Source organism: Kocuria turfanensis, from assembly GCF_001580365.1.
Lineage (GTDB): Bacteria > Actinomycetota > Actinomycetes > Actinomycetales > Micrococcaceae > Kocuria > Kocuria turfanensis.
This window is the reverse complement of the sequence record NZ_CP014480.1, coordinates 1,978,736-2,092,104: the sequence shown is the minus strand read 5'-3', so window position 1 is coordinate 2,092,104 and position 113,369 is coordinate 1,978,736. Positions and strand designations below refer to the sequence as shown.

Annotated in this window: 99 protein-coding genes, 7 pseudogenes and 1 riboswitch (2 of these 107 running past the window's edge); of the genes and pseudogenes, 52 read left to right on the top strand and 54 right to left on the bottom strand. The window is 70.6% G+C overall.

Annotation, left to right across the window (positions count from 1 at the left end; genetic code table 11):
• On the top strand, window positions 1–146 hold the 3' portion of the coding sequence (locus AYX06_RS09695; RefSeq protein ID WP_062735596.1) for a recombinase family protein. 487 nt of this gene lie to the left of the window's left edge; 146 of the gene's 633 nt are visible here — the last part of the coding sequence; its start codon lies off the left edge, out of view; it ends in the stop codon at window positions 144–146.
• Between the two features lie 901 nt (window positions 147–1,047).
• Here AYX06_RS09695 and AYX06_RS09685 read toward each other — a convergent pair.
• Window positions 1,048–1,470 carry a hypothetical protein gene (locus tag AYX06_RS09685; RefSeq protein WP_062735594.1) on the bottom strand — a complete coding sequence of 141 codons (423 nt, stop codon included), beginning with the start codon at window positions 1,468–1,470 and terminating at the stop codon, window positions 1,048–1,050.
• A 315-nt stretch (window positions 1,471–1,785) separates the two neighbouring features.
• Between AYX06_RS09685 and AYX06_RS09680 the strand changes: the two genes are divergently transcribed.
• Window positions 1,786–2,376, top strand: a complete 591-nt coding sequence (locus AYX06_RS09680) for a recombinase family protein (protein WP_062736981.1) — start codon at window positions 1,786–1,788, stop codon at window positions 2,374–2,376.
• A gap of 225 nt (window positions 2,377–2,601) precedes the next feature.
• Here AYX06_RS09680 and AYX06_RS09675 read toward each other — a convergent pair whose 3' ends face one another.
• Window positions 2,602–3,849, bottom strand: a complete 1,248-nt coding sequence (locus AYX06_RS09675; protein ID WP_062735576.1) for an IS256 family transposase — start codon at window positions 3,847–3,849, stop codon at window positions 2,602–2,604.
• Between the two features lie 491 nt (window positions 3,850–4,340).
• Here AYX06_RS09675 and AYX06_RS09670 point away from each other — a divergent pair, with 491 nt between their 5' ends.
• Window positions 4,341–5,552, top strand: coding sequence for a heparan-alpha-glucosaminide N-acetyltransferase domain-containing protein (locus AYX06_RS09670; RefSeq protein ID WP_062735593.1), 1,212 nt, complete (start codon window positions 4,341–4,343; stop codon window positions 5,550–5,552).
• A 110-nt stretch (window positions 5,553–5,662) separates the two neighbouring features.
• Here the strand turns inward: AYX06_RS09670 and AYX06_RS09665 are convergent, their stop codons facing one another.
• The 5 genes from AYX06_RS09665 to gnd all read right to left on the bottom strand — a co-directional run bounded on the left by AYX06_RS09665 (window position 5,663) and on the right by gnd (window position 11,741).
• Complete coding sequence (locus AYX06_RS09665) at window positions 5,663–6,811, bottom strand: sensor histidine kinase (protein ID WP_232319281.1); 1,149 nt, start codon at window positions 6,809–6,811, stop codon at window positions 5,663–5,665.
• Window positions 6,808–7,530, bottom strand: coding sequence for a response regulator transcription factor (locus AYX06_RS09660; RefSeq protein WP_062735591.1), 723 nt, complete (start codon window positions 7,528–7,530; stop codon window positions 6,808–6,810). The genes AYX06_RS09665 and AYX06_RS09660 overlap by 4 nt, the downstream gene beginning before the upstream one ends.
• A gap of 551 nt (window positions 7,531–8,081) precedes the next feature.
• Complete coding sequence (locus AYX06_RS09655) at window positions 8,082–8,783, bottom strand: DUF305 domain-containing protein (RefSeq protein WP_062735590.1); 702 nt, start codon at window positions 8,781–8,783, stop codon at window positions 8,082–8,084.
• Window positions 8,784–9,100: 317 nt separating this feature from the next.
• Complete coding sequence (locus AYX06_RS09650; RefSeq protein WP_062735589.1) at window positions 9,101–9,742, bottom strand: C40 family peptidase; 642 nt, start codon at window positions 9,740–9,742, stop codon at window positions 9,101–9,103.
• A gap of 6 nt (window positions 9,743–9,748) precedes the next feature.
• Window positions 9,749–9,917, bottom strand: a riboswitch (cyclic di-AMP (ydaO/yuaA leader).
• A gap of 885 nt (window positions 9,918–10,802) precedes the next feature.
• Complete coding sequence (gene gnd / locus AYX06_RS09645; protein ID WP_062735588.1) at window positions 10,803–11,741, bottom strand: phosphogluconate dehydrogenase (NAD(+)-dependent, decarboxylating); 939 nt, start codon at window positions 11,739–11,741, stop codon at window positions 10,803–10,805.
• Window positions 11,742–12,210: 469 nt separating this feature from the next.
• Between gnd and AYX06_RS09640 the strand changes: the two genes are divergently transcribed.
• The 11 genes from AYX06_RS09640 to AYX06_RS09590 all read left to right on the top strand — a co-directional run bounded on the left by AYX06_RS09640 (window position 12,211) and on the right by AYX06_RS09590 (window position 22,526).
• On the top strand, window positions 12,211–12,621 hold the full coding sequence (locus AYX06_RS09640; protein WP_062735587.1) for a four-helix bundle copper-binding protein: 411 nt from the start codon (window positions 12,211–12,213) through the stop codon (window positions 12,619–12,621).
• Between the two features lie 135 nt (window positions 12,622–12,756).
• Window positions 12,757–13,293, top strand: coding sequence for a DUF305 domain-containing protein (locus tag AYX06_RS09635; protein WP_180814597.1), 537 nt, complete (start codon window positions 12,757–12,759; stop codon window positions 13,291–13,293).
• Between the two features lie 346 nt (window positions 13,294–13,639).
• Window positions 13,640–14,212 (top strand): DUF305 domain-containing protein, encoded by a 573-nt coding sequence (locus tag AYX06_RS09630; RefSeq protein ID WP_232319280.1) that lies wholly within the window; start codon window positions 13,640–13,642, stop codon window positions 14,210–14,212.
• A gap of 103 nt (window positions 14,213–14,315) precedes the next feature.
• Window positions 14,316–14,660 (top strand): NADH-quinone oxidoreductase subunit A, encoded by a 345-nt coding sequence (locus AYX06_RS09625; RefSeq protein ID WP_047691301.1) that lies wholly within the window; start codon window positions 14,316–14,318, stop codon window positions 14,658–14,660.
• Window positions 14,651–15,895, top strand: coding sequence for a hypothetical protein (locus AYX06_RS20465; RefSeq protein ID WP_232319279.1), 1,245 nt, complete (start codon window positions 14,651–14,653; stop codon window positions 15,893–15,895). Before AYX06_RS09625 ends, AYX06_RS20465 begins: the two co-directional genes overlap by 10 nt.
• Entirely contained in the window at window positions 15,888–16,823 is a 936-nt protein-coding gene (locus AYX06_RS09615) for an NADH-quinone oxidoreductase subunit H (protein WP_062735584.1), read from the top strand. Before AYX06_RS20465 ends, AYX06_RS09615 begins: the two co-directional genes overlap by 8 nt.
• A gap of 3 nt (window positions 16,824–16,826) precedes the next feature.
• Window positions 16,827–17,390, top strand: a complete 564-nt coding sequence (locus tag AYX06_RS09610; protein ID WP_062735583.1) for an NADH-quinone oxidoreductase subunit J — start codon at window positions 16,827–16,829, stop codon at window positions 17,388–17,390.
• Window positions 17,387–17,689, top strand: coding sequence for an NADH-quinone oxidoreductase subunit NuoK (locus AYX06_RS09605; RefSeq protein WP_010534530.1), 303 nt, complete (start codon window positions 17,387–17,389; stop codon window positions 17,687–17,689). Before AYX06_RS09610 ends, AYX06_RS09605 begins: the two co-directional genes overlap by 4 nt.
• A complete protein-coding gene (locus AYX06_RS09600) occupies window positions 17,686–19,596 on the top strand; it encodes an NADH-quinone oxidoreductase subunit 5 family protein (RefSeq protein WP_062735582.1) in 1,911 nt (636 codons plus the stop codon). Before AYX06_RS09605 ends, AYX06_RS09600 begins: the two co-directional genes overlap by 4 nt.
• Window positions 19,593–21,089, top strand: coding sequence for a complex I subunit 4 family protein (locus tag AYX06_RS09595; protein WP_232319278.1), 1,497 nt, complete (start codon window positions 19,593–19,595; stop codon window positions 21,087–21,089). The genes AYX06_RS09600 and AYX06_RS09595 overlap by 4 nt, the downstream gene beginning before the upstream one ends.
• 15 nt (window positions 21,090–21,104) lie before the next feature.
• Window positions 21,105–22,526: an NADH-quinone oxidoreductase subunit N gene (locus AYX06_RS09590; RefSeq protein WP_186815694.1), complete on the top strand. Its 1,422-nt coding sequence runs from the start codon at window positions 21,105–21,107 to the stop codon at window positions 22,524–22,526.
• A gap of 55 nt (window positions 22,527–22,581) precedes the next feature.
• On the opposite strand, the gene AYX06_RS09585 is transcribed toward AYX06_RS09590, so the two are convergent.
• From AYX06_RS09585 to AYX06_RS09540, 10 genes and pseudogenes are all read right to left on the bottom strand, one after another.
• Window positions 22,582–23,457: a potassium channel family protein gene (locus tag AYX06_RS09585; protein ID WP_062735580.1), complete on the bottom strand. Its 876-nt coding sequence runs from the start codon at window positions 23,455–23,457 to the stop codon at window positions 22,582–22,584.
• 64 nt (window positions 23,458–23,521) lie between these two features.
• Window positions 23,522–24,853 carry an APC family permease gene (locus AYX06_RS09580; protein WP_062736978.1) on the bottom strand — a complete coding sequence of 444 codons (1,332 nt, stop codon included), beginning with the start codon at window positions 24,851–24,853 and terminating at the stop codon, window positions 23,522–23,524.
• A gap of 88 nt (window positions 24,854–24,941) precedes the next feature.
• Window positions 24,942–26,429: a multicopper oxidase family protein gene (locus AYX06_RS09575; protein ID WP_062735579.1), complete on the bottom strand. Its 1,488-nt coding sequence runs from the start codon at window positions 26,427–26,429 to the stop codon at window positions 24,942–24,944.
• Window positions 26,426–26,701 carry an SHOCT domain-containing protein gene (locus tag AYX06_RS09570; RefSeq protein ID WP_062735578.1) on the bottom strand — a complete coding sequence of 92 codons (276 nt, stop codon included), beginning with the start codon at window positions 26,699–26,701 and terminating at the stop codon, window positions 26,426–26,428. Before AYX06_RS09570 ends, AYX06_RS09575 begins: the two co-directional genes overlap by 4 nt.
• A gap of 79 nt (window positions 26,702–26,780) precedes the next feature.
• On the bottom strand, window positions 26,781–27,446 hold the full coding sequence (locus AYX06_RS09565) for a DUF305 domain-containing protein (RefSeq protein WP_062735577.1): 666 nt from the start codon (window positions 27,444–27,446) through the stop codon (window positions 26,781–26,783).
• Window positions 27,447–27,546: 100 nt separating this feature from the next.
• Window positions 27,547–27,885, bottom strand: coding sequence for a heavy-metal-associated domain-containing protein (locus tag AYX06_RS09560; RefSeq protein WP_047691956.1), 339 nt, complete (start codon window positions 27,883–27,885; stop codon window positions 27,547–27,549).
• An 84-nt stretch (window positions 27,886–27,969) separates the two neighbouring features.
• Window positions 27,970–28,533, bottom strand: a pseudogene (locus AYX06_RS09555) (sensor histidine kinase); the annotation flags it as partial.
• 43 nt (window positions 28,534–28,576) lie between these two features.
• Entirely contained in the window at window positions 28,577–29,824 is a 1,248-nt protein-coding gene (locus AYX06_RS09550) for an IS256 family transposase (protein WP_062735576.1), read from the bottom strand.
• A 121-nt stretch (window positions 29,825–29,945) separates the two neighbouring features.
• Window positions 29,946–30,530, bottom strand: a pseudogene (locus AYX06_RS09545) (HAMP domain-containing protein); the annotation flags it as partial.
• Window positions 30,527–31,234 (bottom strand): response regulator transcription factor, encoded by a 708-nt coding sequence (locus AYX06_RS09540; RefSeq protein WP_062735575.1) that lies wholly within the window; start codon window positions 31,232–31,234, stop codon window positions 30,527–30,529. The pseudogene AYX06_RS09545 and the gene AYX06_RS09540, both read right to left, overlap by 4 nt.
• Window positions 31,235–31,393: 159 nt before the next feature.
• Here AYX06_RS09540 and AYX06_RS09535 point away from each other — a divergent pair, with 159 nt between their 5' ends.
• Both AYX06_RS09535 and AYX06_RS09530 read left to right on the top strand, forming a co-directional pair.
• Window positions 31,394–32,257 carry a F510_1955 family glycosylhydrolase gene (locus tag AYX06_RS09535; RefSeq protein WP_062735574.1) on the top strand — a complete coding sequence of 288 codons (864 nt, stop codon included), beginning with the start codon at window positions 31,394–31,396 and terminating at the stop codon, window positions 32,255–32,257.
• 156 nt (window positions 32,258–32,413) lie between these two features.
• Window positions 32,414–32,851, top strand: a complete 438-nt coding sequence (locus AYX06_RS09530) for a hypothetical protein (RefSeq protein WP_186815688.1) — start codon at window positions 32,414–32,416, stop codon at window positions 32,849–32,851.
• 83 nt (window positions 32,852–32,934) lie between these two features.
• Here AYX06_RS09530 and AYX06_RS09525 read toward each other — a convergent pair.
• Window positions 32,935–33,351: pseudogene (locus AYX06_RS09525) on the bottom strand (universal stress protein).
• Between the two features lie 23 nt (window positions 33,352–33,374).
• Window positions 33,375–33,722, bottom strand: coding sequence for a hypothetical protein (locus AYX06_RS09520; protein ID WP_232319277.1), 348 nt, complete (start codon window positions 33,720–33,722; stop codon window positions 33,375–33,377).
• Window positions 33,723–34,048: 326 nt separating this feature from the next.
• On the opposite strand from AYX06_RS09520, the gene AYX06_RS09515 reads away from it, so the two are divergent.
• Both AYX06_RS09515 and AYX06_RS09510 read left to right on the top strand, forming a co-directional pair.
• The gene (locus tag AYX06_RS09515) at window positions 34,049–35,452 is read left to right on the top strand and encodes an MBL fold metallo-hydrolase (RefSeq protein ID WP_062735572.1); all 1,404 of its coding nucleotides are present in this window, start codon (window positions 34,049–34,051) and stop codon (window positions 35,450–35,452) included.
• A gap of 279 nt (window positions 35,453–35,731) precedes the next feature.
• Entirely contained in the window at window positions 35,732–36,901 is a 1,170-nt protein-coding gene (locus AYX06_RS09510; RefSeq protein ID WP_062735571.1) for an MFS transporter, read from the top strand.
• 69 nt (window positions 36,902–36,970) lie between these two features.
• On the opposite strand, the gene AYX06_RS09505 is transcribed toward AYX06_RS09510, so the two are convergent.
• The 8 genes from AYX06_RS09505 to AYX06_RS09470 form a co-directional block, all read right to left on the bottom strand.
• A complete protein-coding gene (locus AYX06_RS09505; RefSeq protein WP_186815689.1) occupies window positions 36,971–37,303 on the bottom strand; it encodes a DsrE family protein in 333 nt (110 codons plus the stop codon).
• A gap of 63 nt (window positions 37,304–37,366) precedes the next feature.
• Window positions 37,367–38,635 (bottom strand): MFS transporter, encoded by a 1,269-nt coding sequence (locus AYX06_RS09500; protein WP_062735569.1) that lies wholly within the window; start codon window positions 38,633–38,635, stop codon window positions 37,367–37,369.
• Entirely contained in the window at window positions 38,632–39,699 is a 1,068-nt protein-coding gene (locus AYX06_RS09495; protein ID WP_062735568.1) for a HoxN/HupN/NixA family nickel/cobalt transporter, read from the bottom strand. Before AYX06_RS09495 ends, AYX06_RS09500 begins: the two co-directional genes overlap by 4 nt.
• Before the next feature lie 121 nt (window positions 39,700–39,820).
• Window positions 39,821–41,173 (bottom strand): MBL fold metallo-hydrolase, encoded by a 1,353-nt coding sequence (locus tag AYX06_RS09490; protein WP_062735567.1) that lies wholly within the window; start codon window positions 41,171–41,173, stop codon window positions 39,821–39,823.
• 91 nt (window positions 41,174–41,264) lie between these two features.
• A complete protein-coding gene (gene trxA, locus AYX06_RS09485; RefSeq protein WP_062735566.1) occupies window positions 41,265–41,639 on the bottom strand; it encodes a thioredoxin in 375 nt (124 codons plus the stop codon).
• Between the two features lie 52 nt (window positions 41,640–41,691).
• Complete coding sequence (locus tag AYX06_RS09480; protein ID WP_062735565.1) at window positions 41,692–42,555, bottom strand: sulfite exporter TauE/SafE family protein; 864 nt, start codon at window positions 42,553–42,555, stop codon at window positions 41,692–41,694.
• 35 nt (window positions 42,556–42,590) lie between these two features.
• The gene (locus AYX06_RS09475; RefSeq protein WP_062735564.1) at window positions 42,591–42,887 is read right to left on the bottom strand and encodes a rhodanese-like domain-containing protein; all 297 of its coding nucleotides are present in this window, start codon (window positions 42,885–42,887) and stop codon (window positions 42,591–42,593) included.
• 104 nt (window positions 42,888–42,991) lie between these two features.
• Window positions 42,992–43,585, bottom strand: coding sequence for a rhodanese-like domain-containing protein (locus AYX06_RS09470; RefSeq protein ID WP_062735563.1), 594 nt, complete (start codon window positions 43,583–43,585; stop codon window positions 42,992–42,994).
• A gap of 130 nt (window positions 43,586–43,715) precedes the next feature.
• Here AYX06_RS09470 and AYX06_RS09465 point away from each other — a divergent pair, with 130 nt between their 5' ends.
• The 4 genes and pseudogenes from AYX06_RS09465 (at window position 43,716) to AYX06_RS09450 (ending at window position 45,535) form a co-directional block, all read left to right on the top strand.
• Window positions 43,716–43,973, top strand: coding sequence for a metal-sensitive transcriptional regulator (locus AYX06_RS09465; protein ID WP_062735562.1), 258 nt, complete (start codon window positions 43,716–43,718; stop codon window positions 43,971–43,973).
• Window positions 43,974–44,057: 84 nt separating this feature from the next.
• Window positions 44,058–44,477 (top strand): annotated as a pseudogene (locus tag AYX06_RS09460) (DUF302 domain-containing protein).
• Window positions 44,478–44,931: 454 nt separating this feature from the next.
• The gene (locus tag AYX06_RS09455; RefSeq protein ID WP_232319276.1) at window positions 44,932–45,333 is read left to right on the top strand and encodes a hypothetical protein; all 402 of its coding nucleotides are present in this window, start codon (window positions 44,932–44,934) and stop codon (window positions 45,331–45,333) included.
• Between the two features lies 1 nt (window position 45,334).
• A complete protein-coding gene (locus AYX06_RS09450) occupies window positions 45,335–45,535 on the top strand; it encodes a helix-turn-helix transcriptional regulator (protein ID WP_062735560.1) in 201 nt (66 codons plus the stop codon).
• 1,733 nt (window positions 45,536–47,268) lie between these two features.
• On the opposite strand, the gene AYX06_RS09440 is transcribed toward AYX06_RS09450, so the two are convergent.
• From AYX06_RS09440 to AYX06_RS09415, 6 genes are all read right to left on the bottom strand, one after another.
• Window positions 47,269–47,493, bottom strand: a complete 225-nt coding sequence (locus AYX06_RS09440) for a hypothetical protein (RefSeq protein WP_062735558.1) — start codon at window positions 47,491–47,493, stop codon at window positions 47,269–47,271.
• A gap of 415 nt (window positions 47,494–47,908) precedes the next feature.
• Entirely contained in the window at window positions 47,909–48,172 is a 264-nt protein-coding gene (locus AYX06_RS09435) for a hypothetical protein (protein WP_186815690.1), read from the bottom strand.
• A 267-nt stretch (window positions 48,173–48,439) separates the two neighbouring features.
• The gene (locus AYX06_RS09430) at window positions 48,440–49,234 is read right to left on the bottom strand and encodes an ANTAR domain-containing protein (protein ID WP_232319275.1); all 795 of its coding nucleotides are present in this window, start codon (window positions 49,232–49,234) and stop codon (window positions 48,440–48,442) included.
• Between the two features lie 594 nt (window positions 49,235–49,828).
• Window positions 49,829–50,023, bottom strand: a complete 195-nt coding sequence (locus AYX06_RS09425; RefSeq protein ID WP_047804244.1) for a hypothetical protein — start codon at window positions 50,021–50,023, stop codon at window positions 49,829–49,831.
• 389 nt (window positions 50,024–50,412) lie between these two features.
• On the bottom strand, window positions 50,413–51,126 hold the full coding sequence (locus AYX06_RS09420; protein ID WP_062735556.1) for a FadR/GntR family transcriptional regulator: 714 nt from the start codon (window positions 51,124–51,126) through the stop codon (window positions 50,413–50,415).
• Between the two features lie 141 nt (window positions 51,127–51,267).
• Complete coding sequence (locus AYX06_RS09415; RefSeq protein WP_062735555.1) at window positions 51,268–53,055, bottom strand: L-lactate permease; 1,788 nt, start codon at window positions 53,053–53,055, stop codon at window positions 51,268–51,270.
• A gap of 446 nt (window positions 53,056–53,501) precedes the next feature.
• Here AYX06_RS09415 and AYX06_RS09410 point away from each other — a divergent pair, with 446 nt between their 5' ends.
• The 6 genes from AYX06_RS09410 to AYX06_RS09385 all read left to right on the top strand — a co-directional run bounded on the left by AYX06_RS09410 (window position 53,502) and on the right by AYX06_RS09385 (window position 63,802).
• Window positions 53,502–54,398 carry a (Fe-S)-binding protein gene (locus AYX06_RS09410; protein WP_062735554.1) on the top strand — a complete coding sequence of 299 codons (897 nt, stop codon included), beginning with the start codon at window positions 53,502–53,504 and terminating at the stop codon, window positions 54,396–54,398.
• A 20-nt stretch (window positions 54,399–54,418) separates the two neighbouring features.
• On the top strand, window positions 54,419–55,984 hold the full coding sequence (locus AYX06_RS09405) for a lactate utilization protein B (protein ID WP_232319274.1): 1,566 nt from the start codon (window positions 54,419–54,421) through the stop codon (window positions 55,982–55,984).
• Window positions 55,981–56,622 carry a LutC/YkgG family protein gene (locus AYX06_RS09400; protein WP_035925203.1) on the top strand — a complete coding sequence of 214 codons (642 nt, stop codon included), beginning with the start codon at window positions 55,981–55,983 and terminating at the stop codon, window positions 56,620–56,622. Before AYX06_RS09405 ends, AYX06_RS09400 begins: the two co-directional genes overlap by 4 nt.
• Window positions 56,623–56,844: 222 nt before the next feature.
• Entirely contained in the window at window positions 56,845–60,297 is a 3,453-nt protein-coding gene (locus AYX06_RS09395) for a pyruvate carboxylase (protein WP_062735552.1), read from the top strand.
• A 165-nt stretch (window positions 60,298–60,462) separates the two neighbouring features.
• Entirely contained in the window at window positions 60,463–62,856 is a 2,394-nt protein-coding gene (gene ppsA / locus AYX06_RS09390; protein ID WP_062735551.1) for a phosphoenolpyruvate synthase, read from the top strand.
• Between the two features lie 100 nt (window positions 62,857–62,956).
• Entirely contained in the window at window positions 62,957–63,802 is an 846-nt protein-coding gene (locus tag AYX06_RS09385; RefSeq protein ID WP_062735550.1) for a pyruvate, water dikinase regulatory protein, read from the top strand.
• A 16-nt stretch (window positions 63,803–63,818) separates the two neighbouring features.
• On the opposite strand, the gene AYX06_RS09380 is transcribed toward AYX06_RS09385, so the two are convergent.
• On the bottom strand, window positions 63,819–65,066 hold the full coding sequence (locus AYX06_RS09380; protein WP_062735549.1) for an IS256 family transposase: 1,248 nt from the start codon (window positions 65,064–65,066) through the stop codon (window positions 63,819–63,821).
• A gap of 177 nt (window positions 65,067–65,243) precedes the next feature.
• On the opposite strand from AYX06_RS09380, the pseudogene AYX06_RS09370 reads away from it, so the two are divergent.
• A pseudogene (locus AYX06_RS09370) lies at window positions 65,244–66,397 on the top strand (IS3 family transposase).
• A gap of 70 nt (window positions 66,398–66,467) precedes the next feature.
• Window positions 66,468–67,190: pseudogene (locus AYX06_RS09365) on the top strand (IS5 family transposase); the annotation flags it as partial.
• A gap of 95 nt (window positions 67,191–67,285) precedes the next feature.
• Here AYX06_RS09365 and AYX06_RS19750 read toward each other — a convergent pair.
• The 3 genes from AYX06_RS19750 to AYX06_RS09350 form a co-directional block, all read right to left on the bottom strand.
• Window positions 67,286–68,869: an alpha/beta hydrolase domain-containing protein gene (locus AYX06_RS19750; RefSeq protein WP_147017995.1), complete on the bottom strand. Its 1,584-nt coding sequence runs from the start codon at window positions 68,867–68,869 to the stop codon at window positions 67,286–67,288.
• 209 nt (window positions 68,870–69,078) lie between these two features.
• Window positions 69,079–69,897 carry an esterase/lipase family protein gene (locus tag AYX06_RS09355; protein ID WP_307725514.1) on the bottom strand — a complete coding sequence of 273 codons (819 nt, stop codon included), beginning with the start codon at window positions 69,895–69,897 and terminating at the stop codon, window positions 69,079–69,081.
• A gap of 372 nt (window positions 69,898–70,269) precedes the next feature.
• Entirely contained in the window at window positions 70,270–71,226 is a 957-nt protein-coding gene (locus AYX06_RS09350; protein ID WP_062735545.1) for a sugar-binding transcriptional regulator, read from the bottom strand.
• Between the two features lie 203 nt (window positions 71,227–71,429).
• Between AYX06_RS09350 and AYX06_RS09345 the strand changes: the two genes are divergently transcribed.
• The gene (locus AYX06_RS09345) at window positions 71,430–72,269 is read left to right on the top strand and encodes an IS5 family transposase (RefSeq protein WP_062735544.1); all 840 of its coding nucleotides are present in this window, start codon (window positions 71,430–71,432) and stop codon (window positions 72,267–72,269) included.
• Window positions 72,270–72,285: 16 nt separating this feature from the next.
• On the opposite strand, the pseudogene trhA reads toward AYX06_RS09345, so the two are convergent.
• Window positions 72,286–72,771, bottom strand: a pseudogene (gene trhA, locus AYX06_RS09340) (PAQR family membrane homeostasis protein TrhA); the annotation flags it as partial.
• Between the two features lie 510 nt (window positions 72,772–73,281).
• Between trhA and cspE the strand changes: the two are divergent.
• Together cspE and AYX06_RS09330 are read left to right on the top strand one after the other, a co-directional pair.
• Window positions 73,282–73,488 (top strand): transcription antiterminator/RNA stability regulator CspE, encoded by a 207-nt coding sequence (cspE, locus tag AYX06_RS09335; protein ID WP_062735542.1) that lies wholly within the window; start codon window positions 73,282–73,284, stop codon window positions 73,486–73,488.
• Window positions 73,489–73,838: 350 nt separating this feature from the next.
• Window positions 73,839–74,393: a dTMP kinase gene (locus AYX06_RS09330; RefSeq protein ID WP_062736973.1), complete on the top strand. Its 555-nt coding sequence runs from the start codon at window positions 73,839–73,841 to the stop codon at window positions 74,391–74,393.
• Window positions 74,394–74,916: 523 nt separating this feature from the next.
• Here the strand turns inward: AYX06_RS09330 and AYX06_RS09325 are convergent.
• Window positions 74,917–75,813, bottom strand: a complete 897-nt coding sequence (locus tag AYX06_RS09325; RefSeq protein ID WP_062735541.1) for a LysR family transcriptional regulator — start codon at window positions 75,811–75,813, stop codon at window positions 74,917–74,919.
• Window positions 75,814–75,837: 24 nt separating this feature from the next.
• The gene (locus AYX06_RS09320; RefSeq protein ID WP_062736972.1) at window positions 75,838–76,512 is read right to left on the bottom strand and encodes an SDR family NAD(P)-dependent oxidoreductase; all 675 of its coding nucleotides are present in this window, start codon (window positions 76,510–76,512) and stop codon (window positions 75,838–75,840) included.
• A 151-nt stretch (window positions 76,513–76,663) separates the two neighbouring features.
• On the opposite strand from AYX06_RS09320, the gene AYX06_RS09315 reads away from it, so the two are divergent.
• The 6 genes from AYX06_RS09315 to AYX06_RS09290 all read left to right on the top strand — a co-directional run bounded on the left by AYX06_RS09315 (window position 76,664) and on the right by AYX06_RS09290 (window position 82,832).
• A complete protein-coding gene (locus AYX06_RS09315) occupies window positions 76,664–77,500 on the top strand; it encodes an aldo/keto reductase (protein ID WP_062735540.1) in 837 nt (278 codons plus the stop codon).
• A gap of 424 nt (window positions 77,501–77,924) precedes the next feature.
• Window positions 77,925–78,740 carry a CPBP family intramembrane glutamic endopeptidase gene (locus AYX06_RS09310; RefSeq protein ID WP_062735539.1) on the top strand — a complete coding sequence of 272 codons (816 nt, stop codon included), beginning with the start codon at window positions 77,925–77,927 and terminating at the stop codon, window positions 78,738–78,740.
• On the top strand, window positions 78,740–80,011 hold the full coding sequence (locus tag AYX06_RS09305; protein ID WP_062735538.1) for a hypothetical protein: 1,272 nt from the start codon (window positions 78,740–78,742) through the stop codon (window positions 80,009–80,011). Before AYX06_RS09310 ends, AYX06_RS09305 begins: the two co-directional genes overlap by 1 nt.
• Window positions 80,012–80,396: 385 nt before the next feature.
• The gene (locus AYX06_RS09300; protein WP_062735537.1) at window positions 80,397–80,996 is read left to right on the top strand and encodes a hypothetical protein; all 600 of its coding nucleotides are present in this window, start codon (window positions 80,397–80,399) and stop codon (window positions 80,994–80,996) included.
• A gap of 322 nt (window positions 80,997–81,318) precedes the next feature.
• Window positions 81,319–81,849, top strand: coding sequence for a flavodoxin domain-containing protein (locus AYX06_RS09295; protein ID WP_062735536.1), 531 nt, complete (start codon window positions 81,319–81,321; stop codon window positions 81,847–81,849).
• A 5-nt stretch (window positions 81,850–81,854) separates the two neighbouring features.
• Window positions 81,855–82,832: a hypothetical protein gene (locus AYX06_RS09290; protein WP_147017788.1), complete on the top strand. Its 978-nt coding sequence runs from the start codon at window positions 81,855–81,857 to the stop codon at window positions 82,830–82,832.
• Between the two features lie 129 nt (window positions 82,833–82,961).
• Here the strand turns inward: AYX06_RS09290 and AYX06_RS09285 are convergent, their stop codons facing one another.
• Window positions 82,962–83,708, bottom strand: a complete 747-nt coding sequence (locus AYX06_RS09285; protein ID WP_062735534.1) for an SAM-dependent methyltransferase — start codon at window positions 83,706–83,708, stop codon at window positions 82,962–82,964.
• A gap of 634 nt (window positions 83,709–84,342) precedes the next feature.
• Here AYX06_RS09285 and AYX06_RS09280 point away from each other — a divergent pair.
• Entirely contained in the window at window positions 84,343–84,636 is a 294-nt protein-coding gene (locus AYX06_RS09280) for a hypothetical protein (protein WP_062735533.1), read from the top strand.
• A 196-nt stretch (window positions 84,637–84,832) separates the two neighbouring features.
• Here the strand turns inward: AYX06_RS09280 and AYX06_RS09275 are convergent, their stop codons facing one another.
• The 6 genes from AYX06_RS09275 to AYX06_RS09250 form a co-directional block, all read right to left on the bottom strand.
• Entirely contained in the window at window positions 84,833–85,654 is an 822-nt protein-coding gene (locus tag AYX06_RS09275) for an HpcH/HpaI aldolase family protein (RefSeq protein ID WP_062735532.1), read from the bottom strand.
• Complete coding sequence (gene hpaH / locus AYX06_RS09270) at window positions 85,639–86,424, bottom strand: 2-oxo-hept-4-ene-1,7-dioate hydratase (RefSeq protein ID WP_062735531.1); 786 nt, start codon at window positions 86,422–86,424, stop codon at window positions 85,639–85,641. The genes AYX06_RS09275 and hpaH overlap by 16 nt, the downstream gene beginning before the upstream one ends.
• Before the next feature lie 39 nt (window positions 86,425–86,463).
• Entirely contained in the window at window positions 86,464–87,588 is a 1,125-nt protein-coding gene (gene hpaD, locus AYX06_RS09265; protein ID WP_371860082.1) for a 3,4-dihydroxyphenylacetate 2,3-dioxygenase, read from the bottom strand.
• 75 nt (window positions 87,589–87,663) lie between these two features.
• Window positions 87,664–89,235, bottom strand: a complete 1,572-nt coding sequence (hpaE, locus tag AYX06_RS09260; protein ID WP_062735529.1) for a 5-carboxymethyl-2-hydroxymuconate semialdehyde dehydrogenase — start codon at window positions 89,233–89,235, stop codon at window positions 87,664–87,666.
• A complete protein-coding gene (locus AYX06_RS09255; protein ID WP_062735528.1) occupies window positions 89,232–89,960 on the bottom strand; it encodes a GntR family transcriptional regulator in 729 nt (242 codons plus the stop codon). The genes hpaE and AYX06_RS09255 overlap by 4 nt, the downstream gene beginning before the upstream one ends.
• Window positions 89,942–91,444, bottom strand: a complete 1,503-nt coding sequence (locus AYX06_RS09250; protein ID WP_062735527.1) for a fumarylacetoacetate hydrolase family protein — start codon at window positions 91,442–91,444, stop codon at window positions 89,942–89,944. Before AYX06_RS09250 ends, AYX06_RS09255 begins: the two co-directional genes overlap by 19 nt.
• Before the next feature lie 316 nt (window positions 91,445–91,760).
• Here AYX06_RS09250 and AYX06_RS09245 point away from each other — a divergent pair, with 316 nt between their 5' ends.
• A complete protein-coding gene (locus AYX06_RS09245) occupies window positions 91,761–93,668 on the top strand; it encodes an FAD-binding monooxygenase (RefSeq protein ID WP_062735526.1) in 1,908 nt (635 codons plus the stop codon).
• 121 nt (window positions 93,669–93,789) lie between these two features.
• Here the strand turns inward: AYX06_RS09245 and AYX06_RS09240 are convergent, their stop codons facing one another.
• Window positions 93,790–94,347, bottom strand: a complete 558-nt coding sequence (locus tag AYX06_RS09240) for a helix-turn-helix domain-containing protein (RefSeq protein ID WP_062735525.1) — start codon at window positions 94,345–94,347, stop codon at window positions 93,790–93,792.
• A 92-nt stretch (window positions 94,348–94,439) separates the two neighbouring features.
• Here AYX06_RS09240 and AYX06_RS09235 point away from each other — a divergent pair, with 92 nt between their 5' ends.
• The 3 genes from AYX06_RS09235 (at window position 94,440) to AYX06_RS09225 (ending at window position 97,280) form a co-directional block, all read left to right on the top strand.
• Window positions 94,440–96,050: an FAD-dependent oxidoreductase gene (locus AYX06_RS09235; protein ID WP_062735524.1), complete on the top strand. Its 1,611-nt coding sequence runs from the start codon at window positions 94,440–94,442 to the stop codon at window positions 96,048–96,050.
• A gap of 373 nt (window positions 96,051–96,423) precedes the next feature.
• Complete coding sequence (locus AYX06_RS09230) at window positions 96,424–96,618, top strand: hypothetical protein (protein WP_062735523.1); 195 nt, start codon at window positions 96,424–96,426, stop codon at window positions 96,616–96,618.
• Between the two features lie 236 nt (window positions 96,619–96,854).
• Window positions 96,855–97,280, top strand: a complete 426-nt coding sequence (locus tag AYX06_RS09225; protein ID WP_198161390.1) for a DUF7144 family membrane protein — start codon at window positions 96,855–96,857, stop codon at window positions 97,278–97,280.
• Between the two features lie 53 nt (window positions 97,281–97,333).
• Here the strand turns inward: AYX06_RS09225 and AYX06_RS09220 are convergent, their stop codons facing one another.
• Window positions 97,334–98,410 (bottom strand): copper resistance D family protein, encoded by a 1,077-nt coding sequence (locus AYX06_RS09220; RefSeq protein ID WP_084271543.1) that lies wholly within the window; start codon window positions 98,408–98,410, stop codon window positions 97,334–97,336.
• A gap of 140 nt (window positions 98,411–98,550) precedes the next feature.
• Between AYX06_RS09220 and AYX06_RS09215 the strand changes: the two genes are divergently transcribed.
• The 6 genes from AYX06_RS09215 to AYX06_RS09190 all read left to right on the top strand — a co-directional run bounded on the left by AYX06_RS09215 (window position 98,551) and on the right by AYX06_RS09190 (window position 104,875).
• Window positions 98,551–99,177, top strand: coding sequence for a hypothetical protein (locus AYX06_RS09215; RefSeq protein ID WP_062735521.1), 627 nt, complete (start codon window positions 98,551–98,553; stop codon window positions 99,175–99,177).
• Window positions 99,178–99,272: 95 nt separating this feature from the next.
• Window positions 99,273–100,001, top strand: a complete 729-nt coding sequence (locus AYX06_RS09210) for a YcnI family copper-binding membrane protein (protein ID WP_062735520.1) — start codon at window positions 99,273–99,275, stop codon at window positions 99,999–100,001.
• Window positions 100,002–100,421: 420 nt separating this feature from the next.
• Window positions 100,422–101,354, top strand: coding sequence for an NAD-dependent epimerase/dehydratase family protein (locus tag AYX06_RS09205; protein WP_062735519.1), 933 nt, complete (start codon window positions 100,422–100,424; stop codon window positions 101,352–101,354).
• Window positions 101,355–101,904: 550 nt separating this feature from the next.
• Window positions 101,905–102,672, top strand: coding sequence for an ABC transporter ATP-binding protein (locus AYX06_RS09200; protein WP_084271541.1), 768 nt, complete (start codon window positions 101,905–101,907; stop codon window positions 102,670–102,672).
• On the top strand, window positions 102,669–103,946 hold the full coding sequence (locus AYX06_RS09195) for an ABC transporter permease (RefSeq protein WP_062735518.1): 1,278 nt from the start codon (window positions 102,669–102,671) through the stop codon (window positions 103,944–103,946). Before AYX06_RS09200 ends, AYX06_RS09195 begins: the two co-directional genes overlap by 4 nt.
• 122 nt (window positions 103,947–104,068) lie before the next feature.
• A complete protein-coding gene (locus tag AYX06_RS09190; RefSeq protein ID WP_147017790.1) occupies window positions 104,069–104,875 on the top strand; it encodes a hypothetical protein in 807 nt (268 codons plus the stop codon).
• Window positions 104,876–105,047: 172 nt separating this feature from the next.
• Here the strand turns inward: AYX06_RS09190 and AYX06_RS09185 are convergent, their stop codons facing one another.
• The 5 genes from AYX06_RS09185 to AYX06_RS09165 form a co-directional block, all read right to left on the bottom strand.
• On the bottom strand, window positions 105,048–106,523 hold the full coding sequence (locus AYX06_RS09185; RefSeq protein ID WP_084271540.1) for a selenium-binding protein SBP56-related protein: 1,476 nt from the start codon (window positions 106,521–106,523) through the stop codon (window positions 105,048–105,050).
• Between the two features lie 117 nt (window positions 106,524–106,640).
• Window positions 106,641–108,320 (bottom strand): glycoside hydrolase family 13 protein, encoded by a 1,680-nt coding sequence (locus AYX06_RS09180; RefSeq protein WP_062735516.1) that lies wholly within the window; start codon window positions 108,318–108,320, stop codon window positions 106,641–106,643.
• Between the two features lie 95 nt (window positions 108,321–108,415).
• Entirely contained in the window at window positions 108,416–109,240 is an 825-nt protein-coding gene (locus AYX06_RS09175; RefSeq protein WP_062735515.1) for a carbohydrate ABC transporter permease, read from the bottom strand.
• Window positions 109,241–109,242: 2 nt separating this feature from the next.
• Window positions 109,243–110,220 (bottom strand): carbohydrate ABC transporter permease, encoded by a 978-nt coding sequence (locus AYX06_RS09170; RefSeq protein ID WP_084271539.1) that lies wholly within the window; start codon window positions 110,218–110,220, stop codon window positions 109,243–109,245.
• Window positions 110,217–111,581, bottom strand: a complete 1,365-nt coding sequence (locus AYX06_RS09165; protein WP_062735514.1) for an ABC transporter substrate-binding protein — start codon at window positions 111,579–111,581, stop codon at window positions 110,217–110,219. The genes AYX06_RS09170 and AYX06_RS09165 overlap by 4 nt, the downstream gene beginning before the upstream one ends.
• 195 nt (window positions 111,582–111,776) lie before the next feature.
• On the opposite strand from AYX06_RS09165, the gene AYX06_RS09160 reads away from it, so the two are divergent.
• Both AYX06_RS09160 and AYX06_RS09155 read left to right on the top strand, forming a co-directional pair.
• A complete protein-coding gene (locus AYX06_RS09160) occupies window positions 111,777–112,829 on the top strand; it encodes a LacI family DNA-binding transcriptional regulator (protein WP_062735513.1) in 1,053 nt (350 codons plus the stop codon).
• A gap of 110 nt (window positions 112,830–112,939) precedes the next feature.
• Window positions 112,940–113,369, top strand: partial view of an arsenic resistance protein gene (locus AYX06_RS09155; protein ID WP_186815682.1) — the beginning only. It continues 575 nt past the right edge of the window; only the first 430 of its 1,005 coding nucleotides appear in the window; the start codon lies at window positions 112,940–112,942; its stop codon lies beyond the right edge, outside the window.

Sequence of the window (113,369 nt, the reverse complement as noted above, 5' to 3'; positions counted from 1 at the left end):
AGTCCGGGCACACCATGGCGGAAATCGTGGCCAAGACTGGCATCACCCGTACCACCCTTTACCGTCACCTGCCACCGAGGCCTCCGGAGTCGGTGACCGCCGGGCCGGTCACCGCCGCCGAAGCCGCCCCTGATCCGGCAGGCTGACTCCTCATCACACCCCTGACTGTCCGTGCTCAGCCGGAAGGGTATCCCCAGCTGGCTGGGCTCTGCCTACGGTCATGGGCGTTAGTGGCGATGATCCCCTCCGAACCGACGTCGGTGTTCCCGACGTCCGTCTTGAGCTTCTGCATTGGTTGCTCGACCGCCTCGGACCATGGGTGAGCAGCGCGTTGGACTGCCGGTGCTGCGGTGGCGGTGCTACGCAGGACCACCGGATGGGAGAGCTGATGGGCCAAGGGTAGGACCCGGTCGTGCTCCTGGGCGGAGAATCCCTCGCTGTACTGGGAAAGCAGAAAGCCGGACATGGGATGGTGTCCGGCTTTCTGTGTGGGAGATGCCTTCCGCCACAGCACCAGCGTGAAACACCGTGAGGGCCGCTGACCAGAGGCTACGTGCCGTGGTGGACGCGTATGACCGAGTGAGTCCAGGGGGGGGCGGCGTCGATGACGATAGTTGCCCTGGGATCAACGTCGCTCACAAGAGCGCCGCCCGACCGAGGGGATGACTCGTCAGTCGGGGGCTGGGCTGAGCGACGTCTTCTCGAGGGCGGATCCGCCTACCGTCGCTGCGAGATCGTGGATAGATGTGGCAGGGGCGGGGTGGCCCCCCGGCCATCCCGCCCCGTGCTGCTTCGTCGCGGACCATGATCTGGCTCGCACCATGGATCCCCCCGGAACCACGGTGCGCCCGGTCAACACGGCCGAAGCTGGAGGATGGTCTGATGCAGATCACCTGTCCCCCTGGTAAGCCAGGATGCTCGCCCCCGCCCCGTGCGGCAATGTCGGGGGTGTGTTCGCGTTCACAACCTGAAACAACAATGTGCGGTTGTGAATAGAAGGGGTCGGGGTGGTCGGGCGTGGCGGGAAGGGGTGGCCCGTGCGCAGGATCAGCCCCCGATGCTAGAGGTCTCGTCCTCGAGGTCACCGAGCACCCACTCCGAAAGCTGCCCGGCCGGGACGACGAACGTGTCCTCGCGCAACAACTGCGCCTCCTGGTCCGAGAGGGGTTCCTCGATGACCTCGGTGTCGTGGACGGCCCGTGCGGCTGCATAGCCGGCGGCCAGTTCGGTGGCCCACTCCTGGTGGCCGGCGTAGCAGGGATGATCGGGATCGGGGCTGCACGCCTCCAGCCACCGTGCCGGCTCCCGCGGGCCGGACGTAGCGGGCATCAGGTGCTGGTGCAGATCCCAGGTGACCTCGGCCCAGCGGCCCACGGGGGTGACCACCATGGGGTAGTAGGTGGCAACCCACTGGGTGGGGGAGGCCGGGTGCAGCTCGACGGCCAGGGCTCCAGGTGCAGAGGTCGTCATGTGTTGTTCCTGTTCGCAGGTGAGAGATGGTCTCGCGGCGCCGACTTGGGGCACGGCAGGGCAGTGCCGGCAGGCCGGGGGCCCCGTGGTGATTAACCAGGGTAGGCGCGGGGCCGATAATTCTAGAAGCAGGCTGAGCAATATGACATCAGGCCGCTCCTCAAACTAAAGGATGCGAGACGTCTCGTCGGTGGATTTTTGTGGTCCCAGATCTGTGCGGGTTTCCGCGGTCCGGCAAGTCTTGCAACTATGTGCTTTATCTTTGCGCCTAGAATCGTGTACTGGATGTTGGTTGCGAGACACATTGGGGTTGACGTGGGTGAGTTGATTGGGTATGGGCGCGTATCGACGCGGGTGCAGGATGCGGACCGTCAAGTGTCTGATCTGCTGGCTGCTGGAGTGCGTCGCGATGACCTCTATGTCGATCATGGAGTGTCTGGAGCTCTTGCTTCGCGTCCGCAGTTCGACAGGGCCGTGGCTGCTCTCGTAGAGGGTGACACGTTAGTCGTCACGACCCTGGACCGTCTGGGGCGCTCGACCCAGAACATGCTGGCCTTCGCCGAAGCGCTGCGGGGGAGAGGCGCCGGGTTGCGGGTGTTGAACTTGGGTGGGGGAGACGTGGACACCCACACCCCAATGGGCTCGATGGTGTTCGCCGTGATGGCCGCCCTTGCCCAAATGGAGTTGGAGATCAAGCGGGAGCGGATCACCGACTCGGTGGCCAAGCGTCGGGCCGCCGGCAAGGACCTGGGCGGGCGACGTCTAACCTTCACAGACAGCCAGATCCGCAGTGCCCTCCAGCTGATCGAGGGCGGAGAGCCTGCGACCCAAGTAGCCCGGGATATGGGGATGTCGCGAGCCACCCTGTACCGACGAATCCGAGAGCTCCCGCCCGCCATGAGTTAGGACTCTTTCGGCACTTGAAGGAGCTGTTCGTGGGTCGCTCATCGACGCGGGTCCTGTGGCAGTTCAAGGGTGACGACGGGATGTGAGGTCGATTGTGGAGCTTCCCTCAAGACGACATGAAGATTCCCTGAAGCTTGCTCTCCTGGGTGCTCTACGTCCTGTTTTTCTGGGTCACTGAGGGCGGTCAAGCCCCCGGGAGTGGTGTAACGATCCTTCGTACGGGGATCAGGCTGTCAGTGCGGTCAGGGGGTCGGGATTCACCTCGCTTCCGGTGACGTCGACGGTGGTGAGCCGGCATCGGGTGAGTACCTCCAGGCCGAGGTAGCGGCGGCCTTCGGCCCACTCGTCGGTCTGTTCGGCCAGCACGGCGCCGACGAGGCGGACGATGGCTGCTCGGTTGGGGAAGATCCCGACTGCGTCGGTCCGCCGCCGGATCTCCTTGTTCAGCCGTTCGGCGGGGTTGTTGGACCAGATCTGGGCCCAGACGTCCTTGGGGAAGCTCGTGAAGGCGAGGATGTCCTCGCGGGCCTGCCCCAGATGCTCGGCCACCGCCGGGAGCTTCTCGGCGACGTAGTCGATGAGGCGGTCGAATTGGGCGTGCACGGCGGCGGCGTCGGGCTGGTCGTAGACGCTGTGCAGCATCGCCTTCACGGCCGGCCACATGCTCTTCGGGCAGATCGACATGAGATTGGCCGCGTAGTGGGTGCGGCACCGCTGCCAGGTGGCCCCGGGCAGATTCGCGGCGATCGCGTCCTTGAGCCCGGCGTGGGCGTCGGAGGTGACCAGGCGGACCCCGCCCAGGCCGCGGGCCACGAGGTCGGCGAAGAACTCGTTCCAGGCCGCCCCGGTCTCGGCCGTGGCCACCCGCATGCCCAGGACCTCGCGGTGGCCGTCGCCGTTGACCCCGGTGGCCAGCAGCACGACCGCGTTCACTACGCGCCCGCCTTCGCGGACCTTCATGGTCAGCGCGTCGGCGGCCACGAACGTGAAAGGACCGGCCTCGCCCAGGGGCCGGTGGCGGAAGGACTCCACGTGCTCGTCGAGATCACCGGCCATCCGGGAGACCTGGGACTTCGACAGGCTGTTGATCCCCAGGGTCTTCACCAGCTTGTCCATCCGGCGGGTCGAGACCCCGGCCAGGTAGCAGTCGGCCACGACCGTGATGAGGGCGGACTCGGCCCGTTTGCGCCGCTCGAGCAACCAGTCGGGGAAGTAGGTGCCGGTGCGCAGCTTCGGGACGGCGACGTCGATAGTGCCGATGCGGGTGTCGAGGTCGCGGTGCCGGTAGCCGTTGCGCTGGGTCACCCGCTCGGGAGCGGGTCGGCCCCATTCGGCGCCGACCACCGCCTCGGCATCGGCGGAGAGCAGCGCGTTGATCACCGTCTGCAGCAGGGACCGCATCAGATCCGGGGACGCTTCGGACAGGGCTTCGCCGAGCAGGCCGACAGGGTCGACAATATGAGGAGCGGTCATCGTGATGATGTCCTTTCGAGGGTGCTGTGAGAGGTGAACTCGAAAGATCTCACGGTGGCCGCGCCCTCGTCCGGAACGACGAGCAGGACCACCGCGCTACACCACTATCGGGGGCTCAACTCTGAGGGCATAGTTTGCCAGTGAGAACACCCCGTTCTCATCCGTTCGTGCACGGACATTCGGGTGCCCCAGTATTCCTCCCCAGGGCTGGGGCATCCGTCTTTAACGTGAAGGGGTGGCCTGGCTCGGATCAAGGGTCCCAGCGGACCCTGGGCTACCTCGCGGGTCCTGCGCTGGGTTTCCCTTTCCTCGTTTCGTGCTTCGGTCGCACGGAGGAGCTCCTGCGTCGCCCATGGATTCTGGAGTCTTCATGGAACCTTGAGAATCCCGCGACGGGGACTCCAAGTGAGGCGTCCACCCTGGGAACAGACGGTCCTGGATGCACCGGGACCTTGTAGTCAACAGGGGGAATGATGAGTACTGGATCGAGGATGGGAGGGCATCTGCCAGCGGGTCTTGGAGACGCGGTGGTAAGGCCCACGCGCCGGTTGGTGGGGATCGATGCGGCTCGCGGGCTGGCGCTGATCGGGCTGATGGCCATTCATCTGCTGCCGGCTTGGAACGAGGAGACCGGGGAAGCGAGCTGGTCGTGGCGGCTGTTCTCGGGGGACTCAGCGGCCCTGTTCGCCCTGCTGGCAGGGGTGGGGTTGGCACTGACTTCCGGGGGGCGGCACCCGCACGAGGGTAGGACGATGACCGCTGACCGGATCGGCCTGGTGGTGCGCGCGGTGCTGATCGCGATCGTGGGGTTGTGGATCGGGACGCTGATGTCGGAGGATCCGCCCGCCTACAACATCCTGATCTACTACGGGGTGTTCTTCCTGCTGGCGATTCCGTTCCTGCACGCAGGCCCGAAGGCCCTGTTCATCTCCGCAGTGCTTTTCGGGGTGGTGTCTCCGATGCTGATGCAGGGACTCCAGGATGGGTTGCCCGAATTTGTCTCCTACAACCCCACTTTCACGGATCTGCTCACGCAGCCCGGTGCCACGGCCTCCCAGCTGCTGCTGACCGGGACCTATCCGGCTCTGCCGTACATGACCTATCTGCTGGTCGGGTTGGGGTTGGGGCGGTTGAATCTGCGCAAGACGGAGGTTCAGGCTCGACTGGTGGTGGTGGGCGTGGGGCTGGCGATCTTCGCCCAGACCATTTCCTATGTCCTGCTCTATGCCTTGGGTGGTTACCAGCGGCTACTGGATGCCTCCTCGATGGGCGAGCACGAGCTGGAGGATGTGCTGGTCTGGGGGCCGGACTTGTTGCCCACGGAGACCGTGTGGTGGTTGGCGATCGCCACCCCGCACACCAATACCCCGCTGGCGATCGCGGCCAGCCTTGGGGTGAGCCTGGCGGTGCTGGGCGTCTTCCTGCTGATCGGCCCGAAGATCGGGGCATGGTTGTTGCCGCTGTCGGCGATGGGCTTGATGACCTTGACCCTCTACACCGTCCACTTGGTGGCACTGTCCTTCGAGGCCCACTACGAGCTGCCCTACCTGTGGTTCATGGTCCACCTGGCGGTAGCGGCGCTGTTCGCGGTGGCCTGGCACCGGAGCCTGGGGCAGGGACCGCTGGAGAAGGTGGTCAGCACCAGCGTGAAAGGCACCCGCCGGCTGGTGCTGGGCAGGCCGGCCAAGGACAGCCATGGATAGGCTGTGCCGGTAGCCACGACATGACGGGCCGTGCCCGCCGCAGAGAGCACGTCTGCTGCGGCGGGCACGGCCCGCCGCCGTCACAGCACGGTCTGGTGGTGTCGCTGGCGTCAGCCCGGGGGCGTGTGGCGGGGCAGGCGGATCCGGAAGCTGGTCCCGCGTCCGGGGCCGTCGCTGGTGGCCTCCAGGGTCCCGCCCTGGGCTTCGACGAGGGATTTGCTGATGGCCAGTCCCAGGCCGGAGCCGCCGCGGTGGGCTTCCCGGCCGTGGTGGGCGCGGTAGAAGCGTGCGAAGACGTGCGGAAGGTGCTGGGGGTCGATACCTTCCCCTGTATCGGCGACGGTGAGGGTGACCGCTTCCGGGGTGTGGTCGGTGCGCACGGTGACGGCGCCGCCGGATGGGGTGTGACGCAGTGCGTTCTCCAGCAGGTTGCCCAACACTTGTCCCATCCTTTCCCGGTCGACCAGCACCGGTGGGACCTCCATGCCGGTGTTGATGGCGGTCACTGAGATGTTCTGAGCGGCGGCGTCTTGTTGGACGGCCGCGGCCGCCTGGGCTGCCAGCTGGCCCGGGTCCTGGAGGGTCAGCTGCAGGTGGGTCATGCCTTCTTCGGCGGCGGTGAGGTGGCGGATGTCGCGGGCCAGTCGTTCGAGCCGAGCGATCTGGGCGTACAAGATGCCCGTGGTTCGTTCATCCCACTCGACCACTCCGTCCTCGATGCCCTCCAGATGTCCTTTGAGACTGGCCAGGGGGGTGCGCATCTCGTGCGCCAGATCGGCCAGCATCTGGCGGCGAGTGGTGTCCACGGCGTCGAGCCTGGCGGCCATGTCGTTGAAAGACCCGGCCAGGGAGTCGAATTCCGGGCCCAGGCTGGTGGAGGTGACACGCACGTCGTAGTTGCCGGCAGCCACCTCCTGGGCGGCGGTGCTGAAGGAGGTCAGGGACCGCCCGATCGTGCGGTAGAGGTAGAAGGTGAGCATCCCGGCGATGTAGAGCGCCGGCAGCCCGCCGATGGTCAGGGCGGTAAGGCTCACCGAGCGGAAGGCGTCTTCCAGGTGCACCAGCCCGGTGGCCGCATCGGCGTGGCCGGTCTCGACGAGCTCGTGATAGAACATGCTCGGCCCGACCAGCACCGCGGTGATCACCACGATGATCAGCCCGATGGCCAGCACCGCTGTCTGGGCCAGCATCAATCGCACCGTCAACGGGCTCCAGGACCACGACCAGGCCCGGGTCCGGTCGGAGACGGCGGCGCTCATCGCCCGGTGCCCATCCGGTAGCCGATCCCGCGGATCGTGTGGATGAATGTCGGCCTGGTGGCTACGTCGCCGAGTTTCTTGCGGATCCGCCCGATGTGCACGTCCACCAGGTGTTCGTCCCCGGTCCAGGTGGTGTCCCAGACCAGCTCCACCAGCTGCCGGCGCGAGAGCACCAGTTGCGGGCGGGCAGCCAGGCACAGGAGCAGGTCGAACTCGATCCGGGTCAACGCCACCGGTTCCCCGGCCAGGTGCACTTGGCGGGAGTCCCCGTCCACCACCAGTTCCCCGATCACCAGTGCCTGCTGTCCGTGCGGTAAGGCTGTAGTGGATTCAACACTTCCCGTGCGGGCCCGGCGCAGCATGGCCTGGACCCGCGCCACGAGTTCGCGCGGGCTGAACGGTTTGGTCACGTAGTCGTCGGCACCGACCGACAGGCCCACGATCTTGTCGACCTCATCATCCCGGGCGGTGAGCATCAGCACGTGGCAGTCCGAGAAGGTCCGCACCTGACGGCACACCTCGATCCCCCCGATCCCCGGCAGCCCCAGATCCAGCACGAGCACGTCGGGGGTGTACTCCCGCACCGCGGCCACCGCCTGGTTGCCGTCGTGGCGCACCACGACCTCGAGTCCGGCCTTGCGCAGATAGCCCGCGACCAGCTGCGCGAGGTCGACCTCGTCGTCGACCACCAGCACACGTCCGGTGAGCGGATCCGTCATCTGTCCTCCCGGTACTGATCGCGGTGACATGAACACTGTGCTGCGAGCCCCAGCGTCCCAGGGCGACCGTGTCTGAGGCCTCGGAAACGAAACAGGGGGTGGACTCGACGTGGCCGGGCTCACCGGTGAACCGGTGGTCGCTGTGGCTAACGATCCCCTGCCCCGGGCGGATGAGAGGGTTATCGGGCACGGAGAAGATCGCGTGTCGCCCCTTCACGAGCCCGGACAGACGCAACACGGTCGGGACCCGGCCACCACCACCGAGCGAGGGGACTCCGGTGGTCTCGGCCATCTCGGTGACGGTGCGCGCGCTGGAGGAGCAAGACCCCAGGCGAGGGGGTCCGTGTCCTGAGGCAAGAGGACGCGGCGCTGGCGAACCTGCGGTTGGTCGGTGACCGTTTGGGGTGCTGCTGACTGTGCGAAGGGCGCGCGCCCATCGGGTGCCGCGTCGGGGATCACCGCACTGGACTGGCTGGAACGGGTCGACGGGGATCATGACGTCCCGGTGTCGGCCCGTTCCAGCCGGTGGGGGCTCAGTTCGTGGTCCTGGATCAGGCCGCGAACCACTCCTCCAACCAGCCCTGCATGAGCTCGATCTCCGCCTGCTGGTCCTCGATCATCTTCTCCGCCATGGCTCGCAGCTCTGGGTCGGTGCCCATCTGCAGCTCCATCTCGGCCATCTCGAGAGCCATCTGGTGGTGGGCGATCATCTCTTCGAGGAAGGCCTTGTCGAAATCATCCCCGGACAGTTTCGCCAGCTCTTCCAGGCTCATGCCGTCCATGCCGTCCATTTCGCCCATCATGGCGCCCTGCATGTCGGCATTCATGCTCTGACCATGGCCGCCATGGCCGTGGCCGTGGTGCCCGTGGCCGTGGTGGTGGCCGTGGCCGTGGCCGTGGCCGTGGTGGTGGTGGTGTCCCGGGGTGTTCTCGGCGGCCAGCCGCTGGGCCGCTGCTTCCAGCTGCTGGATCTCCTCGGTCTGGGCCTCGATGATCTTCTCCGCCAGGTCACGGATCTCGGGACGCTCGGACTTCTGCAGGGCCAGCTCGGCCATGTCGGTGGCACCCTGGTGGTGGGGGACCATCATCACGGCGAAATGGCGGTCGTGGTTCATGTGCCGCTCAGCGCCCGTCTGTGCGGAGGCGGAGGCAGGCTGGTGCGTCGGGGACGCGACCGCCGCGGTCGCCCCGGCACCGCTGAGGGCCAGCGCCAGGGCCGTCCCGGCGGCCAGGTGCTTGATCGTCGACGTCATGACGAACCTCTCCTTCGCAGCAGCCCGTGCTGGGCCTGCACATCGTGGTGTTTGCTCTGCTCAGCCTCGGGTCGAGGCGGGCCGATCCGTCCACGGTAACCCCGCCGTGGTTGCTTTCTCCGGGCTGGGAGGGCTGGGCGGTAGATCTTCACTGAACCTTCAAGAGCGGGCCCATCAGGGGGCCGAATCGGGGTGTTCCCCGGCGGTGGCCTGATGCAGGCATCTCAGGTTCTGACCGACCGATCCTGGATGCTGATCAGGTGGGGGCACACCCGCCGCCCGCCACGGGCGGCATTCGTGGCGGGCGGCGGGTTGGCTCAGCGGAAAGTGACGTAGCCGACCGTCGGCATGGCATTCACGCTGTGCACGAAGGTGCCCTGGGTGGGGTTCAGCGCGGAGATCATCTTGCCGCCACCGAGGTAGATCCCGATGTGGGCCCCGCCGTTCTGGACGACGAGGTCGCCGGGCTGCGGGTCAGTGGTCGGGGTGCCGGCCGCCCACTGCTGCTGGCTGGTGCGGGGGAGGTCGATGCCCTGCTGGGCGTAGACCCACTGGGTGAAACCGGAGCAGTCCCAGGCGCCGAAGTCCGTGCCGCCCCAGACGTAGCCGGTACCGACGCCCTGCATCGCGGTGCCGACAATGCCGCCGGCCGCAGCGGAGGTGGCGGAGATCTCGGAAATGTCCGAGGACTGGGGGGACAGACTCGAGGTGGCCGCCCCAGCGGCCGGCAGGCTCGCCGCCTGCACGGTGACGGGGGCCTGGGAAGCGGCCGGAGCCGGGGAGGTCGCGGGGGTCGAGTATGCGGTGCCGGACGTGGCGGGGGCTTCGGCATAGGCCTGAGCGGGGGCGACGGAGCCGATCACCGCCGCGCCGACAGCGGCGGCCAGGGTCGTGGTGCGCACCAGGTGCGAGGGGGTCTGGGCGCGGTGGCGGGCAGAGCTACGCGTGAAGAAAGCCATGAATGAGGGTCCTCCTTTTGCCTACGAGGTGAGCTGTCGGGTTCGGGTGGGAGGCACCCGGCCGCCGAGCCTGCAGCTCCGGCGGCTTCACCCCAAGGTCCGGGTGCGGACCGGGTATGGTTCCCCCGCTTCTGCCAAGTCATTTCTGTATTGGGGACCCCGGCTGCCGGCAGAATTCGGCGAAGCACCCGGGGAAGCCGATGAGATCAGCCAACGGCACGCAGAGGACACTAGCGCCTAGATAACGAAAAGGTCACATTCCCTGTGGTGCCGGGAAAAGGCTTGCGCCGGCCTCGCGCGGTCGCCGGCAAAACGGCCGGTAGCCCACCACGCCTGGGGCACATTCGTTCCGGCGGGGTGGCGCCGCTAGCTGTCTTTCCTCCCCGTGCCACCACTCATCGGGACCGCCCCGGGGAGGCTCTGACCTGCGGTATCGCGCCGATGAGCGCGGTGGGAGCTCGGATCCGCTGCCCCTCATTACCCGTGGAATCCTTCGGCCTGCGCCCGGTGCGGGGGAAGGTGAACCCCCGGGGGAGCTTCAGCGTCCCTCAAGGGTGTTCTCGGATTTTTTTACGAAACCGCCCAGCATTGCTTGGGGGAGTGAACTGTTTCCTTCATGAAATCTTCATATCCAAGGGTGTCGAACAGGTGAGAAGAGCTGCTTTCTTCACGAGATCTTCAAATTCATCCGGGTCCATGTATGGGACCGGTAGATCAATGGCCCGCTGCGAGGGGAGTAATTAAGCGGGTCCTTCGCTGTCGTTGGTGAGGCCAGGATGGTCAGCGGCGGATCCACTGGGCTGCCGGCTGCCACGTGGCTGGGCCGATCAGTATTCCGGGGCCGATTGGGGACGCCGGGCGGTGCCGTCACCGCTGCCTCGATCGTGGTCACCGGCTGTTGATCCGCGATCCCCTCGCCCCGTAGGCGTTCCTCGACAAGGCCGGCACCGGGCGGGAGCAGTGCCGACCGTGGTGACCGTGCGGATCGGCATGGCGCACAGGCCTTGCAGAGGGGTGAGGGTGGCCGCTTCCGAGCCGTTGGCGGCGGGGACGGTCGGACCTACTGCTCGGCGGGGTGGGCCGGCTCCTCGCCGGGTGCGGCCTCGACGTGCTCGGGGCCCGCGGCCACGTCGCGGACCGTGTGGCCGCCGAACTGGTTGCGCATCGCCGCGATCATCTTCATCGCCGGGGCCTGGTCCTGCCGGGAGGCGAACCGGGCGAAGAGGGCGCTGGAGATGGCCGGCACCGGGACCGCGAGGTCCAGAGCGGCCTCCACCGTCCAGCGGCCTTCGCCGGAGTCCTCGGCGTAGCCGGCGAGCCGGTCCAGGTGCTCGTCCTCGTTGAGCGCGTTCACCGCCAGGTCCAGCAGCCAGGACTTGATCACCGACCCCTCGCGCCAGGAGTTGAAGGTCTCCCGTACCGAGCGGACGTGACCGGCGGCCTCGAGCAGTTCCCAGCCCTCGGCGTAGGCCTGCATGATCGCGTACTCGATGCCGTTGTGGACCATCTTCGCGAAGTGACCCGCACCGTGCTCACCGGCGTGGACGAAGCCAAACTCGCCGGCGGGTTTGAGCGAGTCGAAGATCGGCTGCGCCTTGGCCACGGTGCCCTCGTCCCCGCCGACCATCAGGGCGTATCCCTGGGTGATCCCCCACACGCCGCCGGAGACCCCGCAGTCCAGGTACTCGATGCCCCGTTCGGCCAGTCTCCGGGCGCGGGGGGCGTCGTGGATCCACCGGGAGTTGCCGCCGTCGATGATCACGTCGCCCTCGCCCAGCACGCCGGCCAGCTCGTCGATCACGGTGTCCACCACCGTGTCCGGCACCATGACCCACACGACCCGGGGCGGGGTGCCGATCTGCTCCACCATGGCGGTGAGGCTCTCGGAGTCGGAGAGCTCCGGGTCGGTGTCGTAGCCGACCACTGTGTGGCCGGCCTCGCGCAGCCGCTCACCCATGTTGCCGCCCATCTTGCCCAGTCCTACCAGTCCCACCTGCATGGTGTACTCCCTTCTCGGTCCTCCGCCGCTCAGGCGGACATCAGCTGGCCGGGTCACCCCACGGAGGAAAACCGCACAGACACAGCCCTCTTGTATCTAGCCAACAGGGACAGTTTCCTCCCCTGCATCTCCAGGTGTCCGCCACGTTCGCACGCTCCCGTCTGGGGCTGCCACCCGACGTGCGGAACCGGTACCGGACGGGCCCAGCCGCACGGGTGCGTCCACGTGCGTGGCGCTGCTCCATGCCGACAAGCTCACTAGCCCGCCGCGCCAGGGAAGGCCCCACGGTTCCAGGACCTCCTTCTTGAAGGTTCCGTGAAGATTCCCGCTCATCGCCCTGACATGGAGTTGATCACCGTTTAGATACAACGCTGATAAGGCTACTGTCGGAAACATGGTGGATCGCAAGATCCGTCGGCACCAGATCGATATACCGCACGAACCGCAGTATGAGAGAAGGAGCAGAACCATGACTCATCACGTGAGCTCGATGCTGGAGACCTACCCGAAGGACCTGGGGGACATCGACCAGCAGAAGTTGGCGGAGTGCATCGAGGCCTGTTTCGAGTGCGCCCAGACCTGTACCGCCTGCGCGGATGCCTGCCTGGCCGAGGACATGGTCGCGCAACTGAGCACCTGCATCCGTAAGAACCTGGACTGCGCCGACATCTGCGCGACCACCGGCCGTGTGCTCTCCCGTCAGACCGGCAACAACGCCGAGGTCACCCGGGTCGTCCTGGAGGCATGCCGGGCCGCCTGCAAGGCCTGCGGCGACGAGTGCGCCCAGCACGCGGGTGAGCACGAGCACTGCCGCGTGTGCGCCGAGGCCTGCCGCCGCTGCGAGGCCGCCTGCGCGGACCTGATCTCCTCCCTGGGCTGAGACGGGCCGAACACTGACCTGACGCAGGAAAGGAAGAGGATGGGCTTGAAAGAACAGAGCGTGATCTCGGGCAAACGGCGCCTTCGGCGGCGTGTTCCTGCCGCGGCCGCGTCGGCCGTTCTGGCTCTCGGGGCGGTGACCGGCACAGGGGTGGCGACGGCGGCCCCGGCCTTCGCCGATGCCCCGGCCGGCAACGAGCAAGCCGCCAGCTTCGAGGTGGAGTTCCTGAAGAGCATGATCGACCACCACTACATGGCGGTCGTGATGGCTCAGGAGTGCGTGGACAAGGCCGTGCACCCGGAGCTGGCCGCGATGTGCGAGGACATCATCACGGTCCAGAACCAGGAGATCGAGCAGATGCAGACCTGGCTGCAGGAGTGGTACGGAATCACCTATGAGCCCCAGCTGTCCACCGGTGACATGGCTTCGATGCAACGGCTGGACCAGTTCACCGGGGCCGAGTACGAGATCCGGTTCATGCAGTCGATGATCCGCCACCACTGGGCGGCGGTCCGGGAGGCCGAGACCTGCCTGGACCGCGCCGAGCACCAGGACCTGCTGCAGCTGTGCCAGAACATCAAAACGGTCCAGCTGAGCGAGATCGCACAGATGCAGACCTGGCTCGAGGAGTGGTACGACCGCCAAGGCGGCCGCCCCGCCGCCACCGCCTGATCGACCCGCTGACCGGCCGATGTCCATTTACACCATCTGCCGGTAAAAGACGGGGCCTGCCCCTGCACGAACGAGCTGCACGGGGGCAGATTCCGTCTTCCCCCCATACCGCCCACTACTGCTTGGCGTTTGCTTCACCGCGGTGCACGCATGGTCCCGGTGACAGACCGCCCGGCATCCGCCGAGCTGGTATCGAGGGACCGGCTCATCGCCCGAGAGGGAATCTGCCATGCACTACATTTCATTAGGCCGCCGTACCGCGGCCGCCGCCTCCGCGGCCGCTGTGGCCACTGCGTTGCTGGGCGGAGCCGCTGCGCCGGCATCCGCCCACTGGGAGGCCGCCCCGGTGTCCTCCCACAGTCAGACGGAGATGATCCAGCCGGACCCGACTTCCCCGACCGCCTACGAGTTCGGTGAGACCCTGGCCGGGCTGGAGGGCGAGGAACTGGAGATCACGTTCCTGGCCGAGATCATTCCGCACCACCGGGCCGCGATCGAGATGGCCCAGCTGGAGCTCGAGCGCGGAACCAGCCCGGACATCCGCACCCACGCGGAGAACATCATCGCCAATCAGCAGCACCAGATCGACCAGTTCACCACCTGGTTGGAGGAGTGGTACGGGCTGACCCCTGAAGAGGCCATGGCCCAAGCCCCGGCAGAAGCCCAGGAGGAGATGAAGATCCTGGAGGAGGAGACCCAGATGATGATCGAGGAGCTGTCGGCCGCTGAGGCCGGTGAGGACTTCGATGTCGCTTTCGTGCAGAAGATGATTCCACACCACAACAGCGGGATCATCGAGTTCCTCGAGCCGCAGTCTCGCGCCGTGCACCCGCAGCTGCGCGTGGCGGCCACCTCGGGGATCACCACCCAGCAGGCCCAGGTCGCGGACTTCCGCACCTGGCTCGCCGGCCGCGCCTGATCACCGAGCTGAAACGGCGCGATCGGTGGGGCCGCCCGTTAGGGTGGCCCCACCGATCAACGACAGACTTCCATGTTCCGACCGCGCGAAAGGGGAGACCGTCGTGTACTCCGGAATCGTGGCCATGGCCCTGGTGGCGATGTCGGTCGTCGTTCTCCTCTACGCGCTGCACCGCACAGCAGTGATCACGGCCGACCCGCTGACGGTGCTGCCCGCTCAGTCCGGGTGGATGCCCCAGGAGCACGCGCTGTCCCGGTTCCACGCCCGCTGGTACCTCGCCTCGATCGTGTTCCTGGCCTTCGACGTCGAGATGCTCTTCATGTACCCGTGGGCGGTGGTCGTGATCGAGAAGGGGATCTCCGCGGTCGTGGAGATGTTCCTGTTCCTCGGGGGCCTGCTCGTCGCCGTGGCCTGGGCCTGGCGGGAAGGAGCCTTCCGATGGGCCTGAACGAACTCCTCGCCCGCTTCGCGGTTCGGGCCGCGCAGGTCCTCGTCGTCGAGGTCCCGGGACACTGGGACGCGCGCATGGAACTGGAGCAGCAGCTGCTCCGCCGCGGGTGGCGGCCGGCCTCAACACCGGCCGACGCGGACGTGCTCGCCGTGTGCGGTGTCCCCGGCCCCGAGCTCTCGGAGCTCGTGGACCGGCTCTGGGAGCAGATGCCCGGTCCTCGCGTCCGCGCCGACATCACCTCGCCGGGAGGGGTGGGACCAGCCCTCGACGACGCCGCAGCGCTCCTGCTCGACACCCCGCACCACCGGACGGACGCCCGGGAACGGCCGCAGGAGCCCGAGATCCCCGAGGACGTGGATCATGGGGGCCACGGGGGCATGGACCACGGCGAGATGGACCACGGCGAGATGGACCACGGCGAGATGGACCACGGCGAGATGGACCACGGCGAGATGGACCACGGCGAGATGGACCACGGCGAGATGGACCACGGCGAGATGGACCACGGCGGTCATGGCGGTCATGGCGGCATGGACCACAGTGGTCACGGCGGGATGGACATGGCCCCGGGGGGAATCGCCCTGGCCGGGGGCGGGGAGGACCGTGACGGGCTGGAGATGGACGTGCTCCACCTTCCGCTCGGTCCCGTGCTGCCGTTCTGGCCGGCCGGGCTCGTGCTGCACTGTTCCCTGCAGGGGGATGTCGTGGTCGACGCCGAAGCCTCCGTGGTCGACGGCGCCGGAGCAGGCGGACCGGGTCCCGGTCCCGCGCCGGCGGCGGTGGTGGTGTGGTGCGACCAGGTCGTGGCGTTGCTGGCCCTGGCCGGGGCCGAGGACGCGGCATCCGGCGCCCGCCGCGCCCGGGACGCCCTCCTGCACGGCGATCGGGGCGCCGCCCGGGCCGCCGCCGAGCGGCTGCACCGGACGATCCGGAGATCACGGCTGCTCCGCTGGTCGCTGCGAGGCGTGCTGCCGCTCGACCCGTCCGCTCTGGAGCACCACGGGTTGCCGCGGCACTGCCTCGGGGACGCCCACGACCGGCTGCTGTCCCGGGTGGAACGGATCCGGGCCGAGGCCGGTGGCGCGGTGCCGGTCCCGGTGGAGGACGGCGCGGTGCCGTGGGCGGTGCTGCCAGAGCTGGTGACCGGGCTGGAGCTGGCCTCCGTGCGGCTGGCCGTGGCGAGCCTGGGCCTCGATCCGCATCCTGCCGTCCAGGAGGTGGGGCATGGCTGAGAGCGTGGTGACGACCGTCCCCGGCGGATGGGCCGTGCTGGCGGGGATCCTCCTGTGCGGGCTGGCCTTCTTCGCCGTGGCTCTGGATACGGCGCTCTCGGCCCGGGCGCAGGGCACCGGCGGTGGATGGGGCGCGCCGCTGGGCCGTACGGCGCGGTTGCTGCGGCAGCGGCGCCGGACCACAGTGGCCGCGGACACCCTGCTGTGGCGGGTCGGTGGCGCGGGCATGCTGGTCGGAGCGTTCCTGATGATTGCGGTGCTCCCGCTGGGGGAGTGGACGCTGGCGGACCTGGACGTCGGCGTCGTGTGGTTCAACACCGTGGACGTCATGGTCTGGGCGCTGGTCTGGCTGGCCGGCTGGGGTGCGAACTCCGCCCACGGCCTGGTGGGCGGCTACCGCTTCCTGGCGCACGGGCTGGCCTACGAGCTGCCGCTGATGTTCGCCCTGGTGGCCCCGGCGATCGCCGCCGGCAGCCTGGCCGTGGGGGACGTCGCCGCGGCCCAGGACGGCGTGTGGTTCGTGGTGTGGATGCCGGTGGCGTTCCTCGTCTTCCTCATCGGCGTGACCGGCTTCTCCGTATGGGGCCCGTTCGCCCCGGCGCTGGCTGCCGACATCGGCGGCGGCGTGCTGGCCGAGCTCTCGGGGGTCGACCGCCTCGTCCTCCAGGCTGGGCGCTACCTGTTCCTGACCGCCGGCGCCGCCTTCTCGGTGCCGCTCTTCCTCGGTGGGGGCGCCGGGCCCGTCCTGCCCGGCTGGGCGTGGGTGCTGGTGAAGACCGTGCTGGTGCTCGCGGTGCTCGTGTGGCTGCGGCGGAGGATCCCGCTGCTGCGCCCGGACCGGTTCATGGAGATCGGCTGGGTGGTCCTGCTCCCGGCCGCCGTGCTCCAGGACCTGGTCGTGTCCCTCGTCGTCGTCTGGAAGGGCTGAGCCGTGCTGGTCGGAATCGTGTTCTGGGTGCTCGCCGTGGTGGCCGTGGCCGCGGGGGCGCTCGTGTTCGTGGTGGACTCCATGGCCCGGGCCACCTATGCCCTGGCGCTGTCCTTCATCGCCGTGGGGGTGCAGATCCTGCTGCTGGGCCAGAGCTATCTGGGGATCATCACGATCCTCATGATGGTGATGGAGATGGCGGTGATGGCGGTCTACATGGTGATGTTCATGGGCATGAACCCGGCGCTGATGCCCATGGACATGACCCACGGGAAGAAGACCGCGATCGGCGCCTCGGCCGGGGTTTTCGTGCTGCTGGCGGCCGGGGCGCTGCTGGTCCCGTGGCCGGAGCGTCGCGGCGCCCCGCCGGAGGACCTCACGCGTGCGCTGGGCCTGGAGATCATGGGCGAGAAGATGCTGGTGATGGCGGTGGTGGGCCCGGTCATGGTGGCCACCATCGTGGCCGGGGTGGTCCTGGCCGCCCATCGCACCCGCTACGACCGGCTCGGTGACGACCTGCGCCGCCGCCCGGCCGACGACCCGCAGCCGGGGGGTGTGGGCCGATGACCTTGGAAGCCGTGCTGGTCGTGGCCGCCGCGCTGTTCGCGGTGGGGCTCTACGGGGCCCTGTCCCAGCAGGTGGTGGTGATGGTGATGATGGGCCTGGAGCTGATGATCAACGGGGTGCTCCTGGCCGCGGCGGGGTTCTGGTGGTTCCTGGCCCCGGACCCCTCCGGGCAGGTGCTGCTGCTGGTGGTCCTGGCGGCCATGACCGTGGAGATGGCCATGGGTTTCGCCGTGGCCACTCTGCTGCACCGCAGGCGGCAGACCGACATGACCGACATGGCCGAGGAGCTCTCCCGATGACCGCGTCCCAGGCCGTGCTGCTGGCGGTGGTGGTGCTCCCGGCCACCGTGGGCGCGGTGCTCGCCCTCACCCGGGCGGAGCGTGCCGCGGCCCCGGTCGCGGTGCTCACCGCCGCGGTGACCACGGTCCTCGCGGCGGTCGCCGCCCTGACCCGGCCCGCCCTGTCCTACCCGTTCGTGGCCGGCGCCGACTTCGCGCTGGAGGTCGACGCCCTCGCAGCAGTCACCCTCCCGATGGTCGCGGGAGTGACGCTGCTGGTGCTGGTCTTCGCGGCCGGCAGCATCCGGGCGGGCCGGCCGCGGTTCCACGGGCTGATGCTGCTCTTCGCCGCCGCGGCCCTGGCCACGGCCGCGGCCGCGAGCCTGCCGGCGCTGCTGTTCGCCTGGGAGCTGATGGGCGCGACCTCCTACGCGCTGATCGGGTTCTGGTGGCGGGACTCCGACCGCGTCTCGGCCGGGCTCACGGCGTTCGTCACCACCCGCACCGCGGACCTGGGGCTCTACGTCGCCGCCGGGGCCGCCCTGGCCGGGGGCGCCGGGATGGCGCTGTCCGCCCTGCCCGCGGCGGAGGACCCGTGGCGGCACGTGATCGCGGCCGGGATCCTCGTGGCGGCCCTGGGCAAGGCCGCGCAGCTGCCCTTCTCGTTCTGGCTCTCCGGGGCGATGCAGGGCCCCAGCCCGGTGAGCGCACTGCTGCACTCCGCGGCGATGGTGGCCATGGGCGGCTACCTGCTGCTGCGCGTGGAGCCGCTGCTGACCTCCACCGGGTGGGCGGGCCCGGCCGCCGCGTGGATCGGGGTGGCCACCGCGGTGCTGATGGGGTTCGTGGCCCTGGCCCAGCGGGAGCTCAAGCAGCTGCTGGCGGCGTCCACGGTGGCGCAGCTGGGCTTCGTGGTGCTGGCCGCCGGGGTGGGCGCGGTCAGCGGAGGCGCGGCCCACCTGGTGGCCCACGCCTCCACCAAGGCCCTGCTGTTCCTGGCCGCCGGGGCGTGGCTGACCGCGCTGGGCACCGAGGAGCTCACCGCACTGCGCGGGGCCGGCCGCCGGTGGCGGGTGGTGGGCGTGACCGCCACCGTGGGGGCGCTGGCCCTGGCCGGGATCGCCCCGCTGTCCCTGTGGGCCACCAAGGACGCGGTGCTCGCCGGGGCGCTCGAGGTTTCGGGCCTGCTCTATGCCGCGGGGCTCGTGGCGGCGGCCCTGTCGGCGGCCTACGCGGGCAAGGTCCTGTGGACGATCTGGCGCCGCGGTGCCCGTGCGGAGGCGGAGGCCGGTGGCACCGGGCGGGTGGGGGTGCTGGAGCAGGCCCCGCTGGTCGTGCTCGCCGCCGGCGCGGCCCTGCTGGGGGTGCTCGCCCTGCCCCCGGTCAGCCGGGCCCTTGCCGAGGCGGTGGGCGGGCACGGCGCGGTGGCGCCCGTCGAGCTGGTTGTCTCGGCCGCGATCGCCCTGGTCGTCCTGCTGCTGATGCTGCGCGTGCGCGTCCCCGAGCCGGGCTGGGCCGTGCGGTGGCTGGGGTTGGAGGCCGCCGCGCACGCCGTCGTCGTCCGCCCCGCGCTGGGCCTGGGACACGCCCTGACCTGGTTCGACGACCTCGTCCTGGACCGGGCCGTGACCGCCGCGGCCGGGGCCGTCCCGGTGCTGGCACGGGCCGCGGCCCGGTTCGACGACCGGGTCCTCGACGCCGGGGTCGGCGCCACGGCGCACGCCGCCGACGCGGCCGGCCGGGGTGCGGCCCGGCTCGACGACACGGTCGTGGACGGCGCCGTCGAGGGCCTCGCCGGCCGGGTTCGCCGGGCCGGGCGGCTGGCCCGGGCCCCGCAGACCGGGGCCGTCCATCAGTACTTCCTCCAGGCCGTCGCGGTGCTCGCCGTCGGCGTCGTGGCCTGGTCCGTCTACGCCGTGATGGGATGAGCATGCTGAGTCTGATCGTCTTCCTGCCCCTGCTGGCCGCAGCCGTCCTGGCCGCTGTGCCCGCGATCGGGCCCGCGGCCGCGCGCTGGGCGTGGGTGGTGGTGTCCGTCGTGGAGCTGCTGCTCGTGGGCGTGCTGTGGGCCGGCTACGAGGACCCGGGTCCCAACGGGCTGGCGTTCGAGGAGCAGGTGCCGTGGATCCCCGGGGTCAGCAGCAGCTACCACGTGGGCGTGGACGGGCTCTCCCTGCCGCTGCTGGCCATGACGGCCGTGGTGTTCCTGGCCTGCGCCGTCTACGCCCTGCGGGACGCGGACCGGCCGCGCGTGCAGGCGGCGCTGTTCCTGTTCCTGCAGGGCGTGAGCCTCGGGGTGTTCGTGGCGGCCGACCTCATCCTGTTCTTCGTCTTCTTCGACCTGTCCATCGTGGGCATGTACTTCGTGATCGCCGGGTGGGGCCACGGCAGCGCGGCCCGGTCGGCGCTGAAGTTCTTCCTCTACACGTTCCTGGGCTCCCTGGCCCTGCTGCTGGGCTTCATCGGGCTCTACGTGGCGGCGGCCCCGCACACCTTCGACATCCCCGAGCTCGTCGCCGCGGCGCCGCTGGCGGGCGACCCGCTCACCGGGGGGCTGGTGCTCGCGGCGATCCTGGTGGGCCTGGCCGTGAAGACCCCCACCGTGCCCTTCCACACCTGGCTCCCCCCGGCCCACACCGACGCCCCGGCCATCGGCTCGGCCGTGCTGGCGGGGGTGCTGCTGAAGATGGGCACCTACGGGTTCGTGCGCATCGCCATGCCGATCCTGCCGGAGGCCTGGCGGGCGTGGGCCTGGGTGATCGTGGCCGTCGGCGTCGTCTCGGTGCTCTACGGGGCGTTCGTGGCCCTGGCCCAGACGGATCTCAAGCGGATGATCGCCTACACCTCGGTCAATCACATGGGCTACATCGTCCTGGCCCTGGGCGCGGCCGGGGTCCTCGCCGAGGACGCCGCCCAGGCTCGGTCCGTGGCGGTCACCGGCGCGGTGGTGCAGATGGTCAGCCACGGGCTGATCACCGCCGCCCTGTTCCTGCTCGCCGGGGTGATGCAGGACCGGGCCGGCTCCTACGACATGGGCTCCTACGGCGGGCTGGCCGCCCCCGCCCCGCGCTACGCGGCGCTGTTCGCGGTGGGGGCCTTCGCCTCCCTGGGTCTGCCCGGGTTCTCCGGGTTCATCGCCGAGTTCCAGATCTTCGCCGGCAGCGTGGCGGTCGCCCCGGTCACCGCGGTTGCCCTGCTGGGCATCCTGGTCACCGCCGCCCTGTTCCTGCGGGCGCTGCAGCGGGTCTTCACCGGCCCCGCGGCCGGGCACACCCCCGGGTTCGAGGACCTCCGGGCGCAGGAGCTGTGGTCCGCCGGTCCTCTGCTGGCGCTGTCCCTGCTCATCGGCGTGCTGCCCCGGGTGCTGCTCGAGGTGATCGAGCCGGCCTCGGCCGCCCTCGTGAGCCTGGTGGGACGGTAGCCGGTGGAGACCTCGATGCAGATGCGCCCCGAGCTGCTGCTGCCCGAGATCCTCGTCTTCCTCGGCGCGCTGGTGGTGCTGCTGGGCGGATCGTTCCTGCCCCGGCGACGCCAGTGGATCGCCCGCGCAGCCGCAGCCCTGGCCCTGCTGGGTGCCGCGACCGCCGCGGCCCTCGCCATGGCCGGACCCGCGCAGAGCGCCTTCAGCGGCACCTTCACCGTGGACACCGCCACCGGTGCCGCCCGGGTGATCGCCGCCTTGACCACCCTGCTGGTGCTGGGGGTGGCCTCCGGGGAGATCGCCGGGTCCCCGCGGGAGTCGGACACGTACGCGCTGCTGCTCCTGGCCACCACCGGGGTGATGGTCCTGGCCGGGTCCACCGACCTGCTCGTGCTGATCGTGGGGTTCCTGCTGGCCAGCATCCCCCTGTACGGGATCGTCGGGCTGACCGGCGGCCGCGCCGGGGCCGAGGCCGCCATGAAGACCTATCTCATGGGGGCGCTGTCCGGGATCCTGCTCATGGCCGGGGTCACCGTGCTCTACGCCCTGGCCGGCGGCACCGATTACGCCCTGCTCCAGGAGGAGCTGCCCGCCGCCCCGGCCGCGGCCGTGGGCGCGGGCGTGCTGGGCGTGCTCGCCGGGCTGCTCTTCAAGGCCGGTGGGGTGCCCTTCCACTTCTGGGTTCCCGACGCCGCCCAGGGCACCGGGGCCACCGCCGCCACGTTCCTCACCACCGTGCCCAAGGTGGGGGCGCTGGTGGCCGTGTACCGGCTCGTGGCCACGGTCTCCGCCGGGGACGGCTCCTGGCTGCTCGTCGCGGCGCTGCTGGCCACCGCCTCGATGGTCCTGGGCAACCTCGCGGCCTACTGGCAGACCGACCCCCGCCGGCTGCTGGGGTGGTCGACGGTGGCCCAGGTCGGGTTCCTGCTCGTGCCCGTGGCCGCGGCCGGGCGCAGCGACCTGGCCCTGCCCTCGCTGCTGTTCTACCTCGCCGCCTACGCGCTCACCAACGTCGCCGCCTTCGCCGTCACCGCCACGCTGCCCGAGCACCGGGAGCTGGCCGACTACCGGGGCCTTGCACGGGCCCGTCCCGGGCTGGGGCTGGCCCTGCTGGTGGCGCTGCTGGGGCTGGTGGGCACCCCGCCGCTGGCCGTGTTCGTCGGCAAGCTCACCACCGCCACCGCCGCCTGGGACGGTGGGCACGGTTGGCTGGTGCTGGTGGTGATGCTCAGCAGCGTGCTCAGCCTCTTCTACTACCTGCGCTGGTTCGCCCCCGTCTTCGCCCGCCCGGACCAGCACACGGCGGGGTTCCCCGGTCGCGGCGGGGCGGCCGCCTGGCCGGCCGTCACCGCCGGGGTCGCCGCGGTCGCGAGCCTGGTGCTGGGTGTCCTGGCCGGTGTCCTGTGGGCTGCCCTCGAGGGCCCCGTGGTCATGTAGGTGCGGCGACCTCCGCGCCCCGGACCGCCCGTGTGCAACGCCGAGAGGGGCGAACTCAGGCCCGGGTGGTCTGGCCGTGCTCGGCCGCATAGGCGGCGAAGACCTCACCGGGGTGCTCCCCGGTGCCCACGAAGTCGTCCTTGATCTCGGACCCGAGCTGGTTCAGGGCCGAGGACAGCCGCTGGGCGCTCAGCCGCACCGCCGGTTCGGACCGGGCCATGGCCGCATCACGGAGCCGCAGCGCATACGGCAGCTGGCGGGCCAGGGACAGGTCGGGGTTGCTCTCCTGGAAGTAGAAGCCCTCGGTGTGCTGGGTGAAGTCCACGGAGATCTTCGTGAGATCCGCCTGCAGGGAATCCAGGACCCGGGAGGCGATGGCCGGCTCGACCTCCCCGATCGTCTCGGCATAGTCGGCGTCGGCCAGGCCCTTGATTTCCAGGGCCAGCGCCCGGCGCCGCATCAGGGGAGGATAGATCTGCGTGAACCACGTCAGCGCCGCGGTCAACAGAGCGAACCCGGTCAAGGCCTCGAACGGGGAAGCGACCCGGATCCACGGGTCGGTGGCCACCACGTCCCCGTAGCCCAGCGTCGACAGCGTCACCACGGAGACGTAGACGGCCTCGACCGCGTCCGGGTAGGCGGCCGCGTCGATGCCGGAGGAGTACATGAACCCGCCCGGGACGTGCGGGTAGTAGATCAGCGCCCACCCCGCTGCTTGCAGCACCACCCAGAGGAGCACCACGGCCACCATCGCCGCCGGCCCCACCGCGGAGCCGGCCCGGTGACCGGTGACCTTCGAGACCCTCCACACCGTGGAGAGCACCAGCCGGCTCAGACGTCCCTGACCGCTGGGGTGCAACAGGGTGTGGAACATGTCCATCAGCCCGGCCACGATGACCACGATCCCCAGAACTGTCAGCAGTACGTCCATGATCGACCTCCGTCGTTGGTTCTTGTTCTTCCGGTCCCCGGGTTCCGGGGCGGCTCACCGGTCCTCAGTGCTGTTCGTGCTCGCCCTGCCGCGCGTCCTCGTCGGAGCGGTGCCGCACGGTGAACCACTGCGCCACGACGATGACCAGGGCCACCACGGCGGTGATCACCAGGGTGAACGGGTCCGACTGGGATTTCAGCAGCACGAACGGCACGAGCACCGCGACGTCGAGGGCGATCGCGACCCAGGGGATCCACGGTTTGGCCCCGACGTCGTCCTTGAGGTGGCGGAGGATGCCGAGGTGGATGGCGATGTCCATGGCCAGGTACAGGATGGCGCCGAGGGAGGCGATCTGGGACAGGTCGAAGAAGGCCGCCATGACGATGGCCAGTCCCGCCGTGATGTAGAGGGACTGGTGGCCCTCCTTCCCCGGCAGCCCGGGGGCCTGGCCCATGTCGCGGAGCATGTCGTAGAGCTTCGAGACCGAGAACAGGCTCGCGATGAGCCCCGACAGGGTCGCGACCACGGCGATCACCACGGTCAGCGTCACGCCCCAGGCGCCGAACATCGGCTCGGCCGCCTCGGCCAGGGCGTAGTCCCGGGCCTCGACGATCTGCGGCACGGTCAGGCTGCCGGTCACCGCGACGGTGATCAGCAGGTAGAGCACGGTGCACAGGGCGAGGGAGATCATGATGGAGCGGCCGATGTTGCGCTCCGGCTGCTGCAGGTCGGCGCCCTGGTTGGTGATCGTGGTGAAGCCCTTGTACGCCAGGATGCACAGGGTGGTCCCGGCCAGGAAGCCCAGCCATCCCGTCTCCGGCGGGGTGCGGTCGGCGGCGGTGAACAGCCGGCCCAGGGAGGACACCCCGGCGGCGAGGATGCCGGCGATCGCCAGCACGGCGATCCCGACGATCTTGAGCGCCGCGGTCACCGTGGCGGAGCGCTCCACCCATCGGTTGCCCACCAGGTTGACCAGGGCGGCGGCCACGATCGCCACCACCGCCAGTACCGCCACCCACACCTCGGAGCCCTGCAGGCCGAAGGGGCGCAGCAGGTAGGAGGCGAAGGTGCGGCCCAGCAGGGACTCGGCCAGGATCATCGACACGTACATGAACAGGGAGAAGGACCCGGCGAGAACCCCCGGGCCGTAGGCGGCCTTGAGCAGCATCGCGATCCCGCCGGAGGACGGGTTGGTGGCCGAGTAGCGGATGTAGGAGTAGGAGCTGAACGCCACGACCACGGCGCCGGCGAGGAACGCCCAGGGCACCCAGCCGCCGGCCAGTTCGGCGACCTGCCCCACGAGGGCGAAGATGCCCGCGCCGATCATCACCCCCGTCCCGACGGCGACGGAACCGGTCAGGGAGAGTTTCTGCTGCGTCTGCGTGTCGTGGTCCATGAGGAGGTGCACGTCCTTCCTGCCGGGCGGCGAACGCCCCCGGCGGTGGGGTGGTTCGGACAGGGTCGGTGGGCCGAGCCCACGGTGCTCAGCGGGCCGCCACGGTGCCCATCATGCCGAGGTCCTCGTGGTCGAGGATGTGGCAGTGGTAGACGGTGCGGCCGCCGAAGTCCTCGAAGGCCACCCGGACCGTGACCTCCCCGAAGGCGGGGATGTTGACCACGTCCTGCCACCGCGGTCCGGGGACGTCGCGGCCTGCCTCGGACACGACCTGCATCGGCCACACGTGCAGGTGCATCGGGTGGTCCATGGGGCTGGAGTTGACCAGGGTCCACTCCTCCACGGTGCCCACCCGGACCCGCTGGTCGGTGCGCTCGGCGTCGAACTGCTGCCCGTCGATCGTGAAGGACATCATCTGCCCGGGCCCGCGCATGCTGCCCATCATCCCGCCCATCCCTCCCATGCCCATGGCGAAGTCCAGGGTGCGCCGGGCCTCGACCGGCTCCTCGCGCAGATCCCGCAGGGACGGGCCGGCGGGCACGGGCCCGGCGTCCCCGGCCCGGTCCCCGGCGACCTCGAGGGTGAGCAGCTCGATCGGCTCGTCGTTGCCGGGGCCGTCCCCGGGCATGGCCCCGCCCATCATCCCGTCCATGCTGCCGCGGTCCACCGGGGCGGCCACCAGGGTGGAGGTGCCCTCACGGGTGTCCACCAGCAGCTCCACCCGGTTGCCCGGCGCCAGGGTCACCTCGGTGAGCTCGACCGGCTCGGGCAGCCGGCCGAGGTCGCGGCCGGACAGCCGCAGGGTCTGGCCGTCGAGGGTCAGGCGCAGGTACCGGGATGGGCAGGCGTTGACGACCCGCCACAGCTCCCGCTCCCCGGGTGCGGCGGTGGCCTCGGGACGGACCTGACCATTGACCAGCACGGTCTCGCCCTCCCGGCCCATCATCTGCTGCGGCGGGGAGACCTCGGCGAGGTTCCCGGAGGCGTCCAGGGTGATGTCGGAGACGACCAGGACCCGCTCCCGGGCCACCGGGACGGGGTCGGGGTCCTCGACGACGATGGCCCCGTAGAGCCCGGCGGCGAGCTGGTCGGCCACGTGGCCGTGGTGGTGCGGGTGGTACCAGTAGGTGCCCGGCGGGTGGTCGCCCGGCAGGACGTACTCGTAGTCGAAGGTCTCCCCGGGGGCGATGCTCACGAAGGGGTTGTCCCCGTTGTCCTGCGGGGAGACGTGCAGGCCGTGCACGTGCAGGTTCGTCGGGTCGTCCAGGCCGTTGGTCATCGCCACCCGGAGCGTGTCGCCGGGGCGGACCCGCAGGGTGGGCCCGGGCAGGGAGCCGTTGAACGCCTGCACGTGCGCGGTGCGCGCCCCGATCCGCACCCGGGCGGGGGCTGCCTCCAGGGCCAGGTCCAGGGCCCCGTCGCGGCTGGACAGCACCTCGGGCTGCACCAGCTCCCGGCCGCCGCCGAGGGCCTGGCCGCCGCCGCCGGTCCACCACAGCCCGGCCCCGCCCGCGGCCGCGGCGCCGGCCCCGGCCGCGCCCAGGGCCAGCAGCTGCCGGCGCGTCAGCGGGCTCACCGGTCGCCCTCGTCCAGGGTCCGCAGCCGCTCGCGGTACTCCTCGGTGCTGATCTCCCCGCGCGCGTAGCGCTCCTCGAGGATCTCCCGGGACCGGCGCGGGCCGGCACCCGTCGGTGGCGGGGCGCTCCCGCCCTGCCGGGTCCCGCCGCCCGAGTTCCCGGTGAACGCCTTCACGAGCACGAAGATCAGCACCACCGTGCCCAGGATCAGCAGGAGCCAGAAGATCCACATCCAGCCCATGCCTCCTCCCATGCCGTCGCCCCACATCATCGCGGTCCTCCTTCATCGATCGGTTCGTTGCTTCCTGCAGAGCGCCGCCCGTGGGCGGCGACGCCGGTCACCGGGGCGGTCAGGAACCGTCCGGCAGCTCCTGGAGCATCTGCTCCATCTCGGTGATCTCCGCCTCCTGGTCCTCGACCACCTGGCGGGCGAGCTCGACGGCCTGGGGGTTCTGCCCCTGCTCGACCTGGTCCCGGGCCATCTCGACCGCGCCCTCGTGGTGGACGGTCATCTGCTCCAGGTACAGCCGGGCCGCGTCCGTCCCCTGCGCATCGTTGAGCATGCCCATGTCCTCCTCGCTCATCATCCCGCCGGCCCCGTGGCCCATGGACGTGGAGTCCTCGCCGGGCATCGGCGCTTCCCAGGTCCGCAGCATCTGGTTCATGCGCTCGATCTCCGGGCCCTGGGCATCGACGACCTTCTGGGCGAAGGCCCGGACATCGGCGGGGACGTCGTCCTTGGCCAGCAGGATCTCGCTCATGTCCACGGCCTGCTCGTGGTGCGGGATCATCATCTGCGCGAACATCACGTCGTCGTCGTTGTGCTCTTCAGCGATCGGTTCCCCTGAGGTAGCGCCCGACGGGGTGCTCGAGGCGCTGCCGGCCCCGGTGGCGGCAGCTGTGGAGCTGGTGGTCTCGGAGGCCGCGTCAGTGTTCTCTCCGCCTCCGGTGCCGCAGCCGGCCAGGGCCAGGGCAGAGGCGAGGGCCACGGCGGTGAGGGAAGAGGCTCGGTTCATGGGGATGTCCTTACGTGGGGTAGTCGGGTGGTGGTGGCCCCAGGCAGGGCCTGGAGACCGGGAGCCGGGTCGGGCCGTGGGGGATCCGGTCCCGGCACGCTCAGGAAGAGGTGACCGCATATCCTGCACGCGCCACTGCGGCGCGCACGGATTCCTCTGCGACAGGGGTGGTGCTGGTCACGGTAACGGCCGAAGCCTCGCCGGCTACGAGGTCGATCTGCACGTCAAGGACCCCCTCCAACGCCGTGAGGGCCTCGGTGACCCGGCCGGCGCAGTGGCCGCAGGTCATGCCCTCCACCTGGTAGGTCGTGGCGGTGCCGTCCGAGGACGGCGACTGCGCCTCGACGGCAGTCCCCGCTTCCTCGGGGACAGAGGTGGGAGCGCAGCAGGCGCAACCGGTGGCGGCCATCGGCAGGGGGTGGCGGGGCGAGCTGGTCATGGTGGGCTCCTTCGGATCGTGAGGGAACGGGGAACGCCCCTCGCCTCTCAGGTATATACCCTGGGGGGGTATAGTGCAAGGATGTCAGTGAGCCTCCCGAGCGGGAGGCAGATCGGCCAGTTGGGGGGTCGGCAACTGGATGGTGAACACCGCGCCGTGTCTGGGGCCGGGGGAGGCGGCGGTCAGGGTGCCGCCGTGGGCTTCGACCAGTGCTTTGGAGATGGCCAGCCCGATCCCCGAGCCGCCGTGGTCTCGGTCCCGGGCGGTGTCCCCGCGCCAGAAGCGCTCGAACACCTGAGGCAGTTGCTCGGCACTGATGCCCTCACCGGTGTCGCTGATGCAGAGGACCACTTGGCCGGACATCTGATGGGTGGCACTGACGGTGACCGTCCCACCCGCTGGGGTGTGGCGCAGGGCGTTGGTGAGCAGATTGCCCAGCACCTGCCCCATCCGCTGCCGGTCCACCTCCAGGACCCCGGTCTCATCGTCGACGTCCACGTCGAGGGCCACGCCCTTGGCCGCGTAGGACTCCCTGTGGGCCTCGGCGGCGGTGTGCAGCAGTTCGAGCACGGGCTGTTCTGCGCGGTCCAGGTCGATGCGCCCCTCCTCGGCGCGGGAGACATCGGTGATGTCCTCGACCAGCCGGGTGGTCAAGCCCCCGGGAGTGGTGTAACGATCCTTCGTACGGGGATCAGGCTGTCAGTGCGGTCAGGGGGTCGGGATTCACCTCGCTTCCGGTGACGTCGACGGTGGTGAGCCGGCATCGGGTGAGTACCTCCAGGCCGAGGTAGCGGCGGCCTTCGGCCCACTCGTCGGTCTGTTCGGCCAGCACGGCGCCGACGAGGCGGACGATGGCTGCTCGGTTGGGGAAGATCCCGACTGCGTCGGTCCGCCGCCGGATCTCCTTGTTCAGCCGTTCGGCGGGGTTGTTGGACCAGATCTGGGCCCAGACGTCCTTGGGGAAGCTCGTGAAGGCGAGGATGTCCTCGCGGGCCTGCCCCAGATGCTCGGCCACCGCCGGGAGCTTCTCGGCGACGTAGTCGATGAGGCGGTCGAATTGGGCGTGCACGGCGGCGGCGTCGGGCTGGTCGTAGACGCTGTGCAGCATCGCCTTCACGGCCGGCCACATGCTCTTCGGGCAGATCGACATGAGATTGGCCGCGTAGTGGGTGCGGCACCGCTGCCAGGTGGCCCCGGGCAGATTCGCGGCGATCGCGTCCTTGAGCCCGGCGTGGGCGTCGGAGGTGACCAGGCGGACCCCGCCCAGGCCGCGGGCCACGAGGTCGGCGAAGAACTCGTTCCAGGCCGCCCCGGTCTCGGCCGTGGCCACCCGCATGCCCAGGACCTCGCGGTGGCCGTCGCCGTTGACCCCGGTGGCCAGCAGCACGACCGCGTTCACTACGCGCCCGCCTTCGCGGACCTTCATGGTCAGCGCGTCGGCGGCCACGAACGTGAAAGGACCGGCCTCGCCCAGGGGCCGGTGGCGGAAGGACTCCACGTGCTCGTCGAGATCACCGGCCATCCGGGAGACCTGGGACTTCGACAGGCTGTTGATCCCCAGGGTCTTCACCAGCTTGTCCATCCGGCGGGTCGAGACCCCGGCCAGGTAGCAGTCGGCCACGACCGTGATGAGGGCGGACTCGGCCCGTTTGCGCCGCTCGAGCAACCAGTCGGGGAAGTAGGTGCCGGTGCGCAGCTTCGGGACGGCGACGTCGATAGTGCCGATGCGGGTGTCGAGGTCGCGGTGCCGGTAGCCGTTGCGCTGGGTCACCCGCTCGGGAGCGGGTCGGCCCCATTCGGCGCCGACCACCGCCTCGGCATCGGCGGAGAGCAGCGCGTTGATCACCGTCTGCAGCAGGGACCGCATCAGATCCGGGGACGCTTCGGACAGGGCTTCGCCGAGCAGGCCGACAGGGTCGACAATATGAGGAGCGGTCATCGTGATGATGTCCTTTCGAGGGTGCTGTGAGAGGTGAACTCGAAAGATCTCACGGTGGCCGCGCCCTCGTCCGGAACGACGAGCAGGACCACCGCGCTACACCACTATCGGGGGCTCAACTCCGGGTGAGGCGTCCCAGCTGGTCGGTCATGATCTCGCTGGTGGTTTCGTCCCAGTGGATGACCCCGTCCTGGAGGCCTTCGCAGTACACGGTGAGCACCGAGATCGGGGTGCGCATCTCATGGGCCAGGTCCGAGAGCATCCGCCGGCGGGTGCCTTCGGTACTTTGCAGACGAGCCGCCATGGTGTTGAACGCGGTGGCCACCCCGTCCACCTCCGCTCCGGCACCCAGGGCCGGTACCCGGGTGTCGTAGCGGCCGCGGGACATGCCTTTGGCGGCTTCGGCCAGCTTCCCGAGAGAACCCTGGATGCGACGGGATAACCAGATGCTGGCGACCAGGGCGCAGATCAGGGCCGTGGCCAAGGCCACGGCCACGGTGATGAGGTTGGTGTCGCGGTAGGCCTGCTCCACGTGCAGCAACTCCGGGGAGTTCTCCGCATGCCCGGCCATGATCAAGTGATTGTGGAAGATCGCCGGGCCCATCAGGGAGGCCACCACGACTGCCGCCGCCAGGGAGGCTGCGACCACCAGCACCTGGACGGTGAAGAACCGGGTAGCCAGGCTCCGCTCGCGCCGGGGACTCACGGTGTCACCATCCGGTAGTCGACCCCACGGACCGTGTCGATGAAGCCGATCGGGTCTTCCCCGAGCTTCCGGCGCAGGTGCCCGATGTGCACGTCCACGATCCGCTCGTCCCCGACCCAGGATGGATCCCAGACGGTGTCGATGAGCTTGCGGCGGGTGAGCGCCTGGTGCGGGCGGGCCGACAGGGCCCCCAGTAGGTCGAACTCGGTGCGGGTCAGGCCCACCGGCCGCCCGCCCACCCGTGCCTCGTGGGCCGCGAGGTCGACGGTCAGCTCCCCGAACTCCCGGGCGGGCTCGACCGGGGCCACGGTGGTCCGGGGCCGGCGCAGCACCGCGGCCACCCGGGCGACGAGCTCGCGAACACTGAAGGGCTTCGTGATGTAGTCGTCGGCCCCGGCCGCCAGCCCGGCCAGCTTGTCCTCCTCGTCCCCGCGGGCCGTGAGCATCAGCACGTAGCACTCGGAGAAGCCCCGGATCCTGCGGCACACCTCGATGCCGTCCAGCCCCGGCAGACCCAGGTCCAGCACCACCACGTCCAGGCTCCGGTCGCGGGCGGCCTCCAGGGCGTCGGGGCCGGTGTGCGCCAGGTCCACCGCGTAGCCGGCGCGGGCCAGGTAGGTGGCGACCATCTGCGCCAGGGGTTTCTCGTCGTCGACCACCAGCACCCGCTCCGGGCGGGTGCCGGCATCGGAGCCAGAATTCATGCCTCCAGTGTGTCCCCGACCTGTATGCCGATCCGTCCCAGAGGCCCTTCCTGCGGCAATCTTCGCCAAACCTTCAAGGAAAACGGCGCAGAGCCCCTCTACGGCCGGTCGAGAATGGTGGATGGTCCTCGTGATGTGGTTGCGAGGCGGAAAGGACCCATGAACTCCTTGACCCGCAGATCCCTTCTCCTGGCCGGGTTCAGCCTGCTGGGCTCCGGGGCCCTGGTGGCGTGCTCGCCGCAGGCGAACTCCACGGCTCCGACTGCTTCCTCCAGCACCAACAGCGCTGGAACGGCGATCACCCACATCCATGCCATCACCCGCGACACAGCCACCGGGGTGATTCTGTTGGCCACCCATGAGGGCCTGTTCCGGTTGGAGAACCGGCAGTTGACCCAGGTGGGCCCGGTCGTGGACCTGATGGGTTTCACCCTCACCGAGGGCCGCTACCTCGCCTCGGGCCACCCCGGGATGGGGACCGACCTGCCCGAACCGGTCGGGCTGATCGAATCCACCGACGGCGGTGAGACCTGGGAGGTGCTCTCCCGAGGGGGGGAGTCGGACTTCCACGCCCTGACCGCCAGCCCGAACGCGGTCATCGGCTTCGACGGGCAGCTGCGCGCCAGCACCGACGGCCGCACCTGGGACACCCTTGAGATCCCCTCCGCCCCGGCGTCCCTGGCGATCGCCCCGGGCACGGGCACAGTCCTGGCCACCACCGAGAACGGCGTGCTGCGCTCCAGCGACGACGGGACCACCTGGGACACCCTGGACACCCCGCAACTGATGTCGATGGTGGCTTGGGCCGATGAGAAGACCATCGTCGGCGCCGGCATCGACGGGCGCCTGCTCACCAGCGCTGACGCCGGGGACACCTGGGACACCAGTGAGAAGGCGATCGGGGAGATCACCGCCCTGGGAGCGAGCATCACTGCGGAGGGGACGGTGGAGGCACTGCTGGTGGCCGATTCCACCGTCCTGCGCACCACCGACGGCGGCAGCAGCACCGAGGTGCTGCTGTAAGAACGCACGCGAGCCGGACAGCCGGTCCGGGGCCGCAAGGCCGGCCCCGGACCGGTCGGGACCGACATTCGCGGCACCTCGAGCCCATGCCTATGGCGGGCCGGTGACTACACTCGGCGGGACAGCACACCAGCTGCAGGGAAGGGCGCGATGGCGATGGATGAGCATCTTCCCCACCACCGGCTCAGCGATCAGGCGGGCACCCCCGGAGACGCTCAGCTGGTCCGGCCGAGGCGCCTGCGCGCGCTGTGGAACTCCGCCATCGGCGGGATCGGCGTGGTCCTGGGGCTCCTCCCGCATGTGCTGCACCATGTGGGCGTGCTCGCCGGGACGGCGCTGATTGCCGGGTCCGGCGGGACCGTCCTGTTCGGTGTTCTGGGCCTTGCCGCCTCGATCCCCTTCCTGCTACGTCTGCGCCGCAGGTTCGGGACCTGGTGGGCGCCCGCGGTGGGTCTGCTCGTCTTCGCGGTCCTCTACTCGCTCTCGGCCTTCGTCATCGGCCCGCTCATCAGCGGCAGCGCAACAGGCGGCATCCCGGGCGGCGACGAGTCCCCGGCCCCTTCCCACAGCCCCGGCCACACCTCCGGCCACTGACCGAAGTGATCCTTCCGGGCCCGCTGACGCTGCGACATGCACTTCACGATCCTGCGCCCCGGCACGTCTCTTTCCGGACCCCTCTATAGGCGGCCCTGGTGCCGGGGCTTGACGACGAGCACGGGGCAGTGGGCGTGGTGGACGACCTGGTTGGAGACCGAGCCCAGGAGCAGGCCGGTGAAGCCGCCGTAGCCGTGGGGTCCCACGATCAGCAGATCGGCCTCGGCGGAAGCCTCCACCAGCACCGCGGCGGCCTAGCCCTGGACCACCTCGCCGGTGATGTCCTCCTGCTCGGCGTGGACGCTGCGCAAGGCGTCGTCCTGGAGGTGCCGGGCCCTGGCTTCGTATCGGGTCAGGTCCCAATCCAGGTCGTCACCGGCCACCATGGACGGATGCTGCCAGGCAGTCACCACATGGACCTGACCCTGACGGAACCGGGCCTCGGTGACCGCCCACTCCAGAGCCCTCAGGGACTCGGGCGATCCGTCCACCCCGACCACGATGCGGAAGGGTTCCGCGGCGTTCACGACCGTGCCCCCTCCGGGGAGTGGGCCTGGCCGGGGTGCGGGGCGCGGGCCAGGAAGTCGGCGCGTACGTCCAGGGCGGCGTCGGTGCGGCTCATGGATTCGGTCCCGTCCGTGACGGTGCCGGCCAGGGCCCGGATCGCGTCGATGTTCTCCGGGACTACCACCGCTTGGTTGTCGACGGTGTAGGTGCAGAACAGCTCGTCGCCGCGCACCGTGAGGATGTCGGCCCACACGGCGACCTCGTACATGTCCCCGCGGGGCCGGCCGAGGTCCCGCATCAGCTCGATGGTGCTGTTGGGCGCCACGATCCCCTCGCTGCTGCGGACCAGCGCGATCCACAGCACGGCACCCAGCATCGTGAGACCAGATAGGTCCCTTCCGCTTTACATATGGCCCCGTTAGCGGTGGGCCGCGTCGCAGTATGAGCCCCTTGTCCATGCACCTTGAGAACCGTGGCAGGGGCTAGAAGGTCTGGCCGCGACGGTTGGCGTCCGGCCATCCGTCCTGGTGTGGACTTTCCCATCGTTCAAACGCGGAGGAAGACGAGCCCCCAAGCATATACCCCCAGGGGTACTTGCAGGATACCCCAGGGGGTATTACGCTGGTGGGCAGACGGCCGGAGGGAACTCCGCCGAACCCTTGTTCCACCGACTCCCCGAAGGAGAGACCCATGCTCATCGAGCGCATCTACGACGAGGACCTCGCCCAGGCCAGCTACTTCATCGGGTGCCAGCGCACCGGCCAGGCGCTGGTGGTCGACGCCCGCCGCGACATCGACGTCTACCGGGACATGGCCACCAAGAACGGCATGGAGATCACGGCGGTCACCGAGACCCACATCCACGCCGACTACCTCTCCGGCACCCGCGAGCTGGCCGCGGCCACCGGGGCGACGATGCACGTCTCCGGCGAGGGCGGGGAGGACTGGCAGTACGAGTTCGAGGCCGCCCGCCTGCACGACGGCGACGAGATCCGCATCGGCAACATCGTGGTGGCCGCGGTGCACACCCCGGGTCACACCCCCGAGCACCTGTCCTTCCTGGTCACCGACGGCGCCTTCGCCGACGCCCCGGGCTACCTGCTCACCGGCGACTTCGTGTTCTCCGGCGACCTGGGCCGCCCGGACCTGCTGGACGAGGCCGCCGGCGGCGTGGACACCCGCTTCCTCGGCGCGAAGCAGATGTTCACCAGCCTCAAGGAGAAGTTCCTGACCCTCCCCGACCACGTCCAGGTCTTCCCCGGCCACGGCGCGGGCTCGGCCTGCGGCAAGGCCCTGGGCGCGATCCCCTCCACCACGGTGGGCTACGAGCGCCTCTACGCCTGGTGGGGCCCCTACCTGGCGGCCGACGACGAGGCCGGCTTCGTCGCCGAGCTGCTCGACGGCCAGCCCGACGCCCCGTTCTACTTCGGCCGGATGAAGAACCAGAACCGCCGGGGCCCGGCCGTCATGGGCGAGCGGACCCCGCTGCCCGAGCTCGACCCGCAGCAGGTCGCGCAGCGCCTGGCGGCCGGCGAGGTGACCTTCGTGGACACCCGTTCCGCGGACGAGGTGCACACCGGGACCGTGGCCGGGGCGCTGAACATCCCGGCGGGGAAGTCGATCGCGACCTTCGGCGCCTGGGCCGTGAACCCCGAGGCCGACGACCGGCCGCTGGTGCTGCTGGCGCCCGACCAGGAGGCCGCCCAGGAGTTCTGGGACCACCTGGTGCGCGTGGGCATCGACGCCGTGGCCGGCTACGTCACCGGGATCGAGGGCCTGCCGCAGTCCACCCCGCGGTTGGTCGCCCCCGAGGAGGTCGAGGCCTTCGACAAGGCCCTGCTGCTGGACGTGCGCGCCGTGAGCGAGCACACCGCCGGCCACGTCCCCGGCGCCACCCAGCTGCACGGCGGCCGGGTCCTGTGGAACCTGGACCGGCTCCCGGAGCAGGGCACGATCGTGACCTACTGCCAGAGCGGGCTGCGCAGCTCGGTCGTGGCCTCGACCCTGCGCCACGCCGGCTACGACGTGGTGGAGCTCGAGGGCTCCTACGCCGCCTGGTCCGCCGCCCAGGACACCGCGGTCGCCGCCCGCTGACCCGGGGCATCCAGCACTGAACGGCCGGAGGGGCCACTCGCATGATGCGGGTGGCCCCTTCGGTCGTGTCCGGCGCCTCGAGGTGGCGGGTGGTCAGGTGCTGACCGAACGGTGCCGGGCCGTGGAGGTAGCCTCAAGCCCGGGCGGCCGTGACAAGCGGTTCTATCGGTTCTTTCACCGCGGACCGCTGATGAGCAGTCAAACTGAGCGCATCGTGTCGGCCGATGCTGCTGCGGTGGACAGCAGTTCCGGTGCACGCCGCAGCATGAGGAGGCATCCGTGACACTTTCGGCGGGCAGCCGGATCGGGCTGGCCGGAGCGGCGGTGGTCGGGGTCGCCTTCGGCATGGCCCGCTACGCCTACGGTCTGACACTGCCCGACATCCGGGAGGACCTGGGGCTCTCCGAGCTGGTGCTCGGGCTGGTCTCCAGCGCCACGTTCGCGGGCTATCTGGCCGGCCTGCTGCTGGCGGGCCGACTGGCAACCCGCCACGGTTCGCGCGCTCCGACAACCGTGGGTGGGGCCTGCGGTGCTGCGGGGGCGGTGATCGTGACCTCCGCGCAGGCCCCCTGGTTGCTGGCCGTCGGTGTCGTCCTGGCCGGCAGCGCCGGTGGCTGGGTCTGGGCGCCGTACTCCGACATCGTGACCCGTTCGGTGCCCTTGCGGCAGCAACCCCGAGCGTTGGCGATCATCACAACCGGCACCAGCGGCGGGCTCCTGTTGCTGGGCGGGCTGGCCGTGATGACCGCATTGGGATCCTGGCGGCTGGTCTGGGCCGGCATCGCTGTGGCCGCGGTGGTCGCGGCGATCGTGAACCTGCGCCTGGTGCCGCGCACCAGACCGGCCCCACGCCCGGAGGGACAGCTCGGCGCCTCCTCGCTGGCGGCGGCGCTGCGGGTCCCGGGTGCCTACTCCGTGGTCTACTTCGCGGTGGTCGTCATCTACTTCACCTACGCCGCCGACGTCGTGGACAGCGGCACCCTGCCGGCGGCGGCCGTTCCGGCGCTGTATGCGGCCATCGGCCTCACCGGCATGGTGGGTGTGGCGACCGGGGCCCTCGCGCAACGAGTGGGCAGCCTGCGGGTCGCCGCGCTGAGTCTGGTGACGGTGGCCGCGGCGTTGGCGCTGCTTGGGTTGGCCAGCGACTCGTTGACCGCGACGATGGCCTCGGCGTGCATCTTCGGTGTCGGGTACATGACGGGGTCGGCGGTGCTCGCCGTCTGGACCGCTGAGCTGGTGCCCGAGCGGGCAGGCGCGGCGTTCACGGCCTGCCTGGTCGTGGGGGCACTGAGCTCGGTCGCAGCGCCGGCCATCGCCGGTGCGGTCATTCCGGGCCTGGGGCTGGGGGTGCTGCTCGTGATCACCGCCGCGGTGTCCCTGTCCAGCGGGGTGGCCCTGTTGCTGTACGGGTCCACGCCAGCGGCGGCCGTGGGTGGAACCGGGCCGTGACCATCAGAGCCCTCCTCGACGTCGACGCGCAGGCGCTGCGTTGTGCTCAGCCGGACCTCGGTGGTGGGGTCAGGGGTGCAGGTAGGACCATCCTTCGGTCTGTCGGGTGACGAGGTGAGCGACACCGGAGGCCACGACCACCGCCTGGGGGTGGATGTCCGTGGGGGTCAGGCGGCGGGCGGTCATGGTGTTCTGGCACACGCACAGGGCCACCCCTGCCGCCAGCAGACCGGTGAGCTGGGCAGTGAATTCCTCGGTGGCCGGGTCGGTGGCCACGGCGATGCCGGGACCGTGGGCGACGAGCTCCACCTGGGTCTCGGGCCCGAGGGCAGCGAGAAGGTTGGCGGTGTTCTGCAGCGCGGTCTGGATTTTCTCCGGGGCGGCGTCGTTGAGGTGGATCACGGCACGGTGCAATGCGGGGGCCTTTCGCAGCATGGGCATGGTGTTGCGGCCACTGGCGGGGCCTCAGGCGCCGGTGTGGTCGCGCCCGCGCATCCGCACGGCGACCACGCCCCCGGAAGCGGCTGTCAGGGCGGCGACGACGGCCACGGCCGCGGGGATGCCGAAGGCGTCGGCGACCACCCCGGAGACCACCGCGCCGACAGCGAAGCCGCCGTCGCGCCACAGCCGGTAGATGCCCACCGACCGGGCCCGCCAGGTGGGATGGGCGACATCGCCGATGGCGGCCAGCAGGGTGGGGTAGACCATCGCGGTCCCGGCCCCGAGCAGCACCACCGCCACCAGCCACATCTCGAATGTGGAACCGGCCGCGATCAGGCCTAGGGCCGCGGCCTGGGTAAGCATCCCGGCCACGATGAAGCCCTTGCGCCCCCACCGATCCGACAACGCACCGGTGGCCAGCTGCAAGGCGCCCCACACGGCCGGGTAGGCCGCAGCAAGGATCCCGATCTGGCCCAGGGAGAGCCCGGCGGCGGCGAACAGGACCGGGAACAGCCCCCAGGCCAGCCCGTCGTTGAGGTTGTTGACCATCCCGGCCTGACTGACGGCCGACAGTGACCGGTCGCGGAAGCTGGTCAGGGCGAAGACCTGCCGGTTGCTCAGGGACCCGTGGGCGTGAGTGTGGGTGGTGACGTGGCCGGTGGCCTCCAGGTGGGCGTGATCGCGGGTCTCGCGCACGGCGAGGACCGACAGCCCCAGCCCGAGGGCGATGTAGGCGGCACCGAGCAGGAACGGGGCCGGGCGCAGCCCGTAGTGGGCGGCCAGGTATCCGGTGGCCATGGCCGTGGCGGCGACCCCGAGGTAGCCGGCGGCCTCATTGAGGCCCATCGCCGCCCCGCGCCGGTGCGGGCCGACCAGGTCCATCTTCATCACCACGGTCGTGGACCAGGTCAGGCCCTGGCTGATGCCCAGGACGAGGTTGGCGGCCACGATCCACCCCCAGGAGGGCCCGTAGATCAGCAGCAGCGGCACCGGTAGGGCGATCAGCCATCCGGCCACCAGCACGGGTTTGCGCCCGTAGCGGTCGGCGAGGGTGCCGGCGAGGTAGTTGGTGGCGGCCTTGGCCACCCCGAAGGCCAGGATGTAGGTCAGCGAGCTGGTGTAGAGATCGAGCCCGAACTCCTCGGTGGCCAGCAGTGGCAGCACGGTCCGTTCTTGGCCCAGGGTTCCCCCGACCAGGGCGTTGACGACCACCAGCAGGGTGAACTGGGCCAGGTTCTGCCGCAGCCCCAGCACGGTGGCCCGGGCCGGGCGGTCGAGGGCCGGGCGGGTCATGGCCGGGGCCCGGTGGTGGCGGGGGCGGCCCGGCGTGTCGCGGCGGTGGCCGCCCAGGCCAGGGCGAAGAAGGCGATCAGAGCCAGCCCCAGGAAGTTCAGGTCCACGGCCCCGATTCCGGCCAGGACTCCGCCGGTGGGCTGGGTCAGCTCGGCGACCACGGAGAGCAAACCCGTCCCGCCGATGAGGAAGGCGATGAACACGGACACGCCGGTGACGACGATGTTGTAGTCGAGGCTGCGCCGGGCGTTACCGGTGGCCCGGCTGTAGATCCGGGCCATCATCACCCCGTCGGCGCTGTCGAAGGCGGTCATGCCCGCGGTGAACAGCACCGGCAGCACCATCGCGGCGTACCAGGGCAGGGACGGGGCCAGGGTCCCGGCGAGGACGAACAGGCTGATGGAGGCCGCGGTGTCCAGGCCCAGCCCGAACAGGAAGCCGACCGGGTACATCTTCACCGGCCGATCCACCGTGCGGGTGAGTGGGTGCAGCACCCGGTGCAGCACTCCGCGCCGGTTCAGGTGCGTGTGGAATGCGTGCTCGTCGACCGGGCCCTCGCCGATGGTCCGGCGCAGCCGGTGCAGGGACCGCAGGGCCGGGAGGTTCAGTGCCCCGGCGGTGAGCAGGAACAGCCCCGAGACGGTCCCACCCCAGATCCCGGCGGCCTGGCGCAGCGTGGAGTCCTCATCGGCCAGGCCCGCGGTGAAACTGTCCACGCCCAGGGCCAGCAGGGCCACGGAGGCCACCACCACCGAGGAGTGTCCCAGGGCGAACCAGAACCCGGTGGTCACGGTGGTGCGCCCGCGGGTGAGGAACTGGCGGGTGGCGTTGTCGATGGCCGCGATGTGGTCGGCGTCAAAGGCGTGGCGTACCCCCAGGGCGTAGGCGCCCACGGCCAACCCGAGCAACACCCCGGAGTTCGCCCCGGCAGCGGCCTGGGCCGGCAGCAACCAGGCGAACAAGGCACCCCACCCGGCCACGTGCAGACCGACGACGGTGGCCCCCATGCCGGTGAGGCTGCGGACCTGCTCCCGGGCGCGGGGTTCTACGGTGCGGGTTTCCATGCGGGGGCCTTTCCTGGGTACCGGGTGCGCGAACAGAAGGATCGAACAAGCCACGGGGGCGGGCAGGGGATTCCTGCCCGCCCCGAGGCCTGTCACGGGTGCACGATGATGGTCGGGGCGCTCAGCCGTCCATGGGCAGGCCGGCGTCGGCGGCCTCGGCGAACATCGCGTCGATGTGCACCGGGTCCTTGCCGGCGCGCTCCAGCAGGGAGGCGGCCACCCCGGAGCGGTACCCGGAGCCGCAGTGCACCCACAGCTTCCCCGCGGGCACCTCGTCCATGCGGGGCAGCAGCTCGTGCAGCGGGATGTTGACCGCACCGTTGATGTGGGAGTCCTCGTACTCCTCGGCCCGGCGCACGTCCAGGATGGTCTCCTCGGTCGGACGGTCGGCGAGCACCTCGGCCCAGCCCACCCGGGGGTAGGAGGACACGGTCGCCCCGGGGGCGAGCTTCTCCGGGTCCTCGCCCAGGGCGGCGTCGGGGGAGTCGATGCCGATCCTCGACAGGTCCCGGATCGCGTTCTCGACGTCCGCACGCGACCCGACGAGGGTCAGCTGCCGGTCGTAGGGGAAGATCCAGCCCAGGAAGGTGGTGAAGCTGGAGCCGTCGCCGTACTCGAAGCTGATCGTGCCCTTGAGGTGCTCGGCGGAGTAGGCCACCCGGTGGCGCAGGTCCACCACCCACTCCCCGTCCTCCAGGCGGGAGCGGAGCTCGGCGGGGTCCAGGGAGTCGGGCACCTCGAGGTTGGGCTCGGTGGGGCCGGCGGCGTTGGCCGGGCCCATGTGCACGTAGTAGTTGGGGTAGGCCGTGAGGTTGGCGATCAGCTCGGAGACGAAGTGTTCCTCGTCCGGGTCGGTGTAGACGTGGTTGGTCTCGAACTGCTCACCCAGGGTGGACCCGTCCGCGCCGGTGGCGGGGCCGGAGGAGCAGAAGGAGCCGAAGCCGTGGGTGGGGTACAGGGCGGCCTTCTCCTCGGCCTCCTGCGCCAGGCGGCGGGCGGAGGCGTACTGGTCGTGGGTCAGGCCCTCGGTGTGCTCGGGGCCCAGCAGGTCGGTGCGGCCCACGGAGCCGTAGAGGACGCTGCCGCCGGAGAACACGGCCTGCTCGTCACCGTGCTCCACCACGAAGGAGAGGTGGTGGTGGGTGTGGCCGGGGGTGGCCACGGCCTTCACGGTGAGCTCCCCGACCCGCACGGTCTCGCCGTCGGCGATCGGGGTGCGCTCGAAGGAGACGTCGTCGGCGGCGTTCACCAGATAGGCGGCCCCGTACTTGCGGGCCAGGACGAGTCCGCCGGTGATGTAGTCGTTGTGGATGTGGGTCTCGGCCACATGGGTGAGGCTCATCCCGGTCTGGGCGAGCAGGGCCTCGACCCGGTCGATGTCGCGCTGGGCGTCGATGACCAGGGCGGTCTGCCCGTCGTGCACGAGGTAGCTGCGGTCCCCGAGCTGGGGGGTGTCGATGACGGTGACGTCCATGGTTCTCCTCCTGTAGCGGGTGGTGGAACGAGGGGACGGGGGTGACCCCGCCCCCAACATACCCCCAGGGGTATGTGGGTTCAAGGTGGGGTCAGGCCGGCTGCTCGGCCTGCTGTCGGGCGAGCTCGGCGTGGACCTCGGCCATGTCGAGACCCTTGACCGCGGTGATGACCTGCTCGAGCCCGGCGGCGGGCAGGGCGCCGGGCTGGGAGAACACGAGCACGCCCTCGCGGAAGGCCATCAGGGTGGGGATGGAGCTGATGCCGGCGGCGGCGGCGAGCCGCTGCTCGGCCTCGGTGTCGACCTTGGCGAAGACGACGTCCGGGTGCTTGGCGGAGGCGGCCTCGTAGGTCGGGGCGAACATGCGGCAGGGGCCGCACCAGGACGCCCAGAAGTCCACGAGGACGATGTCGTTGGACTCGATGGTGGGGGCGAAGTCGGCTTCGGTGGTGTCGATGGTGGCCATGGGGAGCTCCTGTCGGTGTGCGGGTGTGCGGGTGTGCGGGGAGGAGGGGCGCTCAGGCGGTGAGGGGCGTGCGCAGCGGGCACCTCGGGACCACGAACCAGCAGACGGCGGCGGCAGCGCCCGCGGCCGCGGCGGTGATCCCGACGGCGGTCCCGGCCGCGCCGGGCAGCTCCTGGACCAGGACGAAGACACCCATGACCAGGACGAAGATGCCGAAGCCCTTGCGCAGGGCGGCCTCGGGGATGCGCCCGGCCAGTCGCGCCCCGGCGAATGAGCCGGCGACTGCGGCGACGGTCACCGCGCCCACCAGGGCCCAGTCCAGGGAGACGGTGGTGAGGTAGCCGGCGAGGCCGGCGAAGGACTTCATGGCGATGACCACCAGGGAGGTGCCCACGGCCACGGGCATGGACAGCCCGCCCAGCAGGGCCAGGGCCGGGACGACGAGGAAGCCGCCGCCGGCGCCCACCAGGCCGGTGACGAGACCCACGACCAGGCCTTCGGCGACGACCTTGCCGACGGGCAGCTCGCCGTCGTGGGGTGCTGCGGTGCTGTTCCTGCGGCCGCGGATCATGGCCAGGGAGGTGGCGACCATCATCAGTGCGAAGGCGACCATCAGCACGGTGCCGGGGATGTAGCCGCCGGCCAGCCCGCCCAGGAAGGCCCCGGCCATGCCGGCCGCGCCGAAGACGAGGCCGGTGCGCCACTTCACGCGCCCGTTGCGGGCGTGGTTGACGGCGCTGACGGCGGAGGTCACCCCGACGACGAACAGGGAGGCCGCGATGGCCTCCTTGGGGTCCAGCCCGGCGACGTAGGTGAGGATCGGGACGGTGAGGATGGACCCGCCGCCGCCGAGCAGGCCGAGCGAGAGCCCGATCAGCACCGACAGCAGGAGGGTCAGTACGAGGGTGACGGTCATGAGGAAGTGTCCTTGTCCTGGCGAAACCGGGGGGGTCAGACGGTGGGCAGGCCGGCGCGCTGCCAGGCGATCATGCCCCCGGCCATGGTGTCGGCGGTGTAGCCGACGTTGTTGAGTGCGTCGGCCACCCGGGCGCTGCGGTTGCCGCTGCGGCAGACCACGATCACCGGGCGGGCCTTCTCGAGCTCGGCCAGGCGGGCGTTCAATTGGCCCATGGGGATGTGGACGGCGCCGGGGATCATGCCCTCGGCGACCTCGAAGTCCTCCCGGACGTCGAGGACCTGGTCCTGGGCACGGCGGGCCTCGGCGTCGGTGATGGTGATCTCTGACATGACTGCTCCTGGGAATGGCTCGATGGTGGACGACGATGGGGTGCCCGGGGCGGACCGAGGGGCCGACGCGGTCCTCGGTCCGCCCCGGGCAGGCCTGGTGGGGCTCAGGCGCCGGCGGCCGGGATCTGCTGGATGGCCGTGGTGGCCGTGGGCTCCTGCGCGGTCTTGTTCCAGGGCATGGCCGCCAGGGCCTTGCCCATCGCACAGGTATTGGAGGCGGCCGAGAAGGCCAGCCCGGTGCCGACGATCCCGGCCAGAGCGCGCACCTTGGGGGACACGAACCGGCCGCCCACCAGCCCGGTGAGCACCAGGGAGCCGGCGGCCATGCGCACCTGGCGCTCCAGGTCCCAGCGCTGAGCCCCGCGCACGACGTCGCCGCCGGCGTTGGCGAAGCCGGGGGCGCCGCCGGTGAGCACGTAGGCGGTGTCGACCCCGGCGGTGGACAGCTTCTGGCGGGCCTGCTCGGCACGGACCCCCGACTGGCAGACCAGCACGACCCGCTCACCCAGGCGTGCGGCCAGATCGGCGGTGTGCTCGGAGAGCAGGGGCAGGGGCACGTTGTAGGACCCGCGGATGTGCAGGGACTCGAACTCCGCTGCGGAGCGAACGTCGATGATCACCAGGTCCTCGTGCTGGGCCATCCACTGGCGCAGGGTCTCAGGCTCGAGGGTGGTCACGGTGGTGTTAGCGGAAGTCATGGGGATCCTCTCGGGAAAGCTCACGGGAACGGGGGTGTGCACCCAGTATTACCGATACCCCCCAGGGTATGCAAGACACCCCCGGGGGTATAGAATTGGGGCAAGCCCCAAACCTCGTCAGGAGACCCCGATGCAGCTGGACACCACCGAACTGACCCCCGTGATCAACCGCCTCAAGCGCGCCCAAGGCCAGCTCGGTGCGGTGGTGCGCATGCTCGAGGAGGGCCGGGACTGCAAGGACGTCGTCACCCAGCTCTCGGCGGTGTCCAAGGCCCTGGATCGGGCCGGCTTCGCGGTCATCGCCTCCGGGCTGGAGCAGTGCCTGACCAACCCGGAGGAGACCCTGGACAAGAAGGACCTGGAGAAGCTGTTCCTCTCTCTGGCCTGAGCCCGGAGAGTCTGACAGCCCGACGGTCGGGAGCCGGCGACTCCTGGTTGCCCACTGGATGACCACGCATCACAGGAGCAGCACATGACCTGCACCCACACCGTCACCGTCGCCCTGCCCTACGACCAGACCGTGGAACGCACCCGCGCCGCCCTGGCCGAGCAGGGCTTCGGCATCCTCACCTAGATCGACGTCAAGGCCACCTTCACCACCAAGCTCGGCGAAGAGGCCGGCCACGCCGTCGGCGACTACGTGATCCTGGGCGCCTGCAACCTGCACCTGGCCAGCAAGGCCCTGCCCGGCGAACCGCAGCTCGGCGCCCTGCTGCCCTGCAACGTCGTGGTCCGCCGCGGCGATGACGACCACACCACCGTGGAGGCCATCGACCCGCAGACCATGGTCCAGCTCAGCGGCAGCCCTCAGGTGCGTGAGGTCGCCGACGACGCCGACACGCGACTGCGCGCAGCCCTCACCATTCTCGGCGAAGCCAGCTCGGCCGGCTGAACACTCTCCCATCGCGGCCACCGAGCAAGGTGACCGGCTGCAGGGGCGCCCCGCCAATGGCGGGGCGCCCCTGTGGCTGACGAACCGCTGTCACCCGAGCACCCCAGGGGTTCCCGTGTGGGGCGCCCGGAGCTCCAAGGTCGGCGGTGCAATCTCAGGGCCACGTGAAAGGTGCTTGAGCGACGGGGCAAAAGTCAGGAAACGCGCCCGGCTTCGCATGCGACCCGGCTAACAGGCGTTGCCCGCAGGGGCCACGCCGCAGGTCGGGCATAGCGGGGGGCCCCATCGGTGATCGCACGTAAGCGCTGGACGCTTCTCTTGACGGCGCCCGCAGTGTAAAGGAAACTCGACTTGTAAAGTTAGCTGTACATGCTGAGGGAGAGGCGACATGACGACCACACAAGCGCGCACGAAATGGGGGCGTACGAAGTTCGGAACCGGTCGCACCCCGGCGATGGCCATCGCCGTTCCCGCCGGCGTGATCCTCGCAGGGGCGGGCGGGTGGTTGTCCGTCCTGGTCGGTGTCACCGCAGCGAATCCCGCACTGGGGTTCTGGGTGTTCAGCGCCTGTCTCACGATGCCGGCCATCGCCCTGGTGTACGTCCTGGTCGTGGACCGTGACACGCTCGAGGGAGCAGTCGAACGTCCCGACGACTCCATCGAATCCCGGTGGTACGACAGGGCCGCCTCAGGCTCCTTCATGGACCTGGTTGCGGGGCTTGGCATCACGTTGATCGTCTTGACGTTCGTTCCCGGTGGGGTCTCCGTCGATCTGGACCTCGTCCTCGCGGCGGTCCTCGCGGCGTGCTTCGCCTCGTTCGGGATCCGGTACCTGGTGCTGCGGCGGAAGGGCTGAGGTGCGGAACCTGGTCCACGACTCACGTCAACGCCTCGGGTGGTCGCAACAACGGCTCGCCGACGAGCTGGGTGTCTCACGTCAGACCGTCATCTCCATCGAACGCGGACGCTTCGACCCCTCGCTGCCGCTGGCCTTCCGGCTCGCCGCAGTGTTCGACAGCACCATCGAGGAACTCTTCTTCCCCGATGACCAGCCATAGCCTCCACGTCGTGGTGCTCGGCCAGCGAAGAACATCAGTCCGCTGAGCGGCCCCTGCGGCGCAGGCGGGGCGGCGGCTGCGTCCGCTCAGCCGGTGGGAGCAGAGCGCAGTGTGGTCCTTCGCATGTTCGCGATCACACACCTTTGCTTCCTTTTGTGAACGCTCAGGCTTTGAGGGGTGTTGCCGGGGCGGGCGGGATGGGGAACTCTGCTGGTGAGAGGGGCATTCCCATGACCCCTCGAGCTCTGGGACAGGCCGGCGCTGTTATGGATCCGGGGGGATCCACCACTGCAGGTGGATGTCCGGTCTGAGGCGGAGAACGGAAGGGGCGGGATCGGCTGGGGGGCCGACCCGCCCCTTTCTCCTGGTCACTGAGGAGCCTTTGCTGGCCGGCTCTGACAGTGTCGATCGCCCTGACGATGAGTGAGAGCAGGGCGGATCATCTTCCTGTGCTGTGCTGTGCTGTGCTGTGCTGTGCTGTGCTGTGCTGTGCCCGGGGCGGGGTCCGGTGATGTGTCCGGTGCGAAAGGCCCCGTGTCATTTCTCGGCGCCCTCCTGGGGGTGGACCTGGTACTCCTGCAGGTCCAGCAGCTTGCGTTCCCCCAGCCCGTTCTCGCGGATCCAGATAACACCCAAAGCGACCGAGACGGTCTCCACCGTCCCCGTCCAGTGAACCACTCCGCGGAACCGGGCCTGCACCACCTGACCCGGGCGCAAATGCTGGGCCGCTGGGTCGCTGTCGCTCCGGGCCGCTGGGTCGCTGTCGCTCCGGGCCGCTGGGCCGCTGTCGCTCCGGGCTGCGTCGTCGGTGCGGCTGCCGGTCGTTGCGGACCTCCGGGGTGTCACACGGTCTGCGCGTTCATGCCGGTTCATGATTCATCCTTGCCACAGGGGCGGACCGGCCGGGGACTGTGACCGAAAGTGGCGCTGACCTGCGCAATCCCGGCCATTGCCGATGGCTCCTTGGGCGGGGACCCCTCCGAGGCCACCCCGGATGCACGGCCGGGCCAGACGGGCAGTGCCCTGGGGGTGCTGCTGGGCGCCGGGAGGTCTCTGCAGGGATGACCATGGAATTGCGTGTGCCCCGCCCCAGGGAGGGCGGGGCACACGGTCACAGGTAACGCATCCTGTGCGGGGCACCCGGACCGGCGGGAGAACCGTGGGGCTCCGGGTGTCGCTTCAGCCGAGGAACTGAAGTGCGTCCGAGGCTAGCAATCCACAATGGTAATTGTCAGCACGCTTAGCGATGGTGATGCATTGTGACCGGCTGACCCCACGGTGACTCCTGGTGCTGAGGGGACTCCTCTGGCGCACCGGGCCCTGGACACAGCGGCGATGAGCTGCTCCAGCCGGCACCAGACCTGCCCGGGGGCCCGTTCCTGTTCGCCGGCTTCGTGACGCACCACCGGCCACGGCCCGTCGGTCTACTCGTCGGCTAGGGACCGATCCTCCTACGACAGCACCGTTTCTGCCACCAGAAATGAGAATTTCGCAGCGAGATGGTGTCATCGAACGCGACCACCGCAGCGTCATCCCATGTTGACCGATGAACCGCATACGACCGGCGCTTCGAATATGGCCGGTTAGGGTCTGGCCGCTGGGCCAGGTCGTCGGGACGGTCTCCACCCTGGGCCGGTGAGATCCAGGCCTCGTGGGGGGCAGAACAGGTGGGGCAGGCCACCATTGTCGGCGGGGACCACTCCGGTTCGTGCCCGGGTGAGCGCGCCAGGCGCTCACCCGGTCCAGTCGTTGGTGAGTTCGTAGCAGGCGTGCTGGAGCATGAGGCGGTCGAGACTCGACAGGTGCAGCGCCTGATGCAGGTAGGCCTCGATCTCGAATTCATCGGTGTCGCCACCCAGGCTGAAGTAGTGCCACCACAGCTGGGACACCGAGAGGCCGGCCTGGTCCATCGTGTGGTACAGCCGGCGGGCTTGCTGGGCTTCCAGGACGTCGAGCACGGGGTGCTCCTTGGGCGTTAAGACCGGGCAGTCGCCCGAGGATAGGCAAAAGGGTGGCTGGCTGATCAACCACCTCCGTGGCACCCAACGGTAGTGCCGGCAGGGTGCTGATGCACACTCCACCTTCGTTTTCCGGACCACCCCATCCGGCGCCGCACCCGGTGAGCGCACCGCCGGGCCGGGCCATGCCTGGCAGTCCGGGAACCGCGGTAAGAGGACGCCCTCGTGATGGTGGCTCAGCCGCTGAGCTGCAGGTTCGGGCCCAGCCCGGCCCCGACCGATGCGGCGGCGAGGGGACGAGACGGCACGGCGCCATCGTCCAGCTGTTGCGGGGGACCGCCCCGCTCACCGGCCCCGGCCACGGGTGGCGGAACTCCGGTGCATGCCGGTTGTGTCTGCCGGGGCCGGGGCGGGTTCAGCGCAGCAAACGGGAGGTGAACTCGATCTGCAGTTCGTGTGCCCGGTCCAGGGTGACCGGGTGTCCGCCCGCAGGGTCGGTGAGGTACTCCAGTTCCAGTTGCCGGCAGATACGGCTGTGCAGGATCTGCAGGTGCTCCAGGGACAGGTCCAGCAGCTCCTCGGGGAACGGGTCGTCCGGGCTCAGACGGGTGGCTCGCTCGAGGGGGCTCGTCCCCGCCCCGGCCACGGGTGCCGGGCCGGTTCCGGCGGGCCCGCTCAACCGGTCACCGCCGGCGCCGTGGAAGAGCCAGCATGGTGGGCGGATCCGGTACGGCGGTGCCGCCGGTGGCCCAAGATCCCGGCAGGCGGGGTCCAGGCAAACAACGTGGGAAAGCGCGAGGGCATAGGGAAGGATCTTTCGCTGAGCATGACCAGGGGGCCGGTCAGCTACTTGACCAGGCAGAAGCATAGCCGCAGGCCCCGGGGGCACCAACCCCTGCGCACCGGCGCTGCGCCCGGCCGAAGCGCAGCGCAGGCGAGGGCCCGGTCAATCGGGGCGCTGGTGCGCCCACGGGGCCTCGGAGGCGTTGAAGTGGGTGGTGGGGGGTTGGCCGGTGCTGGCGGCCACCAGCTCCACCGCCAGGTCCCGGACCTTCATCTTGCGCCGGGCCGCGGTCGCGGCCAACAGCTCGAACGCCTCGGACTGGGTGCAGTGCTGCTGGGCGATGAGGATGCCCACCGCCACGTCGATGGCGGTGCGCGAGCCCATCGCCGCGGTCAGATCGGACTCGGTGTCCTGGTGTTTGGCCAGGCGCAGGGCCAGGCGCAGGGCGGTGGAGGCGGCCACGACCTCCTGGGTGATCGCCGCGATCGCGTCCTCATCGAAAGCATCGACGGTGCCGGCATAGACGTTCAGCGCCGCCTTGTCCGGGCCGGGCAGATCGAACGGGGCCGCCACGGCCGAATGCACCCCGTGGGCGAGGGCGGCCTGCCCGTAGTCCGGCCAGGGGCCCCGCGCCAAATCCGGGACGTGGACGAGCAGCTGCTGGCGGGCCGCGGTCAGACATGGCCCGTCCCCGTAGTCGTACTGGATCTCATCCAGGACCTCGGCCCGGGCGTTGGAGCTGGCCACCGTGCCCACCCGACCGTCACGCAACACGGTCACCGCGCACCACACCGAGGTGCCCTGCGAGCTCAGGTGCGCGGCCATCACCTGAGTGAACTCCTCCAAGAACTCCCGCAGGTCCGCACTCTCAGCCAGCACCTCGTGCAGACGCAGCCGGGTGGAGACCGACGGGAAGGACGGAATCGGGCGGTGGGCCACCGAGGACGGATCGGTCACGCAGGACACCTTTCGACAGACGCCGGTATCGACGCCGTGGAGGCACAACGGAAGAAGATCAGCGTAGACCAGGTGAAAGCCACCCGACCCAAGCAAGCCGGCAAAAAGCGCGCCACCACCTGGCTTGCTCCGATCGCGGTGCGGTGCACGGGCACTGTCACCACCGCAGCGGGCGGACCGGTGCCGCGGTGGCTGCCGCCGGCCGATTCGTCTCAATGCAAGCCGAGCATGTCCTGGGCCCGGGTTGGACAGCGCTTCTGGTGATCGGGGCGGTGATGCCATCCATTGGGTACGCGTCGACGGTCGAGCGCCGCTGGCACCTATCAGCCCGCCAGATGGCAGCGCAGCAACAAGCACGCTGACACGACCTGCAGTCGCTGAGCGCGCGTCCAGATCAGCTACCCCAGATGCACCCAAACGCACGACAGGTACAAACAGTCGTCACATCCCTCACTGCAAAACACGACCGCAAAGGGCTTTACATATGGCCCGGTTAGCGGCCGGTCCTCCATGTCGGCCGTTGGGCGTCTGGCATCCATGTGCTCCACGGATTTCCGTCTCAACGGTGGAGCGTGCCTTCAGAAAAGGTCTTCGTCAGTGCTTTTCTGGGGTGGCTGGGGGTGGGTGCTGGAAGATGCGGTTCTCGTCGGTGGAGAACATTCTCCGTTCGCCGGTTCCCAGTTCTCGGGCCCACACCACGTGGAGGAGTGGCATGGTCTCCTCGACGAGTCCGCGGTAGTAGAGGTCACCGACAAGGTGGACGTCGATGCGATCACCTGCCTGCAGCACGGTGCAGTCCTCCACGAGGACTGGGACTGGGCCGGGGACGGGGTCGGGGCTGGTTATGGTAGCGGTGCCTTTCGTCGGCGCCTATGGGCTGGGGTGCGGCCTCGGGGTGGTCAGCCGGGACGCGGTGAGCACATGCCGGGTGGTCGTCCCGATCTGGTGCGCTCAGTGGTGCGGTGTCGACGCGGGGTGTTCTCGGCCTGGAACGCGTATGGGTCCCCCACGGCGGAGGCCGGTCGCGGCCGGCTGGAGCCGGAGGTTTTGGAGGTGTCCGTCAGCAGTCGGGCAGGGTGGGTCTGGGATGGCTCGTTCGGGCGGTCCCGTGCTGGTGGCACCGTTCGGTGGGCGGCGGTCAAGAGTCCTGGGTGGTGCGGGAGTCTGGGGGCCGCTCTTTAGCGGTGATCGCTGAGTTCGAAGAACCAGATGATGTGGTGGCGCAGGGCTTCGGCGGCGTCTGCGCCTCGGCGCTGCTGGAAGGCCTCCAGGATGTTCTTGTGCTGTTCCTGGAGGGTGTGGCGTACCTGCGGCCAGTCCGCCAGGCCGGCGACGGTCTCCTGGACGTAGCCGATGGTGGCCTGGCGCAGCGAGGCCATGATGGTCTCGACCACCACGTTGCCGGCCAGGGAGGCGAGCAGGATGTGGAACTGCGCGTCGTGGGCGTGGAAGCGCTCGTCCGGCAGGTCCGGGTCGTCCATGGCGGCCACCAGTTCGGTGGCCTGGTCAAGTATCGCGGTGCGCTCGGGGGTGTCCGGGGCGGTGGCGGCTTCGTGGGCGGACTGGGTTTCGAGCAGCAGCCGGGTCTGCACCAGATCGCCGATGCGCAGGGACCGGTTGGCCACGTGCATCCGCAGCGCCCAGCCGAGGGCGGCCGAGGGGTCCGAGATGACGATCGCCCCGGCGTTGGGCCCGGACCCGGTGGAGGAGCGGACCAGGCCCATGGCGTCGAGGACCCGGAATGCTTCGCGGACCGAGGCGCGGGAGATCCCGAACTCTTCGGCCAGGTGGCGCTCTGCGGGCAGTCTGTCGCCCACCGAGATCTCGCCCGAGCGCAGTCGTTCTTCGAGCCAGTCGAGGACGAGGGTGTAGGTGCGTGTGGGCGCGGGCACGAGGGGCTCCTGGAGGGTAGATGGGGAACCAAACCATTCTAGAGAGACCCCGGGGGCTGCACCCGACCGGATCAGTCGGGTGCAGCCCCCGGGGTGCAGCAGGCGTGGGGCCGGTCATGAGCCCGGCCCCATGTGCCGGGCTCAAACCCGGAGTTCGTTCTTGGTGGGGGCGTCCTGGCGCCACAGTCGGGCGGCGATAAGGGCCAGTCCGGCGATGAGGGCCACCAGCATGATGGTGCCCAGGTTCAGGCCCACCCCGTGGATGAACAGGTAGGCGATCGCGCCGCCGGCGAGGCAGTAGTAGGTGGTGACGATGATGGTCTTGCGCAGCAGATCACCTTCACGCCCGAGCAGGCCCACGGTGGCCGAGGCGGCCACGATGTTGTGGATCGCGATCGGGTTGCCACCGGCCCCGCCCACGGCCTGGGCGGCCACGACGAGTTCGGGGCGGTCCAGACCGATCGCGGCGCCGGTGGAGAACTGGAACTGGGAGAACGTCAGGTTGGACACGGTGTTGGACCCGGCCACGAAGGCACCCAGCGCGCCGATCCAGGGGGCGATCACGGGCCAGGAGCTGCCCGAGATCGCGGCGGCGCCCTCGGCGAGGGTGACCGGCATGCTGGAGAGCCCGGACTCGTTGAGGGCCGGGCCGGACTGGATGAGGACCCGGACCAGGGGCACGGCGAAGAGCAGGGCGGCGGCGGTGCCGGCGAGCTGGCCGGCGGAGATCTTGAGGGTCTGGGCGATCTCGCGGGAGTTCATCCGGTGCAGCAGGTAGGCGAAGGCCGAGGCGAGGATCAGCACGAACCCGGGAAGGTAGAAGGGCTGGACGGTGGTGGTGATCTCGGTGCCCAGGATGTTCTCGAAGGGGATCGCCAGACCGGTCAGCCATTCCTTCAGCGGGGCGATGACACGGGTGGCCACCAGCAGCCCCGCCATCAGGGCGTAGGGGGCCCAGGCGCGGACCGTGCTCATGTGCGTGGAGACGTCGGTGGCCTCGGCCGGTTCGATGGTGCCCATCCAGCGGGTGGGCCAGTCGGCGCGGGGGCCGAACTGGAAGGTGTCCTTGGGCATGAGGAAGCCGCGGCTGGAGGTGTACATCACCAGCACCATGCCGAGGAGCCCGCCGAACATGGAGGGGAACTCGGGGCCGAGGAAGCGGGCGACCAGCACGTAGGGGACGGTCATGGCCAGGGAGGCGTACACGGCGAAGGGCCACACGGCCAGCCCGTCGCGGAAGCGCCGCTCGGGGCCGAAGAACCCGGTGAGTAGGGTCACGAGGATCAGCGGGATGAGGATGCCCACGATGGCGTGGATGGCCGCGGTGTAGAAGCCGATCGAGTTGATGAACTCGGGCATGGTCACACCCAGGACCTCGACGCGCTGAGCGACCGCGGGGTCCCCGCCCAGGCCGTTGGCGACCCCGACGAGGATGGGGGTGCCGACCGCCCCGAAGCTGACCGGGGTGGACTGGACGATGAGGCCGATCATGACGGCGGCCATCGCGGGGAAGCCCATGGCCAGCAGCAGCGGGGCCACCACCGCGGCGGTGGTGCCGAAGCCCGAGACGCCCTCGATGAACGAGCCGAAGAGCCAGCCGATGATGATGGCCTGGATCCGCCGGTCGGCGGAGATGTTGTTGAATCCGGCGCGGATGGTGGCCATGGCCCCGCCCACGGTGAGGGTGGAGAGCAGCAGCAGGGCGCCGAAGACGATGTAGAGCATGGTGATGGCCACGATGAGGCCTTCGACGGTGGCGGCCAGCACCCCGGTGAAGCTCATCTGCCACACCACCAGAGCCACGATGACGGCGGCGAAGTAGCCCACCGGCATCGCGAACTTCGCCGGCCAGCGGAACCCGGCCAACAGCACACCCACCAACAGCAGGGGCAGCAGAGCCAACAGGCTCAGAACAGCGAGATTGTCCATGGACAGATCCTTTCTGGGCCCTGCCCCGCAGGATCACGGGTGACGGGGCGGGCCGGGTGCGTGGTACGGGCTGGGTCAAAGTTTCCGGGACGCGACGCGCAGCTCGTGCCGGCCCCAGTGGCCTCGATGCGCCTTTCGATGAGTTCCGGAAAAGCAGCACAGACCTTGGTGTCTGTCGGGTGGCCGGTCGGGTTCCCCGCACCCCAGTGCGAGAAGAACCAGACATGCCATCACCGTATGGTCAGACCACAATGGTCTGACCACGAAGAGTACATGACCCAGGTCACACCACCAACCCTTCGGCGCAATGTTTTCGCCGCCTGCCGCCCTGGTTGTGTGGTGCGGCTCATAGTCCTACTATGGTCAGACCACAGGTGGTGCGGTGTTCTCGCATCGACCCTTTTTCTTCTTCTTTCGTCCTTGTTCTCCTGTCCCCCGGAGGTCCCATGAGAATCGCCCTGTTCGCCACGTGCATCGTGGACGCGATGTATCCGCGGGTCGCGCTGGCCACCGTGCGGGTGCTCGAGCGGCTCGGCCACGAGGTGGTGTTCCCGCCCGGCCAGGGCTGCTGCTCCCAGATGCACGTCAACAGCGGCTACTTCGACGACGCCCTGCCCGTGGTCCGCAACCACGTCAAGGCCTTCACCGCCGCGGACTACGACGTGGCCGTGGCGCCGTCGGGCTCCTGCGTCGCCTCCCTGGGCCACCAGCAGCCGATGATCGCCCGCGCCGGCGGGGACGAGGAGCTGGCGGTGGCCGCCGCGGCCGTCGCCGGGAACACCTACGAGCTCTCCCAGCTGCTGGTCGACGTGCTCGGCGTGCGCGACGCGGCCGCGCAGCTCGGCTCCTGGTTCCCGCACCGGGTGACCTACCACCCGTCCTGCCACGGGATGCGGCTGCTGCGCCTGGGCGACCGGCAGAAGGACCTGGTCGCCTCGGTCGGCGGTCTCGACCTCGTCGAGCTGCCCGACGCCGAGGAGTGCTGCGGCTTCGGCGGGACCTTCTCCTTCAAGAACCCGGACGTCTCCGCCGCGATGGCCGAGGAGAAGATCGACAACATCGTCTCCACCGGGGCGGAGCTGTGCACCGGGGGGGACGCCTCCTGCCTGATGCACCTGGGCGGGGCCATGGCCCGCCGGGACTCGGGGCCGGGCACCGTCCACTTCGCCGAGATCCTCGCGTCCACCCGCGAGAACCCGCTGGAGGTCTCCGGACCGGTCGAGCTGTCGATCCCGAAGAGCAGGGGGCGGGGTGGGTGCACGTCGGCGCGTTCCTCGGCCGCGGGTCCTGCGAGTCCGGCTTCCTCGTCCGTTTCGTCCCACACCACCGGAGGCGCCCGATGACCCGTCGTATTGCACTGGGGATGCCTGCTGTGCGTCCCGTCCACGGGCAGGGGAATCTGCACGCGTCCACCGCGTTCCCCGCCGCGGCGAAGGCCGAGATGGGCAACACGCAGATGCGCGCCAACATCCGCCACGCCACCCACACGATCCGCGGCAAGCGCGCCGCGGTGGCCGGGGAGCTCCCCGACTGGGAGGAGCTGCGCTCGGCCGGCTCCGCGCTCAAGGAGCAGGTCATGGCGGACCTGCCGCACCTGCTCGAGGAGTTCGAGGCCAACTTCACGGCCCGCGGCGGCACCGTGCACTGGGCGCGGGACGCGGAGGAGGCCAACCGGATCGTCACCGAGCTCGTGCAGGCCACCGGGTCCACCGACGTCATCAAGATCAAGTCCATGGCCACCCAGGAGATCGGCCTCGAGGCCCACCTCGAGGAGCACGGGATCACCGCCACAGAGACCGACCTCGCCGAACTGATCGTCCAGCTCGCCCACGACAAGCCCTCGCACATCCTGGTCCCGGCCATCCACCGCAATCGTGATGAGGTGCGGGAGATCTTCCGGAAGGGGATGCCGGAGACGGATGATTCCTTGACCAGTGAGCCGCGCGACCTCGCCGAGGCCGCCCGCACCCACCTGCGGGAGAAGTTCCTCGCCACCTCCGTGGCGGTGTCCGGGGCGAACTTCGGCGTGGCCTCCACCGGGACGCTGACCGTGGTGGAGTCCGAGGGCAACGGCCGCATGTGCCTGACCCTGCCCGAGACCCTGATCACCGTGATGGGCATCGAGAAGATCGTGCCCACCTTCCAGGACCTCGAGGTGTTCCTGCAGCTGCTCCCGCGCTCCTCCACCGGGGAGCGGATGAACCCCTACACCTCGATGTGGACCGGCGTCACCCCCGGCGACGGGCCGCAGGACGTGCACGTGGTGCTCCTGGACAACGGCCGCACCGCGGTGCTCGACGACCCCGCCGGGCGCTCGGCGCTGCACTGCATCCGCTGCTCGGCCTGCCTCAACGTCTGCCCCGTCTACGAGCAGGCCGGCGGTCACGCCTACGGCTCCACCTATCCGGGGCCCATCGGGGCGATCCTCTCCCCGCAGCTGACCGGCATCACCTCCGAGGAGAACGCCTCCCTGCCCTACGCCTCCTCGCTGTGCGGGGCCTGCTACGACGTGTGCCCGGTGAAGATCAACATCCCCGAGATCCTCGTGCACCTGCGCGACGAGGACGTGCGCAGCAAGCCCACCCCCCGGGTGCCCTCCCAGATGGATTTGATGATGAAGGGCGCTTCGGTGGTGATGTCCTCGGGCACCCGGATGGGGTTGGCCGAGAAGGGTCTGCCGTTGGGGAGGGCGGTGGCGGGCAAGGATCGGGCGATCTCCTGGTTGCCCGGGATCGCCGGGGGCTGGACCGATGAGCGCGACATCCCCGCCCCGCCGAAGGAGTCTTTCCGCCATTGGTGGGCCAAGCACGCCGAGGAGACCCAGGAACGGGTGGCCGCCGACGGCGGCCCGGCCACCGGCCCGGATGCGGGCAGTACCGCACCGGATGGGGCCGAGACCGACACCGAAGACGACGGGGGAGCACGATGAGCGAGGCAAAGACCGAGATCCTCAACCGGATCCGTGGGGCGCTGCACGACGCGCCTACCCCTGCACCGGCGCAGCGCACCTATCGCCGCGTCTCGGAGCGTGCGGCTGAGGAGGTCGTCGAGATGCTCGTGGACCGGCTGGTCGACTACAAGGCCGCGGTGCACCACGAGACCCCCGCGTCCCTGCCGGGGCGGATCGCCCAGCTGCTGGGGGTCTCCGCCCGGTATGTAGTCCCGACCGGTCTGGACACCGCCTGGTTGCCGGAGGACACCGCCGCCCGCCGGGTGCTGGTGGATCCCAATGACGCCCGCGACGCCTCGGCCCTGGGGGTGCGGGAGCTCAACGCCGTGGACGCGGTGGTGACGTCCTCGACCGTCTCCTGCGCGGAGACCGGCACGATCTTCCTCACCGGCCGTCCCGAGGAGGGCCGCCGGGCGATCAGCCTGGTCCCCGACCACCACATCTGCGTGGTGCCGGTTGAGACGGTGGTGGAGCTGATCCCCGAGGCCCTGGCCCTGGTGGAGCCCACGGCCCCGGTCACCATGATCTCCGGGCCCTCGGCGACCTCGGACATCGAGCTCGAACGCGTCGAAGGCGTGCACGGGCCCCGGACGCTCGACGTGATCCTGCTCGGCTGACAGGCCCGGACGGCGCGTGAACCGCAGCACGCGCAGACGCACCGTCGCGGATCCGCTCGGCACCCCGGCCCCATCGCGGCCCCGAGGGCCCGGGTCTGCCCTGCCCGGGCACGGCGGCCCCTGCCGTGCCCGGCCGTTTCTCCTTCGCAGTTGACCTTGTCAGAAATTCACAACACAGCACCCGGGCCTCCAATGGAGCGCCCAGGTGCGGAACGGGTGTCAATGTTCTCCAAGATCCTGGTCGCCAACCGCGGCGAGATCGCGATCCGCGCCTTCCGCGCCGCCTACGAGCTGGGTGCCAAGACGGTGGCGGTGTTCCCGTACGAGGACCGCAACTCGATCCACCGGCAGAAGGCCGATGAGGCCTACCAGATCGGAGAGGAAGGCCACCCGGTGCGGGCCTACCTCGACGTGGCGGAGATCATCCGGGTGGCCAAGGAGTCCGGGGCGGACGCGATCTACCCCGGCTACGGGTTCCTGTCGGAGAACCCGGACCTGGCCCGCGCCGCCGCGCGCGAGGGCATCACCTTCGTCGGCCCACGGGCCGAGATCCTGGAATTGGCCGGCAACAAGGTCGCGGCGCTCAAGGCGGCGAAGCGGGCCGGGATCCCCACCCTGGACTCCTCCGCCCCCTCCTCGGAGGTGGACTACCTGCTCGGGGAGGCCGAGCGGATCGGCTTCCCGATCTTCGTCAAGGCGGTCGCCGGCGGCGGGGGCCGCGGCATGCGCCGGGTGGAGACCCCTGAGGAGCTGCCCGAGGCGCTGGCCGCCGCGATGCGCGAGGCCGACACGGCGTTCGGGGACCCCACCGTCTTCCTGGAGCAGGCCGTGCTGCGCCCGCGCCACATCGAGGTGCAGATCCTCGCCGACGACGAGGGCGGGATCGTCCACCTCTTCGAGCGCGACTGCTCCCTGCAGCGCCGCCACCAGAAGGTCGTGGAGATCGCCCCGGCCCCGAACCTCGACGAGGGGATCCGGCAGGCCCTCCACACCGACGCCGTACGGTTCGCGAAGGAGCTGGGCTACGTCAACGCCGGAACCGTGGAGTTCCTCGTGGACACGGCCGGGGAGCGGGCGGGTCAGCACGTGTTCATCGAGATGAACCCGCGGATCCAGGTCGAGCACACCGTCACCGAGGAGATCACCGATGTGGATCTGGTCGCCTCGCAGCTGCGCATCGCCTCGGGGGAGACCCTGTCGGACCTGGGCATCGCCCAGGAGTCGCTGACGGTCCGGGGCGCGGCGCTGCAGTGCCGGATCACCACCGAGGACCCGGCCAACGGGTTCCGCCCCGACGTCGGGAAGATCTCCGCCTACCGCTCCGCCGGCGGCGCCGGAGTGCGCCTGGACAGCGGCACCGTCTACGCCGGGGCGGAGATCTCCCCCCACTTCGACTCCATGCTGGTCAAACTCATCTGCCGCGGCCGCGACTACGCCACCGCTGTGCACCGGTCCCAGCGTGCCCTGGCCGAGTTCCGCATCCGCGGGGTGGCCACCAACATCCAGTTCCTCCAGGCCGTGCTGGCCGACCCGCAGTTCCTCGCCGGAGAGGTCGCCACCGACTTCATCGAATCCCGCCCCGAACTACTGGAAGGCAAGATCTCCGGGGACCGGGCCACCAAGGCGCTGACCTGGCTGGCCGAGGTTACCGTCAATCAGCCCCACGGCCCCCGGGTGGAAGGTATCGACCCGCGCACCAAGCTCCCCCACTACCCGGGCGACAAGCAGGACGAGCCGCTGCGCTCCCCCTTCGACGGGCCCTCGGCGCACACCCCGCCGGACGGGTGGCGGCAGCGGCTCCAGGAGCTGGGCCCGGAGGGCTTCGCGAAGGCCCTGCGGGCCCAGCAGGCCGTGGCCGTGACCTCCACGACCTTCCGCGACGCCCATCAGTCGCTGCTGGCCACCCGGGTGCGCACCCGCGACCTGCTCGCAGCCGCCCCGGCCTACGCCCACACCCTCCCGCAGCTGCTCTCGGTCGAGGCCTGGGGCGGGGCGACCTACGACGTCGCGCTGCGCTTCCTGGGCGAGGACCCGTGGGAGCGGCTGCGGCTGCTGCGCGAGGCGATGCCGAACATCCCGATCCAGATGCTGCTGCGCGGGCGCAACACGGTCGGCTACACCCCGTACCCCACCGAGGTCACCGACGCGTTCGTGGCCGAGGCCGCGGCCACCGGCGTGGACATCTTCCGGATCTTCGACGCCCTCAACGACGTGGAGCAGATGGCCCCGGCCATCGAGGCCGTGCGCAAGACGGGCACCGCGGTCGCCGAGGTCGCCCTGTGCTACACCGGGGACCTCAACGACCCGGACGAGCAGCTCTACACCCTGGACTACTACCTCGACCTCGCCGACCGGTGCGTCGAGGCCGGGGCGCACGTGCTGGCGATCAAGGACATGGCCGGGCTGCTGCGCCCGGCCGCGGCCGCGAAGCTGGTGAGCGCGCTGCGGGAGCGCTTCGACCTGCCCGTGCACCTGCACACCCACGACACCGCCGGCGGGCAGCTGGCCACCCTCATGGCCGCGATCGACGCCGGGGTCGACGCCGTGGACGTCGCCGACGCCTCGATGGCCGGCACCACCTCGCAGGTCCCGGCCTCCGCCCTGGTCGCGGCGCTCGAGCACACCGAGCGGGACACCGGCATCCCGCTGGAGGCGATCTCCGCGATGGAGCCCTACTGGGAGGTCATCCGCCGGATGTACGCCCCCTTCGAGTCCGGGCTCACCGCCCCGACCGGGCGGGTCTACCGGCACGAGATCCCCGGCGGGCAGCTGTCGAACCTGCGCCAGCAGGCGATCGCGCTGGGGCTGGGGGAGCGCTTCGAGGCCATCGAGGACATGTACACCGCCGCCAACGCCATGCTCGGGCGGCTGGTAAAGGTCACCCCGTCCTCCAAGGTCGTCGGCGACCTCGCGCTGCAGCTGGTGGGCATGGGCGTGGACCCGGCCGAGTTCGAGGCGAACCCCCAGAAGTTCGACATCCCGGACTCGGTGATCAGCTTCCTCGCCGGGGAGCTCGGCACTCCCCCCGGCGGGTGGCCCGAACCGTTCCGCTCCAAGGCTCTGGAGGGCCGCACCGTGCGTGTCGGGGTCACCGAGCTCAGCGAGGAGGACTCGACCGCGTTGGCCGCCGACTCCGAGACCCGGCGGGCCACGCTGAACCGGCTGCTGTTCCCCGGCCCGACCCGGGACTACGAGGCGGTCCGGGCCAGGTACGGCGACGTCACCGTGCTGCACACCCGGGACTTCCTCTACGGTCTGACCTCCAACCGGGAGCACGTGATCTCCCTCGGCAAGGGGGTGCGGCTGCTGGTGACCCTGCAGGCCATCTCGGAGCCCGACGACAAGGGCATGCGCACCGTGATGGTCACCCTCAACGGCCAGCCCCGGATGATCGAGGTCCGCGACGCCTCGATCACCTCCTCGGTGCCCGAGACCGAGAAGGCCGACCCCGCCGACCCCGGCCACGTGGCCGCCCCGTTCGCGGGGGCGGTGACCGTGACGGTGGCCGAGGGCGACACCGTGGAGGCCGGCGGGCAGGTGGCCACCATCGAGGCCATGAAGATGGAGGCCTCCATCACCGCCCCCACCGGCGGAACGGTCGCCCGGGTCGCACTGACCGGGGTCACCCAGGTCACCGGCGGCGACCTCCTTCTGGTACTGCGCTCCACCAACTGAACCTTTCACCGCCCCCGAACCACCCCGTCCCCTGCCCTGAGCCCCTGCCCCGGCAGGAGCCGATCGGCCCCGACCGCTGATGTTCCTGCGGCCGGGCCGGCGGGCAGAACCGATCCTCAATCCACTGGCGCCCCGCCCGGGCGGCGCCCACCGAAGGAGTCCTTCATGACCTCTGTCCTTCCTTTCACTGACATCGACCTCTCCGACCTCGAGGAGGTCGGCGGCAAGAACGCCTCTTTGGGCGAGTTGATCCGCAACCTCAGCAACGCCGGGGTGCAGGTCCCCGGCGGCTTCGCCACCACCGCCACCGCGTTCCGCCAGTTCCTGGCCGCCGACGGCCTGGACACGCGGATCGCCCAGACCCTGGAGGGCCTGGACACCGCCGACGTGACTGCTCTGGCCGCCGCCGGTGCGCACATCCGGTCCCTGATCCGCAACGCACCGCTGCCGGACGGACTGGAGACCGGAATCCGGGATGCCTACGAAAAACTGGCCGGGACCCACCCGGCAGGAGTGTCCTGGGCGGTGCGCTCCAGCGCGACCGCCGAAGACCTGCCCGACGCCTCCTTCGCCGGACAGCAGGAGACGTTCCTGAACGTGCGCGGGGTGGACAACGTGCTGGCGGCGGTCAAGGACGTCTTCGCCTCCTTGTACAACGACCGGGCCATCGCCTACCGGGTCCACCACGGGTTCGCCCACGCCGAGGTCGCGCTCTCGGCCGGGGTGCAGAAGATGGTGCGCTCCGACGTCGGGGCCTCGGGGGTGATGTTCACCATGGACACCGAGTCCGGGTTCACCGACGCGGTGTTCATTACCTCCTCCTACGGGCTCGGGGAGGCGGTGGTGCAGGGGGCGGTGAACCCGGACGAGTTCTACGTCCACAAACCGGCCCTGGCCGCCGGGCGCCCGGCGGTGCTCAAGCGCGGGCTCGGGGACAAGGCCCTGCAGATGACCTACACCGACTCCCAGGAGCTCGGGGAGACCGTGGGTTTCGTGCCCGTGCCGCAGGCGCAGCGGGGGAGGTTCAGCCTCACCGATGCGCAGGTGGAGCAGCTGGCCCGCTACGCGGTGGCGATCGAGGACCACTACGGCCGCCCGATGGACATCGAGTGGGGCCTGGACGGCACCGACGGGCACCTCTACATCCTCCAGGCCCGTCCCGAGACCGTGGTCTCCCGCCGTGGGGCCGGGGCCGTGGCCCGCTACCGGCTCCACGAGACCGGCACGGTGGTGGCCCAGGGGCGGGCCATCGGCCAACGGATCGGGGCCGGGCGGGTGCGGGTGCTGTCCTCGGTCGAGCAGATGGCCTCCTTCCAGGCCGGCGACGTGCTCGTGGCGTCGATGACCGACCCGGACTGGGAGCCGATCATGAAGAAGGCCGCCGCGATCGTCACCGACCGCGGCGGGCGCACCTGCCACGCGGCGATCATCGCCCGGGAGCTGGGCATCCCCGCCGTCGTCGGCGCCGGGGACGCCAGCGAGGTGCTGGCCGAGGGGGACCCGGTGACGGTCTCCTGCGCGGAAGGCGAGGAGGGCCTGGTCTACGCGGGTCTGCTGGACTACACCGTGGAGAAGACCACCCTGGGCGCGATGCCCGAAGCACCGCTGAAAGTGATGATGAACGTCGGCACCCCCGAGCAGGCGTTCTCCTTCGCCCAGCTGCCCCACCATGGGGTGGGCCTGGCCCGGTTGGAGTTCATCATCAACCGCCAGATCGGCATCCACCCCCTGGCCCTGCTCGCCCTGCAGAACGGGTCCCCCGAGCTGGACCCCGGGGTGGCCATCCAGATCCGGGAACGGATCGCCGCCTACCCCGGACCGCGCGAGTACTACGTCCAGCGCCTGGCCGAAGGCATCGCCACGATCGCCGCCGCCTTCGCCCCGGAACCGGTGATCATCCGGCTCTCGGACTTCAAGTCCAACGAGTACGCCAACCTGCTCGGCGGGCCCGAGTTCGAACCGGCCGAGGAGAACCCGATGCTCGGGTTCCGGGGCGCCTCCCGCTACCTGTCCCCGGCCTTCCGGGCGGCCTTCGAGCTCGAGTGCGAGGCGATCCGATACGTCCGCTCGACCATGGGACTGAGAAACATCAAGCTCATGGTCCCCTTCGTGCGCACCCTCGACGAAGCCCAGGGTGTGATCGAGCTGCTGGCCGCCAACGGACTGCGGCGCGGGGAGGAGGGCCTGGAGATCGTGATGATGTGCGAGCTGCCGGCCAACGCCCTGCTGGCCGGGCAGTTCCTGGAGCACTTCGACGGGTTCTCCATCGGCTCCAACGACCTCACCCAGCTCACCCTGGGCCTGGACCGCGACTCCGCCCTGGTCGCGGGCTCCTTCGACGAACGCGACCCGGCGGTGAAGAAGCTGCTGGAAATGGCCATCACCGCCTGCAAGGACCGCGGCAAGTACGTCGGGATCTGCGGCCAAGGCCCCAGCGACCACCCCGAGCTGGCCGCCTGGCTGCTGAGCCAGGGCATCGACTCCGTGTCCCTGAACCCCGACGCCGTCGTGGACACCTGGCTGGCCCTGGCCGCCACCACAGCACAGCCGGCCGTGTGAGCACCCTGGTCCTGGTGCCGCCGGCGCCAGGACCAGGGCACCAACCCCACCCCCCACCCGGACCACCGGACATCCCGACGAGAAGACAGCGGAGGCACCCGTGACCGACTCCTGCCCGGTGGCGTTCTTCGTCTCCGACAGCACCGGCATCACCGCCGAGACCCTCGGCAACACCCTCATCACCCAGTTCCCGGCCCAGCGCTTCGAACGCCACACCGTGCCCTTCCTCACCACCGCCGACCACGCCCACCAGGTCGCGGCCCGGATCACCACCGCTGCGGAAACCGGGCGCACCACCGTGGTGTTCTCCACCGTCGTGGACCCGCACCTGCGCGGCATCCTCGAGGCTGGCGCCGGGTACTTCGTGGACCTCTTCGGCTCCCACATCCACCAGCTCGAAGCCGCCCTGCACACCACCGCGAACCCTCAACCCGGCAGGGCCCACGGGCTCGGCGACGCCATCCGCTACCAGTCGCGGATGACAGCCGTCGAGTACGCCATGGAACACGACGACGGGCAATCCATCCGCGCCCTGGAACGGGCCGATCTGATCCTCATCGCCCCCTCACGCTGCGGCAAGACCCCCACCAGCATGTACCTGGCCCTGCAGCACGGCATCCGCACCGCGAACTTCCCCCTAGTCGACGAAGACTTCGCCCACCGGTCCCTGCCGGCACCCATCGCCGCCTACGCGACCAAGTGCTTCGGACTCACCTCCCAACCCCTGCGACTGAGCCAGGTCCGCCAGGAAAGACGCCCGGGCACCATCTACGCCTCCCTGCCCCAATGCACCTGGGAACTGCGCAACGCCCAGCAGATGTACGCCCTCAACGACATCCCCCACCTCAACTCAGCCTTCATGTCCGTGGAAGAAATTTCCGCCACGATCCTCCAGAGAATGGATCTCCAAGAAACCGGCACGGTCAAGCCCCCTGGAGTGGTGTAGCGATCCTTCGTAGGGGTCAGGCTGTGAGGGCAGTCAGGGGGTCGGGCCTGACCTCGCTTCCGGTGTCGGCGACGACGGTGAGCCGGCAGCGGGCGAGGACCTCGAGCCCCAGATAGCGGCGGCCTTCGGCCCACTCGTCGGTCTGCTCGGCCAGCACGGCCCCGACGAGACGGACGATGGCTCCTCGGTTGGGGAAGATCCCCACTGCGTCGGTTCGGCGCCGGATCTCCTTGTTCAGCCGCTCGGCGGGGTTGTTGGACCAGATCTGCATCCACACGTCCTTCGGAAAGCCGGTGAAGGCCAGCAGATCCTCCCGGGCGTCCGCGAGGTGCTCGGCGACCGCGGGCAGCTTCTCGGCGACGTAGTCAATCAAGCGATCGAACTGGGCGTCGACCGCGGCGGCGTCGGGCTGGTCGTACACCGAGTGCAGCATCGCTTTCACAGCCGGCCACATCGACTTTGGTGTCACGGCCATCAAGTTCGCGGCGTAGTGGGTGCGGCACCGCTGCCATCCCGCTCCGGGTAGGTTCGCCGCGATCGCCTCGCGCAGGCCTCGGTGCGCGTCCGAGGTCACCAGCCGCACTCCGGCCAGCCCGCGGGCCACCAGATCGGCGAAGAACTCGTTCCAAGCCGCCCCGGTCTCGGCCGTGGCCACCCGCATCCCGAGGACCTCGCGGTGGCCGTCACTGTTGACCCCGGTGGCCAGCAGCACGACGGCGTTGACCACTCGCCCGCCCTCCCTGACTTTCATGCTCAGCGCGTCGGCGGCCACGAACGTGAAAGGACCGGCCTCGCCCAGGGGCCGGTGGCGGAAGGACTCGACGTGCTCGTCGAGGTCGGTGGCCATCCGGGAGACCTGGGACTTCGACAGGGAGTTGATGCCGAGGGTCTTCACCAGCTTGTCCATCCGGCGGGTCGAGACCCCGGCGAGGTAGCAGTCGGCGACCACAGTGATCAGGGCGGACTCGGCCCGCTTGCGGCGCTCGAGCAGCCAGTCGGGGAAGTAGGTGCCGGCCCGCAGCTTGGGCACGGCGACGTCGATGGTGCCGATCCGGGTGTCGAGGTCGCGGTGGCGGTAGCCGTTGCGCTGGGTCACCCGCTCGGGAGCGGGTCTGCCCCATTCGGCGCCGACCACCGCGTCCGCGTCGGCGGAGAGCAGTGCGTTGATCACCGTCTGCAACAAGCTGCGCATCAGGTCCGGGGAGGTTTCGGACAGGGCTTCGCCGAGCAGGCCGGCAGGGATGCTCCTATAGAAGTCAAGCAGCTGCGGGTGGTGGTGCGGTCACCGTGCGTACCAGCGGGACTGTTGGCCTGGTGAGCAGACGGTAAACCTCTCGGGCGATGGGACTGCCCCGGGTTTCCTTGACTCCTTGCCCTGCCCTATGGCCTGCTTACCCCTGTAGGTGTGAAGATCGGCGCATCTCATTGAGAGGCCCCGACCATGCCACGCCCCTTTCCTGCAGAGTTCCGTCTTCGTGCCGTCGCCCTCGTACGGGCCGGCAAGACCATCACCGCCACCGCCGCCGAGCTGGGCATCAGCACCGGTGCGCTGCACAACTGGGTTCGCCAGGACCAGATTGACCGCGGCGAACGGCCCGGGCTCACCACCCATGAGTCGGCGGAGCTGGCCAAGGCGAAGAAACGCATCCGGGCCCTCGAGGCCGAGGTCGAGATCCTTAAGCGCGCCACGAAGCTGCTCGGGGAGGACCGTCCCGCCCCAAAAGGATTCATCCGGTGATCGATGAGCTCGTCGACGCCGGGCACCCCGTCAAGGTCTGCTGCCGGCTGCTCGGGGTGAGCAGTCCCGGCTACTACCAGTACAAGAATCGGCCGCTGTCGCCCACGGCAATGCGCCGGCAGTGGCTCACGGGGCTGATCCGGGAAGTGCATACCGCCTCCCGCGGCACCTACGGCTCCCGGCGGGTCCACGCAGAGCTCACCCGCGGCATGGACGTGGTGGTCAGTGAGAACCTGGTGGCCGTGCTGATGAGTCTCGCGGGGATCGCCGGGCTACCGGGCCCGGCCAAGGTGAAGAAACTCAAGGGCGTGGCCACCGCCGATGACCTGGTGCACCGGAAGTTCCACCGGCTGGCGCCCAATGAACTATGGGTCACGGACATCACCGAGCACCCCACCAGAGAAGGCAAAATCTACTGCTGCGCGGTGCTGGACGCCTTCTCCCGCCGGATCGTGGGCTGGTCGATCGACAACTGTCAGGACTCCTCCTTGGTGGTCAACGCCCTGGACATGGCGATCAAGAACCGTCGACCGGCGCCGGGCGGGATCGTGCACGCCGATCACGGCGTGCAGTTCACCTCCTGGGCCTTCACCCGCCGCATCCGGGAGGCGGGCCTGATGCCCTCATTCGGGACGATCGGGGATGGCTACGACAACGCGATGATGGAATCCTTTTGGTCCTCCATGCAGATCGAGCTGCTCAACCGGAAGAAGTGGCGCACCCGGATCGATCTGGCCAACGCGATCTTCGAGTACATCGAGATCTTCTACAACCGGCAACGGCGTCACTCACAGCTGAACTACGAGTCCCCGGTCACCCACGAACTACGCTACGAATCACCATCCATTCCTGCCTGATCTTCAGACCGCACGGGGTAAGCGAACCGTGGGGCAGGTCACCTTGTCAACAGAAGTCGGGGCAGTCCCCGTCGTCTTCGACAAGCTGGTGCAGGTCCTGGTGCTCGGGGCGGCCTATGAGAAGATCGCTGACACCACCTGTTCGGCCACCACCATCCGCAACCGCCGCGAGGAGTGGAGCGAAGCAGGGATTCTCACCGCCCTGGAGCAGATCTGCCTCGAGGCCTACGACAAGATGATCGGGTTGCAGTTGGAGGACCTCGCCGTGGACGGGTGCATCACCCAAGCTCCCTGCGGCGGCGAGGCCGCCGGCAGATCCCCGGTCGACCGCGGGAAGCAGGGCACCAAACGCTCCGTGCTCGTCGACGGCACCGGCCTGCCCCTGGGTGTGGTAGTCGCTGCGGCCAACCGCCACGACTCTCCTCTGCTGCGCCCCACGATGGAAACGCTGTCCCGGTTCGGCTTTGAGCTGCCCGAACGGATAACGGTGCACCTCGACGCCGGCTACGACTCCAAGGCCACCCGTGCGTTGCTCGAGGAGCTGGGCTGCAATGGTGAGATCGCTACCAAGGGCATCCCCGCACCGATCCAGAACACCGCCCGCTGGGTGGTGGAACGCACCAACTCCTGGCACAACCGAGGGTTCAAGAAGCTGGCCGTCTGCACCGAGAAACGCATCCGGGTGATCGAGGCCTTCATCGGACTGGCCAACGCCATCATCATCACCGGCAGGCTGCTCCGCGAGGGGTGGACCCATCACCGCTGGGGCACACGACCGGCCCGACAACCATGACCTATCTGCGGAACCTCATACCCTCTGCACTGGTGAACCCGGCTACGGAGGCCGGGCTCACCAATGAGTCTACTCGGCCGCGGACGAGGCGTAGCTCATCGAGGAATGTCCGCCTGGGTGGCTTCCTTATGGAGCTTCCGCGCGTCCTCCGGTGTCAGGAATCGCTGCTCCTTTAGCTCACGCACGTTGTCTTTCACCGCTTTCACGTAGGATCCGTGGGTGGGATAGAGGGCGCTGACGGTTTCATCGTCGAACGGGCGTTCATATCCGGCTATGAAGCAAAAGGAGGCACCCGTGGCGGTTCCGTACCAAGTGCTGGTCGGTACATCGAGGTAAGGAGAGCGAAGTCCCCCCTGCACGTTGCCAAATTCGTCGAGCACGGCGGCACCATTCTCGACCAAGATCGGTTCTGCGCGTGGCGGTGCAACGCCATCCTGAACCCAAAGGTCGAGATTCTTCAAAGCAGCATTGAAGAAGATGGAACTCGGAAAACGACTGCGGGGCCCCTCGTTGCAACTCATCGGAGGAACTGTTCGCCCGGCTGCCACGATGTCCTCGGAAGCGGCCGAGAAGTACAGCTCGTCCGGGGTGGCATGACCTGCGCCGGCCATTTCGTAGTGACGGTACTGGTCCCCAGTTGCGTCGCTGTCGGGCCTGCGCGAGCCGATGCCGCGCAGATAGTCCGACTGAGACATGAGCCGCATGATCGGCACACCGACGTCCTTGAACTGGCGGCGCGGATCCTCGGGGCCCGGTGCGCTCTCGCACTGGTTCATCGGATAGGCCCCGGCAAAGGCGCCGCCTGCAACACCAACGATGTAGCCGTCGTAGATCGGTGCTCCGTCGGACTCGACGACGTGGGGTTGAACGCCGTTGATGTAGTTGGCCAGGTAGCCGCCGGTCTGGGAGTAGCCGAAGCCGTAAGCCCTCTCCACTAGGGTTGATTCTCCGCCATATGCCAGCGGATTCGAGGGCGCATCACTCTTCAGCCAGGCTCCGACCTGGCTGTAGATATCCCATACCAACCCGTTCTCGGTGGTCCGAGAACTGTCTGCGGCGACCGCCGTACAATTTTGAGGATCATCCAGTGGGAGTGGGTTCGCGAAAGACAGGGAGCCGTATCGTTCGGCATCAAAGTTCTTGAGGGCCTCGACCGAGATCGGCTTTGCAGTGATCCCCACCCACGCGTCCCCGTTGCTCACGATCTGCTCGCGTGCCATGGCCCATCCGATGTTGAGATCAAACAGGTTCGATGGATTGAGCATCTCCACCACGACATTGCCGCTGAAGTGCTGGTCTTTGGCGGGCTTCCGCACGAGAACCCGTGTCGTGTAAGGCGCATCTGCTGTGCGTACGATGGCAGGCCCCGGAGCCGGCCAGCTGTAGACGTTGGCGTTGCCGCTGGCGAGGTATTCCTCTTCCACATACCCCTGCCTGGACAGGTCCTCGGGAATGAGCTGGTGGTCTGCTGCCCCGAAGGGGTGGGAGTCCTCCGTGGCGGGAAGAAGCGTTGTTTCCGGTATCGGCGTCACTCGCTGAACCGCTGGCCTAGAGGTTTTTTGCCCCCCCTTTCTCGGGAATTCATCGGCTTCCGCATGGGCCGGAAGCATCCCCGCCCCCACCACTCCCACTACAAGTGATAATGACAGCGCCAGAGAGGCGCCAGTGAACTTTTGCACGAATACTCCTTTAGTATTGTCCAGTTCCAGTTCCAATATCTAACAAAGCGGGACTGCTAGGACCGGCTATGCACACTGGAGGGTGTCCGCCGAGGCGAGGCACACCTGATGGACATGTGTACGAGACTTCTTCCTGAGTCTGAGTGGCGAGGTTCCGTTTGGTGGATCACGCCTCACCGGTGGTTCGTAGCCGCGGTGACTCAAAAGCCCTAGAGAAGGCAGCTGGGCTGGTAGACGGGGTCGGCCGGCTTTCCGGCGGGCTGGGCCAGTGCGTGAACAACCAGTCGGTGGACGACCGGGTCGTTGGGAGCCTGGTCGTGCTCAATGAGGTCCAGAGGGCACTTGTCCTGGATGGTGATGTTGGTGACCTTCTTGGTCGGTCCGGACAGGAACTGGCTCTGGTACGGGGTGACCACTTCGTCATACTTCGTGGCGATGACCGTGTAGGCCGGACCGGGGACCGTGTCACCGATCGAATTGAGCTCGGCCATGAAAGAAGATCCAGCTTGTTGGTCGGCGCAGGCCTGGCAGGTGGGGTTGCTGGTGTCCTCGGTCGCGGGCATGAAATCCGGCGGCGGCACGATCAGACCTTGGGTGCCGTGGTTGGAGGGGGCGATACCGATCAGGTGGTTGACGTTCTTCGCGCCGTTGAGGAAACCCATGTAGTAGCGGGGCATCATCCCGCCTTGGCTGTGACCGACCAAGTCGACCTTCTTGGCGCCTGTCGCGGCGAGCACTGCGTCGACGAACGGCGCAAGCTCCTTAGCCGACTCGGCGACGGGGCCGGTGGCGTCGAGGCCGTTGGTCTCCCCGTAATTGAGTGCGAAGACGCAATATCCCTGATTCTTGAGGCGCGGGGACAAAGTGGACCAGTTCTTGGCCATGCTTTCAAAAGTTCCCGGCACGAGGACCACGGGATACGGATGGTCCTCGGAGGGCTGGCAGGACCAGTCGTTAGCGCCCGGGGGCGAGATGTCGACGGTGCTCGCGTGAGCGGCAGGTGCAGAAAAGGTTAGGACACACAGCATGACCATTGTTGCTAGGAAACTGGGCTTTCTCGCCTTTGACATGAACATACCTTTCTCTCGCACCCGTCGAGCACGACGGACAACATGGAGGACGACGCTGCCGGGAAGCCTGACGGAAAGTGACCCGAATCACGGTCTGTGGTGAATGTTAGAGGCGCCTGGGCGCGGACATGGCGGCCAGCACGGACGTGCAGTCCCGCACCATCGGGCTGATCGAAAAGTGCACGCCGCTCCCACACCGGGTAAGCCATCGCCCTGATGCCGATACGGCAGGAGCGGCATAACGCGGGCCTGTGGGCTCGTTCGGCACAGCCGGTGGCAGGGTGCCTGCTGGTCAGGACCGTGCACGGCGTCGCCGGAAGAGTGCAGCCCTCAGCGTCCGGCGAGGTGGCGCACCAGGGTCCGAGCCGTGCGATCGTCGATGACCAGGTCGGTAACCACGCCCGCCCGCAGCGCCCCGACGAGGCCGGGGACCTTGTGGTCGCCGGCGACCACACACAGCCGCCGCGGGATCCGCCGCAGTTCGTGCGGCGCAGGACCGGAGGCGCGGCGGTTGAGGTCGAGGTCGGCGTAGGTCCCGTCCTCGCGCAGGAAGACCGTGCACACGTCCCCGACCACCCGGTGGGTCGCGAACTCCCGAAAGGCGTCCTTGGTGAGATAGCCGCCGCTGTAGACCTCGGACAGCGCCGGGCCACGGAAGGCGCCCACGCTAAAAACGGCTAAATCGGCGGTGTCGCGCACCGCGAGCACCCGGCGCACCGAGGACTCCTGCCACATCAGGGTGCGGGTCTCCTCGTTGTCGAAGAACGCCGGGGCGGGGAACGGCATTAGGGAGGCCTCAAACGCCGTGGCCATCTGGGAAAACAGTCCGGGCGACTGCCCCATCTGCGGCAAACGGGCGCTCACTGCGCCATTCATCTGCACCACCATTGTGTCCCGGGTGCGCTTGGACTGCAGGTGGGCAGCTACCGCCGAGGTCGTGGTGCCCCAGGCCACCCCCAAGGTCATCTCGTCCCCGAACCAGTCGCCGATCAGCACCGCCGCGGAACGGGCCGCGGCCTCCAACCGCTTCGCGTCGGAGGCAGACGGGGAGGTCCCGGCCACGTGCACCGTAACGCCGAAAGCGTCGTGCAATGTCCGTGAGAGCTCACTGCGCGAATCCAAGGGAGGCGACAGGCTGATCCGCACGATGCCCCGCTCCCGGGCCGCCTGCAGCATCCGCGAGACCGTCGAGCGGGAGACGCCGAACCGGTCCGCCACCGCCTCCATCGTCGCTCCCTGCACGTAGTACAGCTCCGCCACGCGGTAAAGCTCCGCATCATCATGCACGGCCGACTCCCTGTGTCGCACATTCGCTCACAGAGGTTGAGCATACTCTCACCAGGACCCAGGGTGTGACAGAGAGCACAACAGGTTCCCAACCGTACTTAGAGATTCCGCAGATAGGCGTGGTCGGACGCCGAGATGAGGACAGGCACGAGGCCTGGTAGACACGGATTTGTTGAGAATCATCGCGTCTGTCAGGAGCACTCGTGCCTGCTGTTCCATCGTGCATCATTGAGCCCATCTGGGACCAGTTCTCCGCTCTGATCTCTCCGGTGGTCGACGGCCACCTTTTGGGCTGTCACCGACCCCGGCTGCCGGACCGCGTCGTCTTCGACAAGCTGGTGCAGGTCCTGGTGCTCGGGGCGGCCTATGAGAAGATCGCCGACACCACCTGTTCGGCCACCACCATCCGCAACCGCCGCGAGGAGTGGAGCGAAGCAGGGATTCTCACCGCCCTGGAGCAGATCTGCCTCGAGGCCTACGACAAGATGATCGGGTTGCAGCTGGAGGACCTCGCCGTGGACGGGTGCATCACCCAAGCTCCCTGCGGCGGCGAGGCCGCCGGCAGATCCCCGGTCGACCGCGGGAAGCAGGGCACCAAACGCTCCGTGCTCGTCGACGGCACCGGCCTGCCCCTGGGTGTGGTAGTCGCTGCGGCCAACCGCCACGACTCTCCTCTGCTGCGCCCCACGATGGAAACGCTGTCCCGGTTCGGCTTTGAGCTGCCCGAACGGATAACGGTGCACCTCGACGCCGGCTACGACTCCAAGGCCACCCGTGCGTTGCTCGAGGAGCTGGGCTGCAATGGTGAGATCGCTACCAAGGGCATCCCCGCACCGATCCAGAACACCGCCCGCTGGGTGGTGGAACGCACCAACTCCTGGCACAACCGAGGGTTCAAGAAGCTGGCCGTCTGCACCGAGAAACGCATCCGGGTGATCGAGGCCTTCATCGGACTGGCCAACGCCATCATCATCACCGGCAGGCTGCTCCGCGAGGGGTGGACCCATCACCGCTGGGGCACACGACCGGCCCGACAACCATGACCTATCTGCGGAACCTCTAAGGCGTAAGGGGGTGGAGGGTTACGAGCAGATTGGCGCTCCAATGGCACAGGAAAGCGATGACGGTGCAGGTGTGGAACATCTCGTGGAACCCAAAGCGCCCCGGCCAGGGGTTGGGGCGCTTCAGCGCGTAGAACACCGCCCCCATCGTGTAGACCAGGCCACCGACCAGCACTAAGAACATAGCGGTGGCGTTGGCCTGGAACAGCTCACCGATGTACATCAGCGCCGCCCAACCCAGCCCAATGTAGAGGGCCACGTAGAGCCACCGGGGGGCATGTAGCCAGAAGATCCGGAACCCGATACCGATCAGGGCACCACCCCACACCACGGTCAGTAGGATCACGCTCTGTGGCCACGGCAGCGCGTTGACGGCCAAAGGGGTGTAAGTGCCGGCAATGAGCAGGTAGATATTGGCGTGATCCAGGCGCCGGAAAACGGCCTTCGTCCGCGGCTTCCAGGGGACGCGGTGGTAGGCGGCGGCCCTGTGATTGGCGATTAGTGGGAGTCAAGTGCCCGGACGGGTGTCCACGTGGGCGTCCGGCACGCCGGGGCCGATAATGCAGAACCGCGCGAAGTCGTGGGTGAAGACGGGGCAAAGGCGGGACGACGCGCTTTACATATGGCCCGTTAGCGGCTGTTCAGGCGGAGCCGTCGGGATGGTTCCCGCCGCCAGGCCGGCATCGGCCGTGTTCCGCAGACCGCGTTGCAGGCAGGACGTGCGGTGGGTGCCAGGACGACCCACTGGTGCCCTGCGTGTCATCGTCGGCTCCGGTTGACTGCCGTGACCGCAGGTGTCGCCCATCACTGCGCATTCGGGCGGGCCCGCGTACAGTAGACCCCAGTTGTTGAAGTTTCGTTTTTCGCATTGCAAGCAGTTCGCCCGGACATCGGGCGCAGCGGTTTTTCTGAGAAGACGTTTTGGCAGGCATCGCAACGCCCGAGCACCCCGATCGCCGGGGACGCTCCGTTTCTTCAGAAAGACAGGTTCCCCATGACTACTGGCACCGTGAAGTGGTTCAACGCCGACAAGGGCTTCGGCTTCATCACCCCCGAGGACGGCTCCAAGGACGTGTTCGCGCACTTCTCCGCGATCAACTCCGGCGGGTACCGCTCCCTGGAGGAGAACCAGCGCGTGGAGTTCGAGACCCAGGACGGCCCCAAGGGCCCCCAGGCCGCGAACATCACCGTGCTTGCGTGAGAACGCCCTGATCTCCCCGTGAGATCACCGACCCGGGGCTGACCGCCCCGCCGTCGACCTGATATCGCCACCCGGCTGGAGCCGGGTGGCGATGTCTCGTTCCGGGCCCGGTTCTCGGGTGGCCCCACCGATCCTTCTGCGCCGCCGCGGCACCGGTGGCGCGGACTCGCCTCGAGCCCTGGGCCCAGGAGCCGCGGCCGGGTGCTCGCCTGGGGTGTGGAAGGCATGGAATCCTGCGGTCAGTGGTGTCAGAAGGAATCGAGGACGTGGGCCGGGTGCGTCGTTGGCAGGCAGATCGACGCCGAGCGCGACCCGACGGGTGCCGCTCTCGACGTCCCCGCAGGATCGTGGTGCTGCTGGGCATCGACGGGGCCGGGAAGACGACCACGGCCGAAGCGCTGGCGGCGGCGGCACGGGAGTCGGGACGACCGGCGATCGTGTTGCGCAACCGCTCCGGTCGCCGCTGGTTGGCCCGCGTCTCGGCACGCTGCCAGCTGGAGCTGCCCGTGCGGTGGGCGGACCGGGTCGAGACCGGAGTGCGCACCGTCAACGTCGCGGTGTCCCGGGTGCGGGCCTACCGCCGGGCGGGTCTGGTGATCCTCGACCGTCACCTGGTGTGCCAGCTGGTGCTGCGCCAGGGCCGGGGCCTGCCGCCGGGCCGGGTGCTGCCGTGGTTGGCGGCCCGGTCGATCCGCCCCTACGCGGTGGTCGTTCTCGACATCCCGGCCCCGATCGCCCAGCAACGGATCCTGCGCCGCGGCGAAGACCACGAGTCGCTGGACTACCTGCGGACCGCCCGCACCGCCTACCTGGAGCTCGCCCGGGCGAAGGGCTGGAGCGTGGTGGACGCTACCGCAACGACCGAGGTGCTGGCCGCCCGGATCGCCGCCGCCGTCGACCTCTGATCGATCGGCAGGCCCACGGCCCTCCCCGGAGCACGGGCCGTCCCGTGCTCGACCGGCGGTGAGGACCGCAGGCAAGGCCTGTTCTCTTCCATCCGCTGGCCGTGCGCTGCGGTCGCTTGCTCAGGGTGTCGGCGGCGCCGGTGACCACGCTGGTGAACTTCGCCGCCCGAGCAGATGGTCTTTGTCGATGCCGTCTGAATACTGACCCTCGGGCGCCGTGCGGATTCAACGGTGGGTTCTTGCGGTGCTTGCAACACTGAGCGGTGGGGGTGGTGTTGTGGGTGGGCACGCGCCACGGCAGACGATGCGGCGCCGGCGAGGGAAGTGAGCACCCATGCCGGCGAGATTGGCGATGCGGAGGCCGCCGCGCGTTGTGGACTTCGGATCGCGGCGTGAATCAACGAGGAGACATCAGACAGAAGCACCCCGCGTCGGTGCTCTTCACCACCGGGTTCGGGGCATGTATCGCCATCGTCTCGACCCTTGTGGAGCGGCCGCGGCAGCGCCCCAGATGCAGTGGCGACTACAGATGCACAGCGAGATCTCCACGGAGACAGACGATCTCCGCCTGCGGAACGAACATGCTCGTGAACGCCTTCGCGGATGGCGACGGGTCGGCACAGGTGGCGAGGTGGACCTCCCACTCCGGCGCGTCGGACAGTGGCGTGTGCACGAGGTGCTGGGCTGCCTGCTTCGCGGCGATCGACTCAGGCACCATCGCGATCCCGAAGCCGCGTGTGACGAGGTCTACGAGCATGTGCACGTCGTTGGCCTCGACGATCGTGCGACGTGTCACGCCGGCGGTGGCCAGCGCTGCGTCGAGTATGCGCCTTGCCTCCCAGGTGCCACCGAAGTCGACGGTGCGGACATCCTGCAGGTCCGCGAGTGACGTGCACGGCACGTCGTCGTGCGAGAGTGCGACGAACGGCTCTCGGCGCAGCAACAAGCTGTTGTTCATGGGGGCGGATGCCGCTGGTGCGGCGATGAGAGCGACGTCGAGGCGCCCTTCGTCGAGCATCGGCGCGAGGCGTGAGCTCACGTCCTGGACGAACTCGAGGTCGGCAGTGGGGTGCTCGCTGGCGAACGACGTCAGGAGGTCGACGATGTCGACGGCACCGCCGAGGCACTGCTCGGCGCCGATGCGCAGTTCAGCGCGCCCGGGCTCGTCGCCGAGGACGGCGCGCTGGGCGTCGCGCACCTGGTCGAGGATCCGCTCGACCCCCGGCCGGAACACCGCGCCCGGACTCGTCAGGGACGCGCCGTGGCGGCCGCGCGTGAACAGCTGAGTCCCGAGCTCGCGCTCGAGCGAGCGGATCGACGCCGACAGCCCGGGCTGTGAGACGAACGAGCGCTCGGCCGCACGTGTGAAGCTGCCTTCCTCGGCGACGGCGATGAAGAACTCCAGCTGACGAACATCCATACGCGCAACGTTAGCCGGGCTGGATCAGTACGGCTGAGTCTCCAGCTCGGTGGCGAACATCCGCAGCCGGCTGCGCTGGGAGTGCATCTGCCACAGCTTCTCCGCGAGCACCTGCGGATCCTTCTGCTCGTCGCCCGGAACGATCGCACCGGGGATGATGAGCTGGCCGACGTAGATCGGCTCGTCCTTCAGCGCCTGGTCCAGCATTTCGACATAGGCGGTCTCACCGGCGAAGCCGATCGAGGTGCCCGCGAAGTGCTGCACCGGCTGCACCGCACTTCCGCCGTTGACGAAGAGAAGCGAGCCCTTCTTCAGCACGCGCATGCCCTGCAGCACCTGGTGCACGGCGGCGACGGGGCCGTAGACCGAGAACTCGACAGCGGCCCTGACATCCCCGACCGTCGACTCCAGGAGCGGTCGCAGGAACTCCTTCTGCGGCAGCGGGTTGTACGACAGCACCTCGATGAGACCGAGATCCTGGGTCGCCTGGTCCAGGGCCGCGACGAGGCTGTCGGTGTCGCGCACGTTCGCCGCGTACCCCTTCGCGGTGAAGCCGTCAGCGACCAGGTCAGCGGCCAGCTGGTCGACCCGGTCCTGGTTCCGGGCGATGAGGGCCAGGCTGTAGCCCTCCCTGCCGAAGCGTCGAGCGACTGCCTCACCGAGGTTTCGTCCTGCTCCGATGATCGCGAAAGTCGTCATGCCGGACATGCTAGGTCGGATGTTCATCACCTGCGGTCCACCGTTCAATAGTGATCTTCTATGGAACCAGCGAAATACGCCGCTGGTGGAGGACGGTTGTGGTTCGTGGCTGCGGGTTCCCGGGGCCGACCACAGACGAAGGAGAACCACGATGACGTCCGTTCCTGAGATCCGGATCGCCGATGGTGTCAGCATCCCGCAGCTGGGCTTCGGCGTGTACCAGGTTCCGCCGGAGACGACCGAGGAGGCCGTGACGATGGCCCTCGAGGTCGGATACCGCCACGTGGACACGGCGCAGATGTACGGCAACGAGCAGGGCGTCGGCGACGCGCTCGAGGCCTCCGGTCTGAACCGCGACGAGCTGTTCGTCACGAGCAAGCTCAACAACAGCTTCCACCGTCGTGACGACGCGCTGCGCGAGGCCGAGAAGAGCGTCGAGCGGCTCGGCGGCCCGATGGACCTTTTCCTCATCCACTGGCCGCTGCCCACGATCGACGTCGACTACCTCGAGACGTGGAAGGCCATGATCGAGATCCGGGACGCCGGCCTGACCCGCGCGATCGGCGTCTCCAACTTCCAGGTGCCCCACCTTCAGCGCATCATCGCCGAGACCGGCGTCAAGCCCGCTGTGAACCAGATCGAGGTGCACCCGTACCTGACCAACGAGACGGTGCGCGCCTACAACGCGGAGCAGGGCATCGCGACCGAGGCCTGGTCCCCCATCGCCCAGGGAGCGGTTCTCGACGACCCCGCGATCGCCGCGATCGCCGAGCGCCTCGGCAAGACGACCGCGCAGGTCACGCTGCGCTGGCACATCCAGCGCCACGACATCGTGTTCCCCAAGTCCGTCACCCGCTCGCGTGTCGAGGAGAACTTCCAGCTCTTCGACTTCGAGCTGACCGACGCAGACATCCAGGCGATCACGGCGCTGAACAAGGACCACCGCACGGGCCCGGACCCCGACACGTTCGACTACGTCCCCGCGTGACCGGCACGCCCGCGCCGCGTCCAGCGGTTCGGGGCCGTGCCAGAGCGAACCCCGTGATGCCGGCGGGGAAGAGAGCCTGTGACGATGTTGACCGTTGCGTTCGACCGGTTCGGGTTTCCCGACGTCCTGGTGCCCAGGGACAGCCCGGAGCCTGGCCCGACTCCGGGCCGGGGGCGCGTGGAGATGCGAACGGTCACCGTCGATGATCTCGAGATCCACCCGGGACGCCTGCGGGACGTGATGCGGTGGTTGCCGCTGCGCTTCCTCGCGGCGCTCGGCTGGGTCTTCGCCGGCAAGCTGATGGACGTGGCCACCGCCCTCGCGGCAGGGGCGCGGGTGGTTAGTCTGGCCGTGAGCACTGATGGGGACACAGCCAGGGACGGGGTGAGGCATGGCGTCGCGACCGGTTCCGGGCAGGACGCGGATGTCCCACGGCACCTCTTTTCGCCCGTGGTGGTTCCTGGCCGTGACGTTCGGCTGGTCGTGGGCGTTCTGGTGGGCGGCGGTGTGGTCCGGTGGGAGCTGGCGCGATCCGCTGCCCTTCGTGCTGTTCGCCGTGGGCGGGACCGGACCGCTGCTGTCGGCGGTGCTGCTGTTGCGGGTCGCCGGTCGGCGGGAGGACGAGGTCGACTTCTGGCGCCGTCTGGTCGGCGTCCGGCTGCTCCGGCCGCGCTGGTGGGTTCTCGTCGTGGTGGTCGCGCTGCTGCCCTCCGTCGTCGGGCGGGCCGTGACGGGTGGCGACGGCGCGGGACTCGGGTACGGGGCCCCGCTCGTGCTGGCCACTGCCGTGGTCGCCGGGGTGCTCGAGGAGCCGGGATGGCGCGGGTACGCCGTGGACGCGCTGAGCGCCCGGCACGGCGCGGTGCCGGCCGCCGGCATCGTGGGCGCCGCCTGGGCGCTGTGGCACCTGCCGTTGTTCTTCCTCCCGGGTTCCTACCAGCACGGCCTGGGTGCGGGGTCGACTGACTTCTGGTTGTTCCTGCTGAACCTTCTGGCCTTGTCGTTCGTGTACGCGGCGGTCTACTTCATCACCGGGCGCAGCATTCTCGCCGTCGTGGTGCTCCACGCCCTGGCGAACGCGCCCGGGGAACTGGTCTCGGTCTCCCCGGCACGGGGCGTCGAGACGGCGGTGACACTGGTGCTGGCCGCCGCGGCGGTCCTCGGGCTCGTCCGCCGGGCGCGGGGCCGGCCGGACCGGGATTCCGGTGCGTCCGGCCCCGCGCCGGTGCTGGGGGAGTGATGAGAGCCCGTGTCCCGGTCACCGTGTGGGTTCCCTGGTGCGGCCTGGGCCTGTTCGTGGCCGCGGCGTCGGCCGGGTATTTCTACAACCTCACCTTCGTGCAACTGGGCCTGGTCGACCTGGGGGAGCGGGTGCTCGGGTTGCCGCCGGAGCGGATCGCCCGGGCGATGGCCCTGCTGGCCGGTCTGACCCTGTGCGTGGCGCTGGGTGCGGGACTGGTGATGCACCACCGGCAGTGGAGCGAGGACTTCCACGTCAAGCTGCGGCTGCTGGCGGTAGTGGTGGCCCTGCAGACCGCCCTCACCGCCGTGGCGCCGCAGCTGCGCAACGAGGCGGAGCTGCTCGCCTGGATCGTGGTCGCCTCGGCCGGGTTGGGTCTCGGGGTGCCGAGCCTGTTCGGGCTCACCTGCGACCTGGTGCCCACCCGGCACCGGGGAACCGTCGCGGCGGCGGCGACCTCGGCGGCGTTCCTGCCGGCGGCGGTGTTCTCCTCGGACTGGCGGATCGAGCAGTTCGCCGCCCAGCTGCTGTGGCTGATGGCCCCCAGCGCCGTGGCCCTGGTGGTCCTGGCCTTCGTCCCGTCACCGCTGACGGCCGCTCTGGCCCGTCAGCATCACCTGCCGCGGTACGGGACGGGCCGTTTCGTGCGCCGCCGCGGGCGGTCCCGCCGGTGGCCAGGGCGGGCGTTCACGCTGGCCCTTCTGCTCATGTTCGGGGTCTACTTCATCGACAGTCTGGGGTTCCTGCGCATCGTCGACACCCCCGTCTACATCGGCTCCGCCTGGCACTCGGACGACCCCGGCACGCTGTGGGCGATCGGGGGCGCCCACGTGGTCGCGGCCGTGCTCGCCGGGATCCTCTACCCGGCCCTGGGGCAGCGGGTGCTGCTGGGCTGGATCTTCGCGCTCTTCGCCCTGGTCCAGCTCAGCTACGTGCTCCACGCCCTGACCACCCCCGAGCTGCCGGCCACGCTGGGGATGCCGCTGCTGTACGCGGTCGCGGTGAGCATCTACACGGTGCTGAATTTCACCCTCTGGGCCGACTTCTCCACCCCGGCCACGATCGCGCGCAACACCGCCGTCGGGGTCGGGGTCTCCGGCTGGCTGGCGACGTTCCTGAGCACCTCGCTGTCGATCTGGTGGACGTCCGTGGAACTCCCGTTCGCCCAGCACCTGCGGGCTGTGGCCGCGATCAGCCTGCTCCTGTTCACCGTGACCGTCCTGCTGTTCCTCCTTCCGGACCGAGGACAGGTGCAGGAGGAGCCCGCATGATCCAGGTCCCGGCGCGCCGCCGGCGCTCGATACTGATGGTTCTGGTGCTGACAGGTCTGCTCCTGACCGGCCTGCTCCTCACGGGGTGCAGCACCCCGGCGGAGACCGGCCGGTACTCCGCGACCCTGATCACCCAGCGGCACCACGTCGTCGAGGACGGTGACATCCTCATCGGCGACACGGTCGTGGCCGGGGGGACGGTGGTCCTGGAGGACGGCGCCGAGCACCGGGGCTCCGTCACCGTCCTCGACGGTGGCGCCCGGATCGGCGGACGGATCGCCGGGGACCTGACGGTCCTCGGCGGGACAGCGGCACTGACCGGCACGGGAGAGATCACCGGTGACATCGTGGTGGCCGGCGGATCGCTCACCCGGGATCCCGGGCGGTGGTGCGGGGGCGCGTCACCGAGGAGGCCAACCCGGCGGCGGCCCTCCAGCGCAGCGGGGAACCCCGTGCGCTCGCCGAACGAGCGTGGTGGTTCCTGCTCCGGGTGGCCGCCATGGCAGGCCTCGCCTGTCTGGCCGCGCGCCTGGCCCCCCGCTCGATGCACCGCACCGCGGGCGCGGCCACGGGCTTCCCGCTGGTCAGCGCGGCGCTGGGTGCTCTGGCGCTGATCACGGCCCTTCCCCTGGTGGCGTCGATGATCTTCACCGTGGTCCTGATCCCCGTCGCCGGGATCGTGCTGCTCGGACTCGGGGCGAGCGCGGTGTACGGGCTGCTCGCGCTCGGGCGCGGACTGGGGACCCGCGTTCTCGGACGCCTCGAACGGACCTGGTCGACACCGGCGGCCGCAGCGCTGGGCACAGGACTGCTCGTCGCAGCACTGCAGCTGATCGCTCTCCTGCCGGTCGTCGGGGTGGCCATCACGGGGATCGTCCTGACGGTCTCCGTCGGGGCGGTGTTCCTCACCGGGTTCGGCCTGCGCCCGTACACGCCCCCGGACGAGGAGGCCGACGAGGGCACCGCACGGGAAGCCAGGTCGTGAGGCGCCGGTGGATCCGGACCGCACGGGCCGTACCACCGGGATGCGCCCACGGCTCCTGAGTCCCGGGCCGAGGCATCGTTCCGTGATGCGGGGACCTGCCACCGGAAGCTCTCCGCATGATGGAACGAGCACTGAGCGCAGGACCGCCGGCCTGTGCAGGTGGACGGCGAGGTCTCCTCGTGCCTGGCCATCTCCTCCACGCGGTGTCGCGATGCCGAAGCCGGAGCGGCAGTCGGGCCGTCACGTGGGCGCGTGGGGCGTCACGTGCTTCCTGGTCGGTTGCTCTCTTTCTAGGCTGAGGACATCGAGGGGGAGGTGTCGAATGCGAATTCTGGTCGGGTATGCGAGCTGGCAGGGGTCCACCGCCGAGGTCGCCCGGCGGGTCGCCACCACGCTGGAGCACGCAGGGGCCACGGTGGAGCTGGCCCCGGTGGGGGAGGTCGGGGATCTCACCGGCTACGACGCGGTGGTGCTGGGCAGCGCGGTCCACAACCAGTCCTGGATGCCGGAGGCCGCCGACTTCGTCCACCGCCACACCGCGGTGTTGTCGCAACGGCCGGTGTGGTTGTTCAGCGTGGGCATGTCCGATGGGCTGCCCCGCCCGCTGCGCCGGATGGCGCGCACCGCCCAGGACCAGCGGATCGCGGCGGCCCTGCGCGAGGACGTGCACCCGCGCGGCCACCGGGTGTTCTCGGGCGTGTGCCGGCCCGAGCAGCTGCCCCGCTGGGTGGGCGTGGCGTTCCGGGCGGTCGGGGGCCACTTCGGGGACTACCGGGACTGGCCGGCGATCGAGGCCTGGGCCGGGCAGATCGCCCAGGAGCTCGACGCCCGGTCGGTCCCCGGGAGCGCTTGAGGGCGATGCGCACGCATCCCGAGCACCGCCTCCCGCAGGACGAGCGTCAGGTCCCGGAAGGCCCACGGCGCCCGGTGCTGTGGTGGTGCGCTCTGATCGCGGTGCTGGCGGGAGTCGCCGCCGTCATGGGCCTGGTGCTGCAGGACGGACCGGGTCCGTTCTGGGCCGACACCGTCCGCGGGCAGACGGTGCAGATCGCCGGGCGCGGGCTCTACCGCTATGACACCGTCTTCACCGCAGCCGGCAGCCGGGCCACGGACCTGGTGACCCTGGTCATCGGGATCCCTCTGCTGGTGGGTGCCACCGTCGGGTGGTGGCGCGGCGGCACCCGGGCCGGACTGGTGCTGCTGGGCGGCCTGGGGTACTTCCTCTACATCTATGCCGGGTACGCGCTGGGGGCGATCGCCTACAACGGGCTGTTCCTGCTCTACGTGGTGCTCTTCTCCTCGTCCCTGTATGCCTTCGTCCTGGTCTTCGCGGCCCTCTTCCGGCAGGGCCCGGCCCGGCTGTTCCCGCCCGGCACACCCCGGCGGGGACCGGCGGCGCTGATGTTCGCCAGCGCCGTGGTGCTGCTGGTGGTCTGGGGCACCCCCCTGGTCACGGCCGCGGTCACCGGGGCGGCCCCGGAGGGGCTGGGCCCGTACTCGACCGAGTTCACCGAAGCCCTGGATCTGGCGGTGATCACCCCGGCCACGGTCTGGGCCGGGGTGCTGATCCTGCGCCGGGATCCGCGGGGATACCTCATCGCGGTGTCGCTGCTGCTGCTGGAGATCCTGCTGGCACCGCTGATCATCGCCCAGACCATCCTGCAGCTGCGCGCCGGGGTGACCTTCACCCTGCCCGAGATCATCGGACCGATGATCGGCTTCGTGATCCTGGCCCTCGCCGCGGTCGCGGTGCTCGCAGCGATCCTGCGGCACGTCCCCGCCACTGCGCGACGACCTGAGCGAGCACCGCGGGCCGGCCCTGGAGGATCACCATGACCCAGGTGAGGAGGGGGTCGCCACCGATCGTGCGCAGAGCCCCGGAGGCCCTCCGAGCTCCGCACATGGCCCGATCGCGGTCACCAGGCCGACCGAGGTGTCGACTGCGCATGCAGCAGCCCCGAAAGATCAGCGTCTCATGAGGGCGAAGACTCCCCAGCCGAGATACTCCCGCGTGGAGCGCGCGTAGCGAGCGGGCTCGGTGGTGAGTTCTTCCCGTACCTGGGTGGCCAGTTCGTCGTCCGGGTTCTGGTCGAGCCAGCGGCGCAGGTTGAGCCACTGGGCCGCGGCGTAGCGGTCCCAGCTGTCCTGGTCGGCCAGCATCATCTCCACGACGTCGTGTCCGAGCTCCTGGAAGTGGGCGATCAGGTCCGGCAGGAGCCGGAAATCGGCGATGCCGGTGGCGTGGCATGCCTGGGCGGTGTCCTCGTCCGGCGGGGTCCGCCGCCAGTAGGGCTCGCCGATCAGCATCAGTCCCCCGGGGCGGAGGCTGCGCTCGAGCAGCTCGGCGGTTCCGGCGACGCCGTTGCCGATCCATGTGGCACCGACACAGGCAGCCAGGTCGACCGGCCGGTCCGCGACATAGCCGACGGCGTCACCGTGGATGAATTCGACCCGGTCGGCGACGCCGAGCTCGGTGGCTCGGGCCTGGGCCTGCTCGGTGAAGACCGTGCTGAGGTCCACCCCGGTGCCGGTGAAGCCCAGGTCGCGCGCCCAGGTGCACAGCATCTCGCCCGAGCCGCTGGCCAGGTCGAGCACCCGGGTTCCGGGGGCGAGATGGAGCGATTCGCCCAGAGCGGCGAGCTTGCCCGCGGTCAGCGGGTTGTGGATCCGGTGGGTGCTCTCACGAACGGTGAAGATGCGGGGAAGGTCCATGACCAGATTCTTTTCCGCCGTGCCGTGCGATGGGAAGAGCAGTGGGACGGCCGCGCCACCAGCGGACATCTGACCCTGCTGCGGCACCCTTCCGCTGGGCAGATGTCCGGCTGTCGGCCACGAGCCCACGGCAGATACCCGCCGGGACGATCAGGCGCGCGTGTCGACGCCGGCAGCCGCGAGGTCCGGATGCGCAGCACTGACCTCGAGGCCCGCCGCTTCGACCGGGCGTGGTGCCTGAGCCGCACGGGCTGACCGGCGCCGCCGGGCCACGCTCGCCCGGTTCGCCCAACCTTCCGCCCGGCGGCTCGGGGAGAGGGCCGCCCCCTCCCGGGGCCGTGACCGATCCCGGCACCGCCGCGACATATTCGACCCAATCGTTCCGGCCCGTGCTCCGGTTCACTAGGGTCGGCTTCATCTGCGGGCGAGCGTGGAGACCCCACCAGTGCGCCGTCCGCTCCTCTCGGTGTTCGCGGCGTCGAGCGGCACGCCCGGATCCACCCGGGCCACCGTGATGCCACAGGCAGGGCCACGGAGCAGGGGGCCGGGGAGTCGAGCACTCCACCGGACTTCTCGTGCCCCGTGTGGGCGCGCAGCGGCCGAGCACACCACTACAACGACGTAGGGAAGCACCATGACCACAGCACCCAGCATCCACTCCGCATCCACCCCGCCCGCGCCGCCGGCCCCGCAGGAGGTCGACGGCACCGTTCGAGCGTTCCGGACCCGGACCACGGGCCGCACCCGGCCCGACGTCTCGCCGGCCGGGGACCTCAGGCGTCCCGAGCGGGAACGTCCCGAGGACGACGAGGCGGTCATCACCGCGGTGCTGGCCACCGTCACCCACCGCTCCTTCCGGGAGCGCCCGGAGGACGACGAGGTGGTCCTCACCTACACGAGCGAGCCCGCCTGCCCGCACACGAGGTGAGGCGCCCCTGCGGCGATGCCCCGGCGGGCCGGCAGGCACCGCGCCCGCGAACGGCTGACCCCGCTCCCCGGACGCGCCGCACGTGCCCGCCGGTCGTCCCGCACCATGGTGCGGGACGACCGGCGCACACGAGCTGACACCGGGCCGGGGGCCGGTCACCGGGGCTCCGGGCCACGCCGCAGGCGGGACGCGGCCGTCAGTAGCTCGCGCGCTCGCCCTCGCCGGTCGTGGGCACGAAGGCGTCCGCGAGCGCCTCGGAGCCGCGGGCGAGCAGCGCCACGTCCGCGCCCACCAGGACGAAGGAGGCCCCGGCCTCCAGGTAGGACCGCGCCACGGCCGGGTCGAAGGCGTTGACGCCCACCGGCTTGCCCGCCGAGCGGACGGCCTCGAAGGCGCGGTGGACGGCGGCGACGACGTCCGGGTGGCTCTGCTGCCCGAGCAGCCCCATGGACGCGCTGAGGTCCGAGGGCCCGACGAACACCCCGTCGATCCCGTCCACCGCGGCGATCTCGGCGGCGGCGTCCACGCCCTGGGCGGTCTCGATCTGCACGAACAGGGACACGTGCGCGTCGGCCTCCCGCAGGTAGTCGTCCACCCGGTTCCACCGCGCGGAGCGGGCCAGCGCAGAGCCGACGCCGCGGCGGCCGCGCGGGGGATAGCGCACCGCCTCGACCGCGGCCCGGGCCTCCTCGGCGGAGGAGACCATCGGCACCAGCAGGTTCTGCGCGCCGAGGTCGAGGACCTGCTTGATGGTCACGCCGTCGTTGATCGGCACGCGCACCACCGGGGTGACCGGATAGGGAGCCACCGCCTGCAGCTGCGCGAGCACGGACTCGAGGCCGTTGGGGGAGTGCTCCATGTCGATGAGCACCCAGTCCAGGCCCGAGCCCGCGCAGATCTCGGCGACCAGCGCACTGCCCGAGCACACCCACATCCCCGCCAGCGGCCGGGACGCCGCGCCTGCTTCCCCCCGGACCGCCAGCGCGTCGCGGAACGTCGGGCTCAGACGAAGCGGCATGAGATCGTCCCCAGCTCCTTGAAGTCGGCGAGCACGGTGTCGCCCGGGTGCACCCACATGGGGCGGGTGAAGGAGCCGGCGAGCACGATCTCCCCGGCCTCGAGCCGGTCGCCGTGCTGGGCGAGCTTGTTCGCCAGCCACGCCACCCCCATGGCGGGGTGATTGAGCACGGCCGCGGCGACGCCGGACTCCTCGATCGTCTCCTGCCGGTACAGCAGCGCCGAGATCCACCGGAGGTCCACGTCACCCGGCTTGACCGGGTTGCCGCCGTAGACCATCCCGCCCATGGCGGCGTTGTCACTGATCGTGTCCACGATGGTGCGGCCCTGGAGCTCGAGCCGGGAGGAGAGGATCTCCAGCGCCGGCACCACGTACTCCGTGGCCCGCAGCACGTCGAAGACCGTGGTGTCCGGGCCCTCCAGCGGCGCGGCGAGCACGAACGCGAGCTCGACCTCGATGCGCACGTTGGAGAACCGGGCGTGCTCGATCACGGATCCGTTCTCGAACACCATGTCCGCGAAGATCGCCCCGTAGTCGGGTTCGTCGATCCCGGTGGCGGCCTGCATCACCTTCGAGGTCAGCCCGATCTTGCGGCCCACGGGCCGCCGCCCGGCCGCGATGGCCCGCCGGCGCCACTCGTTCTGCACGGCGTAGGAGTCCTCGACGACCATGTCGGGGTACCGGGCGGTGAGCAGCGGGACGGTCGTGCGGTTGCGCTCGGCGGCGGCGAGCTCGTCGGCGATCGCGGTGATGGTCTCAGGCGGCAGCACGGGAACCTCCGGACAGGGGCGTGCACATCCCGGGAGCCGTCACAGCTGGTGTCCCAGCTTGTACTCGCCCTGCTTCCAGCTGGGCAGCTCGTCGGGCTCGTCGCCCTTGCGGGTGTAGGAGAACCCGTCCGCCCCGATGGTCACCGCCATCTCGCTGGAGTCGCTGCGCTCGACGACCGGCTGCGGGTTGCCGTCCAGGTCGAGCACGAGGGAGGCCTCGGTGTACCAGGAGGGCACGACCGGGGTGCCCCACCAGTCGCGGCGCTGGTTGTCGTGCACGTCCCAGGTGACCACCGGGTTGTCCGGGTCCCCGGTGTAGTAGTCCTGCGTGTAGATCTCCACGCGGTGGCCGTCCGGGTCGCGCAGGTACAGGTAGAAGGCGTTGGAGACCCCGTGCCGACCGGGGCCGCGCTCGATGCGGTCCGACAGGCGCAGCGCGCCGAGCTTGTCGCAGATCGCGATGATGTTGTGCTTCTCGTGGGTGGCGAAGGCGACGTGGTGCATGCGCGGCCCGTCGCCGCCCGTCATCGCGGTGTCGTGAACGGTGGACTTGCGCCGCATCCACGCGGCGTAGGTGGTGCCCTCCTCGTCCTGGATGTCCTCGGTCACCCGGAAGCCGAGGTCCTCCATGTACGCCACGGCCCGGGGCACGTCGGGGGTGACCTGGTTGAAGTGGTCCAGGCGCACGAGCGCCCCGGGCGTGTAGAGGTCGTAGCGCCAAGCGAGGCGCTCGACGTGCTCGACGTCGTGGAAGAACTCGTACGGGAAGCCCAGCGGGTCCTCCACGCGCACCGAGTCGCCGACGCCCCGGGTGAAGCCCTCCGCGCGCCGTTCGACCCGGCAGCCGAGCTCCTCGTAGAAGGCGACGGCCTTGTCCAGGTCCTCCGGGCTGCGCACGCGGTAGGAGAACGCCGCGACCGCCGCGACCGGGCCCTTGCGCAGCACGAGGTTGTGGTGGATGAACTCCTCGAAGCTGCGCAGGTAGACGGTCTCCTCGTCCTCCTCGGTCACGACGAGGTCGAGCACGTCGACGTAGAAGTTGCGGGAGGCCTGCAGGTCGGTGACCACCAGCTCCATGTAGGCGCAGCGCAGCACGTCCGGCCGCGGGGCCGCAGGGGTGGGGATGGCGTTGTCCGGGCGGCGGACGGGGTCCTCGCCGGTCACGACCGGCTCGGGGGCGTTCGGGGTGATGGGTGTCGTCACGTCAGCGTCCTTGCTTCTCGAGTGGGTGGGGTGCGCTCAGCGCAGGTCGGGGTCGTCCACGTCCGCCCCGGCGTCGAGGTCGGCCTTGCCAAAGGTGGGGTTGTGCACCTCGCCCAGGGTGATGTGCACGGCCTGCTGGTCGGTGTAGAAGTCGATCGAGCGGTAGCCGCCCTCGTGGCCGAGGCCGGAGGCCTTGACGCCGCCGAAGGGGGTGCGCAGGTCCCGCACGTTGTTGCTGTTGAGCCAGACCATGCCGGCCTCGATGTTCTGCGAGAAGTTGTGCGCGCGCCTGAGGTCGTTCGTCCACACGTAGGCGGCCAGGCCGTAGCGCACGCCGTTGGCCAGGCGCAGTGCCTCCTCGTCCGTGTCGAACGGGGTGATCGCCACGACGGGCCCGAAGATCTCCTCCTGGAAGATGCGGGCCTCGGGGGCGACGTCGGCGAAGACGGTCGGGGCGACGTAGTTGCCGGTCGGGAAGCCCTCGGGTCGTCCGCCGCCGGCGACCAGGCGCCCCTCGGTCCGGCCGATCTCGATGTAGCTCATGACCTTGTCGTAGTGCTCGGGGTGCACGAGCGCCCCGACCTCGGTCCGCGGGTCGTGCGGAGGGCCGACGACGACGCGCTCGGCCTGGGCGGCGTAGCGCTCGACGAACTCGTCGTACACCTCGCGCTGGACGAGGATGCGGCTGCCGGCGGTGCAGCGCTCGCCGTTGAGGGAGAAGACGCCGAAGATGGTCGCGTCGACCGCGGCGTCGAGGTCGGCGTCGGCGAACACGACCGCGGGGGACTTGCCGCCGAGCTCCATCGACAGGCCCTTGAGGTGCGGCGCCGCGTTGGCGAAGATCAGCCGGCCGGTGCTGCTCTCCCCGGTGAAGGAGATCAGCGGCACGTCCGGGTGCTTGACCAGCGCGTCGCCGGCGTCCTCGCCCAGCCCGTTGACCAGGTTGAACACCCCCTGGGGCAGGCCGGCCTCCTCGAAGATGCCCGCCCACAGGGACGCCGACAGCGGCGTGAACTCGGCCGGCTTGAGCACGACCGTGTTGCCGGTGGCCAGGGCCGGGCCGAGCTTCCAGGACTCGAGCATGAAGGGCGTGTTCCACGGCGTGATGAGCCCGGCGACGCCGATCGGCTTGCGGTTGACGTAGTTGATCTGGCGGCCGGGGACCTTGTAGGTGTCGTCGGCCTGGGCGACGATCAGGTCCGCGAAGAACCGGAAGTTCTCGGCCGCGCGGCGGGCCTGGCCCAGCGCCTGGGTGATCGGCAGGCCGGAGTCGAAGCTCTCGAGCTCGGCCAGCCGGGCGTCGCGGGACTCCACGATGTCGGCGATGCGGTGCAGGATCCGGGACCGCTCCCGCGGCAGCATCCGCGACCAGGGCCCCTCGGCGAAGGCGCGCCGGGCCGCCGCCACGGCACGGTCGACGTCGGCCTTCTTGCCGGCCGCGGCGCGGAGGTAGGTCTCGTTCGAGACCGGGTCGAGCACCTCGAAGGTGTCGCCGTCGGCGGAGTCGACGAACCGGCCGTCGATGTAGTGCTGGATGCGCTCGGGCAGGTCGGCGGGCAGGTGCCGCTCGGTCGCCGCCGTCGGGTCGGTGGTGGTGGTGTCGGTCATGGGGTGCCTCCGGTCGGTGTGCGGGCCGATCCCGCGTCGTCTGAGTACTTGTGGGCCAGGTATGCCTCGAGGGTGGCCATCCGGTGCTGCCGGCTGGCCCGCTCGATCTGCACCGGGGGAGCCCCGGTCTCGATCAGCCGCAGGATGTTCTCGTGCTCGCGCGCGGACTCCTGGGCCCGGTGCGGGACGAAGCTGAACGTCGAGTCGCGCAGGTTGCCCAGGCGCGCCCACTCGGCGGTGACGAGCTCGGACATCCGCGGGTTCGGGCACGGGGCGAACAGGATCGAGTGGAACTCCCGGTTGAGCGCCGTCAGCGTGTGCGGGTCGAAGCTGTCGAGGCTCTCCACGATGCGCGTGTTCGTCTCGCGCGCCCGGCGCAGGTCGTCGGCGGTCAGGTGCCCGGCCGCCAGGGCCGTGGTCGCGCCCTCGAGGATGGCCAGCGCCTGCATGCTGTGGCGGTAGTGCGTGTCGTCGACCATCGACACGTGGGCGCCGACGTTGCGCTCGAAGGTCACCAGCCCCTCGGCCTCGAGCTGCCGGATCGCCTCGCGCACCGGCACCACGCTCATGCCCAGCTCCGCCGCGATCCCCGCCAGCTTGAGCCGGTAGCCCGGGGCGAACTCCTGGGTCAGGATCTGCTGCCTGATCCAGTGGTAGGCCCGCTGCGACTTGCTCAGGGAGGGGGCCGCCGGCGTCTCGGCCTCCGTCACCGGTCCGCGCGCCATGCCTCGTACCTCGCTCTCCACTCGGCGTTCATCGGGAACAGGCCGTCGACCGGCTCTCCCGCGACCACCTGCTCGGCGATCCAGGCGTCCTCCGCCTCCTGGGCCAGGGCCGCGTCGACGACCTCCTCGACGAGCGCCGGCGGGATGACGACGACGCCGTCCCGGTCGCCGACGACGACGTCGCCGGGCTGCACGGTCGTCCCGCCGCACGCGACCGCCACGTCGGCCTCCCACGGCACGTGCCGCCGGCCGAGCACGGCCGGGTGCGCGCCCTTGGTGTACACGGGGAGGCCCACGGCGGCCACGGCGTCGTAGTCCCGCACCCCGCCGTCGGTGACGATGCCGGCGGCCCCCCGGGTGCGGGCGCGCAGCGCGAGGATGTCGCCGAGGGTGCCCGACCCGTCCTCGCCGCGCGCCTCGATGACGACGACCTCGCCCTCGCCGACGGCGTCGAACACGCGCTTCTGCGCGTTGTAGCCCCCGCCGTGGCTGGCGAACAGGTCCTCGCGGTTGGGCACGAAGCGCAGGGTGCGCGCGGTGCCGACGACCTTGGCCGCGGGGTGCATCGGCCGCACGCCGTCCACGGTGACGTTGTTGAGCCCGCGCTTGCGCAGCTGCGCGCTGAGCCCGGCCACCGGGGCCTCGGCGAGCTTGTCCCGCAGGGCCGGGGTCAGGCGGAACGGCTCCGGCTCCGGGTCCAGTCCGGCGGCGGCGCGCGAGCCCCAGGCCTCGGCGCGCTGGCGGTCGTCGACCGACGGCAGGGACCCGAGGGCGCCGTCGAAGCCGTGCTCGCCCTGGGTGACGGTCGTGACCAGCCGGCCCGAGCTCGGCGCCCCGGGGGCCCCGGGGGCGTCGACCTCGACCTCCACGACGTCGCCGGGGACGACGACGGAGGACCCGGCCGGGGTGCCGGTGAGAACCACGTCGCCCGGCTCGAGGGTGAAGTGCTGGGAGAGGTCGGCGACGAGCTGGGCGAGCGGGAAGAGCATCTCCGCCGTGGTGTCGTCCTGGCGCAGCTCGCCGTTGACCCAGGTGCGCAGCCGCAGCGCCGCCGGGTCCACCGCGCGCGCGTCGAGGAGCTCGGCGCCGACGGGGGTGAAGCCGTCACCGCCCTTGGAGCGCACGTTGGAGCCCTTGTCGTTGGCCCGCAGGTCGTACAGGCCGAAGTCGTTGGCCGCCGTCACCCAGCCGACGTGGTTCCACGCCTCGGCGAGCGGCACGCGGCGGGCCGCGGTGCCGATGACGAGGGCCACCTCGCCCTCGAAGGCCAGCAGCTCGGTCCCCGCGGGGCGTTCGATCGTCCCCCCGGTCGCGGCGACCGAGCTCGCCGGCTTGAAGAAGTACGACGGGTGCTCGGGGCGGCGCCCGCGCTGGTCCGCCCGCGATGCGTAGCTGAGGTGGATGGCGACGATCTTGCCCGGTCGGCCCGGAAGTCCCGAGAACCGCGGATCCGCGCCGGCGGCCATCGTGTTGCTGTCGGTCATGTGCGTCCTCACTCCTGCGTTGTCCCTGGAACATATACGATCTTCCGTCACGGGACAAGACTCCCCGTGGTGCAGGTCACAGCGCTCACCGGGTCGCCCGATGCGGCCTCGGAGTCTCCCCAAGACGCTTCCGCTGCCGGTCGGGCGTTCTGGGGTCACGCGGCGGTGGTCATTCCCGGGACATCCTTGTGTGTGACGCAGATCAACATATACGATCCGTGGCACCAGGGGAACGGCGTGCCCGAGAAGGAAAGCACCCGCACACGCTGTTCGCATCGACATGGACGTCGGGACCGACGTCCGAGGAGGGAGTGGGATGCAGTTCCACCATCACGGGTACGTCTCCGGCGACCCGCGCGTTCAGCCTGCTGCAGGTGTCGGTCTCCACCGGCCCGAGGAGCTGCCCGAGGAGGTCGACGTCCTGATCGTCGGCACGGGGCCGGCAGGGATGATCGCGGCGGCGCAGCTGTCGCAGTTCCCCGACGTCACGACCCGGATCGTCGAGCGCCGCGGCGAGCGGCTGGCGATCGGCCAGGCGGACGGCATCCAGGCCCGCAGCGTCGAGACGTTCCAGGCCTTCGGCTTCGCCGGGCGGATCATCGAGGAGGCCTACCGGATCACCGAGATGTGCTTCTGGCACCCGGACCCCGAGGACCCGTCGCGGATCGCGCGCGGGGAGCGGCCGGAGGACGATCCCGCCGGGATCAGCGAGTTCCCGCACCTCATCGTCAACCAGGCGCGCGTGCTGGACTACTTCGCCGAGTTCATGGCGCACGCGCCGACCCGGATGAGGCCGGACTACGGATACGAGTTCCGCGGCCTCGAGCGCACCGACGACCCCGAGCGCCCGGTGACCGTGACGCTGGTGCACACCACCGGGGAGCGGGCGGGGCAGGAGAAGGTCGTGCGGGCGAAGTACGTCGTCGGCGCCGACGGGGCCCGCAGCCGCGTGCGCGAGGCGATCGGGGCCAGGATGCAGGGTGACCAGGCGTTCCACGCGTGGGGCGTCATGGACGTCCTCGCCGTCACCGACTTCCCCGACATCCGCCTGAAGTGCGCCATCCAGTCCGGGGCGGGCGGCAGCATCCTGCTCATCCCCCGTGAGGGCGGGCACCTGTTCCGCATGTACGTCGACCTGGGGACCGTGTCCCCCGACGACCGCGGCGCGGTGCGCAGGACGACGATCGAGCAGATCATCGCCAAGGCCAACGCGATCATGCACCCCTACACCGTGGACGTCCGCGACGTCGCCTGGCACAGCGTCTACGAGGTCGGCCACCGGGTCACCGACCGGTTCGACGACGTGCCCCTGGAGGAGCTCGGGACCCGCGCCCCGCGCGTGTTCATCGCCGGCGACGCCTGCCACACCCACAGCGCCAAGGCCGGGCAGGGGATGAACGTGTCCATGCAGGACGGGTTCAACCTGGGCTGGAAGCTGGGCTACGTCCTGTCCGGCCGCAGCCCCGAGAGCCTGCTGAGCACCTACTCCGCCGAGCGTCAGGTCATCGCGCAGAACCTCATCGACTTCGACAAGGAGTGGTCCACGCTCATGGCCAAGAAGCCGGAGGAGTTCGCGAACCCCGCCGAGCTGGCCGACTTCTACGTGCGCACCGCCGAGTTCCCCGCAGGCTTCATGACCCAGTACCCGCCCTCGATGCTCGTCGCGGAGCCGGACCACCAGGACCTGGCCACGGGCTTCCCGATCGGCAAGCGGTTCCGCTCGGCCCCGGTCGTGCGGGTCGCGGACGCGAACCCGCTGCAGCTGGGGCACCAGCACCGGGCCGACGGCCGGTGGCGGGTGTACGCCTTCGCCGACGCCGCCCCCGGCGAGACGTCCGCGCTGGGCGCCTGGGCGCAGTGGATGGCCGAGTCGCCGCAGTCCCCGGTCGCGACCCACACCCCCGAGGGCGCCGACGCCGACAGCGTCCTGGACGTCAAGGTCGTCTACCAGCAGAAGCACGTCGACGTCGACATCACCCGGGTGCCCCGGCTGTTCCTGCCCCGCAGCGGGCCGTTCCAGCTCGTCGACTACGAGAAGGTCTACGCCGCCCACCCGGACGAGGACATCTTCGAGATGCGCGGCGTCGACCGCGGCGCCGGGTGCGTCGTCGTGGTGCGTCCCGACCAGTACGTCGCCGCGGTCCTCCCGCTGGAGGACACGAACGCACTGGCCGGCTTCTTCCGCCGGCACCTGCTGGAGGTGAACCGCCAGCCGGTGGCGTAGCGGCCCGACCACCGGAGCCGTCCGCGCGCCACCCGGACCGGGGCCCGGAGGGCGGCTCCGGCCGTGCCCCAGCACTGTCGTGACCACGCTGTCATGACCAGGGCCGTCACGGCTGCGACTGTCAGGGCTGCGCCAGGTGGGTGTGCATCCGGACTCCCTCGCCGTTGAAGATGCTGAGCACCTGCGCAGGGTGTCGGCCCGCGGCGCTCATCGCGTGCGGCACGTGGGTGTCGAACTCGGCGGCTTCGCCGCGGGTGAGGACCAGGTCCTGCTCGCCCAGGCGGAGCCGCAGCCTGCCCGTGAGCACGTAGAGCCACTCGTACCCGTCGTGCACCCGCAGCTCCGGCAGCGTGTCGACGGGCGGATAGGTGATCTTGTAGGTGTGGATGGCCGCCCCTTCGGGGGCGAGCGGGGCAATGGTGAGTCCGTCGCGACGAACGACCGGGCGGCGGACCCGGGGGTCACGGACCTCGGGCTGCAGGAGGTCGTCGATGCGGATCCCCAGCTGCCGGGTCAGGGGCACCAGCAGCTCCAGCGAGGCCTGGCGCTTCCCCGACTCCAGCCGGGACAGCGTGCTCGTGGACATGCCGGCCCGCGCCGCCATGTCCTCCAGGGTCAGGCCGCGGGCACGGCGTGCCGCCCGCAGCCGTGGCCCGACCTGGTCCAGGTCCCCGCTCATCCCGTCCCCCCACGTCCTGCCGGCCGCCCACCGATTTGCCATTTCTGCAAGAAAGTTTGCCACAGTTCGGGGCGGCTCCGCAGACTCGGTCCATGGACGAGATGCAGTGGGACGTCGTGGTGGTCGGTGGCGGTGCGGCGGGGCTGAGCGCGGCCCTGCTCCTGGGGCGGGCGCGCCGGCGCACGCTGGTGGTGGACGCGGGGAGTCCCCGCAACCGTTTCGCGGAGCACATGCACGGGGTGCTCGGCCAGGAGGGAGTGCCGCCGGACCGGCTGCTCGAGCGCGGGCGGGACGAGGTCTCCGCCTACGGGGTGCGGATCGCCCCCGGGACGGTGCAGCGGGTGGACCCGACGGGGACCGGGGTCGAGGTGACGCTGGAGCGCGGTGAGCCGGTGCGGGCGCGGGCGGTGATCGTGGCGACCGGGATGACCGACGAGCTGCCCGAGATCCCGGGGCTGGCGGAGCGGTGGGGCCGCACCGTGCTGCACTGCCCCTACTGCCACGGCTGGGAGGTCGCCGATCAGCGACTCGGTGTGCTCACGACCTCACCGCTGGGTCTGCACCAGGCCCAGCTCGTGCGGCAGTGGAGCGACGCGGTGACCGTGTTCACCGCGGGGCTCGGGCCCCTGGACGCGGCCGCCGAGCACCGGCTCCGGTCCCGGGGGATCGACCTCGTGGCCTCCCCGGTCGTCGAGATCCTCGGTGCCTCCGCGGCCATCGACGCGGTGCGCACCGCCGACGGCACGCTGACCGCGGTCGACGCCCTCTTCACGGCCGGCACCCCGCGGCCGCACACGGCGTTCCTCGACCATCTCGGCCTCGCCACGACGGACACCCCGATGGGCCGGTTCCTGGCCGTGGACGGGACGGGCAGGACCAGCCACGACCGCATCTGGGCGGTCGGCAACGTCACCGATCCCGCCCTGACCGTCCCTGTGTCCGTCGGCGCGGGCGCCCGCACCGGCGGAGCCGTGAACGCGGCCCTGGTCGCCGAGGACTTCGACCGCGCCGCCGCCCCCGGCCACGCGGCGGGGCCGGCCCCGAGCGAGTACTGGGAGCACCGCTACAGCTCCGCCGAGCGGATGTGGTCGGGGCGCGTCAACCAGGTCCTCGCCGAGATCGCCGCGGACCTGGAGCCGGGCCGCGCCCTGGACCTGGGGTGCGGTGAGGGCGCGGACGCGATCTGGCTCGCCCGGCACGGCTGGACGGCCACCGGCATCGACATCTCCGGCACCGCGATCCGGCGGGCCACCGAGGCCGCCCGGGCCGCGGAGATCCCCGCCGAGCGGATCTCGTTCGTCGCCGCCGACCTCTCGGCCCTGGGCGAGGAGGACCGGTACGACCTGGTCACGGCCAGCTTCCTGCACTCACCGGTCGCCCTGCCCCGCGCCGAGATCCTGCGGGCCGCGGCACGCCACGTCGCGCCGGGCGGGCACCTGCTGATCACCGGCCACGCCTCCGCTCCCGCCTGGGCGGAGCTGCCGCCGGCGCACGGGCCGCGGTTCCGCACGCCCGCCGAGGAGGTCGCGGAGCTGGAGCTCGACCCGGCGCAGTGGACGGTCCGCGTCGCCGAGACCCGTCCCCGGCAGGTCACGGACCCGCAGGGCCGACCGGCGAGCATCGACGACTCGGTCGTGCTCCTCCAGCACCACGAGCACTGCGCGGCAGGCGCCGCCGCGGGCTCCGGGGAGCGGCGCCGCTGACACCGGGCGCAGCGACGGGAGCGCGAGCGCGTCGTCGTGACCGGGCCCCCGGACACCGCTGTCCGCACGCACCGTCGCACCGACCGTCTGCGGGACCTGTTGGCGCCGTGACCTGCGCGTTTCTCTGTGTCCGTCGGTGAACACGCTTTTGCATGCACAGTTGAGAACCGCCCGCCCGGGGTGCTCAGGTAGGGAGGACAGCGCCGACGTCGGGTGGGGACGACGGCCGTCGGGGGACCTGCGGGCAGAGCCGGAACGTACGCGGACGTGGTCGGGACGGTGCGCGCCGCCCACGGTGCCTCGCCGGGGCCGGGGAAGCAGCGCCGGGCCGCGGGACCCGTCCGGCCGGGGAGCGGGAAGGAGCCACAGGGACATGGTCTTCGCCGGGATGCTCCTGCTGACGGCGGCCCTGCTGCTCGTCCTCCTCCTCGCCCGTGCCACCGAGATGGACATGGTCCGCTTCCAGCGGCTCACCGCGATGGCGGTGCTGGGCCTGATCATGGTCGCCGCGGCGATGTTCGCGGCCGGCCTCCTCGTGACCGCTGGCGCGGTCCTCGGACTCCTCTGAGCCCGCCGCCGGCGGGCCCCGTCTCGAGAACGTCACCGGCAGGCCGGGGCGTCGGCCGGACGGCGCGGGGAGGCACCCGGGCGCCCTCCGGGCCGTCGCGGTCTCCCGGCTCGGATCCGCCCGGCACGAATCCACCCGGATCGGGTGATGCCGGCCGACGGCGGGAGACGGACAGTGGTGCCGATGGTCAACCCGTCCCGCGGGGAGCCCGCAGGACGCCTGCGGAGGGAACAGTCATGGCGACCACCACGTTCGATCGGGACACCGGCCGACAGGACCACAGTGGCGGCGCGGTGGTCGGGACGGCCGCGGCCGGCATCTTCATGGTCCTGGTCGGGCTCCTGCACGTGTTCCAGGGCCTCGTGGCGCTGTTCAACGACGAGTTCTACGTGTACGGCGAGGAGTACATCTTCACCTTCGACATGACCGGCTGGGGCTTGACCCACCTCATCGCCGGCGTCGTCCTCGCCGTGACCGGCTTCGCCCTGATCCAGGGAGCGCTGTGGGCGCACACGCTCGCGGTCGTCCTCGCCGGTCTGAGCATCGTCGTCAGCTTCCTGTGGATGCCCTTCTACCCGCTGTGGAACATCGTGGTCATCGCCTTCGACGCCTTCGTGATCTGGGCGGTCACCACGCGCAGGCGGGAGCTCACCCGATCCTGAGCGGCGGCACGAGCCGGCGGCAGCTCCTGGGCCGCGGTTCCGTGCGGGGGCCGTCAGGGGCTGAGGGAGGTGAGCACTCCGGTGAGCACCAGGACGAACAGCAGCAGGGCCCCTTCGGTGTGCAACGCCGAGTGCAGGTTGTCCCGTGCCGCCGGGTCGGAGCGGGCGCGCACCCGGGGGAGGAGCACGTACCGGTTCCAGGCGGCGACGCCGACCACGACGGCGACGACGAGGACCTTGAGCAGCAGCAGCCAGCCGTAGCGGGTGGACACCAGGTCCTCGACGCCGCCCAGGATCCGCCACCCCAGGACCACACCGGCCGCCGTGAGGGCCAGCACCGACCCTGCGGCCACGGTGGAGAACCGCACCAGGGTCGCCGTGGCCTGGTGGAGGGAGAGGTCCCGGGCCCGCCCCAGCACGGCGAGCAGCCCCAGGATCCCACCGCTCCAGACGACGCCGGCGGCCACGTGCACCGCATCGGCGGTGACCACCAGCCAGCTCGGCTCGACGGTGCGGCTGTGGCCCACGACCACCAGCGAGGTCACGGCCAGGGCCACCCCGCCCAGCGCCAGCCGGCCGGCCGGAGCGGCCCGGTCGCCCGCAGCCCGGGGGAGGGCGCCCACGGCCACGACCGTGCCCGCGACGGTCAGGGCCGCGGCCACCGCGGCGTCGGAGCCGATCGCGGTGCGCCACAGGACCGGGTCGGCCAGGGCCGGCAGGGCGGCTCCGCTCTGCCACAGCGCCGTGGCCGGGACGGAGGCCACGGCCCCGGCCACCGCCGCGGCGACCCCCAGCCCGGCCAGGGCGCGGACCCGCCGGCGGCTGCCCGGCGCCGTGCCGGGCGGGGCGGCGAGCAGCAGGAGGTCGAAGACGACCAGACCGGCCGCGGCGAAGATCCCCAGACAGACCAGCGTCTGGGCGGCGTGGTGGGCCACCAGCACCCCGTGCGCGGCCGCCGGGGCGACGTGCCCGGTGCCCGGCAGCTCCGTGTGGGCCACGGCGGCCGGTGCGGCCAGGATCGTCAGCAGCATCGCGGTCAGGGCGGCAAGGAGGGCCAGGTCCACCCGGCCGGCCCTCGGCTCCTCGCTGTGCGGACCCGGTGTGGCCCGGCCCGTCCTGGTCGGCTGCATGGGTCGAACCCTAGTCGGCCGGACGCGCGGGAGGCCGCCGCACCGGTTTTCCGCCGCGGCGTCACCCCCGGTAGGTTTCCAGACCAGGGGCCCCGGCGGTGTGCCGGCCCGGAGCAGGGGGCAGCAGTGGAGGACAGCCGATGAGCCGGCACGCGGCCGCGTGCTGGCTCCGGGCGCTGCTGGTCACCGCCGTCGTCGTCTCCCTGGCCGCCGCCGGACACCTGGCGGCCGGCGGCGCTCTTCCCCCGGCCCTGCCGATGCTGGGACTGGGTGCGGGCCTCCTGGGTCCCGTGGCCTGGGTGGCCAGGCGGACGCTGAGCCTGCCCCGCGTGCTCGCGCTCCTGGGAGCCACCCAGCTCGGGCTGCACGAGGTCCTCACCGCCTGGTCGATCCCCGCGGACTGCCCTGCCGGTGGCCACGGCCACCACCTGCCCCCCGCACCCGGCCTGTCCTGCCTGCCCGGGAGCGCCACCGGGGCGGGCCACCACGGCCTGGACGGGGCGGGGGTGGCCATGCTGGCCGGTCACGTGGCGGCGGTGCTGCTCACCGCCGTGGTGATCTCGACTGCGGAGAACGCCCTGGAGTGGGCGCTCGCCTGGTTGCGGCCCCTGGTCACCGTCCCGCGCCCGCCCCGCCTGCCCCTGGGATTCCGGCAGGGGGACCTGCCCCCGGCGGAGCGCCCCGGGCTGAGCCGGCGAGGGCTGCGGCGGGACCGGGTGCGCGGGCCGCCCGTGCTGCGGGCGCCGAGGGGAACCTGCTGGGGATGACCCCGGCGGGGTGCTCCCGAACGCCCGCCTGCGGTTGACCCCACGACTCCTCCCGCGCCGCCGTGCCCGGCGGCGCGACCGAAAGGCCCACTCTCATGACGAACACCAATGCCCCGCGCCTGATCACGAGCACGTCCGTCCTGGCCGTCGCCGCCGGGCTGACGGCCCTGGGACTGTCCCCCGCCGCCGCCCACGTCTCGGCCACCTCCACCTCCACCGCCGCGGAGGGCTACGCCCAGGTCACCTTCTCCGTGCCCAACGAGTCCGACACCGCCTCCACGAACAAGCTGGAGCTCACCCTGCCCCAGGACACCCCGTTCGCCTCGGTGCGGGTCAAGCCCGTGGAGGGCTGGAGCGCCGAGGTCACCGAGGAGCAGCTGCCGGAACCGGTCCGGATCGGGGAGGGCGCCATCTCCGAGGCGGCCGCCACCGTCACCTGGACGGCGGACGAGGAGCACGCGATCGAACCGGGCCAGTTCCAGACCTTCACCATCTCGGTCGGCCCGCTCCCCGCGGAGGGGACGACCCTGGTGCTGCCGGTGACCCAGTCCTACACCGACGGCCGCTCCGTGGCCTGGGACCAGCCCGCGGCCGAGGGGGAGGCCGAGCCCGAGCACCCGGCCCCGTCCCTGACCACCACCGCCGCCGAGGCCGACGGCCACGGGCACGGCACCGACGACAGCGCCGGGGAGACCGCCGCGGCCGAGGAGGCCTCCACCCGGGCGTCCGCCGGCACGGGGCTGGGCTGGGCCGGACTGGTCGCCGGGCTGCTGGGGCTGCTCGCCGGGGTCGTCGCCCTGGTGCGCACCCGCCGCCGCGACTGACCCGCACCCGGCACAGCCTGCAGGGGCGTCGTCCCGGTCGGGTCCGCTGCGGCAGCAGGTCCCGGGGAGCCGCTCCGGGGACAGCCTCGGCGGCCCACGGGCGCTCTCAGAGCGCGCCCTGCTCCGCGGGAACGGCCGTCCGCAGGGCCTCGACGAGGCGGTCCCGGGAGCCGGCGGCGGGGGTGAAGACGGCGGTGACGACAACGGGCATGATGCTGTCCCTCCGGACGACGGTGGACGGCCGAGCCGGCCGGAGCGACCACGGCAGCGCATCGGACGGGGAGTCCGGTCCGCCCGCACGCGCTGCCGGGCGCGGACGTGCCGTCCCCTCCCGGGTGCCCCATCGACCGGGCGCGGACGGCGCGGCAGACTGCTGTCCGGGAGCGCTGCTCTCTCACGTCATGACCGGGGAGGACAACCATGGACCACCGCCACCTCGTCGTCGGTGCCGGGCCCGTCGGCCGGGCACTGGCGCACCAGCTCGTCGACCGCGGTCACGAGGTGACCGTCGTGACCCGCTCGGGCTCGGCCACCGTGCTCGGCGCCCGGTCGCTGGCGCTCGACGCCTCCGACGCGGACGCCCTGACCCGGGCGGCGGAGGGCGCCGGGGTGCTCTACAACTGCGCCAACCCCGGCGACTACACCCAGTGGGAGGAGACCTGGCCGCCACTGGCGTCCGCGCTGCTCACCGCCGCCGAGCGCACGGGAGCCGTCTACGCGATGACGGGCAACCTGTACCCCTACGGCCCGGTCGAGGGCCCGATGCACGAGGGCCTGCCGGACGCCGCGACGGATGCCAAGGGCCGGCTGCGGGCGGCGATGTGGCGCGCCGCCCGGACCGCCCACGAGGAGGGGCGGGTGCGGGCCGTCGAGGTGCGGGGCTCCGACTACATCGGCCCGGGGGTCGGCTCCAACGGGCACATCACGCGCGTTCTGCCCGCGGCGCTGCGGGGCCGGCCGGTCACGGTGCTGTTCGCCAAGGACCAGCCCCACAGCTTCACCAGCCCCGACGACGTGGCGCGGCTGCTCGTCGCGGCGGCCGCGGACGAGACCGCGCACGGGCGGGTGTGGCACGTGCCCAGCAATCCTCCCCGCACCCAGGAGCAGGCGCTCACCGACGTCCTGCGCGCGGCGGGCCGGCCGCCGGTCAGGGTGCGGGTGCTGCGCGATCCCGCGCTCGCCGGCATCTCCCTGGTCGTCCCCGTGCTGCGGGAGCTGCGCGCCCTGTCCTACCAGTGGGACCGGCCCTACGTGCTCGACGACGCAGCCGCCCGCCGGCACTTCGGCCTCGAGCCCACGCCGTGGGACGAGGTGTGCCGCACCACCGCGCACGGTGTGCCGAACGGGCGCTGAGTCCACCGGAGCGCCCCGGGGTCCTCACGGAGCGGGAACGCCCGGGCGCGTCCTCGACCGCGGCCGGCCCGGTGCGGGCGCGCCCCGACTCCGGGCCGAGGCGCGGGCGGACATGCTCGGCGCCGTCGCCGGGTCCCGCGCCGAGCAGCGGCAGCGTGGTGTCCTCGGGACGTGCCGGAACGCGGCAGCGCGGTGCCGTGCCCGCGTCCCGGGGGCGGGGGACCGCGGCCGCTGCTCCGGGGCCGAGGGCGGGGCGGGCCGGGCGTGCCGGTGCCGGGTCCCCGGGCCCAGGACGGCGAGGTGCGCGGTGCCGGGCGACCCGGTACGGCGGCCTGCGCCGCGCCACCGCGGCCCGGCCGGGGCCCGCCGGCGGGCGGGCGCCGGGCGGGCGCGGCGGACCTCCCTTGTGGGGACATTCGCCGGTTTCCCCTCTTCGTGTGCCTTCGCACATGATGAAGTGGGTGTGCGACGCCGTCCCGCACCGGTTGCTCCTGATCTTGTCCCCGGGATGGCCACGGGTGGTTGCGCGGACAGGGGAAGGACGCCACGGATGATTCCTGCGGTGCTGCAGACCGAGGACCTGGTGAAGACCTACGGCCACGGTGCCCACGCGTTCACGGCTCTCCGCTCGGTGAGTCTGGCGATCGAGGCGGGGGAGTCCGTGGCGATCGTGGGCAAGTCCGGGTCGGGCAAGTCCACCCTGATGCACCTGCTGGCCCTGCTGGACGCCCCGACCTCCGGGTCGGTGGCGGTGCGGGGCCAGGACGCCGGGTCCCTCTCGGCCCGGGAGCTCAACGCACTGCGCAACACGATGTTCGGGTTCGTGTTCCAGCAGTTCTTCCTCACCCCGGGGCAGACGGTGCTGGAGAACGTGGTGCTGCCCTTGAAGATCGCCGGGGTCGGCCGGGCGGAGCGGCGCCGCCGGGGGCTGGCGGTGCTCGAGCGGCTGGAGATGGCGGAGAAGGCCGGCAGCCGGGCCACCGACCTGTCCGGGGGCCAGAAGCAGCGGGTGGCGATCGCCCGGGCGCTGGTCAACGACCCCTCCGTGATCTTCGCCGACGAGCCCACGGGCAACCTCGACTCGGCCACCGGCGCGGTGGTCCAGGACATCCTCTTCGAGCTCAACCAGGAGCGGGGCATCACGGCGGTGATCGTCACCCACGACGCGGAGCTGGCCGCGCGCTGCGACCGCCAGGTGCACCTGCGCGACGGGCGGATCGTGGACGCCCCGGCCCCCGCGCCGGCGGACCCGCTCGCCGCCGTCGTTCCCGCCGACCGGGACGAGGTCGCCCTCGGGGTCTCCGGTGGCGCCCGGTGACGTGGACCGACATGGTCGGCTCGGCCGTGGCCAGCGCCTTCCGGGGCCGGATCCGCACGGTGCTGACCGTGCTGGCGGTCTTCATCGGCGCGCTGGCCCTGACGCTGACCTCCGGCATGGGCACCGGGGTGAACCGCTACATCGACGAGACCGTGGCCGCCTTCGGCGACACGGACGCGCTGTACGTGCAGAAGTCGCAACCGCTGCTGGAGCTGTCGACGGGCACGGGCCCACGCGCCTACGACCCGGAGGACACCCAGGTCGCCACCGGGTTCGGGGTGTCCTTCGCGGGTCTGTCGGAGGAGGACATCGCCGTCGTCGAGGACACCCGGGGGGTGGCCTCGGTGCACCCGGTCTACAACGTGGTCCCCACCTATCTGCGCGCCGACGGGGCGAGGTTCCAGCTCGCGCTCGGCATCCCGGTCGACGGCGAGGGCCTGCAGCTGGTCGCCGGAGCCACCGCCGCGGACGGGGCGGACGAGCTGGCGATCCCCGACAGCTGGGTCGCCGACCTGGGCTTCGCCTCGGCGGAGGACGCGGTCGGGGAGGTCCTCGAGGTGGTCATGACGAACATGGCCGGGGCGGAGCAGGCCTTCGAGGCCACGGTCTCGGGGGTCACCCAGGCCAGCCTGGCCGGGGTCGCGATGAACCCGCTGCCCTCGACCTCCTTCAACGAACGTCTCTACGCCTACCAGGTCAGCGGAGGGCCGGAGGAGGTGGCGGCCACCTACATCATGGCGCGGGCCGTCATGGAGGATCCCGCGCAGGCTCCCGCGGTGCAGGAGCGGCTGGAGGAGGCCGGCATGGTCGCCTCCACGGTCGAGGACCAGCTGGGGATGTTCCGCACCGTGATCGACGCCGTGATCTGGATCCTCAACACGTGCGCGGTGATCGCCCTGCTGGCGGCGAGCCTGGGCATCGTCAACACCCTGCTGATGTCCGTGCAGGAGCGCACCCGCGAGATCGGGCTGATGAAGGCCCTGGGCACCAGCGGGGCGAAGGTCTTCGGGCTGTTCTCCCTGGAGGCGGTGTTCATCGGTCTCCTCGGCGCGGTCCTCGGCGTGACCACCGCGGTGGTGGCCGGATCCTGGGTGGCCCGGTGGCTGGCCGAGGGGTTCCTGGCGGGGCTGCCGGGGCTGTCCCTGTTCGTCTTCCGGGCCCCGGGGATCGCCCTGATCGCCGTGGCCGTGCTCGCGATCGCCTTCGCGGCCGGCACGATCCCGGCCGTCCGGGCCGCGGGCAAGGACCCCATCACCGCCCTGCGCCACGAATGACCGCGCCCACCGCCTGACCCGCACCGTCCCGGCCCCGGAACTGCTCGCCGCGGGACCGCGGGCTGTCCTGATGCCGTGCGGCGGGCCATCATGGAGAGAGGCACGAGGAGAGCGGGTCAGCCATGGTCGATCGTGATGTGCTGCGCCAGGTCACCGTGGCCGCGGCGGTGGGCGGGGGGTTCGTCGCCGGGGTCTCCGGGGACTACGGGGACGCGGCCGCCGGCCCCAGCCCGGTGGTGCCGGCGAACTACGCCTTCGTGATCTGGACGCCCATCTACGCCGGGCTCTTCGGCCACGCCGTCCACCAGGCGCTCCCGGCCCGGCGCCGGGACCCGGTGCTGCGCCGCACCGGGTGGGCCACGGCGTGCGGGGTGGGTCTGTCCGGGCTGTGGGTGTGGACCCAGGACCTCCCGGCCCTGGAGCTGCCCCTGATCGCGGTGACGGCCGCCGCTGCCGTGGTGGCCTACACCCGGGCGGCGCCGGCGGATCCGGCCGAGGCCGCCTCGGCGCGCGACCGGTGGCTGGTGCGGGTCCCGCTGGGCCTGTTCAGCGGCTGGATCACGGTGGCGACGTTGGCCGGCGGCGGCGAGGCCCTGATCGCCTCCGGGATCAGCGCCCCGTGGCCGGGTGCTGCGGCCTGGGCCACGGCGGCGCTGGCCGCCGCGGGCGCCACCGGCGCCGCGCTGGCGTGGTGGCGGCCGGTCTCCCTGGCCTATGCCGCGGCCGTGACCTGGGGGTTGGCCGGGGTCGCGGTGCGGGTGCTGCCCCAGCAGCCGGTGCCGGGCACGGCGGCCATGCTGGCCGGGGCCGCCGTGGCGGCGGCCGGGGTGCTCGGCGCCCGGAGGCGTCGGACACCCGGCAGCCGGGGAGGACGCGCACCCGGGGCGGGGCCCGCGGGCCCGGCGGCGTCAGCAGCGGCAGACCGGTGACCCTGGCGAACGGCCGCACCGTGGTCGGCGGACTGCGCGACCCGGAGCGGGCCGGTCGTCTCCGCCGCACCGGCCGGCACGCCGCCGGGCGCCGCGCTGCAGCGCATCTCGTCGAGCGGGTGCCCGGCGTCGCCCCGTGTGCTGTTGCGGTGCTGTTGCGGTGTCGGGCGGGTCAGGTGCGGTAGCAGTAGGAGTCGGAGGAGGCGTCCCCGCCCTGCAGCCGGATCTGGTGGACGCGCAGGCCGCGGAAGTCTTCCTGGTCGAGGAAGAAGTCCTCGTCGATGGTCAGGCCGCCGGTGTCGGTGTCGGCGTCGATCTTGGCCATCCAGGCCCCGATCCCGTGGGGGTAGAGCTGGTCGTCCCAGGCCCCGTAGAGGGAGTTGGTCACGTATATCCGGGTGCCGTCGCGGCTGGTCTCGACCATCTGCGGGCCGCCGCCGAGCCAGGTGTCCGGGGCGGAGGGGTGGGCGGCGCGGTCCCCGATCCCGCCCAGGCGCACCGATCCGGTCTCGCGCGGGTGGGCCGGGTCGGAGACGTCGTACTGCTTCAGCTCCCCGGTGCCCCAGCAGGAGACGTAGAGCCACCGGTCGTCCACGGACAGCGAGATGTCGGTGACCAGCGGCGGCACCGCGCCGAACGGGCGCAGGAACTCCGGCAGCTTCTCCGCCTCGAGCGGTTCGGCCGGGATGGAGATGACCTTCTCCGCGGTCCAGTCCCCGGCCTCGGTGCGGTGCCAGTGGAAGATCGAGGCCGAGAGGTCCTCGGTGGAGATCACCGCGTCCACCAGCCCCCAGGTCGCCTCCGGGTCGTGGGCCGGGCGCAGCTCGAGGGCCATCTGGTGCTCTGCCCCCAGCTCCACCCGCTGCAGGTGCTTGCCGGCGGCGAGGTCCCAGAAGTGCAGGGCGTGGCCGTACTCCTGGTTCAGCAGCTGCTCGCCGACGATGCCGTGCTCCACCATGGCCGGGGTGCCCCACTCGCTGGTGACGAGGGCGTTGTGCCTCAGGTGCCACCACGCGTCGTAGGCCAGGTGCTGGGGGCCGCGGTCGGTCTCCCACTTGCCGAGCACGTCGAAGGTGCTGTGGTCGAGCACCGCGATGCCGCCGGGTCCGCCGTCCCCGGACGCGGTGCCCAGGCAGGAGAGGTACACCCCGTCCGGGCCGCAGTGCAGGGTGTGCGGGCGGGAGTAGCCGGCCTTCTCGGCCAGCTCCTCGGCGGTGATCGTCTTGACCACCCGCGGGTTCCGCGGATCGGGGTGGGTGTCGGCGACGTGCACGTTGGAGGACCGCAGCCCGGGCAGCAGCAGGTACCGCCGGGACAGGCCGGTCATGTCGTGGCCCTCGTGCATAAAGGCGCTGCTGCAGGCGTTCCACCCGAAGTGGTGCAGCTCGTCCCCGGTGCCGGGCATGTCCTCCCAGCCGACCACGGTGCCGTAGGAGTCGGAGTCCGGGTCGAGGTCGACGACGGTCAGCGCGTCGGGGCGCTGCGCGGTGCGGTCGAAGGCGACCACATAGGCCAGTGTCTCCCGCGGGGCCGCGATGGCCTGGGCCGGGGAGCGGTAGAACGTGGGGTCGGTGGCCGCGGACGTGGCGTCGGTGCCGTCACTGTCGCCGGGCCCGGTGGAGTGGTGGTGGTGGCCGGAGGAGTTCATCGGACTTCCCATGCTGGGGGGACAGGCGGGTGGATGCCGGGTGCTCCGTCCCGGGTCTCCCGAGGAGGGGCGACCGGCACGGCTCCAGTCTCCCACCCCGCCGACGAGTAGGCCAGGTCACAGGTCCCCGATCCGGGCATCGGCTCCGACGGCCAGCCACACGGTGCGGTCGGGCGGCAGGTGCCCGTCGCCGAGCGGGCTGCTGGCCAGCAGCACCTGAGCGCCGGCCGGCAGCGGGACCTCGGTGCCGGAGAGGTTGACCAGGCAGCGGAACCCGGCGCCGCGGTCGTAGGCCAGGCACCCGGACGGGGCCTCGGCCCAGGCGAAGTCGGTGGTGGCCAGCCCGGGGTGGGCCCGGCGGATCTGCAGGGCACGCCGGTACAGCTCGAGGGTCGAGCCGTCCACCCCGTCCTGGGCCTCGACCGACAGCTCCCCGAAGTGCTCCGGCTGGGGCAGCCACGCGCCGGCCTCGCCGAAGCCGAAGGAGCCGCCGGTGCGGGTCCAGGGCAGGGGGACGCGGGCGCCGTCGCGGCCCTTGAGCGTGTGGCCGGTGCGGTGCCAGACGGGGTCCTGCAGGCGCTCGTGGGGGATGTCGGGCACCTCGGGCAGACCGAGCTCCTCGCCCTGGTACAGGTAGGGCGAGCCGGGCAGGGCCAGCATCATCAGGGTGGCCGCCCGCGCCCGGTCCAGGCCCAGCCGGGGGTCGAGCACCGGGTGGCGGCCGTCGGCGAGCAGCCACGCGTCCGGGTCGGTGTCCTCCGGCAGGGCCAGCCGCGAGGCGTGGCGGGGGACGTCGTGGTTGGACAGCACCCAGGTGAGGCCGCCGCCCGCCCCCGTGTGGCCGGCGAAGGCCTGGTCGATCACGGCCACGAACTGGTCCCGGTCCCAGCGGGACTTCAGCAGGGAGAAGTCGAAGACCTGCCCGAGCTCCGTCGGGCGGGCGTAGAGCCAGGTCCGCTCGTTGGCCGGGTGCCAGGTCTCGGCCACCGCCATCCGCGGGGGGTCGTACTCGTCGAAGACCTGGCGCCACTCCTGGTAGATCGTGTGCACCTCCTCCCGGTCGTAGAGCGGGTCGGTGCCGTCCAGCGGGAGCATGCGGTCCAGGGTGGGCTGGTCGCGCAGCGGGTGGGAGAGGTCCTTCGCCAGGGAGTGCGCCACGTCGATGCGGAACCCGTCCACCCCGCGGTCGGCCCAGAACCGCAGGGTGTCCTTGAAGTACTGGCGCACCTCGGGGTGGTCCCAGTTCAGGTCCGGCTGCTCCTTGGCGAACAGGTGGCAGTACCACTGGCCGTCGTCCACCCGCTCCCAGGCGGGCCCGCCGAAGTGCGAGACCCAGTTCGCCGGCGGACAGGCGCCGTCGTCGCCGGTGCCGTCCCGGAAGATGTAGCGCTCGCGGGCGGGGGAGCCCGCCGGTGCGGCGAGGGCCTCCTGGAACCAGGGGTGCTGGTCGGAGGTGTGGTTGGGGACGATGTCGACGATGATCCTGATCCCCAGCGCGTGGGCGCCGGCCACCACCCGGTCGAAGTCGTCGAGGGTGCCCAGCCGTGGGTCGACGTCGCGGTAGTCGCTGATGTCGTAGCCGCCGTCGGCCAGCGGGGAGGGGTAGAAGGGGCTGAGCCAGATCGCGTCCACCCCCAGCTCGGCGAGGTACGGCAGGCGGGAGAGCAGCCCGCCCAGGTCCCCGAGACCGTCGCCGTCGGAGTCGGCGAAGGACCGGGGATAGACCTGGTAGACGACCGCCGTCCGCCACCAGTGCGGATCGGGGGCGGCCGGGAGCGGGGTGGGGGAAGAGGGCATGAGGACTCCGTCCGTGGAAGAAGGTGGAAGAGCAGCGGTGGGCAGGCGCGGGCGCAGGCCGGTGGCGGTGGTCGCCGGCGGTCCGCGGCGTGGGCTCAGCCCTTGACCGAGCCGGCGAGCATGGCCTTGACGATGTGGCGCTGGAAGAAGAGGAACACCAGGATCATCGGGGCCATGATCAGCAGGGACCCGGCGTTGAGCAGGACCACGTCGGTGGAGTACTGGCCGACGAAGTTCTGCAGGGCACCGGCCATGGTGCGTTTGGCCGGGTCGTCCATCAGCACGATGGCCAGCAGGAACTGGTTCCAGGTGGAGATGAACATCAGCAGCCCCAGGGAGGCGATGGAAGGCAGCGCCAGGGGCAGGTGGACGGCGCGGAAGGACTGCCAGGCGCCGGCCCCGTCCATGCTGGCGGCCTCGGAGAGCTCGGCGGGTGCGTTGAGGAAGTGGGCGCGCATCCAGAACACGGCGAAGGGCATGTTCAGCCCGATCAGCGGCAGGATCAGCCCCAGGCGGGTGTTGAGCAGGCCCATCTCCTGGATCTGGTAGTACAGCGGGACGATGGTGACCTCGAAGGGCAGGGTCAGTCCCAGCAGCAGCAGCACGAAGAGGACCGACCCGCCGGGGACGCGCAGCTGGCCCAGGGCGTAGCCGGCCATGGTGGCCAGCAGCACCCCGAGGGGCACCACGCCGAGCACGAGCAGGAAGCTGGAGCCGGCGAGGGTGGTGATGTCGGCGACGTTCCAGGCGTCGACGAAGTTGTGCCACTGCGGGTCGCTGGGCCAGCTCAGGCCCAGCGGCACGGAGCCCTGGGGCTGCAGGGCGGTGCAGAGCATGCTCAGCAGCGGGAAGATCGAGAAGGCCATCGCCAGCAGCAGCAGCGCGACCCCGGGGATCCGGGTGCTCGTGGGGGTACGCATGGTCACTTCTCCCGGAACAGTCGTTGGAGGGGCAGGATCACGGCCAGCACGAGCGCGCTGAGCACCAGGGCCAGGGCGGAGGCGAGGCCGATGCGGGACTCGGTGAAGCCGAGCCGGTACACCTGCACACCGGGCACCATGGTGGAGTACCCGGGCCCGCCCTGGGTGGCCATGAACACGATGTCGAAGCTGGCCAGGGCGGCGATGACGGTGATGGTCACGCACACCCCGATCTCCTGGCGCAGCCCGGGCAGGGTGATCGCCCGGAAGGTCTGGAAGAACCCGGCGCCGTCCAGCTTGGCGGCCTCGTAGAGGGAGACGTCGATCTTGCCGATGCCGGACATCAGCAGGATGGTGCAGAACCCGAGGTTGATCCAGGTCCCGATCAGCCCCACCGCCGGCAGCGCCCAGGCCGGGTCCCCGAACCAGGCGCGGGTCACGGACTCGAGCCCCACGACCGACAGCAGCTGGTTCACCGCGCCGGTGGTGGCGTACATCCAGCTCCAGGCGATGGCCGCGGCGGCGGCCGGGATGACGTAGGGGATGAACAGCAGGGTCTGGGCCAGCCGGCCCAGGCCCTTGCTGCGCAGCTCCCGGATCAGCCCGGCCACCAGCAGCGCCACCGTGACCGGGACGACGGTGAAGAAGATGATCAGGAAGAACGCGTGCCAGATCGAGGACAGCAGCTGCGGGTCGGTGAAGACCCGCACGTAGTTCTCCAGGCCCACGAAGGTGGCCACGGTGATGCCGTCCCAGTCGTAGAAGGAGTACTGGATCGAGGCGGCCAGAGGACGCAGCACGAACACCGCGTACATCAGGGCCGCGGGGGCCGCGAACAGCCATCCGCCCCAGTTCTTCCTCCGCCGCCGGGGGCGGGGCGCCTGTGCGGGGACCTGCTCCTGCCCGGCCGGCGCCGCCGGGGCGGGGGTGGGCCGGGTCAGGCCCTGCAGGGGGCCGCCGGAACCGTCGAGGGTGCTCATCGGCCCAGCTCGTCCTCGTACTTGGTCTGGACCGCGTCCAGCATGTCCTCCGGGGTGGTGGCCCCGTCGACGAGGCGCTGGGCCTCGGAGTTCCAGGTGGTGGTCAGCCCGTTGGTGGCGTTCTGCACGAACTGCACCTGCCCGTCGGCCTCCACCAGCTGCGCGAAGGCCTCCTGGATCTGGGCCGTGACGGAGCCCTGCTCGGTGGCCGGGACCTCGCCCTCGCCCGAGGGCGCGAACCCGGCGTCGACGACGACCTGGCGGGCCTCCTCGGAGCGCAGGAAGTCCAGGAACGCGGCGGCGGCGTCCTTGGCGTCGGAGCCGGCCGGGATGGCGAAGTTCGAGGCCGGGTCCGACATCGTCGCCGGTTCCTGCCCGTCGGGGGCCGGCGGCAGGAAGAACCCGACGTTGTCGCCCATCTGCTCGTCCAGGGCGGCGGCGTCCCAGTTGCCGGAGGGGTAGAACAGGGCCTCGCCGGCGGCGAAGCGACCCAGGGCCCCGGTGGCGTCGGTGCCGTTGGTGTCTTCCGGGTAGTACCCGGCCTCGGCCCAGTCCCGGATCCTGGCCAGGGCCTCGGCCGCCTCGGGGGTGTCGATCGTGGCCCCGGGGGCGTGGAAGACCCACTCGTTGAGCGACTCGGCTCCCAGGGCGTAGTTGAGCATCATCTGCGTGCTGGTCATGACCTGGCCGGTCTGGTTGCCGGCCATGATCGGGACGATGCCGGCGTCCTCGGCCTCGGCCAGCAGACCCTCGAGCTCCTCCATGGTCCGCGGAGGTGCGCTCATCCCGACCTTCTCGGCCAGGTCCTTGTTGTAGTAGAAGCCGGTGACGGTGAAGCCGTCGGCCAGCGTGTACTGGGAGCCCTCGCCGCGCACCCCGTCCTCGTTCACCCGGTACTGGGCCAGCTGACCCTCCGGGAGCTCGTCCCAGCCGTAGGCGTCGGCGTAGGCGTCGAGGTCGGTCAGCAGCCCGTCCTCGGCCACGTCGGACAGGGCGATCACCCGGGCGATGTCCGGCGGGTCGTCCGAGGCCAGCACGCGCGGGGCGTTCTGGGCCTGCACGTCGTCGGGGTCGTAGCGGCCGGTGATGGTCACGTTGGGGTGCCTCTCGGTGAAGGCCCGGATCAGCGCCTCGTCCTTGGCCTTGAGCCCGGCGCCGTCGTAGAGGGTCAGCTCGACGGGCTCGTCGCCCAGGTCGGTGGAGACCTCCGTGGGGGCCGCCTCGGAGGCCGCCGGGGCGGAGCCGGCGCCGGGAGGGGCGCAGGCCGCCAGGGCGAACAGCGCGGCCGCACCCGCTCCCAGCGCACGCAGCCTGGTGCGCGCCAGACGGGCAGGGTCCTGGGTGACCAGGTGATCGGTCATGGAACTTCCTCCTCCGGAAGGGTGTCGCGCCCCACCGTTTCGGAAGCGCTTCCGAACATGATCCAGCTCATACTTGGATGGTGTCAACCCCCTTGTTTCAGCCTTCTGTGCGGAGCCATGGCGCGTAGGGGTGTCGCCGACCGTCATGGTAGGGAACTGTTTAGTAAGCGCTTCCGAAGGATCTACACTGAGGCCATGAACTCCTCGAGAACCGTCGGCCTGGCGGACGTGGCCCGTGAGGCCGGCGTCTCCCTGGCCACCGCCTCACGGGCGCTCAACAGCGCCTACGGCGTGGCCGCGGCCACCAGGGAGCGTGTCACCGAGGTCGCCCGCCGCCTGGAGTACGTCGCCTCTCCGGAGGCCTCGCGCCTGGCGACCGGAGCCACCCGCAGCGTGGCCCTGGTCGTGCCCCATCTGGACCGCTGGTACTTCGGGGAGATGGTCGGCGGCCTCGAGGAGGTCCTGCGGGAGGCCGGTCACGACGTGCTGCTCTACCACGTCGGGGACCCCGAGGGCCGCCACGCGTTCTTCGAGCGCCTGCCCGCCCGCCGGAAGGTCGACGCGGTCGTGGTGGTCGCGGTCCCGGTCACGGACCACGAACGGCGCCGCCTGGAGCTCATGGGCGTCACGATCGTCGCCGCCGGCGGCCAGGACGCGACCTATCCCTACGTCTCCATCGACGACGCCGCCGCCGTGCGGCAGGCCACCGACCACCTGCTGCGCCTGGGCCACCGCCGGATCGCCATGATCACCGCCGTCGACCCCGACCGCGCCGATCAGCCGGTCCACCGGGGGCGCACGCGGGGCTTCTACGCGGCCATGGCCCACGCCGGTGTCCCGGTCGACGAGGAGCTCGTCGTGACCACCGACTGGGGCGGGGTGCCCGCCGCCGAGGCCATGGAGAAGCTGCTCAGCGTCCGCGAGCTGCCCACCGCCGTGCTGGCCCACTCCGACGAGATGGCCCTGGGGGCGATGCGCACCATCCGCCGCGCCGGGCTGCGGGTGCCCGAGGACATCTCCGTCATCGGCATCGACGACCACCCTCTCGCGGAGCTGGTCGACCTCACCACCGTCCGCCAGCCGGTCCGGGACCAGGGGCTGCAGACCGCGCGCCTGCTGCTGGCGCTGCTGCGCGGGGAGGACCCCGACCCGGCGCAGAGACTGCCCACCCGCGTCGTCGTGCGCCGCAGCACCGCCCCGGTCCGCGACGCGCCGGCCGGTCCCGCCGCGGAGACCCCCGCGCACTGAACGACGCCCGCGCACTGAACGACGCCCGCGACCCCGCGGCCGGGCGGTGCCGGTCCCCGGCCGCCGACGGCCGCCGACACCCCCGGACGCGGACACCTAGGCTGGGAGGGGTGAGCTGCACAGCACCCGCCCCGTGGGCCGAACGCCACCAGGTGGCCGTCTACCTGGTGGCCATCGCCGCCGCCTTCCTCGTCGGCTGGGCGGTGCCCGGCGCGCCCGCGCTCGCCCCGGCCGTCACCCCGGTGCTGGGGCTGCTGCTCTTCGCCACGTTCCTGGCCGTCCCGTTCGCCGCGATCGGCCGGGCCTTCGCCGACCTGCGGTTCCTGGCGGCCGTGCTGGTGGTGAACTTCGCCGTCGTGCCGATCGTGGTGCTCGTCCTCTCCCGGGCGGTCGCCGACCACGAGGCCGTGCTGATCGGGGTGCTGCTGGTGCTGCTGGCTCCCTGCGTGGACTACGTCATCGTCTTCACCGGTCTCGCCGGCGGTGCCGCCGACCGGCTGCTGGCCGCCGCCCCGCTGCTGATGCTGGGCCAGATGCTCC

Excerpts from the sequence above, each read along its gene's own strand:
- AYX06_RS09490 (WP_062735567.1), bottom strand. The coding sequence starts at position 41,173 with ATGGACGTCACCGTCATCGACACCCCCCAGCTCGGGGACCGCAGCTAC.
- AYX06_RS09500 (WP_062735569.1), bottom strand. The coding sequence starts at position 38,635 with ATGACCCGCCCGGCCCTCGACCGCCCGGCCCGGGCCACCGTGCTGGGG.
- AYX06_RS09205 (WP_062735519.1), top strand. The coding sequence starts at position 100,422 with ATGGACCACCGCCACCTCGTCGTCGGTGCCGGGCCCGTCGGCCGGGCA.
- AYX06_RS09670 (WP_062735593.1), top strand. The coding sequence starts at position 4,341 with ATGGGAGGGCATCTGCCAGCGGGTCTTGGAGACGCGGTGGTAAGGCCC.
- AYX06_RS09615 (WP_062735584.1), top strand. The coding sequence starts at position 15,888 with ATGGCTGAGAGCGTGGTGACGACCGTCCCCGGCGGATGGGCCGTGCTG.
- AYX06_RS09180 (WP_062735516.1), bottom strand. The coding sequence starts at position 108,320 with ATGCCCTCTTCCCCCACCCCGCTCCCGGCCGCCCCCGATCCGCACTGG.
- AYX06_RS09275 (WP_062735532.1), bottom strand. The coding sequence starts at position 85,654 with ATGCCGCTTCGTCTGAGCCCGACGTTCCGCGACGCGCTGGCGGTCCGG.
- trxA (WP_062735566.1), bottom strand. The coding sequence starts at position 41,639 with ATGGCCACCATCGACACCACCGAAGCCGACTTCGCCCCCACCATCGAG.
- AYX06_RS09295 (WP_062735536.1), top strand. The coding sequence starts at position 81,319 with ATGCGAATTCTGGTCGGGTATGCGAGCTGGCAGGGGTCCACCGCCGAG.
- AYX06_RS09240 (WP_062735525.1), bottom strand. The coding sequence starts at position 94,347 with ATGAGCGGGGACCTGGACCAGGTCGGGCCACGGCTGCGGGCGGCACGC.
- AYX06_RS09530 (WP_186815688.1), top strand. The coding sequence starts at position 32,414 with ATGGATGAGCATCTTCCCCACCACCGGCTCAGCGATCAGGCGGGCACC.
- AYX06_RS09550 (WP_062735576.1), bottom strand. The coding sequence starts at position 29,824 with ATGACCGCTCCTCATATTGTCGACCCTGTCGGCCTGCTCGGCGAAGCC.
- ppsA (WP_062735551.1), top strand. The coding sequence starts at position 60,463 with ATGACCTCTGTCCTTCCTTTCACTGACATCGACCTCTCCGACCTCGAG.
- AYX06_RS09590 (WP_186815694.1), top strand. The coding sequence starts at position 21,105 with ATGCAGATGCGCCCCGAGCTGCTGCTGCCCGAGATCCTCGTCTTCCTC.
- AYX06_RS09455 (WP_232319276.1), top strand. The coding sequence starts at position 44,932 with ATGGCCATCGCCGTTCCCGCCGGCGTGATCCTCGCAGGGGCGGGCGGG.
- AYX06_RS09565 (WP_062735577.1), bottom strand. The coding sequence starts at position 27,446 with ATGAACCGAGCCTCTTCCCTCACCGCCGTGGCCCTCGCCTCTGCCCTG.
- AYX06_RS09285 (WP_062735534.1), bottom strand. The coding sequence starts at position 83,708 with ATGGACCTTCCCCGCATCTTCACCGTTCGTGAGAGCACCCACCGGATC.
- AYX06_RS09405 (WP_232319274.1), top strand. The coding sequence starts at position 54,419 with ATGCCTGCTGTGCGTCCCGTCCACGGGCAGGGGAATCTGCACGCGTCC.
- AYX06_RS09595 (WP_232319278.1), top strand. The coding sequence starts at position 19,593 with ATGAGCATGCTGAGTCTGATCGTCTTCCTGCCCCTGCTGGCCGCAGCC.
- AYX06_RS09165 (WP_062735514.1), bottom strand. The coding sequence starts at position 111,581 with ATGACCGATCACCTGGTCACCCAGGACCCTGCCCGTCTGGCGCGCACC.
- AYX06_RS09415 (WP_062735555.1), bottom strand. The coding sequence starts at position 53,055 with ATGGACAATCTCGCTGTTCTGAGCCTGTTGGCTCTGCTGCCCCTGCTG.
- AYX06_RS09570 (WP_062735578.1), bottom strand. The coding sequence starts at position 26,701 with ATGATGTGGGGCGACGGCATGGGAGGAGGCATGGGCTGGATGTGGATC.
- AYX06_RS09495 (WP_062735568.1), bottom strand. The coding sequence starts at position 39,699 with ATGGAAACCCGCACCGTAGAACCCCGCGCCCGGGAGCAGGTCCGCAGC.
- AYX06_RS09170 (WP_084271539.1), bottom strand. The coding sequence starts at position 110,220 with ATGAGCACCCTCGACGGTTCCGGCGGCCCCCTGCAGGGCCTGACCCGG.
- AYX06_RS09210 (WP_062735520.1), top strand. The coding sequence starts at position 99,273 with ATGACGAACACCAATGCCCCGCGCCTGATCACGAGCACGTCCGTCCTG.
- AYX06_RS09200 (WP_084271541.1), top strand. The coding sequence starts at position 101,905 with ATGATTCCTGCGGTGCTGCAGACCGAGGACCTGGTGAAGACCTACGGC.
- AYX06_RS09230 (WP_062735523.1), top strand. The coding sequence starts at position 96,424 with ATGGTCTTCGCCGGGATGCTCCTGCTGACGGCGGCCCTGCTGCTCGTC.
- AYX06_RS09245 (WP_062735526.1), top strand. The coding sequence starts at position 91,761 with ATGCAGTTCCACCATCACGGGTACGTCTCCGGCGACCCGCGCGTTCAG.
- AYX06_RS09400 (WP_035925203.1), top strand. The coding sequence starts at position 55,981 with ATGAGCGAGGCAAAGACCGAGATCCTCAACCGGATCCGTGGGGCGCTG.
- AYX06_RS09585 (WP_062735580.1), bottom strand. The coding sequence starts at position 23,457 with ATGGACGTACTGCTGACAGTTCTGGGGATCGTGGTCATCGTGGCCGGG.
- AYX06_RS09395 (WP_062735552.1), top strand. The coding sequence starts at position 56,845 with ATGTTCTCCAAGATCCTGGTCGCCAACCGCGGCGAGATCGCGATCCGC.
- cspE (WP_062735542.1), top strand. The coding sequence starts at position 73,282 with ATGACTACTGGCACCGTGAAGTGGTTCAACGCCGACAAGGGCTTCGGC.
- AYX06_RS09660 (WP_062735591.1), bottom strand. The coding sequence starts at position 7,530 with ATGACGGATCCGCTCACCGGACGTGTGCTGGTGGTCGACGACGAGGTC.
- AYX06_RS09580 (WP_062736978.1), bottom strand. The coding sequence starts at position 24,853 with ATGGACCACGACACGCAGACGCAGCAGAAACTCTCCCTGACCGGTTCC.
- AYX06_RS09650 (WP_062735589.1), bottom strand. The coding sequence starts at position 9,742 with ATGGCTTTCTTCACGCGTAGCTCTGCCCGCCACCGCGCCCAGACCCCC.
- AYX06_RS09280 (WP_062735533.1), top strand. The coding sequence starts at position 84,343 with ATGACCACAGCACCCAGCATCCACTCCGCATCCACCCCGCCCGCGCCG.
- AYX06_RS09480 (WP_062735565.1), bottom strand. The coding sequence starts at position 42,555 with ATGACCGTCACCCTCGTACTGACCCTCCTGCTGTCGGTGCTGATCGGG.
- AYX06_RS09535 (WP_062735574.1), top strand. The coding sequence starts at position 31,394 with ATGAACTCCTTGACCCGCAGATCCCTTCTCCTGGCCGGGTTCAGCCTG.
- AYX06_RS09465 (WP_062735562.1), top strand. The coding sequence starts at position 43,716 with ATGCAGCTGGACACCACCGAACTGACCCCCGTGATCAACCGCCTCAAG.
- AYX06_RS09515 (WP_062735572.1), top strand. The coding sequence starts at position 34,049 with ATGCTCATCGAGCGCATCTACGACGAGGACCTCGCCCAGGCCAGCTAC.
- AYX06_RS20465 (WP_232319279.1), top strand. The coding sequence starts at position 14,651 with ATGGGCCTGAACGAACTCCTCGCCCGCTTCGCGGTTCGGGCCGCGCAG.
- AYX06_RS09355 (WP_307725514.1), bottom strand. The coding sequence starts at position 69,897 with ATGCTGTGTGTCCTAACCTTTTCTGCACCTGCCGCTCACGCGAGCACC.
- AYX06_RS09600 (WP_062735582.1), top strand. The coding sequence starts at position 17,686 with ATGACCGCGTCCCAGGCCGTGCTGCTGGCGGTGGTGGTGCTCCCGGCC.
- AYX06_RS09220 (WP_084271543.1), bottom strand. The coding sequence starts at position 98,410 with ATGCAGCCGACCAGGACGGGCCGGGCCACACCGGGTCCGCACAGCGAG.
- AYX06_RS09560 (WP_047691956.1), bottom strand. The coding sequence starts at position 27,885 with ATGACCAGCTCGCCCCGCCACCCCCTGCCGATGGCCGCCACCGGTTGC.
- AYX06_RS09540 (WP_062735575.1), bottom strand. The coding sequence starts at position 31,234 with ATGAATTCTGGCTCCGATGCCGGCACCCGCCCGGAGCGGGTGCTGGTG.
- AYX06_RS09410 (WP_062735554.1), top strand. The coding sequence starts at position 53,502 with ATGAGAATCGCCCTGTTCGCCACGTGCATCGTGGACGCGATGTATCCG.
- hpaE (WP_062735529.1), bottom strand. The coding sequence starts at position 89,235 with ATGACCGACACCACCACCACCGACCCGACGGCGGCGACCGAGCGGCAC.
- AYX06_RS09640 (WP_062735587.1), top strand. The coding sequence starts at position 12,211 with ATGACTCATCACGTGAGCTCGATGCTGGAGACCTACCCGAAGGACCTG.
- AYX06_RS09325 (WP_062735541.1), bottom strand. The coding sequence starts at position 75,813 with ATGGATGTTCGTCAGCTGGAGTTCTTCATCGCCGTCGCCGAGGAAGGC.
- AYX06_RS09475 (WP_062735564.1), bottom strand. The coding sequence starts at position 42,887 with ATGTCAGAGATCACCATCACCGACGCCGAGGCCCGCCGTGCCCAGGAC.
- AYX06_RS09655 (WP_062735590.1), bottom strand. The coding sequence starts at position 8,783 with ATGACGTCGACGATCAAGCACCTGGCCGCCGGGACGGCCCTGGCGCTG.
- AYX06_RS09250 (WP_062735527.1), bottom strand. The coding sequence starts at position 91,444 with ATGACCGACAGCAACACGATGGCCGCCGGCGCGGATCCGCGGTTCTCG.
- AYX06_RS09605 (WP_010534530.1), top strand. The coding sequence starts at position 17,387 with ATGACCTTGGAAGCCGTGCTGGTCGTGGCCGCCGCGCTGTTCGCGGTG.
- AYX06_RS09320 (WP_062736972.1), bottom strand. The coding sequence starts at position 76,512 with ATGACGACTTTCGCGATCATCGGAGCAGGACGAAACCTCGGTGAGGCA.
- AYX06_RS09215 (WP_062735521.1), top strand. The coding sequence starts at position 98,551 with ATGAGCCGGCACGCGGCCGCGTGCTGGCTCCGGGCGCTGCTGGTCACC.
- gnd (WP_062735588.1), bottom strand. The coding sequence starts at position 11,741 with ATGCAGGTGGGACTGGTAGGACTGGGCAAGATGGGCGGCAACATGGGT.
- AYX06_RS09185 (WP_084271540.1), bottom strand. The coding sequence starts at position 106,523 with ATGAACTCCTCCGGCCACCACCACCACTCCACCGGGCCCGGCGACAGT.
- AYX06_RS09310 (WP_062735539.1), top strand. The coding sequence starts at position 77,925 with ATGTCCCACGGCACCTCTTTTCGCCCGTGGTGGTTCCTGGCCGTGACG.
- AYX06_RS09290 (WP_147017788.1), top strand. The coding sequence starts at position 81,855 with ATGCGCACGCATCCCGAGCACCGCCTCCCGCAGGACGAGCGTCAGGTC.
- AYX06_RS09470 (WP_062735563.1), bottom strand. The coding sequence starts at position 43,585 with ATGACTTCCGCTAACACCACCGTGACCACCCTCGAGCCTGAGACCCTG.
- AYX06_RS09190 (WP_147017790.1), top strand. The coding sequence starts at position 104,069 with ATGGTCGATCGTGATGTGCTGCGCCAGGTCACCGTGGCCGCGGCGGTG.
- AYX06_RS09255 (WP_062735528.1), bottom strand. The coding sequence starts at position 89,960 with ATGGCGCGCGGACCGGTGACGGAGGCCGAGACGCCGGCGGCCCCCTCC.
- AYX06_RS09160 (WP_062735513.1), top strand. The coding sequence starts at position 111,777 with ATGAACTCCTCGAGAACCGTCGGCCTGGCGGACGTGGCCCGTGAGGCC.
- AYX06_RS09175 (WP_062735515.1), bottom strand. The coding sequence starts at position 109,240 with ATGCGTACCCCCACGAGCACCCGGATCCCCGGGGTCGCGCTGCTGCTG.
- AYX06_RS09675 (WP_062735576.1), bottom strand. The coding sequence starts at position 3,849 with ATGACCGCTCCTCATATTGTCGACCCTGTCGGCCTGCTCGGCGAAGCC.
- AYX06_RS09315 (WP_062735540.1), top strand. The coding sequence starts at position 76,664 with ATGACGTCCGTTCCTGAGATCCGGATCGCCGATGGTGTCAGCATCCCG.
- AYX06_RS09225 (WP_198161390.1), top strand. The coding sequence starts at position 96,855 with ATGGCGACCACCACGTTCGATCGGGACACCGGCCGACAGGACCACAGT.
- AYX06_RS09685 (WP_062735594.1), bottom strand. The coding sequence starts at position 1,470 with ATGACGACCTCTGCACCTGGAGCCCTGGCCGTCGAGCTGCACCCGGCC.
- AYX06_RS09305 (WP_062735538.1), top strand. The coding sequence starts at position 78,740 with ATGAGAGCCCGTGTCCCGGTCACCGTGTGGGTTCCCTGGTGCGGCCTG.
- AYX06_RS09235 (WP_062735524.1), top strand. The coding sequence starts at position 94,440 with ATGGACGAGATGCAGTGGGACGTCGTGGTGGTCGGTGGCGGTGCGGCG.
- AYX06_RS09665 (WP_232319281.1), bottom strand. The coding sequence starts at position 6,811 with ATGAGCGCCGCCGTCTCCGACCGGACCCGGGCCTGGTCGTGGTCCTGG.